Below are 111,544 nucleotides of genomic sequence, written 5' to 3'. Positions count from 1 at the left end.
CGTTGGCGCCGATGGCGGGCACCTCGACGGTCTCGAGGCGGTAGTCCTTGGGGCCGTGGCAGACGACGGCCTGCATGGCGAGCTGGGCGATGGCGCCCGTGCTGCCGGACTGGAGCTTTTGATAAGACATGGGTTCCTTGTGAGGAGAGAGGGTTGAGTGTTTCTCCCTCCCCCGCTGGGGGAGGGCCGGGGTGGGGGCACGCAGCCTCCCGAACGAGCGCCGCGTGCCCCCATCCCGGCCTTCCCCCAGAGGGGGAAGGAGCAAGGCAGAAGAGGGAGGGCTAGCGCTTCGCTTCCCGGCTGATGAAGATCGCGAGCAGCACGATGCCGCCCTTGATGATCAGTTGCAGGTACGGCGACACGCCGATCATGTTGAGCCCGTTGTTGAGCACGCCCAGCAGCAGCGCGCCGACGAGGGTGCCGACGATCGCGCCGCGGCCGCCGGCGATCGAGGTGCCGCCCATCACCACGGCGGCGATGGCGTCGAGCTCGAAGCCCACGCCCACGCCGGGCTGGCCGCTGGTCACGCGCGAGGCCTGCACGATGCCGGCGACCGCGGCCGTGAAGCCGCTGAGCGCATACACCAGCAGCTTGTAGCGCGCCACCCGCACGCCCGACAGCCGCGTCGCTTCCTCGTTGCCGCCGATGGCGTAGACGTAGCGGCCGAAGGGCGCCATGTTCAGCAGCACGTAGGCCGCGAGGTAGGTGGCGAGCATGAGCAGGATCGGCACCTTGATGCCCGCGAGCGTGCCGCCGCCGAGGAAGGCGAAGGACTCGGGCAGGCCGTCGATCGGGTAGCCGCCGGTGTAGATCAGCGCGATGCCGCGCGCGATGCCCATGGTGGCCAGGGTCACGATGATCGGCGGCATGCGCAGGTAGGCCACGCAGTAGCCGTTGAACAGGCCGATGACCGCGCCCACGGCCAGGCCCAGCGGCACCGCGAGCAGCGGCGGCAGCCCGAACTGCACCATCAGCCCCGAGGCCAGGGTGCCCGACAGCGCCACCACCGCGCCCACCGAGAGATCGATGCCGCCGGTGAGGATGGCCGCGGTCATGCCGACCGCGATGATGGCGTTGATCGAGGACTGCAGCGCGATGTTCTGCAGGTTGCCCCAGGACAGGAAGTTGTCGGTCGCGACGATCATGAAGACCGAGATCGCGACCAGCCCGACCAGCGGCAGGAAGGCCGTGGAGCGGCGCAGCTCGGTGAGGAATCCGCCGGCGGGAGCGGGCGGCGCGGGATGGCTGGCGGTGGCGTTCATGGCGAACCCCCTGTGGTTGCGTGGCGCATGATGTCGCCGGAGTGGATGGAGTCGCCCTCGAGCGTGGCCACGATGGACCCGCCCGAGAACACCGCGACGCGGTCGCACATGCCGACGATCTCGGGCAGCTCGCTCGAGATCATCAGCACCGCCTTGCCCTGGCGCGTGAGCTCGCGCATCAGGGCGTAGATCTCGGCCTTGGCGCCGACGTCGATGCCGCGCGTGGGCTCGTCGAAGATCAGCACCTCGCAGGAGTGGCCGAGCCAGCGCGCGATCACCACCTTCTGCTGGTTGCCGCCCGAGAGCGTGGCCACGCGGGTCTCGAGGTCCGGCGCCTTCACGCCCACGCGGCGCGCGAGCTGGGCGGCCTCGCGCTTCTCGGCGCCCTCGCGCACCAGGCCCGCGCGGCGGTGCCGGCCCAGGTTGTTGAGCGTGATGTTGAAGCGGATCGTGAAGTCGGTGATCAGCCCCTGCACCTTGCGGCTCTCGGGCAACAGGCCGATGCCATGCGCCAGTGCCTGCGTGGGATCGTCGAGCCGCACGGGCGCGCCGTTGCGCAGCACCGTCTTGCGGTGCGCGCGGTCGGCGCCCATCATGCCGAGCGCGAGCTCGGTGCGGCCCGAGCCGACCAGGCCCGCGAAGCCGAGGATCTCGCCCGCATGCAGTTCGAAGGCGTTGACCGGCCCGCCCTTCGCGAGCTGGATCGCGGGCACCTCGAGCAGCTTGCGCGCGCCGGCCGCATGCGGTGCCGGTTGCGGCTTGGGCGGAAAGCTCTGTTCAATGCGCCGGCCCACCATCATCTCGACCAGCGCGTCGATGTCGGTCGCGCCGACCTCCGCATGGCCCGCGTTGGCGCCGTCGCGCAGCACGCTGATGCGGTCGCAGACCTCGAAGATCTCGTCGAGGTGGTGCGAGATGAAGATCATCGCCACGCCACGGTCGCGCAGCGAACGCATGATGCGGAACAGGTGGTCCGCCTCGTTCGGCGTGAGCGTGGCGGTCGGCTCGTCGAGCACCAGCAGGCGCGCCTTCAGCGACAGCGCCTTGCCGATCTCCACGAACTGCTGCTGCGCCACCGAGAGCCGGCACACCGGCACGCGCAGGTCGATGCGCACGCCGAGCTCGTCGAACAGCTGCCGCGCCGCGCGCCGCATCGCGGCCTTGTCGATCAGGCCGAAGCGCCGCGTGGGGTAGCGGCCCAGGAAGATGTTCTCGGCCGCGTCCAGGTGCGGGATCAGGCTGAACTCCTGGAAGATGATCCCCACGCCCGCCGCGATGGCGTCGGCATAGCCCGCGAAGCGGCGCTCGTTGCCGTCGATGTAGATGCGGCCCTCGTCGGCCTGGTGGATGCCGCAGAGGATCTTCATCAGCGTCGACTTGCCCGCGCCGTTCTCGCCGAGCAGCGCATGCACCTCGCCCTTGCGGATCGAGAGGTCGATGCCCGAGAGCGCCTGCACGCCGGGAAAGCGCTTCGAGACGCCCTCCAGCCGCAGCATCTCGGCGGTGTCGTTCATGGTCACGGCCAGGGTCCGTCCGCGCCTTACCAGCTGAAGCTCTTCGCGCCTTCGGCGTCGATCAGCTTCACGTCGACCGGCACCGCCGCCGGCACGTTGGCGCCCCACTTCTTCGCGAGCGCGATGCCGATCGCCAGCCGGATCTGGTCGCGCGGGTACTGCGCGGTGGTGGCGATGAACTTCGAGCCCGGCTTCTGCATCGCCTTGATGGCCTCGGGCGCGCCGTCGACGCTGGTGAGCTTCACGTCCTTGCCGCTGGCCTCGATGGCCGCGAGCGCGCCCATCGCGCCGCCGTCGTTGACGCTGAACATGCCCTTGAGGTCCTTGTTGGCCTGCAGGATGTTCTCGGTCACGGTGAGTGCGGTGGCGCGCTCCTGCTTGCCGTTCTGCGTGCTCACCACCTTGATGCCCGGGTACTTCGCGAGCGCCTCGCGGCAGCCCTTCACGCGCTCGAGGATCGGCACCACCGGAATGCCGTCGAGGATCGCCACGTCGCCCTTCTCGCCGATGGCCTTGGCCAGGTACTCGCAGGCCAGCCGGCCCGCGTCGGTGTTCTTCGAGCCGACGAAGGAATCGACCGGGCCCTGCGCGTTGGCATCGACCGCCACCACCACCAGCCCCGCCTTCTTGGCCGAGCGCACCGCCGACTGCACGCCGGTGGAGTCGGTCGGGTTCAGCAGCAGGATGTCGACCTTCTTCTGGATCATGTCCTCCACGTCGCCGATCTGCTTGGCCACGTCGTGGCGCGCGTCGGTCGCGACCACGCTGGCGCCGATGCTCGCGGCCGCTTCCTCGAGCGCCTGCTTCATGGTCACGAAGTAGGGGTTGTTGAGCTCCTGGAAGCTCATGCCGATGCGCAGCGGCTGCTTCGGCGCCTGGGCCTGCGCGGCGGAGGCGGCGCACAGCAGCGCGGCGAGGGTGGCGAGGATGTTCTTCTTCATGGCATGTCTCCTTGAGTGATGACGGTGGAAAGGACGCGGGCAAGGCTTCGCCCCGCGCGGTGCCCGGACGGGCCCGCGCCGATGGCGATGCGGGAAACGGGGGGCGGGCCGCCTACGGCGGGCTGGCGCCGCGCAGGTGCGCGGCCTGCGCCGCCTGCATGCGGTGGAAGTTGCGGAACTTGGTCGGCGGCATGCGCTTGTGCAGCAGGAACTGCCGGTTGAAGTTCGACACGTTGTTGAAGCCCACGTCCATGCAGACGTCGAGCACCGGCTTCTCGCTGCTGGTCAGCAGCTCGCAGGCGCGGCTGATGCGCAGCCGGTTCACGTAGCGCACGAAGGACTGGCCCGTGTGCTTGCGGAAGGCGCGCGAGAAGGCGCTCGGGCTCTGGCCCACCAGCTCGGCCAGCATCGGTTCGCGCAGCTCGTCGCCGAGGTTGGCCGCGATGTGGGCCAGCACGTTGTTGATGGCGTGCGACATGAAGGCCTTGGGATCGGGCTTGAAGGCCGGGCTCGCGAGCCGCTGGCGGTCCTGGCTCGCGGCCAGCAGCTCGAGCAGCGACAGCAGCAGGATCACGCGGCGCAGCCCGCGTGCCTCGAGCAGCGCCTCCATCAGCGGCTTGGCGGCCGCCGCGGTCTCGGCCGAGAACAGCAGCCCCGCGCCCGACTCGGCGATCAGCGGCGCGATGCGCGCGAACTCGGGGAAGCTCGCGGCCATGCGCTGCACCAGGCCGGCCGGGAACTGAATCACGATGCCGCGCCGCTCCACGCTCTGGCCCGCGGGCACGTCGCTGATCCAGTTGTGCGGCAGGTCGGGGCCCATCATCACGAGGTTCCCCGGCTCGAAGTGGCCGACGTGGTCGCCCACGAAGTACACGCCCTGGGTCTCGACGATGAGCTGGATCTCGTACTCCGGATGGAAGTGCCAGCGCACGGTGCGGTAGGGATAGCCGTGGGCCCAGCAGGCGAACGATTCGTCACCGCGGACTTCGACGATTTCCAGATCGGGTTGCATGGGGCTCGGTTTCCTTGTCTCTGCCGCTGGGCGGTTCTTCGGGATGCGTGACAGCTGGGGCGGACTGTACGAATCGCTCCCGATGCCAACAACCAGAGATGGCGGCTCGAATCGATACTTTTTTGATGCGGGGGCGAGGGCGGGTGGCGTGCATCGCGGCCTGCGCTGCGGCGCAGCAAAGGGCTTTCTCCCCGAGGGAAACGGCCCGGACGGGCCTGGATTGCTGCGGCGCGGAAGGGCGGGCGCGACCGCGCCGTGCCAGCGTCAAGAATTCATAGGTGTTTTCCCGCCCCGAAGCCTCGCGGAACCCGCGCGACGGCGCGCGGCACACTCGCAGGCCATGACGACATCCACCGCTTCCTCCTCCGCTCCCGCCGCCGGCCCGCTCGCCGGCCTCAAGGTCATCGAGCTCGGCCAGCTGATCGCCGGCCCCTTCGCGGCCCGCACGCTGGCCGACTTCGGCGCCGAGGTGGTCAAGATCGAGCCGCCCGGCGCGGGCGATCCGCTGCGCAGCTGGCGGCTGATGAAGGACGGCACCTCGGTCTGGTGGCAGGTGCAGTCGCGCAACAAGCGCTCGCTGGCGCTCGACCTGCGCGAGGCCGAGGCACAGGCCATCGTGCGCCAGCTCGCGGCCGAGGCCGACGTGCTGATCGAGAACTTCCGCCCCGGCGCGATGGAGGGCTGGGGCCTGGGCCCCGAGGCGCTGCTGGCGGCCAATCCCGCGCTCGTGATGCTGCGCATCAGCGGCTATGGCCAGACCGGGCCCTACCGCGACCGGCCCGGCTTCGGCGTGGTGGCCGAGGCCATGGGCGGGCTGCGCCACCTCACGGGCGAGCCGGGCCGGGTGCCGGTGCGCGTGGGCGTGTCGATCGGCGACACGCTGGCCTCGCTGCATGGCGTGGTCGGCGTGCTGATGGCGCTGCAGCACCGCCATGCCACCGTGAGCGCCGAGCATCCGAAGGGCCTGGGCCAGGTGGTCGACGTGGCGCTCTACGAGGCCGTCTTCAACTGCATGGAGAGCCTGCTGCCCGAGTACGGCGCCTTCGGCGCGGTGCGCGAGGCCGCGGGCAGCGCGCTGCCGGGCATCGCGCCGACCAATGCCTACCGCTGCGCCGACGGCGGCTATGCGATCGTCGCGGGCAATGGCGACAGCATCTTCCGCCGGCTCATGGGCTGCATCGGCCGGCCCGATCTCGCGGCCGATCCGGCGCTGGCGAACAACACCGGCCGCGTGGCGCAGGTGGAACTGCTCGACGCCGCCATCGGCGACTGGGCCGCCAGCCGCACCGTCGACGAGGTGCTGGCCGCGCTCGATGCCGCGCACGTGCCGGCGGGGCGCATCTACACCATTGCCGACATCGCGGCCGACCCGCACTACGCGGCGCGCGGCATGCTGCAGCGGCTGCGCATGGACGACGGCAGCGAGCTGTCGGTGCCGGGCTTCGTGCCCAAGCTCTCGCGCACGCCGGCTGCGCACCGCCTGAACGCGCCCGCGCTGGGCGCGGACACCGACGCGGTGCTCGAGGAGATCGGATTGACCGCCGGCCAGATCGCGGCGCTGCGCGAGCGGGGGATCATCGGCGGGGCGGGGTGAAGCGTGAGGCGGGGCCGAGAGGATTCGGCGAAAGACGGAACCCGGTCTTCGCCAGTCCCCTATGCGCCTCGGCGAGGTGGCAGGCGGGACGGGTACCAGTCAGCCGAGGCTTGGCTGAGTGGCATCCAGACGGTCAGCCCCGCTTCATGAGGGTCATTCCTTCGACGGTTCCTGGCCCGATGCAGGCCCGTAGACGTCAAAGAACGGATACTGCGTATAGCGCGAGTCGAGCGGCTCGGCCGTGACATTGATCCAGCCGCTGGGCCAGCCTTCGGTTGTCAAGGTTCCCGAGATTCGCTTGTCCGTTTGTTCGGTCAGCTCGATGGTTCTGGTCGTGCTGTATGACTTCAAGACCCACTTTACAGGCACATTGGACTCGACCTCCATGACTGCACCGGTGGCGGCGACGAATACCGGCGGCCGCCCCCAGACCACGGAAGTCGAGCCGAACGCCTTGAGAACGACGCCGTTCAGCTTGACGGTCATTGCGGCGTCGGCAAGGTATTCGAGCTTGTAGTTGAAATCTCCTCCCGCGACCCGGTACTCGTTGGTGCAGAGAGGATCCTTGCAGAGCTTGAGTTGCAAGGCCCCCTTGTACTCCCCGGCTTCCGCTCGCGCCTTCGGCATGAGGTAGGTGGAGTATCTGCCGTCAGGCAAACGCGTTGCTGTCAGCTGGTTCCATTGGGGATCCAGGACTTGCTGTGGATCAATGACGACCGGATAGACAGCGCCGGAAGGCTCCTTGTCCAGCTTGACGAAGATCTGCTTCGCGGTGGGGCCGGGATAGTTGGCACCCAACATGACATAGCCGTCCAGAGAACCTTCGAAACTGACCGTGATGAGCTCGTCACCCGGCTCGGATGGAACGGTCGGCGTGTTGTCGGAAGGCGTGTTCGTTCCGCCCGAGGAGGGCGTGTTCGTTCCACCCGATGAAGGCGTGTTGACGTTCGGGGCGCTACCCGACCCGGCCGACGAGCCCAGGATCGGAAAACCGCCTCCTCCACCACCTCCACCTCCGCCACAGGCCGTGATGGAAAGCACAAGGCAAGCCAAAAGGGCCGACGCCCTCCCTCTGTTGATCAGCATTCAGAACTCCTCGATGTTTTTCTTTGCGCTGTCGGTTCTGTGGACCGCAGGCGCCATTGGGACGATTTCCCGGACGGGATCATCCCAGAAATGGGCAAGGAGACCGGGCGGACGGGGCTGAAAACAACGAGCCGTTGTGCAGGCTCGTTGGTTCCTTCAGAGCAGAGAGGAAACGACGGACGCCGAGATTCGCGTGACCGGCCGCAGGGATCGTGTGGCCGCTTGGTGAATCCGTCTCTGAAAGACTCTTGGCGCTCAGCCGCGCAGCGACTCGATCAGCGCGATGTACTGTTCCTTCGCCTCGTCGCCGCTCAGGCCCTTGCGCGAGGTCCAGGCGTCCCACTTGGCGCGCGCGACGATGTCGCTGAAGCTGGGCTTCTTGGCCGTGTTGTCGCCCTCGGTCGCCTGCTTGAACAGGCCGTAGATCTTCAGCAGCGTGGGGTTGTCGGGGCGCTCGGCCAGCAGCTTGGAATTGGCCTGGGCGGTCTGGAAGCGTTCGTCGAGGTCGGACATGGCGGGGGATGCGTAGGTGGGTGGAAGGAGTCGGGCATCTTACTGACCCGACAGTCACCCTCGCTCGAGCCCGCGCCGCGTGGAGGGCCTCAGGTCGTGGTCTGCACGTGCAGCCGGCTCGACTTGCAGCGGTGCAGCGCGCGGTAGTGCTCGAGCGGCCTTCCGTTGAGCCCGTAGGCGATCGACTCGATGCGCAGCAGCGGCTCGGGCGCGGGCAGGTTCAGCAGCTCGCAGGTCCGGGCGTCGGGCAGCACGGCGTCGATCCAGCGCTCGGCGCGCACCAGGCGCAGGCCGTACTGGCGGCGCAGCACGTCGTAGAGCGAGCGGTCTTCCAGCCGGATGCGGTGCAGGCCCGGCGCCATGTCGGCCGGCACCACGGTCTCGACCAGCAGGCGCAGCTCGCCGTCCACGCTGCGCAGGCGCTTGAGCGCCACCACCTGCGTGTCCTCGGTCAGGCCGAGCGCGCCGGCCTCGAGCGCGGTGGGCAGGCGCAGTTCCTGGGTCAGGATCTGGGTGCGCACCGAGCGGCCCTTGCGCTCCATCTCGTCGGAGAAGCCCAGCACGGTGGAGACGAAGTCCTCGTCGCGCTCGCGCGCCGCGACGAAGGCGCCGCGGCCCTTGATCTTGTAGATGAGGCCGTTGCGCACCAGGTCGGCCAGCGCCTCGCGCACCACGATGCGCGAGATGCCGTACTGGTCGCCGAGTTCGGCCTCGGACGGCAGCTTGGCGCCGATCGGCAGTTCGCCCTGCAGGATCTGCAGGCGGACGGCGTCGCGAAACTGGGCCCACAGGGGCGATTCGGAATTCCGGTCGAGGGCGGGCGCGGTCAAGGTCGGGCTGTTCACGTGAGGACGGGCTTCGAGGCCATCAATGATGCATCCAAAGGGGAATCCGCTGACGGGGCGGCGGTCTGCAGGCGCACGCCGTGGCGTTCGCGCAGCGCGGTGGCGCAGGCATGGAGCTCCTCGCGCTGGCGCTGCGCGTCCCAGCCCAGGGCCTCCGCGGCGATGCCGGCGATCTCGGCCAGCGCGGCGTCGGTGACCTGGCCGCGGATCGCCAGCAGGGTGCGGCGCACCACCAGGTCCGACAGGTGGATCACGCCGGTCTCGAGGCACAGGTAGCCGATCTCGGCCACCGAGTGGTCGGGGGCATGCCGCAGCGGCACGTCGCCCGAGGCCGCGAGCCGCTGCGCCAGCGGCAGCGCCTTGGCGCCGTAGCGCGCGAACAGCGCCTGGGCGCGGCGGCGGCTCGCGCCGGTGGCCATCAGGCGCTCGAGCAGGCGCTCGGTGGCGGCCGCGTCGGCCGGGAACTCGGCACCGCCGCCGATCGGCAGCATGTCGGTGGAGGCGGTGCGCGCGCGGCCGAGGTGGCGCAGCACCGCGTCGGTGGCCTCCTCGGCCAGCGCGCGGAAGGTGGTCCACTTGCCGCCCACCAGGCAGACGATCGGGATGTCGCGCGTGGCGTTCGGCGGGTCGATGGCCACCGAGTGGTCGCGCGAGATCTGGCCCGGCTTGTCGGCATCGGAGCGCGCCAGCGGCCGCACGCCGACATAGGTGTAGACCACGTCGGCCGGGTCGAAGGCGAGGTTCGGGAACACCTCGCGCAGCACCTCGAGCAGGTAGTCGACCTCCTCGGGCTCGGTGGCGATCTGATCGGGGTCTTCCACCGGGATGTCGGTCGAGCCGACCAGCACGCGGTCGAGGAAGGGATAGACGATGCACACGCGCCCGTCCATCGCCTCGAAGTAGGCCATGCGGCCGTCGAGCGCGTCGCGCAGCGCGGGATGGTCGAGCACCAGGTGCGAGCCCTTGGTGCCCATCACACGCGGCCCGCTGCCGCCGAGCACCGCGGTGCTGCGGTCGAGCCAGGCGCCGCTGGCATTGACCACCGTGTCGGCCGTCACGCGCACCAGCTCGCCCGTGATCTCGTCGCGCAGGGTGAGGATGTTGCCGGCGCAGCCCATCACGCGGCAGTGGTTGACGGCGGTGGAGCGCGGCTGGTCGCGGCAGGCATCGGCGATCAGCTCGAGGATCAGCCATTCGGGATGGCTGATCCAGGCGTCGAAGAAGGTGGCGGTCCAGCGGATCGCCGCGCGGAACAGCTGGCGGTCGCGCGGCGGCACGCGGTCGATGCGGTGGCCCGGCATCACGCGCTGGCGCCGGCCCAGCAGGTCGTACAGGCGCAGCCCCAGCGCCACCGCGAGCAGGCCGCGCGTGCGCGGCGAGGCCGGCCGGCCGAGGAAGCGCAGCGCGCTGCCCAGCATGCCGCCGAACAGGCTCGCGAGCGGCACCACCGTCTTCAGCGGCTTCACCAGGTGCGGCGCGTTGCGCAGCAGCAGGTTGCGTTCGCGCGTGGCCTCGGCCACCAGCGAGAAGCTGCCGTTCTCGAGGTAGCGCAGGCCGCCGTGGATCATGCGCGAGGGCGCGCTGCTGGCGCCGGCGCCGAAGTCGCCCTTGTCGACGATCAGGCAGTCCACGCGCTGCAGCGAGAGGTCGCGGAACACGCCCACGCCGTTGATGCCGGCGCCGACGATGACGGTGGAGAAATGGCGTCCGGCGAGCGAGGCGGGACGGGTGAAGGGCAGTTGCCAGGCGCTCATCGTGCGGAATCCGGCATGCGGGTGGTGCCGGTGGTCAGGGTGAAGGCCGGTGCGAGGCTGTCGAGCAGCGCATCGAAGCCGGCCAGGAAATCGGCGCAGGCCGGGATGTCGCCCGCTTCGGGCGCGAGGGTCTCGCAGGGCGCGAGCAGGTGGGCGTTGTCGGGCGCGTCGAGGTCGAGGCCCTGCGAGATGGCGGCATAGAGCGCCGCGCCGCGCGCGCCGGTCTCGTCGTCGCCGCAGCGCGCGACCGGCCGGCCGAGAAAGCCGGCCAGCAGCCGCGCCAGCCGTGCGTCGCGCGCGCCGCCGCCGAGCATGGTGAGCGCCCCGGGCAACAGGCCGTGGGCCGCGAGCCGGCCCAGGTGGCGCGCATGCAGCGCCACCACCGCGTCGACCACCGCGCGCGCCATGTCGGCGCGGCCATGGTGGCTGCGCAGGCCGACGAAGCCCGCGCTCGCGCCCGGCGGCGCGCTGCCACCGTTGACGAAGGGCAGGAAGCGCACGCCGTGCGCGCCCAGCGGCGAGCCCATGGCGGCATCGATCACGGCCTGCTCGCTGCCGAAGCCCAGCGCCTCGGCGGCCCAGGCGATGTTGGCCATCGACGAGGGGCTGTTCTCCATGTAGAGCCTGCGCTCGGCCGGCCCGAAGTTCACCACCGCGGCCACTGGCGGCTTGGGCGCGCCCGCGGGCGTGGCCGGGCCGATCGCGGCGTTCACGCTCCAGGTGCCGAACACCGCCACCGCATGGCCGCGCGCCTCGGCGCGGATCGCGGTCATCGAGGCCAGCAGGTCGATCGCGCCCATGGCCACCGGCACGCCCGCGGGCAGGCCGCAGGCCGCAGCCTGCGCGGGCAGCAGCCGGCCGTACACCTCGCCGCTGGGCACGATGCGCCCTAGCGTGCGCGGCGACAGGTCCGACAGGCCCGCGGCGTCGAAGGCCTGCTGCGACCAGCGGCCGCTGGCCAGCGAGACCAACCCGGCGGTGCTCGCGTCGCTGAGGTCGGTCGCGGCCTCGCCGGTCAGCAGGAAGCCCAGGTAGTCCTTGGCGAACAGCAGCCGCTGCAGTTCGCCGCGCTGCACCGCGTCGTGGCCGAACAGCTCGGCCGCGATCAGCGTCGGCTGTCCGGGCCAGGGCCCGCAGCCCACGTCGTCGAACAGCGCGGCGCCGTGGCTCCGTGCGAGCTTCAGCGCACGCGCGGTGGCGCGCTGGTCGGTGGAGGCGACCGCGCTGCCGCCGATCAGCCGGCCGGCCGCGTCGAGCGCATAGAGACCGGCGCCGTGGCCGGTGCAGCCGATGGCGCGCACCGCGGCGGCCAGCGGGCCGAGCTGGCCCGCGATGGCGCCGAGCACGCGGCCCAGCGCCGCATGGATCGCCGCCTCGGCCACCTCGCAACCGCCGCCGGGGCGCCGGTCGTGCGGCAGCGCGGCGCGCGCCAGCGCCACCGTGCGCCCGCTGTCGGCATCGAGCGCGAGCGCCTTCAGGCTGCTCGACCCCATGTCTATACCCAGGTAGATGTTCGTTGTCATGTCATAACAGCTTCGGGCAATTTGGTTCAGATCGCAGTAGCGTTTCCCCTAGTATTCCAGCAAAAACGAGCCGCATACATTCTGACCTGTCATGACAACATGCATGACGACTAGAGATCCAAAGCCACCCTCCAAGGCGGCCCATCTGCCAGGTCTGAGCAACACGAGGAGACAGAAGTGAGAAGAGATTTCCTGAAGTCCGCGGCGGCCGCCGCAGCCACCACCGGCCTGGGCCTGGCCGGCTCCAGCGCCTTCGCCCAGCAGCCCGCCGCACCGGCCGCCACCGGCCTGCGCGGCAACCCGAACGACGTCTACGTGATGAACGTGATGGTCTCGGGCGTCGAGTACTGGTTTCCGGTCTACGAAATGATGAAACAGCTGGGCCGCACGCTGGGCGTGCGCACCCGCTACACCGGCACGCCCGAGTACGACGTGAACAAGCAGCTCGCGTCCTTCGAGCAAGAGCTGGCGCGCAAGCCCGCGGGCATCCTGCTGCACCCGATGAACCCCGACCCGTTCATCGAGCCGATCAACCGCGCGGTGGCGGCGGGCATCCCGGTCGTGACCTTCGCGGCCGACTCGCCGAACTCCAAGCGCGCCTCGTTCATCACCTCCGACAACGACCGCGAGGGCACGCAGGCGGCCGACGCGATCGCCGCCGCGCTCGGCGGCAAGGGCGAGTACGCGGTGCTCGAGAACCCGGGCCAGGACAACCACGACCGCCGCATCGCCGCCTTCGTCAACCGCATGAAGACCAAGCACCCGGGCATGAAGCTCGCGGGCCGCGCGGCCAGCAACCAGGACCCGAGCAAGGCCTACCAGGCCGTGCTGAGCCTGGCGCAGGCCAACCCGAACCTGGGCGCGCTGTTCATGCCCGAGGCCAACTCGGCGCTCGGCGCGGCGCAGGCCAAGATCGAGTCGAAGAAGAACATCCGCGTGATGTGCTGCGACGTCAACGCCAAGATCCTCGACATGATCAAGGCCGGCGACGTGTTCGGCGCCATCAATCCCAACCAGGGCATGCAGGGCTACATGGGGATGATGATGCTGTTCCTGGCCAAGAACCCGCAGCTCATCGACCCGATGAACGACGCCAAGCGCAACGGCACCAACCCGATGTCGGTGCCCTTCCTCGACAACGGCCTGTCGGTGGTGAGCAAGGCCAACGCCGACGACTTCTACTGGGACAAGTACCTGGCGCGCCGCGGCACCAAGGGAATCGGCGAGTGAGCGACGACCCGAAGCCGCTGCTCTCGCTGCGCGGCATCAGCAAGCGCTTCGGCGCTTCGCGCGCGCTCGCGGGCGTGGACTTCTCGCTGCGTGCCGGCGAGATCCACGCCCTGTGCGGCGAGAACGGCGCCGGCAAGTCGACGCTGATGAACATCATCGACGGCATCCACCAGCCCGACGAGGGCACGATCGCGCTCGACGGCCGCGAGATGCGCATCGACGGCCCGGCCCATGCCATGCGGCTGGGCATCGGCCTGGTGCACCAGGAGATCGCGCTGTGCGGCGACGCCACCGTCGCCGAGAACATCTTCATGCCCGAGATCAACGCGGGCGGCCGCGCCTTCATGGACTACGGCGGTCTCAACGCGCGCGCCGCCAAGGTGCTGCGCCGGCTCGGCCAGGACATCGACCCGGCCGCGCGCGTGGACGAGCTCGGCATCTCGAGCCAGCAGCTGGTGGAGATCGCCAAGGCGCTCACGCTCGACTGCAAGGTGCTGATCCTCGACGAGCCCACGGCCGCGCTCACCGAGCTCGAGTCGGCCGCGTTGTTCCGCGTGCTGCACGACCTCAAGGCGCAGGGCATCGGCATTATCTACATCAGCCACCGCATGGCCGAGATCTTCGCCAACTGCGACCGCGCCACCGTGCTGCGCGACGGGCGCAACGTGCACTGCGGCCCGCTCGCGGGCACCACGCCCGACGAGCTGGTGCGCCGCATGGTGGGCCGCGACCTCGGCAACTACTACCCGCCGCGTGCCACGCTGCCCGAGGCGCCCGAGACGCTGCTGCAGGTCGACGACATCGCAGACGGCGAGCGCGTGCAGGGCATCTCCTTCGCGCTCAAGCGCGGCGAGATCCTCGGCATCGCGGGCCTCATGGGCGCCGGGCGCAGCGAACTCGCCGAAACGGTGTGCGGGCTGCGGCCCGCGCGGCGCGGCAGCGTGCGGCTCGGCGGCAAGACGCTCGCGATCCGCAAGTACGCCGACGCGCTGCGCCACGGCATCGCCTACCTCAGCGAGGACCGCAAGGCCGCGGGCGTGTTCCTCGACCTGCCGATCGCGCAGAACGTCTGCGCGATGGCGCTGCGGCGCGTGAGCTCGCGCTTCGGCCTGATGGAGCGCGCGGCCGAGCGCAAGCTGGCGCAGGACCTCGGCGCGCAGCTCAACCTCAAGTCCGACGGCGTGGCGATCGAGGTCGCGAGCCTGTCGGGCGGCAACCAGCAGAAGGTGGCGATCGCCAAGCTGCTGGCCACGAAGCCGTCGGTGCTGCTGATGGACGAGCCCACGCGCGGCGTCGACGTGGGCGCGAAATCCGAGATCCACCACATCCTGCGCGCGCTCGCGAACCAGGGCGTGGGGGTGATCGTGATCTCGTCGGAACTGCCGGAAATCATCGGCCTGTGCGACCGCGCGCTGGTGATCCGCGAAGGCCGGCTGGCCGGCGAGCTCGGCACGGCCGAGATGACGGAAGAGGGCCTGCTGCGGCTGGCCTCGGGACTGGGCGAACAGGAGATGCAGTGAGCTACCAATTCAGAATAGACGGCACCAACCCCGCGAGCACCGCCGGCACCGGCACGGCGGCGGGGGCCAAAGGAGACGCCGTGAACCTTCCCTTCCGACTCGGCAGCATGCGCGAGGCCGGCCTGCTGCTGATCATCGCGGTGCTGTGCGTGGGCATGAGCTTCGCGTCGCCGTACTTCCTCACCTGGGAGAACATCCGCGCGATGCTGCTGTCGTTCTCGATCGAGGGCATCGTGGTGGTCGGCATGACCATCCTGCTGATCGTGGGCGGCATCGACCTCTCGGTGGGCTCGGTGGTGTGCCTCGCGATGGTGATCACCGGCAAGCTGTTCCTCATGGGCGTCGACCCCTGGCTCGCGAGCGCGATGGCGATCGGCGCCAGCGCGATGATCGGCGCCATGATCGGCGGCTGCGTCACGCGCATCGGGCTGAACCACTTCATCGCCTCGCTGGCCTTCATGGTGATCGTGCGCGGCCTGTGCCTGGCCTTCACGCAGGGCACGCCGCAGTCGCTGTTCTCGCTGCCGGCCGAGTTCAAGTTCATCGGCCAGGGCACGCTGTTCGGCATCCCGGCCGTGATCCTGATCTTCGTCGCGATCGTCGCCATCAGCGACTTCGTGCTGCGCCGCGCCACGCTGCTGCGCAAGGTGTTCTACGTCGGCAGCAACGAGAAGGCCGCGCTCTATTCGGGCATCCGCGTGGGCCGCGTGAAGTTCTGGGTCACGGTGCTGTGCTCGGCCTCGGCTGGCCTGGCCGGCGTGATCTACACCGCGCGCTTCGGCGCCGCCACGCCCACCTTCGGCATGGGCATGGAACTCAACGTGATCGCCGCCGCCGTGATCGGCGGCGCCAGCCTCAAGGGCGGCTCGGGCACCGTGCTCGGCGCGGTGCTCGGCCTGGCGCTGCTGTCGGTGGTGACGAGCTCGCTGATCCTGCTCGACGTCTCGCCCTACTGGCAGGACGTGATCAAGGGACTGATCCTGCTCGTGGCCGTGACCATCGACCACCTGCTCAACGTGAGGAAGACCAAGAGATGAAGACGACGACGCTGGGACCGTCGGGCATACGCTGCTCGGCGATCGGCCTGGGAACCTGGGCCATGGGCGGATGGATGTGGGGCGGCGGCGACAACGCGGGCGCGACGCTGGCGATCCAGGCCTCGCTCGACGCGGGCGTGACGCTGATCGATACCGCGCCGGCCTACGGCCTGGGCCGCTCCGAACGGCTGGTGGGCACCGCCCTCAAGGGCCGGCGCCACGAGGCCGTGATCGCCACCAAGTGCGGGCTGGTGTGGCATACGCAGAAGGGCACGCACTTCTTCGAGGAGGACGGCCACCCGGTCTACCGCTACCTCGGCCGCGATGCGATCGCGTACGAAGTGGAGCAGAGTCTCGCGAACCTGCAGACCGACTACATCGACCTCTACATCACGCACTGGCAGGACGCCACCACGCCGGTGGCCGAGACCATGGGCGCGCTGCTCGACCTGAAGAAGCAGGGCAAGATCCGCGCGATCGGCGTGAGCAACGTCGATGCCGCCACGCTCGCCGAGTACCTGCGCCATGGGCCGGTCGATGCGGCGCAGGAGCGCTACAGCCTGATCGACCGCGAGATCGAGGCCACGCTGGTGCCGCTGTGCAAGGAGCATGGCGTGGCGGTGATGGGTTATTCCTCGCTCGCGCTGGGCCTGCTCGCGGGGCCGATCGATCCCGCGCGCGCCTTCACGGGCGACGACCAGCGCGCGAGCAATCCGCGCTTCAGCGCCGACAACCGCGCGCGGCTCGCGGCCTTCTTCGCCGACCTCGAACCGCTGCGCGCCGCGCTGGGCTGCTCGTTCTCCGAAATGATGATCGCCTGGACGCTGGAGCACGGCGCCGTTTCGCTGTCGCTGTGCGGCGCGCGCAACCGGCAGCAGGCGATCCAGAACGCCGCGGCCGGCTCGGTCGCGCTCGGCGCCGATGCGCTGCTGCAGATCGATACCGCCGCGAAGCGGCACCTGGGCGCGCTCGGCTGAGACGCGTCCCGCCCCCTCGAACCATCTTCCACCTTCAAGGAGTTCTTTCGTATGTCGAAAGGCAAAGAGGTCCGCATCGCCCGCCTGCTGAAGGCCGGCCGCGGCCTGGACATCGCGCTCGATCACGGCGTGTGCAACGAGCCCAGCTTCCTCGACGGGCTCGAGGACATGCCGGGCGTCATCGACCGCCTGGTGGCCGCGGCGCCCGATGCGATCCAGCTCAACTACGGCCAAGCCGACCTGCTGCAGCTGCGCCCGGGCCGTGAGCGGCCGGCGCTCGTGATGCGGCTGGACATGGGCAATCCCTACAATGCCACGCGCCACCGCTCGATGTGGGCCGTGCTGCAGAACGAGCACGACCCCGTGCTGCCCGCGGTGCAGATGGACGCGGCCTGCGTGGTCGTCAACCTGTTCATGCTGCCCGACGAGCCCGAGCTGTTCCGCCAGTGCGTGCAGAACATCGCGCGCGTGCGCGCCGACTGCGACCGCTACGGCATGCCGCTGATGATCGAGCCGCTGGTGATGCAGGCGCACGGCGCGGGCCGCGGCGGCTACATGGTCGACGGCGACGCCGAGAAGATCGTGACCCTGGTGCGGCTCGCGCGCGAGATGGGCGCCGACATCGTCAAGGCCGACCCGACCAGCGACCCGAAGGACTTCCATCGCGTGGTGCAGGCCGCGCGCTGCCCGGTGCTGGTGCGCGGCGGCGGCCGCGAGGACCTGCAGCAGGTGTTCGCGCGCTCGCGCGTGCTGCTCGACCAGGGCGCGGTGGGCATGGTCTACGGCCGCAACGTCTACCAGCACGCCAATCCGTCCGCGGTGGTGAGCGCGCTGATGGCGATGATCCACGAGGGCGCCAGCGCGGAAGCGGCCTGGGCCCTCTACGAATCGGGCGGCGCGGCGCGAAGCCGATAGCCCGGGTTCGGCGCGGCTTCCGGCGAACAGGTTTTTTTGTCACGGCAGGCGACGCCCGTCGCCCGCCGGGGTGCGCGCTGCGCGCGCATGTCGTGATTCGAGCCAGAGAAGAACGAGCCCGCAGATTCCCCTGCGAACTTCCAACAACACTTGGAGGCAAACGATGAAGATCCGGTATTACCTGATGGCATTGATGGTGCCGTTCGTCACCCTGTTGACGCACGCGGCGATCACCGGGGTCAGTCCGATGACGACCCTCGGCAACATGGCGACCGCGGTATCCGAGGCCGTCGCCGATCCCCTCCCGCTGCAGGGGCCGGGGCTGGGCAACCTCACCTACACCTCGGAGGAACTGTTCAAGCCGGTGTCGGTGATCACCAGCCCGGCGCATCCGCTCGACCCCGCGCACAGCAGCGCCAACGAGTCGCGCGAGGTGCCCGCCACCTACCCGGGCCGCAAGGACTACGGCATGAACGCCGGCATCATGGTCAACGGCTATTTCCTCACGTCCTTCGCCCCCGATAGCGGCCTCGGCCCGGGCGGCTTCCTGCTGTACGACGTGTCGAACCCGCGCCAGCTCCGGCTGGTCAAGAAGATCTACGAGCCCGAGGGGCGCACCAGCGAGTTCCGCGAGACGCACTCCTTCGGCACCGCGCGGATCGGCGACAAGACCTACGTGGTGCTGCCCAGCATCAACGGCGTGGAGTTCTGGGACTTCACCGACGTCAACGACATCAAGCAGGTGAAGAAGCTGGCGCTGCCCGGCGTCAACGCCGGCGATTACGAGAACGTCGCCTGGCAGCTCTGGTGGCAGGCGCCCTACCTGTACGTGGCTTCGGCGGGCCGGGGCATGTTCATCGTCGATGCCGCCGACCCCGCGAACGCCGTGCTGGCCAACCGCGGCGCCGGCAAGTCCAACCCGGTGTCCACCGGCGAGCTCGGCGGCTTTCGCATCGGCCCGATCTTCACGATGGGCAACCACATGGTGCTGACCGCGATGGAGAGCAACGGCGGCTTCGCGAGCCTCGACATCTCCGATCCGCTCAATCCCAAGGTGCTCGACTCCATCGTGGGCACCACGCCGTTCTACTATGCGACCTGCTTCGACGGCCGGAACCTGCATGTCTCCACCCGCAACAGCGGCGCGAAGATGTACAGCTACGACCTGAGCGACCGCTCGAAATTCGTGGCCGAGGACAACCGCCTGGTCATCGACGAGCAGCTGTACTGCGCCACGCAGGACCACTACGTGATCCAGGGCGCGCAGACGCGCATCCACAAGGTCGACGTGAGCAATCCGCTCAATCACGTGGAGGTGGGCCGCGGCAGCATCCTGCGCGAGGACGATCCGAACTTCTCGCATTCGGACAACGGCCAGGTCGCGATGTTCGGCAACCTCGTGTTCGTGGGCAACGACCACGGCTCGGGCAGCGGATTCGTCGTGCACCAGGTCGACCCCGACACCACCCGGCCCGAGGTCAAGCAGGTCTCCCCCGCCAACGGCGCGAAGCAGCAGGCGCTGACCTCGCGCATCGGCCTGGGCATGACCGACAACATCCGGCCCGAGAGCGTCAACGCCAACACCTTCATCGTGCGGCCCGTGGGCGGCAACACGCTGGCGGGCACCTACAGCGTGCAGCTCGGCATCGTCAACTTCCATCCCACGCAGCCGCTGCAGCCGGGCACCAGCTACGAGGTGTTCCTGCCGGCCAACGGCGTGAAGGACTATGCGGGCAACGCCATCGGCGCCGACTTCAAGTCCACCTTCAACACCGGCAACGCGGCCGAGGTGGGCCTGAGCTACCACTGGGCGCTCAACGGCAAGCTCAGCGACCCGATCTCGAACAACGACGGCACGCCCGCCAGTGGCGACGCCTTCGAGAGCATCGGCCTGAACTTCGCGAACCGCGCCGGCGGCGTGCAGCTCAAGAACGACAGCGTGGCCACCGTGCTGGGCGGCACCGCTTCGCTGAGCTTCTACATGAAGACCACGCAGAACGGCAGCGCCAACGCCTGGACCGCGCCCGGCATCTTCGGGCGCGACCAGTCGGGCGGCGCCGACGACGTGTTCTGGGGCTGGCTCGACAACACCGGCCGGCTCAACCTGTCGGTGGCCAACGCGGCCACCAACAACCCGGGCACGCGCTCGACCTCGCCGGTCAACGACGGCAACTGGCACCACGTGGTGCTCACGCGCGACGCGGGCTCGGGCGCGCAGACCATGTACATCGACGGTGCCAAGACCAGCTCGAGCGGCCTCACCGGCGTGAAGGGCCTCGCGAACAAGTTCCAGTGGCTGGGCCAGATCCAGGGCAATGCCGACTTCTTCAAGGGCACGCTGGCCGACGTGCGGGTGTTCAACCGCGTGCTCGGCGACGCCGAGGTCGCGACCCTGCGCGGCCAGGCGGTCATCGGCGACCCCGGCATCGGCAGCGGGCCCAAGGTGGTCAACGGCACGCTGAACTTCAACCCGTCCACGCTCGGCAGCGGCGGCGCGCAGTTCCGCTGGAACTTCGGCAACGGCACCGTCACGGCCTTCTCGAGCCAGGCCGGCTACAGCTACACCTACACCACGCCCGGCCACTACACGGTGACCCTGACGGTGAAGGACAGCGCGGGCCGCGAGACCTACTACACCTACAACGTGATCATCATCGCGCCCGTCACCGCGAGCGCGCCGCGGCACACCGGCAACATCGCGGGCGACGCGAACCGGGTCTATGCGGTCAATCCCGACAGTGGCACGGTGGCGGCGATCGACGCCCAGAGCCTGGCCAAGCTGTGGGAGGTGTCGGTGGGCAGCGAGGCCAAGACGCTGGCGCTCGGCCCCGACGGCCGGGTCTGGGTCGCGGTGCAGGGCGAGGACAAGCTGGTGGCGCTCAACGCCGCCGACGGCAGCGTCTCGGTCACCGTGCCCTTCGATTACGGGAGCGGCCCCTACGGCGTGGTCTTCACGCCCGACGGCACCAAGGGCCTGCTGACGCTGGAGAGCAAGTCGCGCCTCGTGAGCTTCAATCCGTCCACCGGCGCGGTCACGGCCACCCTGCCGCTCGACGGCACGGTGCGCGGCATCGCGGTCACGGGCGACGCGCAGATCGCCTACGTCACGCGCTTCAAGTCGAAGATGACCGGCGGCGAGCTCTACAAGGTCAACCTGGCCTCGATGAGCGCGCTGTCGACCATCGCGCTGCCGGTGGACACCACCACCGTCGACACCGAGGCCGGCGCGCGCGGCGTGGCCAACTACCTGAGCCAGGTCGTGATCTCGCCCGACGGCAAGCGCGCCATCCTGCCCTCGAAGAAGGACAACATCGTGCGCGGCCGCTTCCGCGACGGCCGCGACCTGGTGCACGACCAGACCGTGCGCTCGATCCTGTCGCAGGTCGATCTGCAGTCGGCGGCCCACGTGGCCGGCGAGCAGATCGACTTCGACGACCGCGCGCCGGCGCGCGCCGCGCTGTTCTCGCCCGCGGGCGACTACATCTTCGTGGCGCAGATGGAAGGCAACCGGGTGGCGATCGTCGATCCCTACACGCGCTCGGTGCGCGGCGAGATCGACACCAGCAGCGCGCCGCACGGCCTGTTCCTCGACGCCGCGCGCAAGCGCCTGTTCGTCAACAACTTCCTCGCGCGCTCGGTGTCGGTGCACGACGTGGCGGCGGTGCTGGCCTCGGAGAGCAACGCGGCGGTCTTCGTGCGCAACGTGCAGACCGTGGCGACCGAGCCGCTGGCCGCGGCCGCGCTGCGCGGCAAGCAGGTGTTCTACAACGCCGCCGACCGGCGCATGAGCAAGGACAACTACATCTCGTGCGCGAGCTGCCATGCCGATGGCGGCGACGACGGCATGGTGTGGGACTTCACCCAGCGCGGCGAGGGCCTGCGCCGCACCATCAGCCTGCAGGGGCGGCGCGGCACGAGCCACGGCCGGCTGCACTGGAGCGCCAACTTCGACGAGGTGCAGGACTTCGAGAACGACATCCGCAACGAGTTCGGCGGCACCGGCTTCCTGAGCAATGCCGACTACGCGGCCACCTCCAATCCGCTGGGCACGCCCAAGGCCGGACGCAACGCGCAGCTCGACGATCTCGCGGCCTACCTGTCGTCGCTCGACAAGTTCATGCGCAGCCCGGCGCGCACGGCCGACGGCAACCTCAGCGTGGAGGCCGCGCGCGGTCAGACGGTGTTCAACACCGCGCAGTGCGCGACCTGCCACACCGGCGGCACCTTCCGCGACGGCCAGCGGCACGACGTGGGCACGATCCAGCTCTCGTCGGGCAAGGGCGGCAACCAGCCGCTGGCGGGCGTGGGCTTCGACACGCCGACGCTGTCGGGCACCTGGAGCGTGACCTCGTTCTTCCACAACGGCCAGGCTGCCTCGCTGCAGGCGGTGCTCGACAGCGGCCACGGCAACGCCAACGGCCTGCCGCCGGCCGACGTGGTGGCGCTGCGCGAGTACGTGCGCTCGCTCGACACCGCGCCGCCGCTGGTCGCGCGCATCCGCTCCGACGCCAGCAACCTGTGCGTGAACATCAAGGGCGTGTCGACCGCCAGCGGCGCCACCGCGGTGCAGTGGCCCTGCGGCAACGACGCCAACGAGAAGTTCACCGTGACCAGCAGCGGCGGCTACGTGCAGTTCGTGGCGCAGCACAGCGGCCTGTGCCTGGCGCAGAGCGGCAACGCGACCACCAATGCCGCCGTGGTGCAACTGGCCTGCACGGCCGGCAATGCGACGCAGTGGACGGTGGTCGGCTCGACCCTGCGCAACCGCGCCTCCGGATCCTGCCTCGACGTCCCGAACGGATCCACCACGCAGGACACGGCGCTGATCACCTGGACCTGCAACGGGGGCAACAACCAGAACTGGACCCAGCTGCCCTGAGCGGGCGGCCTTGACCGGGGAGGGCGCGCCTGCGGGCGCGCTGTTTTTTGCGTCCGTCGGGCCATGGGCAGGAGCGGGCGCGGGGCGGTGTCACCGGGCCCGGCGCGCTTCGGTCCACACCACGATCAGCAGGCCGGCCAGCACCATCGCGAGCCCCGCGAAGGCCCAGGGGCCCGGGCGCTCGTGCAGGACGACCAGGGCGAGCCCGAAGGCCGTGACGGGCTCGGCCAGTGCCAGCGTGACGCCCGAGGCGCCGGAGATGTGCCGCAGCGCATGGCTGAACAGCAGGTAGGCGATGCCGGTCGACACGAGGCCCAGGTAGGCCACGAGGACCCAGCCCGCGGGCGTGGTCGAGAAGGGGCCGGAGATCAGCAGCGCGGCCGGCATGGCCGCCACGGAGGCCGTCGCGAAGAGCCACAGCGTGACCGTCGCCGGCGGCGACCGGCGCACCAGGCGCTGGCTGACCAGCGTGTAGATGGCGTAGCAGAGCCCCGAGCCCAGGCACAGCGCCAGGCCGGCGAGGTCGACGCGCGAGCCTTCGCCCGATCCCGACATCACCATCAGGCCGCCACCGCCGATCGCGAGCAGGGTGCCCGCCCACCAGGCCGGCGCGGGCGGTGTGCGAGACACGAGCGCCTGCAGCAATCCGGCCCAGGCCGGCCCGCTGCCCACGGCGATCGCGGTGCCGATGGCCACGCCCGTGGCCCTGACACCCGCGAAGAAGCTCAGGTTGTAGCCGGCCATGCACAGGCCCGCGAACAGCACCCAGCGCCACGTGGCCGGCGCCATCGACAGCGCGATGGGCTCGCCGCGCTGCCGTCGCCAGCCGATGAAGGCCGCGAAGAACAGCGTGGCGATCGCCATGCGCAGCGTGCCGATCCAGAAGGGGGACGTGTCCAGGGGCGCGAAGCTCTGGGCGGTGCCGGTCGTGCCCCAGAGCGCGGCGGCGGCAAGCACCATGCCGGCGCCGGTGAGGGAAGCGTGCTTTGTCATGCGCGCATCCTCCAGCGCCGCGGCCGCGGCAACTGTCGAGAGACTCTCGACCTCGTCAGCCCGCGCGCGCGTGCCGGGCGCCCGACTGGCGGTCGCGTCGCAACGCGAAGCCGAGGGCGCTGGCCGAGCGGTAGCCCGTGCGCAGGGCCGTCGCTTCGAGCGGCAGGCCGCCGCGCAGCAGGCGCTGGGCGGCGTCGAGCCGGCGCGCGCGCAGGTAGGCCTGCGGCGACAGCCCCGTCAGTTCGAGCAGCCGCGCATGGAAGCGCTGCGGGCTCAGGAAGAACAGGGCGGCCATGCGCGCGGTGTTCCAGGGCTCGTGCAGCGCGCCGCCGAGGGCGGTGTCGAGCCGTGCCAGGTCGATGCTGCGGCGCGCGAGGATGGAGGGCGCCTCGAGCACGTGCGCCAGGTGCTGCGCGGCCCGGGCCGGGTCGACGTCGTTCCTGCAGGCCGCCGTGACCGCGAAGCGCCGGATGCGGTCGACGCCCGCGGCGGCGGGCGTGTCGATGACCACCATGCGCACGCCGCGCGGCGACATGAAGGTGTGGGCCACGCCGGCCGGAATGATCATTCCGCAGGAGGTGTCGGTGAAGGCGGCGCGGCCGCCGATCTCCAGCTCCATGCGGCCGTCGAGCGCGAACATGATCTGCGCGTGCGCATGGTCGTGGCCGGCGTATTCGCCCGCGTAGCTGCGCACGCTGTAGGCGATCCCGGAGACGAGCGGACTGTGCATGCCCGCGATTGTGCCCAGGCCCCGCGAACCCCGGCGCGCGGACGGCCGGGTCAGCGCTCCGGCCAGCGCTGCGGCACCCGGCGCAGCTTCGCGAGGTCGTAGCCCAGGGCCTCGATCTTGCGCAGCGCCTGGGCGTAGGCCTCGGGCGACAGCTCGGGCGTGCGCGCCATCAGCCAGACGTAGTCGCGCTGGCTGCGCGCGACGATGGTGCTCGTGTAGTCGGGCGACACGTCGGCGATCACGTACTCGGCCTGGATCGGCCAGATGAACTGCATGCCCCAGACCGCGTTGCCGGTGCCGGGCCGCACCGTGGCCACCGGATGCAGGGTCTCGACTGGCGCGTCGAAGCTGCCGTCGCGGTAGCGGAAGTCGGTCTGGATGCGGCCATCGGGCCGCTGCGCGTAGGACTCGACGGCGTTGAACGCGTTCCTCTCCGGAAAGGTCGGGATGTTCGCGATCACGTACCAGTCGCCCATGAAGCGCGCGATGTCGACCGCCGGCAGCGGCGCGATCGTCGGTGCCGGCGTCGCGCAGGCCGTGAGCGCGGCGCGCGCGCACAGGGCCAGCCAGCCGAGCGGGTGCCTTGGGCGCGCCGCGGGGGCGCGTTCGGGAGGGGTGTGTGGAAGGCGGGTCATCCGGCCAGTACGCAGCCGCGTGCCGACTGGATCTCCCGCCGTGGCCGCGGCCTATTCGGACAGGCCGGCGCGCGCGAGCTCCACGTCCAGCCGCTCCTTCGCGTCGGCCGGCTTGAGCGCCGCGGCCTTCTCGTAGAGCCGCGTGGCCTCGGCCATGCGCGCGTCGCCATGCAGCATCAGCAGCGCACGCGCGTATTCCATCAGCGCGCTGGCCGAATGCGGATGCAGCGCGATGCCGTGCTCGAACAGCTCGACGGCAGTCTCGGCACGCACGCCGTAGGTCATGCGGCCGACCAGCGCGCCGACCTTGTCGATCACCTCGGCATGGAAGGCGGCGAGCGCGACATGGGCATCGGCATGGCGCGGCTTGAGCGCGATCACGCGTTCGAGCGCCTCCTTGAGCCGCGTGCCCAGGCCCTGCGCGAGCGCGCGCGCCACGCTGATGCCCTGGCTGTAGCGGCCCATCGCATAGGCCTGCCAGTACAGCGCCTGGCAATCGTCGGGCTCGGCCGCGACCTGCGCGCCGGCACGCTCCACCACCTGGCGGAACATCGCGAGCCGCACGGCCTCGCGCGGCTCGAGGTAGTTGGCATAGATCGCGGTCGCCTGGTTGGCCAGCGCGAGGCCCTCGGCGCCGTGCAGCAGGCCAATGGCCGCGGCGCGTTCGAACTCGCCGCTGTGATAGAGCGCCCAGCCCTCGGCCAGGGCCTCGTTGTGCTCGGGCGCCGGCATCTCATGGCCGGCATGCAAGCGCGCCCAGTGCGCGATCAGGCTGCGCGCATCGAAGCGCGGCACGTCGGCGTAGGGCAGCGGCGCCCAGGGGCTGGAACCGGCGGTGCCGGGCGTACCGCCGGCCGTCGCGGTCGACATCAGCGGGAGCGGTTTGAAATCGTGGGGGGACATGGTTCAGGCGGCCATATCGGCAGGGGACGAGGCGGGAGGGCTGCTGGCGGCAGCTTCGCCGCCGTAGGCCTGGCCCAGTGTCAGCAAATGGCGCCGTTGCTCTGCGCCGAGATAGGGCGCGAGCTGGTGCAGGGTGTGGCGGGCGCCGCGCAGCAGCGCGGCCTGCGCATGGGCCGGCTCGAGCGCCTGGCGCGGGTTGCGCACGTACTCGTAGCTGAGCCAGTAGGTCAGCACCACCACCATGCTCTGCGCCAGCGTGTCGACCTCCTGCGCGTCGATCTCGAGGTGGCCGGCGCGGCCCAGGCCCGCGATCAGCTGGCGCATCGCGCGCACCTTGTGCTTGAGCACGAGCTGGAACTGGGTCTCGAGGTGCCGGTTCTTGCTCAGCAGGTCGTTGAGGTCGCGGTAGAGGAAGCGGTGGCGCCAGATCAGCTCGAACAGGCTGTGCATGAAGAACCAGGCGTCCTCCACGTCGTGGATGCCCTCGCTCGCATGGAGCAGTTCGCCGAGCTCGGTCTCGTAGCCTTCGTAGAGCTTGTTGATCAGCTCTTCCTTGGCCGGGTAGTGGTAGTAGAGGTTGCCGGGACTGATGTTGAGCTCGCCGGCCACGAGCGTGGTGGAGACGTTCGGCTCCCCGAAGCGGTTGAACAGGTCCAGCGCGGCTTCGAGAATGCGTTGTGCAGTGCGGCGTGGCGCTTTCCTGGCCATGTCGGTGCTCCCGGGTTGTCTCTTGGAAACACTCTAGCGCAGGAACGCCGCGCGAAGCGCGCAGGGGGACATTGATTTGCGGGGCACTGCGTTTGTGCAGTGCCGCATGCGCGATGCGCCGTGCAGCGCCTCATCGCGCATTCGGCGCCGGAATCGGCCGCTTCGAGGCCGGAAAGCCGCTTTATTCGGTGCCGCTCGATTTGTTGCGCCGCACCGTGGCCTTGCGTGCCGGTGTCTCGACCGACTTGGCGTGGCGCGCGGCGCGGGCACCGCGTGCCGGACTGGCGGCGGGTTTCGCGGCCCCGGCAGTGCCGCGCAGGGTCGCCAGTTCGGCCTCGAGCGCCGTCACGCGTGCCTGGAGCGCGGCCACCTCGGCCGGCGGCGGCATGCCGAGCTTGTCGAGCGCGCGCGCCACGCGTTCCTCGAAGATGTTCTCGAGCTTGCCCCACTGGCCCGCGGCCTTGGTGCCGAACTCGTTCGCGAAGCCGGCCATGCGGGCCTGGGCCTGCGACAGGGTTTCCTCGGCCGCCTGCTGGGTGCGCTTCTGCATGCCGGCGCCGTCCTTGACCAGCGACTCGAAGGCCTTGCTGCCCTCCTGTTGCATCTTGGCGAAGGCGCCGAGGCCGGCCAGCCAGATCTGCTGCGCGGAATCCTTGATGCGGTCGGAGGTCTTGTCGAAGCGGTCGTCGTCCTGGGTGGCCATGTGCGGTCCGAATGAAGGGGGAAGCGGGGAGGGGCGGTCTGCCGGAAACCGCCGAACTCTAGCCGCGCCGGCCGCGCGCGGTTAGAGCCTTTTGCCTATTCGGGTCTTTGGCGGGCCGCTCAGGGGTTGCCCGAGGCCGCGCGGCTCGCGTCGAGGTGCGCCCGCGCGCGCTCGGCCAGCGCCATCTCGCCCGGCGTGCCCGGCACGTAGGCCTCGACCGGCAGCGGCCGGCCGTGCGAGTCGACCGAGACGAAGACGATCAGGCACTCGGTGGTCTTCTCCATCGCGCCGCCCTTCATGTCGCCGCTGCGCACCTCGACCGAGATGTTCATGCTGGTCTTGCCGGTGTAGGCCATGCGCGCCTCGACCTCGACCAGGTCGCCGATCATGATCGGGCGGTGGAAGCGGATGCTGCCGATGAAGGCGGTGACGCAGTAGCGCTTGGCCCAGCTCGTGGCGCAGGCGTAGCCGGCCTCGTCGATCCACTTCATGACCGTGCCGCCGTGGACCTTGCCGCCGAAGTTGACGGTGTTGGGCTCGGCGAGGAATCGCAGGGTGATGGAAGACATGCTGTGCCTTTGTGCTTTCGGGAAGGGGCCGTGGGGGAGGCGATTATGCGAGGGCGCGCATGACGGTTCGGCCGCCGCCCGTCGTCCAGGCATGCCCGCCGGGCCGCAAGCTCCATGCCACCGGCTCAGGCCGGGCCCGCCGCCTCGCCCTCGTTGAACAGCTGCGCCAGCGTGCGCCGCAGCCAGGCATTGCCGGCGTCGGCATGGAAGCGCTCGTGCCAGTGCTGCTTGACCGCGTACGAGGGCAGTTCGAACGGCGGCTCGAGCAGCTGCACCGGCTCCTGCGTGGCCAGCACCTGGCCGAGGATGCGCGGCACCACCACCAGCAGCTCGGTGTGGGCCACGATCCGCGCCACGCTCAGGAAGCTCGACAGCCGCGTCACGACGTTGCGCCGCAGCCCGAGCCGCGCGATGGTCTTGTCGACGATCGCATGGCCGGTACCCGAGGAGGCCACCACCGCGTGCGCCTCGGCCTCGAAACGCTTGCGCGTCAGCCGGGCGCCCACGCGCGGATGGTTGCGCGCCGCCAGGCAGACGAAGTTCTGCATGAACAGCGTCTGCTGGTAGAAGCCGGCCTCGAGCTGCGGCATGAAGCCCACCGCGAGGTCGACCGCGCCGTCCTCGAGCCGGCGGCCGCTCTCGGTCGAGATGATCTCGGTCTCGATGCGCACGCCCGGCGCCACGTGCCGCAGGTGGTCGAGCAGGCCCGGCAGCAGCACCACCTCGCTGATGTCGGTCATGCAGATGCGAAAGCTGCGCTCGGCCGTGGCGGGGTCGAACACCGCGCGCCCGCCCTTGGCACGGTTGAGCCGGTCGAGGATGTCGAGCACCAGCGGCTGGGTCTGGCGCGCATAGGGCGTGGGCTCCATGCCGCGCGAGGTGCGCACGAACAGCTTGTCGCCGAAGTGGGTGCGCAGCCGGGCGAGCGCCGTGCTCGCGGCCGACTGCGAGATGCCGAGCCGCTCGGCGGCGCTCGAGACGTTGGCGGTCTTGTAGACCTCGTCGAACACCAGCAGCCATTCCAGATCGAGTTGTGCCATGGGCGCGGCCCTCGCGGTCTGCGGCCCGCGGGCCACCATTATCGAAAAACAGGATCGGAGCTATCGCCGGTCCCCCATTGCGCCAATAGTAGTGCGGGCGGATGATCCCGTTGATTCGGAAGTTCTAACCAGGCCGGCGCCCGAAGTCGCCGCCGCGCCATGCACCGCGAGAGACACGCCATGAACCCCTCCACCGCCCGCGCCGCGCCCTCCAATGCGGATGAGCGCCGCGACTACTACGACCGCATCCGCCCGCTGCACCTCACGCCGCTGTGGGAATCGCTGCATGCGCTGGTGCCGCGCGAGCCGCAGACGCCCTGCGTGCCCGCGCTGTGGCGCTACGACGAGATCCGGCCGCTGCTGATGGAGTCGGCCGACCTCATCACGGCCGAGGAGGCCGTGCGCCGCGTGCTGGTGCTCGAGAACCCGGCGCTGCCCGGCAACTCCTCGATCACGCAGTCGATCTATGCCGGGCTGCAGCTGATCATGCCGGGCGAGGTGGCGCCCTCGCACCGCCACGTGCAGTCGGCGCTGCGCTTCATCGTCGACGGCCAGGGGGCCTACACCACGGTGGGCGGCGAGCGCACCACCATGTACCCGGGCGACTTCATCATCACGCCCTCGTGGGCCTGGCACGACCATGGCAACGAGGGCATAGCAGGCGTGGTGGAGCCGGTGGTCTGGCTCGACGGCCTCGACATCCCGATGCTGCGCTTCTTCGACGCCGGCTTCGCCGAGAACGACGACGCCAAGGTGCAGCACGTGGCGCGGCCCGAGGGCCACAGCCTCGCGCGCTTCGGCCACAACATGGTGCCGGTGCGGCACGACCATGCGTCGCAGACCTCGCCGATCTTCAACTACCCCTATGCACGCAGCCGCGAGGCGCTGGCGCAACTGCAGAAGCAGGAAGCGCCCGATGCCTGGCTGGGCCACAAGCTGCGCTACATCAATCCGCTGACCGGCGGCTCGCCGATGCCGACCATCTCGACCAACCTGCAGCTGCTGCCCAAGGGCTTCGCGGGCAAGACGCACCGCGCGACCGACGGCACGGTCTACAGCGTGGTCGAAGGCCATGGCAGCGCCGAGATCGCGGGCCAGCGCTTCGAGTTCGGGCCGCGCGACACCTTCGTCGTGCCCTCGTGGGCGCCGCTCACGCTGCACGCGCCCCACGGCGACTGCGTGCTCTTCAGCTTCTCGGACCGGCCGGTGCAGCAGGCCATGGGGATCCTGCGCGAAGCCTTCCTCGAGAACGCCTGAGTCCCGGCCTCTTTCGTTTTTTCCTTTTCCTCGACCGTTGCCGCCCCACGCGGCAGGAGCCCTCATGTCCTTCGTCTTCACGCCCCCTTCCATCGTCGGCCTGCCCATCGTCGGCAGCGACAAGCAGTTCCCCGTGCGCCGCGTCTACTGCGTGGGCCGCAACTACGCGGCCCATGCACGCGAGATGGGCTTCGATCCCGACCGCGAGCCGCCGTTCTTCTTCTGCAAGCCCAACGACGACGCCTCGGTGGTGCCGGTGGCCGAGGGCGCGACCGGCGCCATTCCCTATCCGGCGCTGACCGCCAACTACCACTACGAGGCCGAGCTGGTGGTGGCCATCGGCAAGGGCGGCCGCGACATTCCGGTGGAACAGGCCGCGAGCCACATCCACGGCTATGCCGTGGGCCTCGACATGACCCGCCGCGACCTGCAGATGAAGATGCGCGAGCAGGGCCGGCCGTGGGAGATCGGCAAGGCCTTCGACTTCTCGGCGCCGATCGCGCCGCTGCGCACGCTGGCCGAGGTGGGCGAGATCAATGCCGGCGAGATCCGCCTCGAGGTCGACGGCGAGGTGCGCCAGAAGAGCGACATCACGCACCTGATCTGGTCGGTCAACGAAGTGATCGCCAACCTGTCGACCCTGTTCGCGCTGCAGCCCGGCGACCTGATCTTCACCGGCACGCCCGAGGGCGTGGGCGCGGTGAAGCCCGGCCAGACGATCAAGGTCAGCATCGAGCGGCTGCCGTCGCTGAGCGTTCGCATCGACTGAGCGAGCCGCGCATGAGCCCGACCCCTTCCCCCACCGTGCTGCTGGTCGGCGGCGGCATCGGCGGCATGGCCGCCGCGCTGGCGCTGGCGCGCCTGGGCGTGTCGATCGACCTGCTCGAGCAGAGCGCCGCCATCGGCGAGATCGGCGCCGGCCTGCAGCTCGGCCCCAATGCCTTCGCCGCGCTCGACGCGCTGGGCGTGGGCGAGGCGGTGCGCCGGGGCTCGGTGTTCACCGACCGGCTGGTGATGATGGACGCGGTCGACTGCTCGGAGGTGGCCTCGGTGCCGGTCGGCGAGGCCTTCCGCGCGCGCTTTCGCAACCCCTACGCCGTGAGCCACCGCGCCGATCTGCACGGCGCGATCCACGAGGCCGTGAAGCAGCATCCGCTGATCCGCTTCCACACCTCGGCGCAGGTCGAGGCCCTCGACACCCGCGGGGAGGGCGTGGTCGCGGTCACGCGCGACGGCCGGCGCTTCCAGGCCGATGCCATCGTCGGCTGCGACGGCGTGAAGTCGGTGGTGCGCGCCGCGCTGATCGGCGACGCGCCGCGCGTCTCGGGCCACGTGGTCTACCGCGCGGTGGTGCCGGCGGCCGACATGCCGGCGGACCTGCGCTGGAACGCGCCCGTGGTCTGGGCCGGCCCGGACTGCCACCTGGTGCACTACCCGCTGCGCCATGGCGAGCAATACAACCTGGTCGTCACCTTCCACAGCCGCGAGCGCGAGGAATGGGGCGTGACTGACGGCAGCAAGGAAGAGGTGCTGTCGTACTTCGAGGGCGTGCATGCGCGCCCGCGCCAGCTGCTCGATCGCCCGACCTCGTGGCGCCGCTGGAGCACCGCCGACCGCGACCCGGTCGAGCGCTGGAGCGAGGGCGCGGCCACGCTGCTCGGCGATGCCGCGCATCCGATGATGCAGTACCTGGCGCAGGGCGCCTGCATGGCGCTCGAGGACGCGGTGACGCTCGGCGAGGCCGTGAAGGCCTGCGACTTCGACCTGCCGGCCGCCTTCCGGCTCTACGAGGCGGCGCGCGTGGCGCGCACGGCCCGCGTGGTGCTGTCGGTGCGCGAGATGGGCCGGCTCTACCATGCCAAGGGCGTGGAGCGCCTGGTGCGCAACAGCCTCTGGCCGGGCCGCACGCCCGAGCGCTTCTACGATGCGGTCGAGTGGCTTTATGCCTGGCGGCCCGAGCGCTGCCTGGACGACGCGCCCGAGGCGCTGCGCCCGGCGGCACGCACCGAGGCCACCGCGCTTTCGCCGCACTGACACCCGACGCCTTCAAGATCCACAACCATCGAGGCCCCAGGCCCACCGGAGACAAACGACCATGAACTTCCCGCGCGCACTGCTGACCGGCCTTCTCGCCCTGACCTCGCTGGCCATGGCCGGCGGCGCGGCGGCCCAGGCCGGCGACTATCCGAACAAGCCCGTGACGCTGGTCACGCCCTTCGCGGCCGGCAGCGGTCCCGACGCGGTGCTGCGGCTGGTCTCGGACAAGCTCTCGCGGCTGTGGAACCAGCGCGTGCTGATCGACAACCGGCCCGGCGGCGGCGGCTTCATCGCCATCGACCAGGCCCGGCGCGCCGCGCCCGACGGCTACACCCTGCTGCAGCTCGACAGCGAGCACGTGGCCGCGCTGCCGCACCTGTACAAGTCGCGCAACTTCGTGACCTTGCAGCACTTCGACCCGGTGGCCTCGCTGTTCCGCACGCCCTTCTTCGTGGCCGTGGGCAGCGATTCCAAGTGGAAGACCATGGCCGACTTGATCGCCGCCGCCAAGGCCGATCCCGACGCCATCGTCTACGGCTCCTGGGGCGTGGGCAGCCCGGGCCACCTGGGCGCCCAGCAGCTCGAGGCGCTGACCGGCATCCGCATGCGCCACGCGCCCTACCGCGAGGTCTCGCAGCTGTATTCGAACGTGGGCACCGGCGAAGTGCCGTGGGCCTTCGCGAGCATTCCCTCGAGCCAGGGCATCTACAAGGCCGGCAAGCTGCGCTACATCGCCGTGGCCGCGCCCAAGCGCATTCCGCAGATGCCCGAGGTGCCGACCATGGCCGAGGCCGGCGGCCCGGCCGGGCTGGAGGTCAACTCTTTCGTCTCGCTGCTCGCGCCCAAGGGCGTGCCGGCGGCCATCAAGGCGAAGATCAACGCCGACGTGGCGAAGGTCATCGCCGACCCCGAGATCCGCGCCCGTTTCGACACCTTCGCCTTCGAGCCGCTGGCCTGGTCGCCCGAGGAGATCGAGCGCCAGGCCGAGGCCAAGTCCAAGGTCTACGGCGAGCTGGTGCGCAGGGGCAACATCAGCCTCGAATAGCGGCCCGTGCCTTGCTTGGGGCAGTTAAGCTGCCCGCCTGTTTTGACACTTTTTGACATTTCTTCCTCCATGCAAGCCACCAAGAGAGCCCTCCTGATCGCCTGCGGCCTGGCCGCCGCCACGCTGCCGCTGGCCGCGAGCGCGCAGGCGCCCGCCTGGCCCACCAAGCCCATCCGCCTGCTCGTCGGCTTCCCGGGCGGCTCCACGCCCGACATCGCCGCGCGCACCATCGCCGAGCCGCTGTCGAAGGCGCTGGGCCAGCCGATCGTGGTCGACAACAAGCCCGGTGCCTCGGGCAACATCGCGGCCGACACGGTGGCCAAGGCCAGCGACGACCACACGCTGGGCGTCGTCATCAACGGCAACCTCACCTCGTCGAAGCTGCTCTATCCGAAGCTGCCCTACGACCCGGCCAAGGACTTCACCTACCTCTCGCTGCTCGCGACCGCGCCGCTGGTGCTGGTGGCGCAGAACAACCTGCCCTCGGGCGAGGCCTTCTTCGACGCCGGCCGCAAGGCGGGCAACAAGTGGAACTACGGCTCGGTGGGCATCGGCTCGGTCGGCCACCTGGGCATGGAGCTGCTCAAGAGCCGCGTGCCGGGCTTCAACCCCGAGCACGTGCCCTACCAGGGCAATCCGCAGGTCATCACCGGCATGCTCGGCGACCAGATCCAGATGGGCCTGATCCCGCCCGGTGTGGCGATGCCGCAGATCAAGGCCGGCAAGCTCAAGGCCATCGGCCTGACCGCCGGCCGCAGCGCGCTGGTGCCCGAGGTGCCGCCGCTGGCCAATGCCGGCGTGCGCGACTTCAACCTCGAGGTGTGGGTGGCGCTCCTGGGCCCGGCCAACCTCTCGAAGGCCGCGCAGGCGCGCATCGGGCGCGAGCTCGAGGCGGTGATGAAGCAGCCCGAGGTGCGCCAGAAGCTGTTCGAGCAGGGCTGGCAGGCCGTGGGCACCTCGCCCGACGGCATGCGCGCGCGCGTCAACGACGAGGCCGCGATCATGACCAAGATCATCTCGACCAAGGGCATCACTCTCCAATGACGGCTGCAATGACGATGGCCGAGCCGTCGCGTTCGCTGCCGGTGTTCGGCAGCTACGACGTGGTGGTGGTCGGCGGCGGTCCGGCCGGCATCGCCGCCGCCGTGAGCGCCGCGCGCCACGGCGCGAGCACCCTGCTGGTGGAGCGCTACGGCTTCCTCGGCGGCATGGGCACGGCGGGCGGCGTCACCAACTTCGCGGGCCTGTACGGCAAGCGCGGCGGCCAGATGACGCAGCTGGTGCGCGGCGTGGTCGACGAGCTGGTCGAGCGCATCGTCGCGCTCAACGGCATGAACGATCCGCAGGACGGCATGGGCGGGCGCATCCGCGTGCGCTCGTACGACACCTCGGCCTACAAGCTCGCGGCCGACCAGTTGCTCGAGGCGGCCGGCGTGAAGCTGCTGTTCCATGCGCTCGCGGCCTCGGTGATCCACGACGGCGAGCGCATCGCGGCGCTGGTGGTCGAGACCAAGTCGGGCCGGCAGGCGATCCGCGCCAATGCCTTCGTCGATGCCAGCGGCGACGCCGACGTGGCGGCCTTCGCGGGCGTGCCCTTCGAGGTCGGCGACGGCCACGGCAGCGGCCTGTTCCCGACCACCATGTTCCGCATCGGCCAGGTCGACGCGCCGGCCGCGCTCGAGGCGGTGGGCGAGTTCAAGGCCATCAACGACTTCATGGCGCGCGCCGAGGCGAGCAAGCCCGGCGCCTACCGCTTCCCGCGCGAGGGCGCGATCCTGCGGCCCAACAAGGACCCGCGCGAATGGCGCGCCAACGTCACGCAGATCCGCAACGCCCAGGGCCGCGCGATGAACGGCGTCGACGCGCGCGAACTCACTGAGGGCGAGCTCGAGGGCCGGCGCCAGATCGCCGAGTACTTCCGCTTTCTCAAGGCCGAGGTGCCGGGCTTCGCGCAGTCGGCCATCGTCGAGATCGCGCCGCAGGTCGGCATCCGCGAGACGCGGCGCATCCAGGGCCTGTATGCGCTCGAGCGCGAGGACATCCTGTCGTCGGCGAAGTTCGACGACGCCATCGGCCTCAATGCCTGGCCGATGGAGATGCATGCCGATGGCCGCATCGAGTGGGCTTTCCCGCGCGATGCCGACAACGCCTACAACCACCTGCCCTGGCGCATGCTGGTGCCGCGCACGGTCGCCAACCTGCTGGTGGCCGGCCGCTGCGCCTCGATGACGCACGAGGGCCAGTCGGCCGCGCGCGCCAGCGGCGGCTGCTTCGTGATGGGACAGGCCGCGGGCACGGCGGCGGCCACGCTCGGCAGCGGCGCGTTCGCCGACGTGGACGTGGCGGCGCTGCAGGCGAAGCTGGCGGCGGACGGGGTCGACCTGGACCGCTGAGGGGCGCCCGAAGCGCGCGCGACAGCCCCCTGGCCCCATGTTTGCTATCGTTTGCGGTTCTTTCCCGTCCAGACCGCTCCCGATGACCCCCGATCCCGCCACCGCCGCTCGCCTCGTCCAAGACCTCGTCGCCTACATGCAGCTCGAACCGCTGGGCGGCGACCGCTTCCTGGCGCAGAGCGAGGACATCGGCACGCCGGCCGTGTTCGGCGGCCAGGTGCTGGGCCAGTCGCTGATGGCGGCCAACCTCACGGTCGGCGCCGATCGGCCCGTGCATTCGATGCACGCCTACTTCCTGCTGCCGGGCGAGCATGCGCCCATCGAGTACAGCGTGGACCGCGTGCGCGACGGCCGCAGCTTCACCACCCGCCACGTGGTGGCGCGCCAGCAGGAGCGCATCATCTTCGAGATGTCGGCCTCGTTCCAGACCGTGGACGACGGCGTCGAGCACCAGATCGACATGCCCGAGGTGGCCGGCCCCGAGGGCCTGGTCAGCGAGCTCGACCAGCGCATCGCGCTCGGCGACCGGCTGCCCGAGCCCTGGCGCAGCAAGGCGATCGAGCCGCACGGCATCGAGTACCGCCGCGTCCAGCCCGACGACCTGCTCGCGCCGGTGCCGCGGCCCGCGTCCGACAGCGCGATCTGGATGCGCGCGATCGCGCCGCTGCCCGACGACCCGATGGTGCATCGCGCGCTGCTGGCTTACGCTTCCGACCACGGCCTGCTGCGCGCCGCGATGCTGCCGCACGGCCTGAGCTTCATGACCGGCCAGGTGCGGCCCGCGAGCCTCGACCACGCGATGTGGTTCCACCGCGATTTCCGCTTCGACGACTGGCTGCTCTACGTGCTCGATTCGCCGAGCGCGAGCGGCGCGCGCGGCCTGTGCCGCGGCAGCATCTACGCGCGCGACGGCCGGCTCGTGGCCTCGACGGCGCAGGAAGGCATGCTGCGCATCCGGGCGCTGAAGAAGGGGTAGACCCCGGCCTCAGAAGGTGTGGGCGATGCCGAGCTCGAAGCCCGTCGACCGGCCACCCGCGAAGTTGCCCGCGTTGACCACGGGCCCGCCGGGCAGCGCCATGAACGACTGCCCGCGGTTCTCGATGCGTGCCGCCTGGGTGTAGAGCGTGGTGCGCTTCGACAGCGAATGCGCATAGCCCAGCACCCACATCGCACCGCCGTTGCCGTCGACGGGACCGGCCACGGTGCCGGGCGCGAGCTGGGTCGTGACCGTGCCGTACAGACGCGTGCGGCCATGCGAGAGCTGGACCTTGCCGGTCGCCACCGGCACCGTCGCGGCCAGCATCCAGTTCGCCTGCCGGCTGCCGGCCGCGCGGAACTGGCGCCAGGTGCCGGCCAGCCGCACGGCGCCGAAGTCCCAGGCCAGGGTAGCGACCGAATCGTCGAGCCGGTTCGTCGGCGTTCCGGCGCGCAGCTGCACGTCGGAGACCGAGTGCGCGACCGCCGCGCTGAAGGGCCCGCCGGCGTTGTAGCCGAGCCGGATCAGCCGCAGCCGGGCCGCGCCGGTGGCGACGGTCTCGTTCTCGCGCGGGGCCAGGGCCAGCGTGCCCGAGAAGCCATGGAGGCTGGGACTGAAGTACTGCAGCATGTTGCGCGCGTAATGCAAGGTGGTGTCGTTCTTCGAGAGCGGGCCGAACACCGAGCGCAGCGGGCCGTTCTGCAGCGTGTCGTAGAGATTGCCCGAGCTGCCCATGCCGATGTTGAGCCAGGGATCGTTCTCCATCCAGGTGACGTAGACCGGATGGAGGTCGTAGCCCAGGCGCAGCGTGCCCCAGCCGCGGTCGAGGATCTCCACGTAGGAGCCGCGGTTCCAGAACTGGCCCGGCATGCTGGTCGAGCCGACGTTGCCGGTGTCGACGCCGATCAGGGTCTCGAGCTTGATGCCCACGCGCAGGCCGCCGCCGAGGTCTTCCGAGCCGCGGATGCCGAGGCGGCTGGTGCGGTAGCCGCCGCTGGACAGGCTGTCGATCGAGCCGACGCCGCTGTTGCTCACGTGGCGAAAGCCCGCGTCGACGATGCCGTAGAGCGTGAGCGACGACTGCGCATGGGCCTGCGATGCAAGGCCCGCGCACAGGGGCAGCGCGAACCGTAGAGCTCCGAACTTCATGATCTCCTCCTTGGGGTGGCGTGGAATGGGCGACAGCGCTCCGCCCAGGGGCGATGCGCCCCTGGGGTGTCGTTCTTCGCGGCCCGCGGGCCGTGGGTGGGGAAGGCGGCGCCGGTGCGGCGCTAGGGTCCCGGCTTCGGGAAGGCGCGGGCCTTCACTCGGGCGCGGCCTCGGCGGCCACGGGGTTCGACAGCAGGCCCACGCCTTCGATCTCGATCTCGATGCGGTCGCCGGGCTTCATCCACACCGGCGGGTTGCGCGCATAGCCCACGCCCGAGGGCGTGCCCATGGCCACCACGTCGCCGGGCTCGAGCGTCAGCGCCTCGCTCAGCAGCACCAGGGCCTGCGCCACCGTCACCAGCATGTGGTCGGTGCGTTCGCTCTGCATCAGGCCGCCGTTGAGGCGCGATTCGATCCGCAGCCCGCTCGCGCCGGGCGGCAGCGCCGAGGCCGCCACCAGCCAGGGGCCGAAGGCGCCGGTGCCGTCGAAGTTCTTGCCGATGGTCCATTGCGCGGTGCGGCGCTGGTAGTCGCGCAGCGTGCCGTCGTTGAAGCAGGCGTAGCCGGCCACGGCGTCGAGCGCCTGCGCGGGCGTGAGATGCCGGGCGCGGCGGCCGATGACCACGGCGAGCTCGGCCTCGAAGTCGAGCTTGTCGGACACGCGCGGCCGCAGGAGCGGGGCCTCGTGCGCGATCAGCGAGGTGGCGCCGCGCAGGAAGAAGCTCGGGTAGTCGGGCGCGGCATTGCCACCCTCGGCCGCGTGCGCGGCGTAGTTGAGGCCCAGGCAGATCACCTTGCCGGGGCGCGCCACCGGCGTTTCCCAGCGCAGCCGCGCGGGGTCGAGCAGGGTGGCGCGCGACAGCATCGCCGCGCCCGGTCCCGAGGCCACGAGCGCCTGCCAGGCCGTGTCGTGCGCGCCGGCCGGCACCTCGGCACCCAGGCCCCAGAGTTCGCCATGGCGTTCCACCGCCCACTGGAGGACGCCGTCCGCGGGCGTCACGCGTGCATAGCGCGCCATGTCAGAGGCTCCCCGCCGGATGGGCGGCCAGCACCGTGCCGGCCGCTTCGCCGAAACCCACGCGCGCGCGTCCCGGTGCCTCGCACCAGCCGCGCAGGATCAGGCGGTCGCCGTCGTGCAGGAAGGCGCGCCGGTCGTCGCTGTTCGCCAGCGCGATGGGTTCGCGGCCGCGCCGGCTCAGTTCGATCAGGCTGCCGGCCTCGGGCGCGGTCGGCCCCGAGATCGTGCCGGTGCCCAGCAGGTCGCCCGCGCGCAGGTTGCAGCCACCCACCGTGTGGTGCGCGATCATCTGGCCGATGCTCCAGTACTGGTGGCGGAAGTTGGTGCGGCTCAGGCGCGAGGCCGGCTGGCCTTCGGGTTGCAGCCAGGCCTCGAGCTCGATGTCGAACGCGCCCGCGGCGCGATGGCCCGCGGACTCGAGATAGGGCAGCGGCTGCGGATGATCGGCCGGCCGGCGCCAGGGCACGCTGAACGGCGCCAGCGCATCGAGCGTGACGATCCAGGGCGAGAGCGTGGTCGCGAAGTTCTTGGCCTGGAACGGACCCAGCGGCGTCATCTCCCAGGCCTGCACGTCGCGCGCCGACCAGTCGTTGAGCAGGGTGAGGCCGAACACATGGTCCATGGCATGGGCCAGCGCAACGGGCGTGCCGCGCGCGTTGCCCCGGCCGATGACCACGCCGAGCTCGAGTTCGTAGTCGAGCATCTCGCAAGGCCGCAGCACCGGCGGCTCGTCGCTCGAGGGCCGGGCCTGGCCCCAGGGGCGATGGATGCGCTCGCCGCTCACGCCCAATGACGAGCTGCGGCCGTGGTACGCGATCGGCATCCACTGGAAGTTGGGCGCGAGGCCCACGGGCGGATTGCGCAGGCGGCCGCCGTTCTCGGCATGGTGGATCGAGGTGTAGAAGTCGGTGAAGTCGCCGACGCGGATCGGCAGCGCATGTTCGATGTCCGCGAGCGGAACGAGCGCGGCCTGCAGCGCCGCGGCCTTCGGATGCGGCTCCTGCGCATCGAGCAGGCGCACCAGCGTATGGCGCAGCGCGCGCCACGCGGGCGGGCCCAGCGCGAGCAGCTCGTTGAGGGTCGAGCCGCCCGCGGCGCTCGCGGCCTGGCCGGCCAGGCCGTCGAAGCAGCCGCGCGCCTGCGCCTCGGCCAGGCACAGGGCCTGGTCGCCGATCGCGACACCGCCCTGGAACGGGTCGTTGCCGCCCTGGCGGCGGAACACGCCGAACGGCAGGTTCTGCAAGGTGAAGTCGCAGCCGGGCGCATGCGCGGACGCGACGATGCAGCGGCGCGCGGGGTCGTGGGTGAAGTCGAGTGCCATGGAATCCTCGCTGGAGTGGATGGACGGTGCGTGGACGACGATCAGCCCGCGTTCAGGCGCTCGTCGAAGATCGCGACGGCGCGGGTCCAGCCGGCGGAGGCGCCGCGGATCTTGTGCGGGAAGCAGGCGACGTGGAAGCCGTCGGCGGGCAGTGCCTCGAGGTTGTGCAGCTTCTCGAGGTGGCAGTAGCCGATGTCGCGGCCGGCCTTGTGGCCTTCCCAGATCAGGCCCGCGTCGCCGGTCGCCTCGTACTTCTTCGCGGTATGGACGAAGGGCGCGTCCCAGCTCCAGCCATCGGTGCCCGTGAGCCGGATGCCGCGTTCCAGCAGGTACATGGTGGCTTCGTAGCCCATGCCGCAGCCCGAGCTCACGTAGACCGGATCGCCGTAGAGCGCGCCGGCGCGCGTGTTGATCATCACGATCTCGAGCGGCCGCAGCGCATGGCCGATGCGCGCCAATTCGGCCTCCACGTCCTGGGGCTGGACCACGTAGCCGTCGGGCAGGTGGCGGAAGTCGAGCTTCACGCCGGGCTGGAAGCACCACTCGAGCGGCACCTCGTCGATGGTGATCGAGGGCCGGGGCTCGCCGAGCGCCTTGTCCATCGTGCTGTGGAAGTGATAGGGCGCATCGAGGTGCGTACCGTTGTGCGTCGACAGCGACACGCGCTCCACGGCCCAGGCTTCGCCGTCGGGCAGGTCTTCCTTCTGCAGCTTGGGAAAGAAGTTCGTGAGCTGGTGGTGCGAGTTCTGGTGGTGGAAGTACTCGATCTTCGGGCCCTTGCCGGGCGGGTCCGAGAGCACGTCGTTCTCGAGGTAGATGGACAGGTCGACGAACTTGCGATGCATGGCGGTCTCCGGGGTGGGGTTCGTGGGGATGGGGTTCATTCGGGCGCGATGCCGGCCGCGGCCAGTGCCTTGGCCCACAGCGGTTCCTGGTCCTTGATGAAGCGGGCGAACTCGTCGGCCGACATCGGCATCGGCTCGCCGCCGAGGCCGCGCAGGAAGCTCGCGGTGTCCTCGCTCGCGAGGATCTGCTGCAGCGTCTCGTGCAACTTGTCGACCACGGCCTTGGGCGTGCCGACCGGCACGACGAAGCCGCTCCAGCCCGTGAACTCGGTGGCGCCGGGCAGCACCTCGCGCAGGGTGGGAACGTCGGGCAGCAGCGCGGAGCGTTGCGCCGAGGTGACCGCCAGCGCCTTGAGCTTGCCGGCGCGGATCTGCGGCAGCACCGCGCCGAGGTCGGTGAACAGCAGCGGCATCTCGCCCGAGAGGGTTTCGACCACCGCCTGCGGGCCGCTCTTGTAGGGCACGGCCACGATGTCGATGCCCGACGCCTGCTTCACGCTCGCGCCCGCCACCGCGCCGGTGGCATGCGAGTAGGCGTACGACAGCTTGCCCGGGTTCGCGCGCGCATAGGCCAGCATCTCGGCGAAGCTGCCGAACGCGCTGCCGCGGGAGTTCGTGACGACCGCGGACGGTATCTGGAACAGGCTCGCCACCGGCACCATGTCCTTGCGCGGATCGAAGGGCAGGCGCTTGAACATGTGCAGCGCCGCCACCGTGTTGGTGTTCGAGATCTGCGTGATCGTGTAGCCGTCGGGCGCGGCGCGCAGCCCCTGGGCGAGACCGATGGTGCCCGCCGCGCCGACCACGTTGTCGACCACGAAGGGCTTGCCGAGCGCCAGGCTCATCTTGTGGGCGAGGTGGCGCGTGACCGCGTCCGCCGTGCCGCCGGCCGGGAACGGCAGGATCAGCCGCACGGGCCTGGCCGGGTAGGCCTGGGCCCAGCAGCCCAGCGCGGGAAGGCCGAGCGCGAGTGCCGTGAGACTGGCGCGAAGCCAGCCCCGGCGTTGCATCGAAGAAATCATGTCTCCTGCTCCTTGTGGTTGCCGGCGCTTCGAGGCTGCCGGTCAGGGTTGATCGAAGGTCTAGACGCCCAATCCGGGCATGCCGCTCGGCAGGCCCAGCCGCACCCGGCCATAGGCCGGGCCCGACACGTCCCACTGCAGGCCGAACTGCGCGGCGCCCGCATGCACGTCGCGCCACATGCGCTGGATCGGATCGGTCTCCTGCAGGCCGGCGCCGCCGGTGCCCGCGAACACCAGGTCGACGGCCTGCGTGACGAGGCGCGCGCAGAAGGCCGAGTCGCGCCGCAGGCGCGCGCCGAGGGCACCGGGGATGGCGGGATGGCTCTCGAGCGAATCCATCGCATCGCACCAGCTGCGCCGCGCGACGAGCTGCGCCGTGTCGAGCAGCGCCTCGACATGGGCGACGCGGTCCTGCACGCCCGGCAGCTCGGCCTGGCTGCGCGCGCCGACCGTGGTCTTGCGCTGCCGCGTGCGTTCGACGTACTCGTTGGCCGCCGCGCGCGCGGCGCCGAGCAGCACCGGCAGCAGCACGAAGCCGCCGACGCCCTGCATGGTCACGCGGAACAGCGGCGCCGCGTGCAGGGCCAGGCCTGGCGCCTGCGCGGCGGCGACCTCGTCGAAGGACAGGCTGCGGTAGCCCGGCACGAAGGCCTTGCCGACGCCGACGTCCTTGCTGCCGGTGGCGCGCAGGCCCACCACGTGCCAGGTGTCGAGCACCTCGTAGTCCTCGCGCGGCAGCAGGAAGTAGCGCGGCCGCGGCGGCTCGCCGGGCGCGTCGCTGGCCATGGCGCCGAGCACGCACCAGCCGCAGGGATCGATGCCGCTGGAGAACGGCCACTGCCCCTCGAGTTCGTAGCCGCCATCGACCTGGCGCGCCGTGCCGCGCGCGAAGATGTACGAGGAGCCGACCAGCGTGTCGGGCGAGGGGCCCCAGACCTCCTGCTGCGCCCGGTCCGGCCAGAGCGCGAGGAACTGGTGGTGATAGGCCAGGTTCGACAGCACCCAGGCGCTCGAGGCGCAGCCCTGCGCGATCTCCGCGCAGATGTCGAAGAAATCGGCCGGGTGCAGCTCGGCGCCGCCCACGCGTGCCGGCTGCAGCGCGCGGAACAGGCCCGCGCGATGGAAGTCGTCGATGGTCTCGTCGGGCACGCGGCGCAACCGCTCGGCCTGCGCGGCGCGTTGTCGCAGCACGGGCTGGAGTTCGCGCGCGCGCCGCAGCAGTTCGCTGGCGGCGGTGTCGGATGAAGTGCGGGAGGGAGCCTGTGTTTGCATGGTGGACGCGGCGGGTGGTGAGTCGTTGTGACCGGATGCTAGTGATAGAACTATCAATTATTGATAGGGTTATCACCATGCGTGCGGGCATCCAACGCATCCTGAATCAATTGTTAATGCCTTGGATGAGGCATCTAGCCTGCAGGTGCCTCGAAAGGCGGCAGGATATTTTGGTGATAACCCTATAAAGAAAAATCGGGCCGCTCGATACGATCGCCCGAGGCCGGCAATCGCGCCCCAGGCCACTCACGGGAGTTCTTCATGGGCATTCGCAGACTCGAACACTTCAACATCCGCACCGAACGGCTCGAGGCCACGCTGGATTTCTATACGCGCGTGCTGCTGCTGCGCGACGGGCCGCGGCCCGGTAATCCGCCGCGCGCGACCGGCGCCTGGCTCTACGACGCGGACGACGTGCCCGTGGTCCATGTCACGGCCTTCGACCGCAACGACGCGCAGCGGCTGGCCTGGATCAACGACTACCTGGGCCCGCGCGATCCCGATTCGCTGCACGGCAGCGGGGCCATCGACCACGTGGCGCTGCTGGCCGAGGGCTACGAGGACACCATCGCGCGCTGCCAGGCGCTCGGCGTGCCGTACCGCGAACGGCTGGTCGCGGCGCTCGACCTGCGGCAGATCTTCGTCACCGATCCCAACGGGATCTCGATCGAACTCAACTACCGCTGAGCCGCCACGCCATGCACGCAGCCACCCCTTCCGCCATCGACCGCCGGCAGTTGCGCGACGTCTTCGGCGCCTACATCACGGGCGTCGCCGTCATCACCACGCTCGACGCCGAGGGCCGCCCCTGCGGCGTGACGGCCAACTCCTTCAGCTCGGTGTCGCTCGATCCGCCGCTGGTGCTCTGGAGCCAGGCGCTCAATGCGCGCAGCTTCCCCGCCTTCAGCCGGCACGAGCGCTTCGTCGTGAACGTGCTCGCGAAGCACCAGCGCGAGCTCTCGCAGCGCTTCGCGACGCCCGGTGCCGACAAGTTCGCAGGCGTCGATTGCCGCCCGGGCCTCGGCGGCCTGCCGATCCTCGCGGACTGCTGCGCCCATTTCGAATGCCGCAAGGTCACGACCTGGCCCGGCGGCGACCACGCGGTGTTCCTGGGACTGATCGAGCGTTTCGAACGCTCGGCCGCCGAGGGCCTGGCCTTCGGCGGCGGCCGCTACCTGGTCACGCGGGCCCATGCGGAGGCGGCGGGCGCACCCGGGTGAACTGGTATCGTGCCGGCTCCCGCCGCACCGGCACCGGCCACCTTCCCAGCGATCTCGCATGCCTCGCGCCCCTTCCGCCTCCAGACCCTCGGATTCCGCGGCCCCCGCCACCGGCGGCGTGGTGCGCCTGCGGCGCGCCGACCGCGAGCGCGAGATCGTGCAGGGAGCGATCCAGTACTTCGCCGACGTCGGCTTCGCGGGCGACACCACCGGCCTGGCGCGCCAGCTCGGCGTGGCGCAGCCGCTGCTCTACCGCTACTTCCAGAACAAGGAGGCGCTGATCGAGCGCGTGTTCCAGGAGACCTTCCTGTCGAACTGGAATCCGCTGTGGGAGGAAATGATCCTCGCGCCCGAGCAGGCCGTCGCGCAGCGCCTGCTCGACTTCCACCGCGACTTCGCGCGCGTGCACCTGCGGCGCGAACGCGTGCGGCTGTCGCTGTTCTTCGCGCTGCACGGCTGGGACATGTCGCCGTATTTCCGCGTCATGCGCCAGCGCGTCTACGAACCGATCGCGCTGTCGCTGCGCCAGTACACGGAAGCCGGCCGCGACGGCCAGCCTTTCGCGGTGCAGGAGATCGAACTCGCGAAGACGGTGGTCGAGAAGATCCAGTACCACGGCATCCGCCAGTGGGTCTACGGCCTGCCGGTGCCCGAGATCGAGCCCGTGATCCAGGCCAGCGTGGCCAGCCTGCTCGACGGCGTGGGCGCGGTGCTGGGCAAGCCGGCGGCCAAGTCCTCGTGAGCGCGGGCGCCTTCTAGGCGCCGTTGCTCAGGGCCAGCGGCGGATCCTGCGCGACCGCGCTGCCCGCGCGCTCGTCGAGCACGCGCTGGTAGTTGTCGCGCAGCAGGATGCCCGCGTAGTACACGTGCTCGCGCATGAGCTGCTCGGCGCGCGCCGCGTCGCCGTCGATCACGGCCTGCACGATGCGGTGGTGGTCGTCGTGCGAACGCAGGATCACGCCGTGGTCGTGCCACAGCATGATGCGGTCGGAGGCGAAGGGCACGGCCTGCGCCTGCGCGCCGAAGCGCACCACCCACGGGTTGCGCGCGCCCTGCATCAGCGTGTTGTGCAGCGTCACGTTCATCTGCTGGTAGGGCGCGAGGTCGTCGAGCAGCAGCTGTCCCTTGGCCAGGATCTCGTCGCCGGTGCGCAGGCAGTCGCGCAGCAGCGCGGCGGTCGCGTCGTCCACGCCGAGCGCCGCGAAGCGCCGGCAGGCCAGGCCCTCGAGCACCGAGCGCACCTCGTAGGCGGCCAGGATGTCCTCGAGCGCGAAGGCGCGCACCAGGTAGCCCTTCTTCGGCTGGTGATCGATCAGCCCTTCCATCGCCAGCGCGGCGAGCGCGGCGCGCACCGGCGTGCGCGACACCTTGAGGGTCTCGGCGATCGGCACCTCCTCCACCCGCGTGCCCGGCGTGAGCCGTCCGTGCAGGATCCAGGTGCGCAGCGTCTCGGTGACTTGTTGGGAGAGTGTGTCCATGTCAGGTATACATGATGCCGTGGAAACTGGTTCAATAGTCGTCGAATAAGGGAAAACGAGGGCGTCCAAAGATGGGCATGTATACACAATGCGGTCCTCGATTCACTTTCACGCCGCATCCGACGCGGCTTCGGAGACCTCGCATCCCATGGCGGAACATCATGCACAAGCCCCCGGCCGGCTGGCCCTCGTGACCGGCGGCGGCCGCGGCATCGGCGAGGCCGTGTGCCGGCGCCTCGCGGCCAGCGGCCTGCGCGTCGTCGTGGCCGACATCGACGGCGACAACGCGCGCGCCGTGGCCGCCTCGCTCGGCGCGGGCCACCATGCGCGCCAATTCGACGTGAGCGACGAGGCCGCGGTCGAGGCCGCCTTCGAGGACATCGAGGCCGGCATCGGCCCGGTCGGCGTGGTGGTCTGCGTGGCCGGCCTGCTGCTGATGCCCGGCGGCGAGCGCTCGCCGATCAAGGACACCTCGCTCGAGGACTGGGAGCGCACCTTCGCCGTGAACGCGCGCGGCGTGTTCCTCTGCGGCCGCGCCTACCTGCGCCGGCGCGAGGCGCAGCCGGTGGCGCACGGGCGCATCGTCACCTTCGGCTCGGTGGCCGCGCAGCTCGGCGGCTACCGCTCGAGCGCCACCTACATCGGCGCCAAGGCCGCGGTGCTGGGCCTGACCAAGGCCATGGCGCGCGAGTCGGCGCACCTGGGCGTGACCGTCAACTCGGTCGCGCCGGGCCTGATCGACACCGAGATGCTGCGCGGCACCGTGCAGAGCAGCGGCGCGCTGACGGCCGCGGCCGCCAACATCCCGCTCGGGCGCATCGGCACGGTGGACGACGTGGCCGGCGCGGTCGACTACCTGGTGTCGGAGCAGGCGGCGTACATCACGGGCAACGTGATCGACGTCAACGGCGGCTACCGCATGCAGTAACGCCCGGCGCCGGCGACCGGGCGGCGCCTTTCACTCACCCATACCAACGGAGACAACGTCATGAAAAAGAACTTCCTCGCCCTGGCATTCGGCGCCGCGCTGTGCGCGCTGGCGGCCAATGCCGCCGCGCAGGCCGAACCCGGCCTGACCGACAAGACCATCAAGATCGGCATGTTCTCGCCGATGTCGGGTGCGTCGATGAACTACGGCTTCGACGTCATCAACGCCGCGAAGATGTACTACGACAAGGTCAACAAGGAAGGCGGCGTGAACGGCCGCAAGATCGAGCTCGTGGTGGAGGACGACCGCTGCAACGCCAACGACCTGCTGGCCGCGGTCAAGAAGCTCACCGAGCAGGACCAGGTGTTCCTGCTCAACGGCGGCTCCTGCTCGGCCGCCGTGGTCGGCGCGCGCGAATACGTCGAGCGCGCGAAGATCCCGCTGGTGATGCTCAACGCCTCGGGCGACGGCGCGCTGTATCCGCCTTCCAAGTACATCTACGGCGCGTTCTCGATCTCGCAGCATGCGGTCGGCGGCTCGATGGTGCAGTTCGCGAGCGAGCACCTGAAGGCGAAGAAGATCGGCTACATCAACCACGACGACGCCTACGGCGGCTGGAACCTCGAGTCGGCCCAGGCGCAGGCCAAGGCGCTCGGCGGCGTCGACCTGCAAGTGCAGTCGGTCAACCCGAACATCACCGACGTCACGGCGCCGATGCTCAAGATCAAGGCCGCCAACCCCGACGTGCTGCTGCTGACCACCTACGCGCGGCCCGTGAGCCTGATCGTCAAGCGCGCCTTCGAGCTCGGCTTCAACAAGCCGATCGTGCTGGCCGTGAACTCCACCGCCGACCTCAAGCAGCTGGTGGAGAACGTCGGCAACAAGGACGCCTTCAAGAACGTCTACATCCAGGAAGTGCTGGCCGACGTGCCCGGCGGTCCCAAGCTCAAGTGGGTCTACGACATGTACAAGGCCGCCTACCCCGAGCTGGCCGCCAAGCCCGGCTACCCGCAGACCTACATGCCCTACGGCATTCCCTCGGCCATGGCGGTGGTCAATGCGCTGAAGGCGGCCGGCCCCAGCCCCACGCGCGAGAAGGTGCTGACGGCGCTGTCGACCATGAAGTTCGACTCCGGCGTGATGGCCGGCCCGATCGAGTTCGGTCCCGACGACCGCGCGGCGCAGGAGGCGGCCATCTACATCAAGTTCGACGCAACCAACATGACGCTCGTGCCCGGCAGCTACAAGAGCGTGTGGAAGTACAAGCCCTGAGGGCGGCTGCGATCCCATGAGCCTTTCCGACATCTGGCTGTTCGTGCAGCAGGGCGTGCTGTCCGGCATCGTCACCGGCAGCGTCTACGCGCTGCTCGCGGTGGCGATCGTCATGGTCTTCAAGACCACCGACGTGCCCAACTTCTCGCAGGGCGAGATCTTCATGGCCGGCGGCTACCTCGCGCTGTTCCCGCTGGTGGTGTGGGGCTGGCCCTACTGGGGCGCGGTGCTCGCGAGCCTCGCGGTCACGGCGCTCGTGGCCGCGCTGTTCCAGCGCGTGGTGATGCAGCGCGTGACCGCCTCGCGCGGCGTCGGCGTGCAGCTCGTGATCGCCACGCTGGGCTTCGCCTACCTGCTCAAGGGCCTGGTGCGCAAGACCGGGCTGGGCGACACGCCGCGCTCGCTGCCCTCGCTGGTGCCGCAGGACCCGATCACCATCGGCCAGGCCTCGCTCACGCTGCTCGATCTCGCGATCTTCGGCACCGCCGTGGTGGTGATGGTGCTGCTGTACCTGATGTTCACGCGCACCCGCACCGGCCAGGCCATGCGCGCGGTCGGCATGAACCCGCGCGGCGCGCAGATCGTGGGCGTGAAGCTGGGCACCATCCGCATGAAGATCTGGGCCCTGACCGGGCTGCTCTCGGCCATCGCGGCACTGCTGATCACGCCCAAGATCCTGATCACGCCCGACATCGGCCACATCGCGATCCTGGCCTACGCGGCCGCCATCGTCGGCGGCTTCACCAGCCTGCCGGGCGCGGTGGTCGGCGGCTTCGTCATCGGCATCGTCGAGAACCTGGTGGGGCTGTTCGTCTCGTCCAACGCCATCGTGGTCGCGCCCTTCGTCGCGATCATGGTGGTGCTGCTGGTGCGGCCGCAGGGCCTGTTCGGCGGCAAGCCGCAGGTGAAGAAGGTATGAGCATGCAGACCACTTCTCCCTGGTGGGATCGCGGCGTGCTGCTCGCCATGGCCGCGGTGCTCGCGGTGCTGCCCTTCGCGGCCAGCGGCTACGTGCTCTACGTGGTCAACCTGCTGATGGTGTTCAGCGTGCTCGCGCTCGGCATGCACCTGGTGATCGGCGAGACCGGCCAGTTCGCGCTCTCGCACGCGGCCTTCTTCGGCATCGGCATCTACACGGCCGGGCTCATCAACAACCAGTGGCAGCCGCCGTTCGTGGTGTCGATCCTCGCGGGCGCGCTGCTCGCGGCCGCGCTGGGCTGGGTCATCGGCCTGCTGGCGCTGCGCATGCGCGACATCTACCTGGCGCTCGCCACCTTCGCCTTCGGCGAGGCGATGCAGTGGGTGTTCCTCAACTGGGAGCAAGTGACCAACGGTTCGAACGGCCTGCAGATGAAGCCGGCCGCGCTCGGCGGCCTGCGGCTGATGAACGACCTGCAGGCCTATCCCTTCGTGGTCGCGATCGCGGCGCTGATGCTGTGGCTCACGGTGGCGCTGTCGCGCTCGCGGCTGGGCTCGTCGTTCCGCGCGGTGCGCGAGAGCGACGTGGCGGCGATCGCGATGGGCGTGAACACGCGCGCGGTCAAGGTCACGGCCTTCGTGCTGTCGGCGGCCTTCGCGGGCGTGGCCGGCGGCATGTACACGCTGTTCACCTCCTTCATCCATCCCGAGAGCCTGGGCTTCCAGACCACCATCCTGATCCTCACCATGGTGGTGGTCGGCGGGCTGGGCTCGGTGCGCGGCGCGGTGGCGGGCGCCATCGTGTTCGGCCTGGCCTCGGAGCTGCTGCGCCAGGCACCGTCCTACCAGGAGATCATCTACGGCGGCATCCTGATGCTGTTCATGATGTTCCTGCCCAAGGGCATGGCCTCGCTGTTCGCGGCGCGCAAGGCCACGCGCCGCGCGGCCCCGGCGGGAGGCGCGCGATGAGCACGAGTGCTTTCCTCGACGTGCGCGACATCAGCGTGGTGTTCGGCGGCCTCAAGGCGGTCAACGGCCTGTCGTTCCAGGTCGAGCAGGGCCGCATCCACGCGCTGATCGGACCCAACGGCGCCGGCAAGTCGACCACCTTCAACTGCATCTCGCGCTTCTACACGCCGAGCAGCGGCAGCGTCGTCTTCGAGGGCCGCGAGCTCACGCGCGTGTCGCCCTACCGCATGGCCTCGCTGGGCATCGCGCGCACCTTCCAGAACCTCGAGCTGTTCGCCGAACTCTCGGTGCTCGAGAACGTGCTGCTCGGCACCCATGCGCGCGGCACCGGCACGCTGGGCCGGCTGCTGCGCCGCCCCGACCGCGAGACCGAGGACTTCGCGCTGCACCTGCTCGAGCGCGTGGGCCTGGCCGACGAGCGCCACCAGCCGGCGCGCGACCTCGACTTCGGCCGCCAGAAGCTGCTCGAGCTGGCGCGCGCGCTGGCCATCAAGCCGAAGCTGCTGCTGCTCGACGAGCCCGCGGCCGGCCTGCGCAACCGCGAGATCGAGAGCCTGGACCGGCTGCTCAAGGAGCTGGTGGCGCGCGACGGCATCACGGTGCTGCTGGTCGAGCACGTGATGCAGCTCGTGATGTCGATCTCGGACCGCATCACCGTCATGGCCTTCGGCGAGAAGATCGCCGAGGGCACGCCCGCGCAGATCGGCAGCGACGCGCGCGTGATCGAGGCCTATCTGGGCAAGGGAAGTGCAAAGGGGGCCGCGCATGGCTGAATCGCTGTTGTCGTTGCGTGCCATCTCGGCCGCCTACGGCCGCATCCAGGCGCTGAGCCATGTGTCGGTCGACGTGCCCGAGGGCGAGATCGTCGCGCTGCTCGGCAGCAACGGCGCGGGCAAGACCACCACGCTCAACTGCATCTCGAACATCGTCGACTGCACCGAGGGCGAGGTGCGGCTGGCCGGCGAGCGCATCGACCGGCTGGGCTCCGACGCGCTGGTCCAGCGCGGCATCGTGCAGGTGCCCGAGGGCCGGCAGGTGTTTCGCGACATGAGCGTGCGCGAGAACCTCGACCTCGGCGCCTACCTGCGCCGCGACCGCGCGGGCATCCGCAACGACCTCGAGGCCGTGTATGCGATGTTCCCGCGCCTCAAGGAGCGCCAGGGCCAGATGGCGGCGACGCTGTCGGGCGGCGAGCAGCAGATGCTCGCGATCGGCCGTGCCGTGATGGCGCGCCCGCGCGTGATGCTGTTCGACGAGCCCTCGATGGGCCTGTCGCCGCTGCTGGTGGAGCAGATGTTCGAGATCATCGAGCGGCTGCACCGCGAACAGAAGATCACCATCCTGCTGGTCGAGCAGAACGTGCAGCTCGCGCTCGCGGTGTCGAGCTACGGCTACATCCTCGAGAACGGCGAGATCTCGCTGCACGGCCCGGCCGCGCAGCTGGCCAACGACGAGGCCGTGCGCCGCGCCTACCTCGGCGTCTGAACGGCGCCGCTTTCGCAAAGGAATTCCCATGCTTCTGAAGGACAAGCTCTCGCTCGTCACGGGCGCCGCGCGCGGCCTCGGCGAGGCCATCGCGCGCCGCATGGCGGCCGAAGGCGCGCACGTGCTGGTGGTCGACCGCGACCTCGAGCCCGCGCAACGGGTGGCGGCCTCGATCCGCGCCGCGGGCGGGCGCGCCGATGCCGACAGCGTCGACGTCAGCGACGCGGCGGCGGTCGACGCGCTCGCCGCGCGCATCGCCGCGGCGCACGGCGACATCGACGTGCTGGTGAACAACGCCGGCATCTCCGCGCGCTCGAAGTTCGACGAGCCCGGCGCGCGCGAGGCCTGGGACCGCGTGCTGTCGGTCAACCTGCAGGGCGTGTTCAACGTCACGCAGGCCTTCGTGCCCGCGCTCAAGCGCACGCACGGCAGCATCGTCAACCTGTCGTCGATCGTGGCCTTCGGCGCGGGCATCTCCTCGGCCGGCTACGTGGTGGCCAAGGGCGGCGTGCGTTCGCTCACGCAGGTGCTGGCGCGCGACCTCGCGCCCTGGGGCGTGCGCGTGAACGCGGTGGCGCCCGGCCTCATGGTGACCGACATGACGGCCGGCCAGCGCGAGACCGAGCACGGCACCGACTGGTACATGAGCCGCGTGCTCACCAAGCGCCACGGCGAGGCCGACGAGATCGCCGGGCCGGTGGTCTTCCTCGCCTCCTCGATGGCCAGCTACGTCAATGGCGTGGTGCTGCCGGTCGACGGCGGCTACCTCGCGGCCTGAGCGCCGCTTCGACGGAACAACGATGAACAACAGCAGTGATGACAACAAGCCGCTGGTCCTGGTGACCGGCGGCGCCAGCGGCATGGGCCGCGCCATCGTCGAGCGCCTGGCGCGCGACGGCTGGCGCGTGGTGATGGCCGACTACAACGGCGCGCTGGCCGAGCGCGAGACCCAGGTGCTGCGCGCCGCCGGCCTGGACGTCGACTACCGCGCCATCGACCTGGCCGACGAGGCCGCGGTGCGCGCGATGGTGCAGTCGCTGCCGCCGCTCGCCGCGCTGGTGAACAACGCCGGCATCTTCGACGAGCGCGCCTTCATGGACGTGAGCGCGGCCGACTTCCGCCGCATGTACGAGGTGAACCTGCTCGCGGTGGCCACGCTCACGCAGGAGGCCGCGCGCAAGATGGCCGACGGCGCGCGCATCGTCAACATCGCCTCGCGCGCCTACCTGGGCGCGAAGAACCATCCGCACTACGTGGCCTCGAAGGCCGCGCTGGTGGGCTACACGCGCGCCAGCGCGATGGAGCTCGCGCCGCGCGGCATCCTGGTGAACGCGATCGCGCCGGGCCTGATCGACACGCCGCTGCTGCGCGCGCTCACGCCCGAGCGCCGCGCCGCGCAGCTCGCGCTGCAGCCCACGGGCGCGGCCGGCCGGCCCGAGGACATCGCGCAGGCCGTGGCCTTCTTCGCCTCGCCGGCCACCGGCTTCGTCACGGGCCAGGTGCTGTTCGTCGACGGCGGCAAGTCGCTCGGCGGCTCGGGGGCGTGATGGCGCAGCCCCAGGAGAAGACCGGCTACGACGTGGTCGTGATCGGCAGCGGCGCGGGCGGGCTCGCGGCCGCGCTGACGGCGAAGCTCGAAGGCCTCGACGTGCTGGTGATCGAGAAGACCGACCGCATCGGCGGCTCGACCGCGATCTCGGGCGGTGCGGTGTGGGTGCCGCTCAACGACCAGGCCGAGGCCGCGGGCCATCCCGACACGCCCGAGAAGGCGCTGACCTACCTGCGCAACACGGTGGGCGCGGCCGGCGACGAGGCGCTGCGCCATGCCTTCCTCGAGGCCGGGCCGCGCGCGCTGCGCTATTTGCGCGAGCGCACCGACGTGCAGCTCGCCGCGCGCACCTACTCGCCCGACTACCACCCCGACCGCGAGGGCGCCGCGATGGGCGGCCGTTCGCTCGATCCGATCGAGTTCGACGGCCGGTTGCTCGGCCCGCACTTCCGCGCCCTGCGCGATCCGCTGCCCGAGTTCTGCGTGCTCGGCGGGATGATGGTCAACATGACCGACGTGAAGCACCTGCTCGCGGTCACGCGCTCGTTCGCGTCGTGGAAGCACGGCATGAAGCTGGTGCTGCGCTACTTCGCCGACCGCTTGAGCGGCCACCACCGCGGCACGCGGTTGCTGCTGGGCAATGCGCTCGCGGGGCGGCTGTTCCACGGGCTGCTGAAGCAGAAGATCCCGTTCTGGCTCGAGACGCCCGCGCTGGGGCTCGAACAGGATGCGGGCGGTGCGGTGACCGGCGTGCGCGTGAAGCGCGATGGCCGCGAGATCGTGCTGCAGGCGCGGCGCGGCGTGGTGGTCGCGACCGGCGGCTTTCCGTGGAATGCTCGGATGCGCGCCGAGCACTATCCCGCGCCGACCGGGCCCTACTCGATGTCGCCGCAGGGCAATGTCGGCGAGGGCATCGCGATGGCGCGGCAGGCCGGTGGCGTGCTCGGCACCGGCCACACGGGGCCGGCGCTGTGGGCACCGGTGTCGATGATGAAGCGCCCCGACGGCAGCATGCTGCGCTATCCGCACCTGGTGTGGGACCGCGCCAAGCCCGGACTGATCGCGGTCGACGCGCGCGGCGAGCGCTTCGTCAACGAGTCGACTTCGTACCACGAGTTCGTGCGCGGCATGTACCAGGCCAACGAGGCCGGCACGAGCATTCCGGCGCTGCTGGTGTGCGACAGCGACTTCATGGAAAAGTGGGGCCTGGGCCTCGCGCTGCCGGGCGGGCGCTCGCGCGAGCACCTGGTGCGCGCCGGCTATCTGTACCGCGCCGACACGCTCGAGGCGCTGGCACGCCAGGCCGAGGTCGACCCCGACGGCCTCGCGCGCACCGTGGCCGCCTTCAACCCACCGGCCGCGCGCGGCGAGGACCCGGCCTTCGGCAAGGGCAGCACGGCCTACAACCGCTACCTCGGCGACCCCGAGCACCAGCCCAATGCCTGCGTGGCACCGGTCGCGAAGGCGCCGTTCTACGCGGTCAAGGTCTATCCCGGCGACATCGGCACGGCCCTGGGCGTGCGCGCCGATGGCCATGCGCGCGTGCTCGATGCGCGCGGCACGCCGATCGCGGGCCTCTACGTGGCCGGCAACGACATGCATTCGGTGATGGGAGGCGAGTATCCTGCGCCCGGCATCACGCTCGGACCGGCCCTGACCTTCGGCTGGGCCGCCGGCATGCACCTGGCCCATGGCCATGACGAACACGCCTGACCCCACACACTTCACACCCATCATGAAGATCTTCTATTCCCCCGCTTCCCCCTTCGTGCGCAAATGCATGGTCGTCGCGCACGAGCTCGGCATCGCCGAGCGCATCGAGCGCCTGCCGAGCGCGGCCGGCCCGGTGAAGCGCGACGCGACCATCCTGCCGACCAACCCGCTGGGCCAGGTGCCTACCTTCCTCACCGACGATGGCCAGGCGCTGTTCGACAGCCGCGTGATCTGCGAGTACCTCAACGACCAGCAGGGCGGCACGCTGTTTCCCGCCTCGGGCAAGGAGCGCTGGGCCCGTCTCACCGAACTCTCGCTGGCCGACGGCATGACCGCCGCCGCGCTGCTCGCGCGCTACGAGAACGTGCTGCGTCCGCAGGAATTCCGCTGGGCCGACTGGACCGACGGCCAGCTCGCGAAGGTGCGCACCGGGCTCGAATGGCTCGAGAAGGAAGCGGCTGGATTCGGCGAACGTGTGGACATCGGGACCATCGCTTTCGGGTGTGCGCTGGGGTACATGGACTTCCGGTTTCCGGATGTGGATTGGCGTGCTCAGGCGCCTCGCAGCGCTGAGTGGTTCGAGGCGTTCAGTCGGCGGGCTTCGATGCAGGCTACGTTGCCTACGGCTTGAGTTTTTTCGCGTTGGGGGCGGGCTCACGCCGACGGGGTACTCCCCTCCGCGAATGTCCCCCGGCCTGCGGCCTCCTCCTTTATTTCGCTGCGGGGAGTACCCCATCGACGTGAGCCTGGACACGGCCGTAGAACCGGCCGCACAACACGAGCGCGTCTCGTGCACAGGGTATCGGGTGCTTCCCGCAGCGAAATAAAGGAGGAGCCCGAAGGGCGGGGGACATTCGCGGAGGGAAGTACCCGATGCCCTGTGCACGCGCCCCGAACAAAAAACGCCCAACTTGGCAAAGCCGAAGATTCCTTGGCTAAATGCCACCCTCCGCAAGAAACCAAGGATCCAGGATGTCTTCTGAGCAACAACACAACAAGGTAGCCATCGTCACGGCAGGCGGCAGCGGCATGGGCGCCGCCGCGGCCCGCAAGCTCGCGCAGGACGGTTTTCGTGTCGCCATCCTCTCCTCCTCGGGCAAGGGCGAGGCCCTCGCGAAGGAACTGGGCGGCATCGGCGTGACCGGCTCCAACCAGTCGAACGACGACCTCAAGCAACTCGTCGACCGCGTGATCGCCGAGTGGGGCCGCATCGACGTCCTCGTCAACAGCGCCGGCCACGGCCCGCGCGCGCCCATTCTGGAAATCACCGACGACGACTGGCACCGCGGCATGGACGTCTACCTGCTGAGCGCCGTGCGACCCAGCCGGCTCGTCACGCCGCACATGGTCAAGCAGGGGGGCGGCGCCATCATCAACATCTCGACCTTCGCCGCCTTCGAGCCCGATCCCGTGTTTCCGACCTCGGGCGTGTTCCGTGCCGGCCTCGCCGCCTTCACCAAGCTCTTCGCCGACCAGTATGCGGAGCACAACGTGCGCATGAACAACGTGCTGCCCGGCTTCATCGACAGCCTGCCCGAGAAGGAAGTGTTCCGCGAACGCATCCCCATGGGACGTTATGGCCGCAGCGACGAGATCGCCGCCACCATCGGCTTTCTCGCTTCCGACGGCGCGGGCTACATCACCGGCCAGAACCTGCGCGTCGACGGGGGCATCACGCGCTCCGTCTGAGGCCGTCATGGGCGCTGCCTACAATCGGCGCCCATGTGCCCGAGGACGTCCCGCCACCCGAACACGCTTCGCGCGGACCTCGTCCTCTTCGGCCGGCACGCCCGCCGTCGCGCCTCTTGCTATGCGCTCGCCCGCATCGCGCGCGACAGCCAGTCCCGGCAATCGGGCTGCTCGCGGCTGACTCCCCCTTGAGCTTGGCGCATTGAATGAAGCGCGGCGGCAGCGCCCGCCGCTTTCTCCCTTGCGCCATCAGCCGGCGCGATGCCTTCCAACGTCCCGCGATGCCTTGCCGGCATGCGGGCTGCTTTCCGTTTTCTCCATGTCTTCCCGCTACAGCCGCCTGCGCACCGAGTGGTGCCCGAGCATTCCGCGCGAACTGATGGCCGGCGCCGTCGCCACCTTCGCGCTCATTCCCGAGGTCATCGCCTTTTCCTTCGTCGCCGGTGTCGATCCCGCGGTGGGCCTGTTCGCCTCCTTCGTCATCGGCATCGTCATCGCCTTCACTGGCGGACGCCCCGCCATGGTCTCGGCGGCGGCCGGATCGGTGGCGCTGGTGGCCGCGCCGCTGGTGCATGCGCACGGCCTGGCCTATCTGCTCGCGGCCGGCCTGCTCGCGGGTGCGATGCAGATCGCCTTCGGGCTGCTGCGCCTCGGCGTGCTGATGCGCTTCGTGTCGTCATCGGTGCGCACCGGCTTCGTCAACGCCCTCGCGATCCTGATCTTCGCGGCACAGATGCCGTACTTCATCGGCGCCAATGCCGCCACCTGGGCGATGGTCGGCCTCGGGCTCGCGGTCATCTACCTGCTGCCACGCCTCACCACCGCGGTACCGTCGCCGCTGGTGTGCATCGTGGTGGTCACGCTCGTGGGTCAGTGGCTCGGACTGCCGCTCAAGACCGTGGCCGACCTCGGCCAGCTGCCCGATGCCTTGCCCATGTTCGCGCTGCCCGCCGTGCCGTTGACCCTCGAGACCCTGCGCATCATCGCCTTGCCCGCCTTCGCCATCGCGATGGTCGGCCTGCTCGAATCGATGATGACCGCGAGCGTGGTCGACGAGCTCACCGACACCCCGAGCTCGAAGAACCGCGAGTGCGGCGGCCTCGGCCTCGCGAACGTGGCGGCCAGCTGCTTCGGCGGCATCGCGGGCTGCGGAATGATCGGCCAGACCGTGAGCAACGTGCGCTACGGCGGCCGCGGCCGGCTCTCGACCCTGTTCGCGGGCGCCTTCCTGCTGATCCTCATGGTGCTGCTCAAGCCCTGGGTGTCGCAGGCGCCGGTGGCGGCACTGGTCGCGATCATGGTGATGGTCTCGGCCTCGACCTTCGACTGGGGTTCGCTGCGCACGCTGGTGCGCCATCCGCGCCTGTCGAGCGTCGTGATGCTCGCCACCGTGGCCGTCACCGTCGCCACCGACAACCTGGCCGCGGGCGTGGGCATCGGCGTGCTGCTCAGCGGCGTCTTCTTCACCTTCAAGGTGGCGCGGCTGCTGCGGGTGCAGGGGCGGCAGGACGACGAGGGCGCCTGGCGCTTCGCCGTGAGCGGCCAGGTCTTCTTCGCCTCGGCCGACATGCTGGTCGATGCCTTCGACGTGCGCGAGATCGACGGCGCGCCGGTGCGCATCGATGTTTCTCAGGCCCACTTCTGGGACGTCACAGCCGTGGCGGCACTGCGCAAGGTGGTCGAGCGGCTGCGCAAGCACGGCAGCGCGGTCGACGTGAGCGGCATGAACCAGGCCAGCCGCGACCTCGTGCTGCGTCTCGACGCGGCGCCCGAGTGAAGCGGCTCAGGCCGCGGCGGCCGCCTCGGCGCGCACCTGGCTGCGAAAGCGCCCCGGGCTCTCGCCCACCGCGCGCCGGAAGGCCGCGCTGAACGCCGTCTCCGACTGGTAGCCCACGCGCTCGGCGATGCGCGCGATGCCCTCGTCGCCATGCCGCAGCGCATGGCGCGCCACCGTCATGCGCCAGCCGCCGAGATAGTCGAGCGGCGTCGAGCCCGTCAGCGCCTTGAAGCGCAGCGCGAAGGCCGTGCGCGACATGCTGGCCGTCTGCGCCAGGCGCTCCACCGTCCAGGGCTGCGCGATGTCGGCATGCATGCGCGACAGCGCGGTGCCGATGCGCGCATCGGTCATCGCGCCGAGCCAGCCCTCGGGCTGCGGCGCATTCGCGAGGTGCACGCGCAGCGCCTGCACCAGCACCAGCGCCGCGAGGTTGGTGCGCGCCAGGGTCGAGCCCGGGCGCAGCTCGGCCGTCTCCCAGCCCATCAGGTCGAGCAGGCCCACGAGCGGCCGCGCGCCCGGATCGCTTGCGCGCAGGTGGATCAGCGGCGGCAGGTGGCGCAGCAGCAGTTCGCCGGCCTCGCCCGACAGCGCGAAGCGCCCGCTCGCGAGCACCACGCGCGTCGCGTCGCTCGCGTCCAGGCCGTCGTGGCGCAGCACCCCGTCGGGGCCGCGCTGCTCGCGGCTCAGGCGCGTGCCGTCCTGCAGCGGCCCGGGCGGATCGCTCGCGGCCGAGAAGGGCAGGCCGTTGGTCAGCAGGAAGAAGTCGCCGGCCTCCAGCATCACCGGCGCGGCCGTGCCCTCGACCTCGATGCGAAAGCGCCCCTCGAGCACGCAGCCCAGCTTGATGTGCGAGGCGTAGTGCCCGTAGCGGAAGGCCCAGCGGCCGCGTGCCTCGAAGCGCGACGAGAGCGTGCTGCTCACCGTGAGCATGGCCAGCACATCGGACAAGGGATCCATGATTCTGTACGAATGAATAGGAAATGCGTGCTGATGATTATTCAATCATTCAGTCCAACGCGCGACCATCGGGGCATGTCCTCCTCGAACGCTCCAGTTTTCCGTCACGCCGTCGTGCTGGGCCTGCTCACCACCATCGGCCCCTTCGCCATCGACATGTACCTGCCCGCGCTGCCCGCCATCGGGCGCGCGCTGAACGCCGATCCGCATGCGATGCAGGCCAGCCTGATGGCCTTCTTCATCGCGGTCGGCGCCGGCCAGCTGGTCGCGGGCCCGCTGTCGGACATGTTCGGCCGCCGCCGGCCGATGGTCGCGGGCCTCGTGCTGTTCATGCTCGCCAGCATCGGCTGCGCCTTCGCGCCCGATGCGGGCGTGCTGGTCGCGCTGCGCTTCGTGCAGGGGCTCGGCGCCTGCGCCTGCATGGTCACGCCGCGCGCCGTGGTGCGCGACCTGTACACCGGGCCCGAGGCGGCGCGGATGATGTCGCTGCTCCTGATGGTCTACAGCGTGTCGCCGATCCTCGCGCCGCTGGCCGGCAGCCTCGTGGCCGAGAGCCTGGGCTGGCGCGCGGTGTTCGTCGCCGTTGCCGCCGTCGGGCTCGCGGGCCTCGCGATGCTGCTGGCCCTGCTGCCCGAGACCCGGCCCGCCACCGCGCGGCTGTCGAGCAACTTCCGCAGCGCCATGGCCGGCTACGGCGTGCTGCTGCGCGACCGCCACTTCATGGCGCTGGCCTTCATGGCCTCGTTCACCGTCTCGAGCTTCTTCGTCTACGTGGCCAACTCGCCCTTCGTGATGAGCACGCACTTCGGCGTCTCGCCGCGCCTGTATGCGGTGCTGTTCGCGCTCAACGCCGTGTCGCTGCTCGCGCTGTCGCAGGCCAATGGCCGGCTGGTGGCGCGCTTCGGCATCCGGCGCGTGCTGCGTACGGCGGTGATCGCACAGGCCGCCACCGTCGGGCTGCTGCTGGTGCTCACGCTCGCGGGTGTAGACCGGCTCTTCGTGCTGGTGGCGCTGCTGATGATCGGCTTCGGCCTCAACGGCCTGATCGTGCCCGCGGCCTTCGTGCTCGCGATGGAAGGCCATGCCGCGCTCGCGGGCACGGCCTCGGCGCTGATCGGCACGATGAACTTCGCGGGCGGCGCGGTGATGGTGGCGCTGGTCGCGCCGTTCGCCGACGGCAGGCCGCTGCCGATGGTGGCGGGCATCGCGGCGTGCGCCGCGGTGGTGCTGACGCTGGCCTTGCGCACCCTGCGGCCGGTGCGGCGCGTGCCTGGTGTCATGCAGGGGTTCTAAGTGATTGCCCCGTGAGCAAGGCGCGCCCTTCGGCCTAGCCTTTGCGCGTTCCGTCGGCGCCCGATGGAACGGAAAGGCTTCCATGGACATCCCCGCCCCGGTGCTCGACAGCATGCAGCGCACCCTCCGGTCCTACGAGGCGTCCGCGCGCGACTACGACGCGATCGTGGCGGACCATCCGCCGCCCGAGATCGAGGACGCGCTGCGCCGCATGGTGGCGTGCATGCCCGCGGGCGGCAGCGTGCTCGAGGTCGGCTCGGGCACGGGGCGCGACGCCGACTTCGTCGAATCGCTGGGCATGAGCGTCAGGCGCACCGATGCGACGCAGGCCTTTCTCGACCTGCAGGCCGAGCGCGGCAGGCAGGGCGCGCTGCTCAATGTCGTCAGCGACCCGCTGGGCGGGCCCCATGACGCCATCCTCGCGATGGCCGTGCTGATCCATGTCGATCGCGCGCAGATCGCGCCGGTGCTGCGCAAGGTGGTCGACGCGCTCGCGCCCGGTGGCGTCTTCCTCGCGGGCATGCGCATCGGCGAGGGCGAGACGAACGGCGACTACCAGACCGTGTACTGGGACCGCGACCGGTTCGCCGCGCAGCTCGCGGCGGCCGGGCTGCGACTGGATTGGGAGCGGCAGTGGATCGGCCGCGAGGACGTGCGCTGGGCCAGCTTCCTGGCCTGCCGTCCGCGCGGATGAACGCCGCTTACACGCCCAGGTAACGCGTCCACAGCGAGCGGTCGGCATCGAGCGCGGCCGAGTCGCCCTGCCACACCACGCGCCCGCGCTCGAGGATCACGTGCCGGTCGGCCAGCGGCAGCAGGCGCTGCACGTACTTGTCGACCACCAGGATCGCCTCGCCCTCGGACTTGAGCGTGGCGATGCAGTGCCAGATCTCCTCGCGGATCACGGGCGCCAGGCCTTCGGTGGCCTCGTCGAGGATCAAGAGGCGCGGATGCGTGGACAGTGCGCGCGCGATCGCCAGCATCTGCTGCTCGCCGCCCGAGAGCTGGTTGCCCGCGTTGGCCTTGCGCTCCGCGAGGCGCGGGAACAGGCCGTAGAGCGCCTCGACGGTCCAGCGCGGCGCGCTGCCGGGGCGCGGGCGCGCGAAGGCGCGCAGGTGCTCGTCGACGCTGAGATTGGGGAACACGTGCCGGCCCTCGGGCACGATGGCCACGCCGCGGCGCGCGATGGCGTCCGGCTTGTGGCCGCCGATGGCCGCGCCGCCGAAGCGCAGCTCGCCGCGCATCGGCGCGAGCATGCCGGTGATGACCTTGAGCAGGGTGCTCTTGCCCATGCCGTTGCGGCCCAGCAGCGCGAGCACCTCGCCCGCGCCGATGCGCAGGTCGATGCCGAACAGGACCTGGCTGGCGCCGTAGCCCGCTTCGATGGCCTGTGCCTCGAGCAATGTCGTCGAACTCATGCGTGACCTTCCGCTTCGGTGCCCAGGTAGACCGCCTGCACGTCGGGATGCCCGCGCACCTCGTCGGCCGTGCCGCTCATCAGCACGCGGCCCTGCACCAGCACCGTGAGCCGGCTGGCGAGGCGGAACACCGCATCCATGTCGTGCTCGATCAGCAGGATCGCCATCGAGGCGCGCAGCGACTCGATCAGGTCCACCATGCGCGCCGACTCGTCGGGGCCCATGCCGGCCATCGGCTCGTCGAGCAGCAGCAGCTTGGGTTCGGCCGCGAGCGCCAGCGCCACGTCGAGCGCGCGCTGCGCGCCGTGCGGCAGCGTGCCGGCGATGCGGTCGCGCTCACGCGCCAGGCCCACGCGCTCGGCCAGCGCCGCGGCGCGGTCGGCCAGGTCCTTCTCGCGCGAACGCGGCGCGAGGAAGCGCAGGCTGCTGCCCGCGTGCGCCTGCGCGGCCAGCATCAGGTTGTCGTGCACCGTGTCCTTGGCGAACACGCGCGTGACCTGGAAGCAGCGCGACATGCCCGCGGCCACGCGCTGGTGGTCCTTGAAGCCGGTGATGTCCTTCTCGTCGAGCAGGATGCGGCCGGCATCGGCCTTGAGCAGGCCGGTGATGAGGTTCACCAGCGTGGTCTTGCCCGCGCCGTTGGGGCCGATCAGCGCATGCACTTCGCCGCGCTCCACGGTGAGGCTCACATGGTCGGTCGCCAGCAGGCCGCCGAAGCGCTTGACCAGTCCTTCGATCCTGAACAGGCTCATGGCGTGGCCTTTGCGAGCGGTGCGCGGCGGCGCGACAGCGCGGCCAGTCCCTTGGGCGCCCACAGGGCGACGGCGATCAGCAGCAGGCCCAGCGGCATGTGCCAGTGTTCGGTGTGCTGCTTGAGCGCCTCCTCGAGCAGCAGCCACACGGCGGCGCCCACCGGCCCGCCCCAGCTGCGGCCGAGGCCGCCGATCACCACCATCACCAGCAGCGTGGCCGACTGCGTCCAGTGCATGGTGGCCGGGCTCACGAAGCCGTTGCCGCCCGCGAGCAGCGCGCCCGCCAGGCCGGCGATGGCGCCCGCGATCGCGAAGGCCGCGAGCTGCAGCCGGAACACCGGGTAGCCGAGCGCGCGCATGCGCGTCTCGTTGTCGCGGATGCCCATCAGCGCATGGCCGAAGCGCGACTGCGTGGCGCGCTGCAGCCACCACAGCGCGAGCGCCACCAGCGCCAGCACCACCCAGTAGAAGTTGCTCTCGTTGCCGAGGTCGAGGCCCGGCAGCAGGGTGGGGCGGCTCATCAGCGTGTAGCCGTCGTCGCCGCCGTACTTGCGCAGCGAGACCGCGACGAAATACAGCATCTGCGCGAAGGCCAGCGTGGTCATGATGAAGTAGACGCCGCGCGTGCGCAGCGCCACCGTGCCGATCAGCGCGGCGGCCAGGCCGGCCGCCACCACGGCCGCGGGCCACAGCACCCAGGCCGAGGTCGTGCCGGCGTCGCTGAGCGCCACCACCGTGTAGGCCCCCACGCCGATGAAGCCCGCATGGCCGAGCGCGACCATGCCGCCGAAGCCGAGGATGAAGTTGAGGCTGGCCGCGGCCAGCGCCACGATCAGCACGCGGCGCACGAAGCCGATGTAGAACTCGAAGCCGAACAGCGGTGCGATCAGGGGAAAGGCGGCGAGCAGCAGCAGGAGCAGCCCGAGGCCGATGTGACGGGTTTTCATGCGCGTGCCGAGAAGAGGCCCGAGGGCCTGAAGAGAAGGACCGCCACCATCAGCGCGTACATCGCGACCTCGGCCACCAGCGGACCGAGGTCGGCCGCGGTGGCTGGCGGCAGCGTGGCGCGCAGCAGCATGGGCACGAAGGCGCGACCGATGGTGTCGACGATGCCCACCAGCAGCGCGGCCACGAAGGCGCCGCGCACCGAGCCGATGCCGCCGATCACCAGCACCACCAGCGCCGGGATCAGGATCTGTTCGCCCATGCCGACCTGCACCGCGACGATCGGGCCCATCAGCGCGCCGGCCAGCGCGGCGAGTGCCGCGCCGAGCAGGAACACGCCGTTGAAGATGCGGCCCACGCGCACGCCCATCAGCTCGGCCATCGGCCGGTCGGAGGCGCCCGCGCGCACCCGCATGCCGATGCGCGTGTGGTTCACGAGCAGGTAGAGCGCCAGCGCAACCAGCATGCCGCCGACCAGGATCACCAGCCGGTACGAGGGGTAGGGCAGGCCGTCCATCAGTTCGACCGGGCCCGAGAGCGCGGCGGGCGTCGGCGCCATCACCGGCGACGGGCCCCAGATCATCTTGACCAGGTCGTCGGCGACCAGGATCACGCCGAAGGTCGCGAGCACCTGCGCGAGGTGGTCGCGCGTGTAGAGGCGGCGCATCAGCAGCACCTCGAGCAGCAGCGCCACCACCACGGTGACCGCCACCGCGATGACGATGGCCGCGGCGAACGAGCCGGTGCGCGTGTGCGCCTCGGCCGCGACATAGGCGCCGGCCATGAACAGCGAACCGTGCGCGAGGTTCAGCACGTCCATGATGCCGAACACCAGCGTGAGGCCCGCGGCCAGCAGGAACAGCATCAGGCCGTAGCCGAGGCCGTTGAGCAGCTGCTCGAGAACGAGGATGGGAGTCATGGGGAGGAAGAAGGAATGCGGATGGCCGTGCGCCAGGGGCGCGCGAATCTCGCGTCCCCGGCGTGCGGAAATTCGGAAGGCCGAGCCGGCCCGCCGATCACTTCATCGGGCACTTGTCGGCGTAGCTGTCGCCGTAATTGGTGAGGACGGTGTTGATCAGCTTGTTCGTGACCTTGCCCTGCGCATCCTTGCCGATCACGCGCAGGTAGAAGTTCTCGATGGGGTAGTGGTTGTTGGCGTACTTGAAGGTGCCGCGCGTCGAGGCGTAGTTGGCCTTCTTGAGCGCCGCGATCACGGCCTCGCGGTTCTGCGCGTTGCCGCCGGCCTGCTTCACGGCGGCGTCCATCGCGAGGATGGCGTCGTAGGCCTGCGCGGCGTAGACCGACGGATAGCGCCCGTTGTACTCCTTGCGGAACGCGGCCACGAAGGCCTTGTTGGCGGCGTTGTCGAGGTCGTGCGCCCAGTGCGAGGTGTTGAACAGCCCCAGCATCGGCTCGCCCACGGCGCCGATCACGTCCTCATCGGCCGAGAAGCCGCTGGTGACCAGCGTGATGTCCTTCGACAGGCCCGCGCCCACGAACTGCTTGATGAAGTTGATGCCCATCGCGCCGGGCAGGAAGAAGTAGATCGAGTCGGGCTTGGAGGCGCGCAGCTGCGCGAGCTCGGCCGCGTAGTCGATCTGGCCGAGCTTGGTGTAGAGCTCGTCGGCCACCTGGCCCTTGAACTGGCGCTTGAAGCCGCCGAGCGCGTCCTTGCCCGCGGGATAGTTGGGCGCGATCAGCACGATCTTCTTGAATGCGCGGTCCTGCGCGAACTTGCCGGCGGCCTCGTGGAACTGGTCGTTCTGATAGGCGGTGCCGAAGAAGTAGGCATTGCACTGCGCGCCCGCGAACTGGCTCGGGCCGGCATTGGCCGAGAGGTAGGGCACCTTGGCGTTGAACAGCGTCGGGCCGACGGCCAGCGCCACGTTGGAGCCGATCGGGCCGCTGAAGATGTCGATCTTGTCGCGCTGGATCATGCGGTCGACCAGTTGCTTGGCTTGGTCGGGGCTGCCGGCCATGTCGGCCTGCACGAACTCCACTTCCTGCCCGCCGAGCTTGCCGCCCAGCTGCTTGATGCCGAGCGCGAAGCCGTCGCGCGCCTCGGCGCCCAGCGCCGCGAACGGGCCCGAGATGTCGAGCGCCAGGCCGACCTTGACCGGCGCGGCCATGGCCGAGGCCGCGGCGCCGCACAGCAGCAGCGAAAGCAGGGTGCGCGGCAGCGCGGACGATTTCGGGGACGGTTGGCTCATCGGATTCTCCGGCAGGGATGGGGGTGAAACGGCGTCGAACCGTTGATAGCTAAATACTTTAGCCGTAAACAATTCGGTGTCAACGGTGCTAGCACGAATGGTGCCAGTGGCCGGCACGTGCGCGGCCCCGATGTCCCCAAAAAAAGAAGCGGCATCGACCCGGATCGATGCCGCCTGCGATGCCCTCGAAGAGGGCGCGGCGCCTGCGTGGTGCGCCGCTTGCCTCGCGCCGATCAGCCGAAGGGGCTGGCGGTCGCGAACCACAGGCCGATGCCGGTGGCAATGATGAAGGCCCCGTCGGTCACGCCCGCGACCAGGAAGAACTTGGTCTGCAGCGTGTCGACCATCTCGGGCTGGCGCGTCGCGCCCTCGAGGAACTTCTGACCCACCAGCGCGATGCCGATGCAAGAGCCCAGTGCCGCGATGCCGATCAGCAGGGCGACCGCGAGGGGGAGGATGTTGAAGCCGTTCATGGTGCTTTCTCCAGTGGTTGATGCCTGGACGTACTGTCCCGCATCGACTGCACCGGGTCCATGACCTCGCGGGTCATGCGCGCGCGGCAGCGGCGGCTCAGCTCCGCGCGGCGCGCGAGGGCCACAGCACCGAGGCGATCGCCACCATCATCAGCGCCACCGCCACCCAGTCCTGCCAGTGCACCGCCTCGCCGAGCCACACCGCGCCGCTGAACACGCCGAGCACCGGGATGAACATCACGCTGAGCGTGGAGGCCACGGGCGGCAGCCCGCGCGCGAGATAGAACCACGCCGCGTGCGCGAAGCCGAAGATCAGCACCGCGTTGTAGAGGATCGCGCCCCAGGTCACGCTGCCGGGCCAGCGCCACTGGTCGCGCTCGAACAGCGCCGACAGTACGGTCATCACCACCGCGGTGAGCGCCGTCATCCAGAACGAGAGCGTGAGCGTCGGCAGCCCGATGCGCGTGTGGCGCAGCAGCTGCGTGCCCAGCGCCCAGGTGGCGGCCGCCACCAGTGCGAGCGCGACGTAGCCGGGCCGCCCCGCGAGGTCGGTGAGCTCGTGCCACAGCAGCAGGCCCACGCCGATCGCACAGGCGCCCACGCCGGCCCAGGCGCGGCGCGAGAGCGCCGCCGAGAACAGCAGCGCGCCGATCACGGCCGAGAACACCGGCATGGTGTAGCCGAGGATGGCCGCGCGCCCGCCCGACAGCGCCTTCACCGCGAGGATGATGCAGGCGTGCCAGACGAACATGTTGGTGGCGGCCAGCCACAGCAGCTCGGGCCAGGCGGCGCGCGGCACGCGGAACGGCACCTTCATCCACGCCAGCGCCAGGCCCAGCACCGGCAGGCCGAGCCAGATCGAGATCGCGCGGAAGGCCAGCGGCGGATAGTCCGCCACGCCGAGCTTCATCACCGGCCAGTTGAGGCCCCAGGCAAGGGTCAGCAGGACGAGGATGACGAACTGGCGCGGGGTGAAGGAAGGCATGGGGCGCGATTGTGGCGCGGACCGTGGTTTCGTGCCTGAGGCCGAGGAAGATGCAGCGGGCCTCCTCTACAACGAAATGACCTCGACACCTAGAATGGCCCGATGGAAGCGCAAGCCTTGCTGATAGCTTTGCACGACGAGTCGGCCGGATACGAAATCTCGCCGGAGCGGGTGCCGCTGTCCGTGCTGCGCGGCTTCGCCAGGGACGTCGACGAGTTCCTGCGCGGCGATGGCAACGATGTCGACACCAGCGCGCTGGATGTCTCCGTCGAGAAAGGTTCGTTGGCCATTCGCACGGCACCGACGGCCAACCCGGTGCTGATGAACGACCTGCGAAGACTCGCGGGCAGCCAGCAGATGGAAGGCATCGCGGCGAAGCGCCGCGCCGTGGTCGAGCGCTGGCAGAAGAGTGCGCGCGGCGGCCGTGGCTGGCGCGTGAGCATCGCGGCGGATTTCCTGTCCGCCGCCATCGTGATCGACAGCGAATCGGACTTCAGGGCCGACGACGCGGACCAATGGGTGCGCGTCGAGCGCTATGTGCGCGGCGAGATCGAGGACATGGGCGGGCACACCAAACCCAATGCCCACATTCGCCTGCCGGACGGCAAGACCTTGCTGGTCGACGCGGCCCGCGAGATGTTGCGGGACGAGAAGGTCAACCGCCTCTACAAGCCCGCCATGATCCGGATCGTCGCCGAATACAACGTCATGACGCGCGAGTACCGGAACGCGAGGCTGCTCGAATTCGTCGAGCACGAAAGCCGGCTCGACGAGAAGGAGCTCGATCGCCTGACCCAGCGGGGGGCGAAGGCATGGCGCGACGTGCCCGATGCCGGTACGTGGGTCGACGAGTTGCGGGGAAGCAAGGCGTGAGCGCCATCCTGCTCGACACGAGCTACCTGATCTCGCTCGCCGATCCGGCACGCGCGCATCATCCGGCGGCGGTCGGCTATCTGCGCGAAGCGCTCAAACGCGGCGTGCCGCTGTACCTCTCGGCCATCGCCGCATCGGAGTTCCAGGTCAAGCAGGCCGTGACCGATCTGCCCTTGCGCAACTTCGAGGTGCTCCCTTTCAACATCGACCACGCGATGACCGCGGGCTTGCTGATGCGCGGGCTGGCACGGGACGCCACCGACGATCGAAGCGCCGTCAAGGACGACATCAAGCTGATCGCCCAGGCCATCTGCGAATCGCTGACGCACATCCTCACCGAGGATGCGCATACGCTGGTGAAGTACCTGCGCAGGCTGAATGCGGCGGGCACCTGTGCCGTGCAGCCGATCCTGCTGGCCGATGGCTTCGATTCGGCCTGGTTCGACAACGGGCAACGCGGCCTGCTGAGCGAATAGGCGAAGGGGCTCCTGGAGCCCTTCGTATCAGCCCGGCAGCAGCCGCTTGAGGTAATGCCCCGTATGGCTAGCCTCGTTCCCCGCCAGGTCCTCGGGCGTGCCCGCGCCCACCACCGTGCCGCCGCCGGCGCCGCCCTCGGGGCCCATGTCGATCAGCCAGTCGGCGGTCTTGATGACGTCGAGGTTGTGCTCGATCACGACGATGGTGTTGCCCGCGTCGCGCAACTGGTGCAGCACCTTGAGCAGCAGCTCGATGTCGGCGAAGTGCAGGCCGGTGGTCGGCTCGTCGAGGATGTAGAGCGTGCGGCCGGTGTCGCGCTTGCTGAGTTCGAGCGCTAGCTTCACGCGCTGCGCCTCGCCGCCCGACAGCGTGGTGGCCGACTGGCCGAGCTTGATGTAGCTGAGGCCCACGTCGAGCAGGGTGCGCAGCTTGCGCTCGATGGTCGGCACGGCCTTCAGGAACTCATGCGCGACCTCGACCGTCATGTCGAGGATCTGCGCGATGTTGCGGCCCTTGTACTGGACCTCGAGCGTCTCGCGGTTGTAGCGCTGGCCGTGGCAGACCTCGCAGGGCACGTAGACGTCGGGCAGGAAGTGCATCTCGACCTTCACCACGCCGTCGCCCTGGCAGGCCTCGCAGCGCCCGCCCGCCACGTTGAAGCTGAAGCGGCCGGGCCCGTAGCCGCGCTCGCGCGCGGTGTTGGTCTCGGCCATCAGCTCGCGGATCGGCGTGAACAGGCCGGTGTAGGTGGCCGGGTTGCTGCGCGGCGTGCGGCCGATCGGGCTCTGGTCGACGTTGATGACCTTGTCGAAGTACTCGATGCCTTCGACCGCCTCGTGCGGCGCGGGCTCCTCGTGGGCGCGGTAGAGCGTGCGCGCGACGGCGCTGTAGAGCGTGTCGTTGACCAGCGTGGACTTGCCCGAGCCCGAGACGCCGGTGACGCAGGTCAGCAGGCCGACCGGAAAGGCCACGCTCACGTTCTTGAGGTTGTTGCCGCTGGCGCCGACCACGCGGATCTCCTGCAGCGCGGTCTGCGAGGCGAGGTGCGCGGCCTCGCGCGCGGCGCGGCGCTCGGCCGCGGGGCTCTGCGGAAAGCGCGAGGCCTTGCGCGGCTCGGCGGGCACCTCCTTCTTCACCACCGGCAGCCAGGGCGTGCGGCGCTTCGGCACCTCGATCTTCTTCGCGCCCGACAGGTACTGGCCGGTCAGCGACTCGGGGTTGGCCGCCACCTGCGCGAAGCTGCCCTGCGCCATCACGCGGCCGCCGTGCACGCCGGCGCCCGGGCCCATGTCGATCACGTGGTCGGCGGCGTGGATCATGTCCTCGTCGTGCTCGACCACGATCACGCTGTTGCCGATGTCGCGCAGATGCTTGAGGGTGCCGATCAGGCGATCGTTGTCGCGCTGGTGCAGGCCGATGCTGGGCTCGTCGAGCACGTACATCACGCCGGTCAGGCCCGAGCCGATCTGCGAGGCGAGGCGGATGCGCTGCGCTTCGCCGCCCGACAGCGTCTCGGCGCTGCGGTCCAGGCTCAGGTAGTTGAGGCCCACGTCGTTGAGGAACTTGAGGCGCAGGCCGATCTCGCGCACCACCTTGTCGGCGATCTCGGCCTTGGCGCCGCGCAGCTGCAGGCGCTGGAACCACGAGAGGCTGTCGCGCAAGGTCAGGCGGCTCAGTTCGAAGATCGCCATGCGCGGCGGTTGTGTGGCCCCCACGCTCGGCACTGGCGTGTCCTCGCTGCCCCCCGAGGGGGCGCTCGCCGCCTTGGGGCGGCCCGGCGCCGGCTCGGCATCGGCCGGGCGTGCCGACTCGTCGACCAGGAACACGTTGCGCGCCTCGCGCCGCAGCCGCGAGCCGCCGCATTCGGGGCAGGGCTGGAAGCTGCGGTAGCGCGCGAGGTCCTCGCGCACCATCACCGAGTCGGTCTCGCGGTAGCGCCGCGCCATGTTCGGGATGATCCCCTCGAAGGGATGCTTCTTCGTGAGCTTCTTGCCCGCGAAGTTGCCCGACTCCATGGTGTAGTTGAACTTGATCTCCTCGCCCGCCGAGCCGTGCAGCAGCACCTGCTGCACCGAGGCCGGCAGCGATTCGAAGGGCGCGTCGACGTCGAACTTGTAGTGCTTCGCGACGCTCTCGATCATGCTGAAGTAGTAGCCGTTGCGGCGGTCCCAGCCCTTGATCGCGCCGCTGGCCAGCGACAGCGAGGGGAAGGCCACCACGCGCGCCGCGTCGAACACCTCGCTGTGGCCCAGGCCGTCGCAGCTCGGGCAGGCGCCCACGGGCGAGTTGAACGAGAACAGCCGCGGCTCGAGCTCGGCCAGCGAGTAGTGGCAGATCGGGCAGGAGAACTTGGCGTTGAACAGGTGCTCGCGGTCGGGCTGGCCCTCGCCGCCGAGCTCGAGCACCAGCGCGCGGCCCTCGGCCAGGCGCAGCGCGGCCTCGAAGCTCTCGGCCAGGCGCTGCTGCATGTCGGGGCGCGCGCGCAGCCGGTCGATCACCACGTCGATGTCGTGCTTCTCGGTCTTCTTGAGCTTGGGCAGGTCGTTGTATTCGTAGGTCTGGCCGTCGACGCGGAAGCGGATGTAGCCCGCGGCCTGCATCTCGGCGAACAGCTCGACGAACTCGCCCTTCTTCTCGCGCGCCACCGGCGCGAGGATCATCAATCGCGGCTCCTCGCCCAGGCCCAGGGTCGCATCGACCATCTGCGAGACGGTCTGCGCCTGCAGCGGCAGGTGGTGATCGGGGCAGAAGGGCGTGCCCGCGCGCGCGTAGAGCAGGCGCAGGTAGTCGTGGATCTCGGTCACCGTGCCCACGGTGGAGCGCGGGTTGTGGCTGGTGGCCTTCTGCTCGATGCTGATCGCGGGCGACAGGCCCTCGATCACGTCGACGTCGGGCTTGTCCATCAGCTGCAGGAACTGCCGCGCATAGGCCGACAGGCTCTCGACGTAGCGCCGCTGGCCCTCGGCATAGAGCGTGTCGAAGGCCAGGCTCGACTTGCCCGAGCCCGACAGGCCGGTGATCACCACCAGCTTGTTGCGCGGGATGTCGAGGTCGACGTTCTTGAGGTTGTGGGTGCGCGCGCCGCGGATGCTGATGCGCTGCTGGGCCAGCACGGCGCCCAGGTACGCTTCGCGTTGGGCGTCGCGCTCGCTTTCGCTTTCGCGTTCAGCTTCTGCTTGCGCAGTGTCTTCGGTGGCTTTTGAATTCAAGGGGCGATCGTCCGAGGGCAACCGGACATGATAGACCGCCCGGGATGTCATGGCGAGCGGGGCGGTTCTTCGCGGGCGACGGGCTCCTGCGGCTGCGCCGCGAGCCGCCCGGTGGCCACGCCCACCATGTGCTCGGCCAGCGTCTCGTAGAGCGGCCGGCTGATCATGCGCGAAACCAGGCTCGCGAGCATGGCCGAGGCCATCAGGCTCAGCACCATGGCATGGCCGTCGACCATCTCCATCACGATGATGAAGGCCGTCAGCGGCGCCTGCGTGACCGCGGCCAGGAAGCCGGCCATGCCGAGCGCGATCAGCGCCGGCCCGAATTCGGGGCTCGCGAGCCGCGCGATGGCGTCGCCGATGCCGGCGCCGATCGACAGCGAGGGCGCGAAGATGCCGCCGGGCGCGCCGCTCCAGGCCGTGAGCCAGGTGGCGATGAACTTCAGCAGCGTGTAGAGCGGCGAGAGCGGGGCCTCGCCATGCAGCATCCGCTTGACGGCCTCCGAGCCCGCGCCGTAGGTGACGCCGCCCGTGGCCAGCCCGATGACGGCCACGGCCAGCCCGCAGGCGGCCGCGAAGCGCACCGGATAGCGCCGGCGCCAGTGGTTCAGGCGCTGCGGTGCGCCGGTCAGCGAGGCGATCAGCAGGCGCGCGAACAGCCCGCCCGCCACGCCGCTGAGCAGCGCCACCGCCAGGCCCGGGCCGAGCAGGCTCCAGTCGAGGTGCGGCACGCGGATCACGCCGAAATAGCTGAGGTTGCCGAAGGCCGACACCGCCACCAGGCCCGCGAGCACGATGCCGGTGATGATCACGCCGCTGGCGCGCGCCTCGAGCCGGCCCGACAGCTCCTCGATGGCGAACACCACGCCCGCGAGCGGCGCGTTGAACGCGGCCGCGATGCCCGCCGCGCCGCCGGCCACCAGCAGCGCGCGCATGTCGATCGTGCTGCCGGGCGACAGCCAGCGCCTGGCGTGCTGCATCACGCCGGCCGCCACCTGCACCGACGGCCCTTCGCGCCCCACCGACAGGCCGGCCGCAAAGCCCGCGGCGCCGAGCCCGATCTTGGCCAGCGTCAGCCGCAGCGAGGCGAACAGGCCGCGCCGCTCGGAGGGCAGATCGGGATCGAGCGCGGCCTTGATCTGCGGGATGCCCGAGCCCGCCGCGCCCGGGAACCAGCGCCGCGTGGCCCAGACGATGGCGGCCGTGAGCGCCGGCGTCCACAGCAGCACGGCCCAGGGATGGCGCCGGAACAGGCCCTCGAACAGCGCGAAGGCCCATTCGGCCGCGTGCGTGAAGCCCACCACGAACAGGCCCGCGAGCACCGCGTAGCCGAGCACGATGGCGCGGTCGATCCACAGGCGCCAGCCCGAAAACTCGGCGCGCAGGTTCTGCAGGAAGTCGGGCTCGTGATTCATCGGTCCAGCCGGCCATTCTGCCGCGCGGTAGGCGCGCGCCGTGCCAGCGGAGGCCGCGTCGTCCGGCCCATCGGGCACAATGCGTGTCCTTCTTTTTCCTTCAAACCTCCTCTTACTCATTCATCAGGGGCAGCGCACATGGCATCGGTCAACAAAGTCATCCTCGTCGGCAACCTCGGCCGCGATCCCGAAACCCGTACCTTCCCGAGCGGCGACCAGGTCTGCAACGCGACCCTCGCGACCACCGACAAGTGGAAGGACAAGCAAAGCGGCGAGATGCGCGAAGCCACCGAGTGGCACCGTCTCGTGTTCAACGGCCGCCTGGCCGAAATCGCCGCGCAGTACCTGCGCAAGGGCTCGCAGATCTACGTCGAAGGCCAGATCCGCACGCGCAAGTACACCGACAAGGACGGCGTCGAGAAGTACGCCACCGACATTCGCGTCGACCAGATGCAGATGCTCGGCAGCCGCCAGGGCCAGGGCGCCCCGGCGGGCGGCGGCTACGACGACGGCGGTTATTCGCAAGGCAATGGCGGCGGTGGTGGTGGCGGTTACGCCCCGGCACCGGCACGTGCTCCGGCCGCCGCGCCGCGCGCACCGGCGCCCGCACCGCGCCAGGCACCGGCCAAGTCGTCGTCGGGCTTCGACGACATGGACGACGACATTCCGTTCTGATCGGACAGCGCGGCGAGGGCTTGCCTCTCGCCGCCTCCGCCAGCCGGCCAAGGGCCGATCGCCATGCGCGATCGGCCCTTTTTCTTTGCGCCGTCCAACCTGGGAAAAGCGCGAGGCCGAAAAAGGAAGGGATTTCTATAGTGGAAATACTTTCCAATTCTGCTTATGATCGTCCGCAGCCGAGCCCCCTGGCCCTGCGCTTTCAGCCCTGGAGACGATCCGTGCCACTGCCCCGCCCGTTGTCCGTGTCCGATCTGCGGCGCGTGCCGAACGCGCCGTCCTGAGCGTTCGCCCGCGCCCCCCGCGCGTCTTTCGCGCGCCCGCTTCCGCCGTGCACCCGGTCCTTCCTTCGCTCGCCGAGGGAGGGTGGCCTGCTGCACCCGATCGAGGCAGGGCGGCGCTTTCCCGCTTTCCCGTCTGAGGCCGGCATTCCTTGGTGCTTCGTCGGCTGCTTCCCCGGCCATCGGAAGCAGCCGAGCCATCCCGGCAGGGCGCGTCCGCGCGGCCCCGGCCACGACTACAAGTAGGAGACTTCGTGAAACCAGCTCATTCCCTGACCCTCGGCCTCGTGTCGAGCGCGGCGCTCGCCCTGGTCCTGACCGCCTGTGGCGGCGGCAGCGGCGGCGGTGCCGGCTTCGTGCCGGTCGCGGTGGCGCCGCCACCACCGCCCGCGGCGCCCGAAGAACCGGTGGACGACCGACCCACCGATCCCGTGGCCGAGGCGCCCGACACCAGCTTCGACACCTACTACAACGTCTGCCGCGGCACCGACCCCAAGTGTTACAACGACTGGGGCGCCTTCGCCACCACGCCCGACCGCGTGCTGATCTACTCGCGCACCGCCGGGCCGCGCCACGCCAACCTCGGCACGCCGATGGGCACGGGCCTCAACCCGGTCATGAACCCCGACAACGTGATGCAGGCCGGCCTGGTGCGCATGCTCAAGGACGCGGGCATCACGGCCGACTGGACCGAGGACGTGGCGGTGCTCGGCAGCCGCATCAACAACTACAAGGCCGTGATCTTCGCGAGCTCGAACCGCGACACGCTGTGGAACGGCTCGGTCGCGACCAGCAACGATGCCGCGCGCACGGCGCTGCGCAACTACATGCGCCGCGGCGGCGGCTTCGTCGGGCTGCACAACGCCTTCGGCGCCGAATACAACTGGCCCTACTACGAAGGCCTGCTGGGCAACGCCAACTTCTACAACCACGGGCCCAACCGCTCGGGCGACGTCGAGATCATTGCCGACGACCCCTCCACCGTGGACCTGCCCAAGCGTTTCACCTTCCAGGACGAGTGGTACAACCTCGCGCCCTTCCCGACCAACGTGAAGTTCCTCGCCAAGGTCGACACCTCCACGCTCAAGCCGCTGACCTCGCCGCCGCATCCGGGCCATGCGGACTTCCATCCCGTGGCCTGGTGCCAGTACTACGACGGCGGCCGCGCCTGGCTCAGCACGCTGGGCCACAACGACCACTCGTTCAGCGCCAGCTCGACTGGTCCCGGCGCGGACCAGTTCCAGAAGCTGGTGGTGCAGGGCGTGAAGTCGGCCATGGGCCTGACGCCCTTCTGCACCTGACCTGACCCCACCGGCCTCGCGGCCCGCACGGCGCCCCGGCGCCGTGCGCGCGGTGCTGCGCGCCGCCTTCCTCTTCCCATCGCGGACAACCCTTCCTTCGGAGCGGAGATCTTCACCATGCGACTCACATCACTGGCAGCGACGCTGCTCGCCTGCGGCGCGATCGGCGCGCCCCTGCTGCTGGCCGGCTGCGGCGGCGGCGACTCGGGCGGCGGCGCCTTTCCCTGGTTCTCGGCGCCCCCGCCGGCACCCAACCCGCCGGCCCCGCCGCCGGCACCGCCCGCGGCCGGCCCCTCGGCCGCCGAACTGGCCGACTGCTGCACCGCGGGCGACCGCGACTTCCCCAAGGTGGGCGGCAACCTCGGCAACCAGAACTACTCGAGCCTCGCGAAGATCGACAAGGCGCGCGTCGGCCAGCTCGGCGGTGCCTGGCTCAACCGCATCGAGGGCGGCACCAGCACCGGCAACAGCCAGAGCACCACGGTGGTGGTCGACGGCGTGATCTACATCGAGTCGGCGCTCGGCAACCTGATCGCGGTCGACGGCAAGACCGGCGTCACCAAATGGAAATGGACCACGCCCTATGGCGCGATCACGCGCCGCGGCGCGGCGGTCGCGAAGGACCTGGGCCTGGTCTACACCGTGGCCACGGGCAACCGGCTGGTGGCGCTCGACACGAAGACCGGCAAGCCGGTCTGGATCAAGCAGTACCCGAGCAGCAGCACCGACGCCGACTACCAGGGCGCGGTGCAGAAGGTGGCGCTGGTCTATCACGACAAGCGCCTCTACGTGGGCACCAACGACGGGAACCGCGGCGCCGCCTTCTCGGCCGACGCGGCCACGGGCAAGGTGCTCTCCACCTTCTGGGGCGTGCCGCGCGTGGGCGAGCGCGGCTACGACACCTGGGGCGGCGCGCCCGAGTCGGACCGCACCGGCGCCACGCCGTGGATCCACCCCGCGGTCGATCCCGAGCTGGGGCTCGTCTACTGGACCTTCGGCAACGTGCGCGGCGGCTCCTCGCAGAACGGCTCCACGCGGCCGGGCCTGAACCTGTTCGCCAACTCGATCGTCGCGCTCGACCTCAAGACCGGCGAGTACAAGTGGCACTTCCAGTCGGTGCACCACGACATCTGGGACATGGACAACGTGATGTCACCCGTGCTGGCCAACGTGAGGATCGCGGGCCAGGAGCGCAAGATCGTGATCTACGGCAGCAAGACCGGCATGTACTACATCCTCGACCGCAAGGACGGCAGCGCGCCGCTGGGCATCGACGAGATGCCGGTCAAGCAGGACGCCCGCCAGGCGAGCTGGCCGACCCAGCCCTTCCCGCGCCAGGGCGCCTGGACCGAGACCTGCATCGTCGACCAGCCGCTGGGCACCGCGATCCCGGGCGACCCGAACCGCGCCGTGCCCAACTACCTCAAGGGCTGCCTCTACGACGCGCACTGGGACGTGCCGCTGCTGTCGATCCCGGGCCATGGCGGCGGCGCCAACTGGAACCACCAGTCCTTCAGCCCGCGCACCGGTCTGGTCTACACCGGCATGGGCTACGTCTCGGCCGCGCACTCGCTGACCGAGTCGAGCAACGGCCTGCGCCCGCCGGGCACCTACATGACGGGCGCGGTGGTGGCGGTCGACCCCGGCACCAACCTGGTCAAGTGGAAGAAGCCCATGCCCTATTCGCTGGCGCATGGCAACGGCATCCTGAGCACGGCCGCCGACCTGCTGTTCATCGGCCAGCCCGACGGCAACCTGCTCGCGCTCGACGCGGGCGACGGCAGCGAGCTGTGGCGCTTCCAGACCGGCGCGGCCATCGCCGCGAGCCCGGTGGCCTACGAGGTCGATGGCGAGCAGTACATCGCGGTCTATGCGGGCGGCACCAGCATTCCCTATGGCGACTCGGCGCCGCGCGGCGACTACCTCTGGGCCTTCAAGGTCGGCGGCACGGTGGCGCCGGCGGCCACGCCGAAGCCGCCCGAGGTGCGCCGGCCGGTGTCGGGCCAGGCGGTGGAAGGCGCGGCGCTGCCCACGCCCAACACCGTGTTCCTCGCGCGCGTGCAGACCGCGGCCAACGCGCCCGGCACCAGCGAGAGCACCGCGGTCAATGCGATGACGCCGACCTGGATGCGCGTGCCCGCGAACACCACCGTGACCTTCACCAACCCCGCCGGCAATGCCAACCAGCACTGCGCCACGCAGTTCTTCGAGGGCCGCTTCGACTTCAAGCTCGCACCGGGCCAGTCGGCGCAGCACCGCTTCGACACGCCCGGCGAGTACTTCTACAACGACTGCCACAGCGCGCGACCGACCGGCAAGATCGTCGTGTATTGAGCTGCAGGCGTTCCTCTTCCCCCAACCTAGAAAGGAGCAAAGCGATGACCTGGAGCAAGCCCGCGTTCGTGGATCTGCGGTTCGGTTTCGAGATCACGATGTACATCGCCGCGCGCTGAGCGCGGCGCAACGAACGAAGGCCCCGGTGCGAACCGGGGCCTTTTTCGTTGGTGCAGGAAGGGAGCCGACGAGCCGGCGCGGTTCAGCGCAGCCGCTCGCGCAGCGGATCGCCGATCAGCGTGGCGCGGCGCGCGCCGCCCTTCGTGCGCGACCACAGGCGCTCGTTGCCGAGGCCGTCGTCGGCCACGAACAGCACCGCGTCGCCGAGCGCGACGAAGCCCAGCGGCATCGCATGGCGCGGTCCGGGCGCGACATCGGCCGCGAGCCGCGTGCCGGCCGCGCTGCCATCGGTGGACCAGGGCTCCACGCCGTGCACGCCGTCGTTCGCCGAGAACCACAGCCGGCCGCCGGCCTGCGCGAAGCGCGCGGGCGAGCCGCTGCCGGGTCCCGGCCCCAGGTCCTTCACGCGTCGGGTGCCGGCCGCGCTGCCATCGCTGGTCCAGAGTTCGGCGCCCGTCTCGCCATCGGTGGCGGCGAAGTAGAGCCGGCCGCCGAAGGCCGCGAGCGGGCCGGGCACCGAGCTCGCGGTGCCGGGCCGCAGGTCCTTCACCAGCCGCGTGCCGGCCTCGGTGCCGTCGCTGCGCCAGAGCTCGATGCCATGCGTGCCGTCCTCGGCCGCGAAGTAGAGCGTGCCGCCCACGGCCGTGAGATGCGCGGGCCGCGACGCGCCTTCGCCGGGCCGGATGTCCTTGACCATGCGCGTGCCGGCCTCGCTGCCGTCGCTGGTCCAGAGCTCGATGCCATGCCGGCCGTCGCTCGCGGTGAACCAGAGCCGGTCGCCGATCGCCACGAGGTTCTCGAGGTTGCTGTCCTCCGCGCCGGGGCGGATGTCCTTCACCAGCCGCGTGCTCTGGGGCGTGCCCTCGCTGACCCAGAGCTCGTGGCCGTGCGCGCGGCTGGTGGCGGTGAAGAACAGCCGCGGGCCGGCCGGGGTGAGCTGGCGCACCACTGCGCCCGGCCCCGCGTCGACCGAGGACACGCGTTGCGTGCTGCGCCCATCGCCACCGGTCTTCCAGAGCTGGAAACCGTGGCGGCCGTCGTTGGCGACGAAATACAGCGCATCGCGCCAGGCCGTCAGCTCGGCCGGCATCGCGTCTGCCTCACCGGGATTCAGGTCGGTCACGCGCTGCGTGCCGCGCGCCGTGCCGTCGCTGCGCCACAGCTCGAGGCCGTGCGCGCCGTCGGTGGCGGTGAAGTAGACATGCGCGCCGAAGCGCGTCTGCCAGCTCGGGAAGGCGCCGCGAAAGCCGGGGCGGATGTCCTTCAGCAGCACGGTGCCGGCAGTGGTGCCGTCGCTGCTCCAGAGCTCCTGCCCGGTGGCGACGTGGAAGGCCGAGAACAGCACGCGCGGGCCCAGCCGCACCAGGCCGGTCGGCCCGACGAAGGCGCGCGGCTGGAGCTGCTCGGGCAGCACGTCGCGCGCCGGATCCTGTGCCGACGCCGCCAGCGGGGCGAGCAGCGCGAGCGCGGCGCACAACGCGCGCAGCCGGCAGCGCGCAGGAAGAAGGGCGGGCGCGCGCATCAGCCGCCGAACCATTTGGCGGGCACCGTCACCAGCTGCGGGAACAGCACCATGAGGAACATGATCGCGAACTCCGCCACCATGAAGGGCAGCACGCCGCGCGTGACCTCGTCCATGCGCATGCGGCCCACGCCCGCCACCACGTTGAGCACCACGCCCACCGGCGGCGTGATCAGCCCGATCGAGTTGTTGATGATGAACATCACGCCGAAGTAGACCGGGTCGATGCCGGCTGCCACCACCACCGGCATCAGCACCGGCGTGAGGATCAGGATGGTCGGCGTCATGTCCATCGCCGTGCCCACCGCCATCACCAGCAGCATGATCGCGATCATCAGCACGATCTTGTTGCCCATGAAGGGCTCGAGCAGCGCGACCACCTTGGCGGGCAGGTCGGCCACCGTGATCAGCCAGGCGCTGACCATCGCGGCGGCGATCAGGAACATCACGACCGCGCTGGTCTTGGCGGCGCTCACGAAGATCTTGTAGAGATCGGGAAAGCGCAGCTCGCGGTAGACCACGGTGGCCACGAAGAGCGCGTAGACGGCGGCCACCACGGCCGCCTCGGTGGGCGTGAACACGCCCATGCGCAGGCCCACCAGGATGATCACCGGCAGCAGCAGCGCCCAGCCGGCCTCGCGCGCGGCCGCGACGATCTGGCGGCCCGACTGGCGCGGCGGCGGCTCGATCTTCTCGTGCCGCACCAGCCAGGCCCAGGTCACCCACAGCGCGCCGCCGATCAGCAGGCCGGGCACGATCGCCGCGAGGAAGAGCTTGGAGATCGAGACGTTGGCCGCCACGCCGAAGATCACCAGCCCGATGCTCGGCGGGATCACCGGGCCGATGACGCCGGTGGCCGCGATCAGCCCGCCCGCGCGGGCGCGGTCGTGGCCGGCCGAGACCATCATCGGCAGCAGCAGCGCGGTCAGCGCCGCCGCGTCGGCCACGGCCGAGCCCGACAGCGCCGACAACAGGCAGCCCGCCATGATCGTCACGTAGCCCAGGCCGCCGCGCACGTGGCCCACCAGCGCGAGCGCCAGCGCGACGATGCGGCGCGACAGGCCGCCCGCGTTCATGATCTCGCCCGCGAGCATGAAGAAGGGCACGGCCAGCAGCGGGAAGCTGTCGGCGCCGCCGATCAGGTTCTGCGCCAGGATCTGGGCGTCGAACAGGTCGAGCTGCCACATCAGCGCCACGCCGCTGGCCAGCAACGCGAAGGCGATCGGCATGCCGAGCGCCATGGCCAGCAGCAGCGATCCGAGGAAGACGGCGATCGTCATGCGCGGCGCTCCCGTTCGGCCTCGAGCACCTGCGCGAGCGCGGCGGCCTCTTCGGATTCCTGGATCGCCACCAACTGGTCGTCGGCCAGCTGGCCCGTGAGCAGGCGCAGCAGCTCGACCAGCAGCAGCGCCGCGGCCAGCACCGAGAACACCAGGCCCGAGGCGTAGACCACGGCCATCGAGGCGCCCGTGACCGGCGCCTCCACGTCCCAGTTGATCCGCGTCTGCGCCAGGCTGCCCTGGAACAGCAGCCACAGGATGTAGAGCATCAGCAGGTGGCTGGCACCCAGGCACAGCTTGCGGCCCAGCGGCGGCAGCTTGCCGACCACCATGTCCACGCCGAGGTGGGCATGCTCGCGCAGCGCCACCAGCGCACCCAGGAAGGTGATCCAGATGAACAGCCAGCGCGAGACCTCCTCGGACACGGTGATGCCCGAGTTGAGGCCGTAGCGCAGCACCACGTTGCCGAACACCAGCACCACCATCACGGCCAGGAAGGTCGCGATCAGCGCCTCCACCACGCGGCAGGCGCGATCGATCCATCGATTCATGTCGTCCTCTTCAATCCAGTCGGTGGGCGTGCGCCGTGCAACGGCGCACGCGCGGGCTCACTGCTTGTCGTCGCGCACGATCTCGACCAGCGCGCGCAGCGCCGCGAGATAGGACTGCGGCCCGAGCCCCTGCACCGTGCCGCGCACGGCCGGCGAGATGATCGAGTGCGCGCGCCAGGCCTCGCGCGCCGCGATGTTCGACATGTGGACCTCGATGGTCGGGAACGGCATGGCCTTGATCGCGTCGTGCAGCGGCACGCCGTGCTGCGTGAGGCCCGCGGGGTTGACCAGCGCGCCCTGTGCCTCGTCGATGTGCTGGTGCAGGAAGTCGACCAGCGCGCCTTCGTGGTTCGACTGGATCGTCGCCACCGTGATGTCGAGTTCGTGCGCGAGCTTGTCGATGCGCGCGTCGATCTCGGCCAGGGTGGTGCGGCCGTAGATGTGCGGCTCGCGGCGGCCGAAGAGGTTGAGGTTGGGGCCGTGCAGGACGAGGAACTTCATGGTGGATGCTCGCGGTTGCCGTGCGCTCACTGCTTGGCGCCGCGGATGCGCGCGAGCTCGTCGTTGTAGAGCTTGACCGTGGCCGGGTCGTACTGGGCGGCGAACTTGTCGATCACCGGCTGCGCGATCTCGCGCATGCGCACCTGCTCCTTCGGCGCCACCTCGTTGAATTGCGCGCCCTTGGCCTGCAGCTCGCCGACGGCCTTCTGCGCCGCGGTGCGGCTGGCCTGGCGCTGGTAGCCGCGCGCCTCGTCGGCGGCCTCGCGCATCCACTTCTGCTCGGTCGGCGAGAGCTGGTCCCAGAACTTCTTGCTCACGAGCACGATGTTGGCCGCGTACACGTGGTTGGTGGCGCTCACGAACTTCTGCACCTCGTAGAACTTGTTCGACAGGATCACCGCGAACGGGTTCTCCTGGCCGTCGACCGCCTTCGACTCGAGCGCGCCGTAGAGCTCGGCGAAGGGCATCGGCACCGGGTTGGCCTTGAAGGCCTTGAAGGTGTCGAGGAACACCGGGTTCGGGATCACGCGGATCTTCAGGCCCTGCAGGTCCTCGGCTTTGGTGATCGGGTGCTTGCTGTTGGTCACGTTGCGAAAGCCCAGGTCCCAGTAGCCGAGCGCCACCAGGCCCTTCTCGGGCAGCTTGGCGATCAGCGCCTGGCCCAGCGGTCCGTCGAGCAGCTGGTCGGCCTGCTCGAAGCTGGCGACCGCGAACGGGAAGTCGACCAGGCCGAACTCCTTGACGATGCCCGCGAGCGAGGTGGTCGCGGGCGCCGACATCTGCTGCACGCCGCCCTGCAGCGCCGACTGCTGCTGCATCTCGTTGCCGAGCTGGTTGGCCGGGTACTCCTGCACCTTCATCTTGCCGCCGCTCTTGGCCGCGAGCAGCTCGGCGAAGCGCTTCACGCCCAGGCTCACCGGATGGTCGGTGTTGTTGAGGTGGCCGAAGCGGATGGTGCGTTCCTGCTGCGCCAGGGCGGGCGCGGCGAGGCCGATGCAGAGGCTGGCGAGGGCGAAGGTGCGAAGAAGTTTCACGGGTGGGCTCCAGGGAAGGACGGAAGGCGGCATGGCCGATGCGATGGAAGGAATTCTGTGATAAATCGGAAAATCTTTCCACTATGGAAATCCCTTCCCTTCATCTGCTAGAGTTCGGCTGTCGCCATCGGTCCGCGACATGAACCGGGAGTACTGACATGAGCGAAATGCTGGGACGCAGCTTCAGGGTGCTGGAATATCTGGCGTCCCATCCCGAGGGCGTGCCCCTGTCCCTGCTGGCGGGCGATCTGCAGATCCCGCTGAGCGCCTCGCACCGCCTGCTGACGGAGCTGATCCGCTACGGCTACGTGCGGCAGGAACAGCGCGACGGCCACTACGTGCTGACCATCAAGCTGGTGTCGATCGGCCTCTCGTTCCTCAGCAACTCGGGCGTGGTCGATGTCGCGCAGCCGCTGCTCGACCAGCTCGCCAAGGCCTCGGGCGAGCTGGTGCGCCTCGCGGTGGTCGACGGCGACGAGCTCACCTTCGTGGCCAAGGCGCAGGGTGCGACCCACGGCCTGCGCTACGACCCGGACATGGGCCTGTCGGTGGCGCTGTCGTGCAGCGCGGCCGGCCATGCCTGGCTCTCGACCCTGCCCGAGGACGACGCGATGGCGCTGGTCGCGAAGAAGGGCCTGGGCAAGCCCGAGGACTTCGGCCCCAAGGCGCCGACCACGCTCAAGGCCGTGATGGTCTACGTGAAGGCGGCGCGCCAGCGCGGCTTCAGCCTGATCAACGAGGTGTTCGCGCCCGGCATGACCGCGATGGCGGCACCGGTCTTCGGCCCGTCCGGCCCGGCGATCGGCGTCATCACCATCGCCGGCCCCGCGGTGCGGCTGACGGCGCAGCGCATGGAGACGCTCGGGCCCACGCTGATGCAGGCGGCGGCCGAGGTGGCGACGGCGAGCGGGGCGTCGGCGCTGTTCAAGAAGCGCGCTTAGTCGGCGTCTTCATCGCCCGCGTTGCGGATGCGCAGCGCCGTGTCGTAGAGCGTGTTGCGCGGCGCGCCCGTGATCTCGGCCGCGAGCTTCACGGCGGTCTTCACCGGCAGCTCGGCCAGCAGCAGGCGCAGCACGCGCTCGCCCTCGGCGCCGTCGTCGGCCGCCACCGCCACCGGGTGCAGCACCAGCGCGAACTCGCCGCGCGTGCGGTCGCGCTCGGCCGCGAACCAGCCGGGCAGGGCACTGGCCGCCAGCGTCGCGATTTCCTCGAACTGCTTGGTGAGCTCGCGGCCCACGGTGACGCGGCGCTCGCCGAGCACGGCCAGCGCGCGCGCCAGCGGCTCGATGCGGTGCGGGGCCTCGAGCAGCACCACGGCGCGCGGCTCGTGCGCGAGCGCCTGCACGGCGCTGTCGCGCTCGCCGGCCTTGCTCGGCAGGAAGCCCGCGAACACGAAGGCGCTGCTCGCGCTGTCGCCGCTGCCGTCGGACACCAGCCCGGCCGCGCCGACCAGCGTGGTGACGCTGCTCGCGCCCGGCAGCGGCAGCGCGCGCAGGCCGGCGGCATGCACCGCGGCCACCAGCCGCGCGCCGGGGTCGCTCACGCCGGGCGTGCCGGCGTCGCTGACATAGGCGATGCGCTCGCCCTGCGCGAGCCGCGCGACCACGGCCTGAGCGGCCTCGGCCTCGTTGTGCTGGTGCAGCGCGAGCAATTGCGCGCCGGGGCGGTCGATGCCGTAGGCGCGCAGCAGGCTCTGCGTGTGGCGCGTGTCCTCGCAGGCGACGGCGTCGACCAGCTGCAGCACGTGCAGCGCGCGCAAGGTGATGTCGGCCAGGTTGCCGATCGGCGTGGCGACCACGTAGAGGGTGCCCTGCGGATAATGCTGCGCACCGGCGGCGTCGCGCGCGGCCCCGAGGGCGGCACCGAAAGAGGCGGGTGCGAGTGAGGCCAAGCGCTTTTCTCCGAGGGACGTCGACACAAGAACAAACGGGAACAGGGAGCGGTCATGAAGACCACGACGACGGCGTTGGCCGTCACGACCAAGGGCCGCGGCGACGCGGCCGAGGACGCCGCATTGGCGCACCTGGAGCGCGCGGGGCTGCAGCTGGTCGCGCGCAATTATCGGACGCCGGGCCGAGGCGGCGGCGAGATCGACCTGATCATGCGCGATCCGCGCGACCGCACGCTGGTATTCGTCGAGGTGCGCCAGCGCAGTTCCACCGGCCATGGCGGCGCGGCCGGCAGCATCACGGCGGCCAAGCAGCGGCGCATCGTGTTCGCGGCGCGCCACTATCTCGCCCGCTTGCGCGAGCCGCCGCCGTGCCGCTTCGACGTGGTGCTGGTCGAGGAGCGCATCACGTGGTTGCGCGCGGCTTTCGACGCGGGCTGAGCGGCGCGCGATGCGCGAAGGTGTAGGGCGGATCACAGCGCGGGGTCTTTCGCTGCATCCCCGCAGTTATCATCCCGCCCCATGCTCGAGCAACGGATTCAGCAGCACTTCATCGATAGCGCCGACCTCAAGTACCAGGCCGGCCCGATTCTGAGCAAACCCATTTCGCAGGCGATGCAGGCGATCCTGGCGTGCGTGACCAGCGGCGGCAAGGTGCTGGCCTGCGGGTCGGGCGTGTCGGGCCTGCTGGCCACGCAGTTCGCCTCGCAGTTCGTCGGCCGCTTCGAGCGCGAGCGGCCCGAGCTCGCGGCCATCGCGCTGCCCGGCGACAGCACCGACCCCGCGGCCGATGGCGCGAATGCCGTCGACGGCGACCGCTTCGCGCGCCAGGTGCGTGCGCTCGGCCAGGCCGGCGACGTGCTGCTTGCGCTCAGCGTCAGCGGCCAGTCGGCCCCGGTGCTCGCGGCGGTGCATGCCGCGCACGAGCGCGACATGACCGTGGTGGCGCTGCTCGGCAATGCCAACGCGGGCGCCTCGGCCGCGCCGGGCACCGGCGGCGTGATCGGCCGCGCGCTGCGCGAGACCGACGTGCAGATCAGCGTGCCGCACGAGCGCGGCGCGCGCATCCACGAGATCCACCTGCTCGCGCTGCATTGCCTGTGCGACGGCGTGGACGCGCAGCTGCTCGGCGATCCGGACAGCGACGTGCTGTCGCCGTCGAGCTGAACCCTTCACGCATGACGCTCCCCGGCGCGCGGGGGCATGCGTTTCACTGCGCCGGGGTCTGAGTTTTTCTCAGAACGATTTCATAAATATGTTGAACAAAGTTCATGTGATTGACATGGCGGCTTCCTAGCATCGCGGCCGAGCGCGCTCGCTCCTCAACTCTCCGGCGCGCCGCCCCCCATGAAACTCCCGAACTTTCCTTCCCTGCCCGCGGTCCGCGGCAGGCTGTCATCGACCCCTTCCACGCGCCGCACGCCACGCGTCGCGCTGGCCACCCTGAGCGCCGTCTGCGTGCTGGCACTGAGTGCCTGCGGTGGCGGCAGCGGTGGTGGCGGCGGCTTCTTCGGCTTCGCGCCGCCTTCGGGCGGCGGCCCCGCGCAAGGCGACAACGGCCAGGACGGCGGCACGCAGCCCGCGAGCTTCGCGCTGTCGCTCGCGGTCGAGGGCAGCGGCGACGTCGAATCGCTCGATGCCAGGCTGGCCTGCGGCCCCGGCAGCTGCACCGGCGCCAGCGCCGACTACGCCGAAGGCAGCACCGTCACGCTCAACGCCACGCCCGCGCACGGCTTCGTGTTCGCGGGCTGGCAGGGCACCTCGTGCGAGAGCGGCGACACGCGCTGCGTCGTGACCGTGAAGGCCGCGCAGCGCATCGCCGCGAAGTTCACGCAGGCCGCGCCGGCGATCCCCGCCGGCACCTGGCTCAAGGGCGACACGCACGTGCACGACGACCACTCGTCCGACGGCAGCGCGGCGCGCCAGCTCAACGACGACAAGGGCCCGGGCAACACCGGCATCGCCGACCAGATCGGGCAGGGCACGCGCATGGGCCTGGAGTTCATGCCGCTGACCGACCACCGCACCTACGACCAGCACTACGACTGGAACTGGGAGTCGCCCTCGCTGCTGCTGGTGCGCGGCGAGGAAGCCAATGGCAGCCCGCACGCGACGGTGCAGGGCGGCGTCGATTCGATCGTGCAGGGCGCCGCGCGCGCCGACCGCCAGCCCTTCACGCACCTGCAGCAGTCGATCTGGGACGCGCACAGCCAGGGCGCGAACTGGACCGTGGCGCATCCCAACGATGGCGAGACCAATGCCGACGGCTCGTTCAATGCCTATGCCAACGTGCAGGGCGTGGACCTGGTCGAGACCTGGAACGGCACGCCGAGCCCCGAGACCGTGCTGGCCGACGCCTATGCCGAGAAGCTGTGGAACGCGGGCTTCCGCTTCGGCATCGCGGGCGCGAGCGACAGCCACATGCGCGAGCTGTGGGACGGCGAGGGCACGGTCTATCCGATCTCGAACCCCGGCATGCCGGCCACGCAACTGCTGTCCAGGGCCTACAACGAGCGCGCCATCGTGCAGGCGCTGCAGCGCGGCCACACCAGCCTCTCGTACGACCCGAACGGCCCCTTCGTCTCGATCGCCACCGACCTGCGCGGCGGCGGCTACACCGCGATCGGCGGCGACGAGGTGTTCGTGCCGGCCGGCACCGCCGGCCACCTGCGCATCGACGTGCGCCGCGCCGCGGGCCTGGACGTGTTCGTCTACCGCGCGCCCGGCAAGAGCGCCGGCCCGCTCAAGAGCTTCAAGCCGAAGACCGATGCCGAGAGCTTCATCGTCGACATCGCAGCCGGCGACAAGCCCGACTGGTACCGCGCCGAGGTGCGCGGCATGAGCACGCCGCAGCCCTGGGCGCCGGTGTCGGTCGACGAGGTCAAGGCCACCGTGTCGCCGATCTTCGTCTCGCCCGCGCCGGTCGAGGCCAAGCCCGCGACGCCGATTCCCGCCGATGCCGGCACCGAGGACGGCGCGCTGCGCGTGGCGGGTGCGCGCGGCGGCTTCGCGGGCTTCCCCGACATCGCGGTCGCCGACGGCGCGCTGCACTTCGTGGCCGAGCTGCATGGCGCCTCGAGCAGCACCGTGGTCTATCGCCAGCGCGATGCCAAGGGCGTGTGGCGCGACGCGGGCCGCACGCTCAGCGGCCAGGGCCAGGCGCGCTTTCCGCGCGTGGCCGCGCGCGGCAACGAGGTCTGGGTGGCCTGGGAGGAGGACGCGGTGCAGGTGCCGCACCGGCCCGAGATCAAGCTGCGGCATTCGGCCGACGGCGGCGCCAACTGGGACGCCACCGTGACCGTGCGCGCGGTCGAGGGACGCGCCGAGCATCCGGCGATCGCGCTGTCGGCCGGCGGCAAGCCCGTGCTCGCATGGCAGGAGATCGCGGCCCATCAGGCCTTCGACATCATGGCCCAGGAGATCGGCACCGACGTCCAGCCGCGCAACCTGTCGGCCGCCGGCAAGGTGACCGATCCGGGCATCGCCAGCGACACGCGCACCCCGCGCTATCCGGCCTCGGTGCTGCCCTCGGTGGCGGTGGCGGCCGACGGCCGCGTCGCCGTGGCCTGGCAGGACGACCGCAGCGACAAGGACCCGCTGTGGACCGGCGCCGCGAGCTACGGCGAGGGCACCACGCCCGACGACTGGCAGGTGCAGGTGCTGGTGCGCGAAGCTGGTGGTGCCTGGGCCGCGAAGCCGGCCGAGATCGGCACCTCGGACCGCGCCGACCGCCATCCGCAGATCGCGTTCGGCGCCAAGGGCGAGCTGGTCGCGGTCTGGGAGAGCAAGGAGCTCGCCGCGAGCGGGCGCAACCTCTCGGTGCGCGCCGCGGTCTCGGGCGACGGCGGCAAGTCCTTCGCGGCGCCGGTGGTGGTCGGCGCCGACGACAAGACCATGAGCGAGCGGCCGCGCCTGGGCGTCGATGCCGACGGCGCGGTGCGCGCGGTCTGGTACGACTCGCGCTCGGCCGACTGGCGCTGGCGCGTGATGACCGCGGTGTTCCGCCCCGACAGCGGCTGGGAGTCCGGCACCCTGCTGATGGCCCGCGGCAACAACACCTGGCCCGTGACCGCGGGCGGCCAGGTGGCGTTCGCCAGCACGCGCAACGCGCAGCGGCTGCAGCGCGATCCGACGCAGCAGGTGTTCCTGCTGTCGCTCGCGAAGCCCTGAGCTGAAGACGAACTGAAGAAGCGGCGGCGGCCGCATCCGGCGCGGGCTGCGGCGTTCCCTCGGGAACTCCGCGGCCGTCTTCATTTCTACCAACAAGCCGTAACGGAGCGGCAAATCCGCTGGGCTAAACTCGCCGCGAACCCGGGCCAGGGCCTCGCGGCAGCGCCCATCTCGCACCTCCATTCCAGGGAAATCACACATGCAGAAGACCGCCTCGACGCCTCGCGCCATGCACCGCCTCGTTCTCGCACTCGCCTCGGGCGCGGCATTGGTCGCGGGCCTCTCGGCCTGCGTGCCGCTGGTGGTCGGCGGCGCGGCGGCGGTGGGCGTGGGCATGGTGGCGACCGACCGCCGCAGCTCGGGCGCCCAGCTCGACGACCAGGGCATCGAGCTGCGCGCCGCGGCCCGCGTGCGCGACATCGCCAACGACCAGATGTACGTCAGCGTGACCAGCTACAACCGCCAGGTGCTGCTGACCGGCGCGGTGGGCAACGAGGCCGACCGCCGCCGCGTCGAGGACGTGGTGCGCGGCGCCGAGAACGTGCGCTCGGTGGTCAACGAACTCACGCTGGGCACGCCCAGCACCTTCCAGGACCGTTCCAACGACCTCTACGTCACCGGCAAGGTCAAGGCCTCGCTGCTCGACGCCAAGGACATCTTCGCCAACTCCTTCAAGGTCGTGACCGAGCGCGGCACGGTCTACCTGATGGGCATCGCCACGCGCCGCGAGACCGACCGCGCGACCGAGGTGGTGCGCAGCGTGACCGGCGTGCAGAAGGTGGTGCGCGTGGTCGAGATCGTGAGCGAGGCCGACCTGACCGGCGCGCAGCGCGGCGGCACCGGGGTTTCCGCGCCCGCGCCCGTGGTGCCGGCCTCGCAGCCGCAGCCCGGCACCTCGTCGCGCGTGCCGCTGCCGCCGATGGAGCCGCTGCCGTCTTCGTCGGCACCGGCGCCCGCGCCGGCCGGTGGCGTGACGACCAGCCCGATCCGCTGAAGTCCTTTCGCCCGCCAACGAACAAGGCCCCTCGACGGGGCCTTGTTCGTTTCCGGGGGAGCGGAGGGCTGGCTACTTCAGCCGCGTGATCAGGCTCGAGGTGTCCCAGCGCTGGCCGCCCGACTGCTGCACGTCGGCATAGAACTGGTCGACCAGCGCGGTCACGGGCACGCGCGCGCCGTTGCGCTTGGCCTCGTCGAGCACCAGGCCCAGGTCCTTGCGCATCCAGTCGACCGCGAAGCCGAAGTCGAACTTGCCCGCGATCATGGTCTTGCCGCGGTTGTCCATCTGCCAGCTCTGGGCGGCGCCCTTGCCGATGACCTCGAGCACCGCCTGCATGTCGAGTCCCGCGCGCTGGCCGAAGGCGATGGCCTCCGACAAGCCCTGCACCAGGCCCGCGATCGCGATCTGGTTGACCATCTTCGCGAGCTGGCCCGCGCCGCTCTCGCCGAGCAGCGTGACCGCGCGCGCGAAGGCCGCGGCCACCGGCTTGATGCGATCGAAGGCGGCCGCGTCGCCGCCGCACATCACGGTGAGCGCGCCGTTCTGGGCGCCGGCCTGGCCGCCCGACACCGGTGCGTCGATGAACTGCAGGCCGCGTTCGAGCGCGGCCTTGGAGAGTTCGCGCGCCACGTCGGCCGAGGCGGTCGTGTGGTCGACGAAGACCGCGCCCTTCGCCATGCCGGCGAAGGCGCCGTCGTCGCCGAGCACCACCGAGCGCAGGTCGTCGTCGTTGCCGACGCAGCAGAACACGATGGTGGCGCCGGCCACCGCTTCGCGCGGCGTGGCCGCATGGCGGCCGGGGGCGCCGAACTCGTCGACCCAGGCCCGGGCCTTGGCTTCGGTGCGGTTGTAGACCGTGACGCTGTGGCCGGCCTTGGCCAGGTGGCCGGCCATCGGCCCGCCCATGACGCCGAGGCCCAGGAAGGCCACCGTCTGCGCGGGAGTGGATTCGTAGGTGCGGGGGTTGATGCTGCTCATGGACCCGAGCTTAAAGCCATTCGGCGACAGCCTGCACCCCGGGGGACATGGCCGTGTCGGTCCGAACCTGTACGTGAACGTACACGTTGGAGTAGAATCGCCCCATGAGCTCCCCGGCCCCCCCGCCCAAGTCCCTCACCGTTCGCGATGCCGCGGCGCAGCTCGGCGTGACGCCGCGCACGCTCAAGTACTACGAGGAACTGGGCATCGTGGTGCCGGTGCGCAGCGAGGGCCGCTACCGGCTCTACGAGCCGGCCGACCTCGAGCGGCTCGCGCGCGTGCTGCGCATGCGCTCGCTGGGCTTCTCGCTCACCACCATCACCGAGATGCTGCGCCAGCCGATGGAGGCGCCGGCCGAGGGCGGCCGGCCGCGGCTGTCGAATGCCTCGCTCAAGTCGCTGCGCGAGACGCTGGGCGCGCAGCTCGCCACGCTCGACACGCGCGTGGCCCAGGTGCGCCGCGAGCTCAAGGAAGCCGCGGCCCTGCAGGCCCAGCTGCGCCGCGACCTCGACTACGTCGAACGCCGCCTGGCCGGCGAACCGGTGGAGGAGGCCCTCGCGCAGCGGCGCGCGGAGCGCCCGGCGTCATGACCGCACCGGCCCTCGCCCGGCATCCGCGCGGCCTCTCGGCCGTGGCGTGGATGCCCTGGGCGATCGGGCTGGTCACGGCGGTCGACTACTTCGACAACGCGCTGTTCGCGTTCTTCGCGAGCTACATCGCGGGCGGCGTCAACGCCTCGCCCGACGAACTGGTGTGGGCCTCGAGCGCCTACGCGCTGGGCGCGGTGCTCGGCATCCTGCAGCAGCATGCGTGGATCGAGCGGCTCGGCTACCGCCGCTACCTCGCGCTGTGCATGTTCGCCTTCGCCGCGGGCGGCCTCGGCGCCGCCTGGTCCGACAGTTCCACCCAGCTCGCGCTGGCGCGCGGCGTGCAGGGCTACTTCGTGGGGCCGATGCTCGGCGCCTGCCGCATCCTGATCCAGATCGGCATGCCGGCCGAGCGCCGCGCCAAGGCGCTCAAGGCCTTCATGGTGCTGATCGTCTTCGGCGGCGCGCTGGCGCCGGTGGCCGGTGCCTTCCTGGTCTCGAACTTCGACTGGCGCTGGCTGTTCGGCTGCACCGTGCCGGTGGCGGTGCTGATCGGCCTGCTGGTGCTGTGGGCGCTGCCCGACCTCGGCGACGTCGAGCCGCACGAGCGCACCGCGCCGCACCATGCGCCCTACCTGGTGTTCGCGCTGGCGCAGGCGGCGCTGCAGGTGGTGCTCACGCGCACCCACTTCGAGCTGTTCACCGGTTCGCCCGCGCTCGTGGGGCTGGCGCTGGCCGGCCTCGCGGGGCTCGCGTGGTTCGGCTGGCACCAGTGGCACCATCCCGCGCCGCTGGTGCGGCTGCATGCGCTGCGGCAGCCGGGCTTTCGCGTCGGGCTCGCGCTCTACGTCGTCTACTACTACCTGTCGACCGGCTTCAGCTACCTGCTGCCGCGGCTGATGGAAGGCGGGCTCGGCTTCAGCGTGGGCAACACCGGCTACTTCACGGGCGCGATGTCGCTCGCCACCGGGCTGCTGGTGTTCGTCTACCTGCGCTACTCGGCGCGCCTCGCGCACAAGAAGTGGCTGATCGTCGCGGGCTTCGCGATCGCCGCGCTGGCTTCCGCCTGGCTCGCGCGCGTCACGCCGCAGTCGGGGCGCGAGGCGCTGGTCGGACCGCTGCTGCTGCGCGGCCTGCTGATGCTGTTCGTGGTGCTGCCGGTCGCGAACCTCACCTTCCGGCCCTTCGCGGCCGAGGACTTCGCGCACGGCTACCGGCTCAAGAACCTGGTGCGGCAGCTCGCGATCTCCTTCGCCACCTCGAGCGTGATCGCGCTGCAGCAGCACCGGCTCGCGCTGCACGAAACCCGGCTCGCCGAATCGGCCAACGCCGGCAACGCGGGCTTCATGCAGGCGCTCGACGGGCTGACGCGGAATTTCGCGGCGCTCGGCCATGCGGCCGGCGAGGCGCATGCGATGGCGCTCGGCACCTTGTGGCGCACGCTCGAGCAGCAGGCCACCTTCATGGCCTCGCTCGATGGCTTCACGGCGATCGCCGTGGTCGCGCTCGCGGCAGGCGTGTTCGCCGCCTGGCAGCGGCAGATCGACTGAAGGCGGCGCGCCGGCTCAGACGATCGCGAAGTGCTCCGTGCCCGCGGCCAGGTCGGTGCTGCGCGCGCGCTGGCTGTTGAGCTTGATCTGCAGCCGCAGGTCGTTGGCCGAGTCGGCATTGCGCAGCGCATCCTCGAAGCTGATCGCGTGGCCCTCGAACAGGTCGAACAGCGCCTGGTCGAAGGTCTGCATGCCGAGGTTGCGGCTCTTCTTCATGATCTCCTTGATCTCGCCGACCTCGCCCTTGAAGATCAGGTCGGAGATCAGCGGCGTGTTCAGCAGGATCTCGACCGCCGCCACGCGGCCGAGGCCGTCCTCGGTCGGCACCAGGCGCTGCGAGACCAGCGAGCGCAGGTTCAGCGACAGGTCCATCAGGAGCTGCGCGCGGCGTTCCTCGGGGAAGAAGTTGATGATCCGGTCGAGCGCCTGGTTGGCGCTGTTGGCATGCAGCGTGGCCATGCAGAGGTGGCCGGTCTCGGCGAAGGCCACGGCGTGCTCCATGGTCTCGCGGTCGCGGATCTCGCCCATCAGGATCACGTCGGGCGCCTGGCGCAGCGTGTTCTTGAGCGCCGCCTCCCAGCTGTCGGTGTCGATGCCCACCTCGCGCTGCGTCACCACGCAGTTCTTGTGCGGATGCACGAACTCCACCGGGTCCTCCACCGTGACGATGTGGCCGAAGGAGTTCTCGTTGCGCCAGTCGATCATCGCGGCCAGCGTGGTCGACTTGCCCGAGCCGGTGGCGCCCACCAGGATGCACAGGCCGCGCTTGGTCATCGACACGTCCTTGAGCACCTGCGGCATGCCCAGGTCGTCGATGGTCGGCAGCTTGGCCGGGATGGTCCGCAGCACCATGCCGACCTTGCCCTGCTGCACGAAGGCGTTGACGCGGAAGCGGCCGATGCCGGTCGGCGAGATCGCGAAGTTGCACTCCTTGGTGCGCTCGAACTCGGCCGTCTGGCGGTCGTTCATCACCGAGCGCGTGAGCGCCAGCGTGTGCTGCGCGCCCAGCGCCTGCTGCGAGACCTTGGTGACCTTGCCGTCGACCTTGATCGCCGGCGGGAAGTCGGCCGTGATGAACAGGTCGCTGCCGTTGCGGCTCACCATGAGCTTGAGCAGGTCGTTGATGAACTGGCTGGCTTGATCGCGTTCCATGAGGGGCTCCGGAGGGCTGGGGTCAGCCGGGGAAGTTTTCGGGGATCTTGGCCTTGCTGCGGGCTTCCGCGGCGGAGATCGTATTGCGCCGCACCAGGTCCGTGAGGTTCTGGTCCAGCGTCTGCATGCCCTGGCCCTGGCCGGTCTGGATGGTGGAGTACATCTGCGCCACCTTGGCCTCGCGGATCAGGTTGCGGATGGCCGGCGTGCCCAGCATGATCTCGTGCGCCGCCACGCGGCCCAGGCCGTCCTTGGTCTTGCACAGGGTCTGCGAGATCACCGCCTGCAGCGACTCCGACAGCATGGCGCGGATCATCTCCTTCTCCTCGCCCGGGAACACGTCGATGATCCGGTCGATGGTCTTGGCGGCCGACGAGGTGTGCAGCGTGCCGAACACCAGGTGGCCGGTCTCGGCCGCGGTCATCGCGAGGCGGATGGTCTCGAGGTCGCGCATTTCGCCGACCAGGATCGCGTCGGGGTCCTCGCGCAGCGCCGAGCGCAGCGCATTCGCGAACGACAGCGTCATCGGCCCGACCTCGCGCTGGTTGATCAGGCACTTCTTCGACTCGTGCACGAACTCGATCGGGTCCTCGACCGTGAGGATGTGGCCGTACTCGTTCTCGTTGAGATAGTTGACCATCGCGGCCAGCGTGGTCGACTTGCCCGAGCCCGTGGGGCCGGTCACCAGCACCAGGCCGCGCGGCTTGAGCGCGAGTTCGCCGAAAATCTTGGGCGCATTCAGCTGCTCGAGCGTGAGGATCTTCGAGGGGATGGTCCGGAACACCGCGGCCGCCCCGCGCGCCTGGTTGAAGGCGTTGACCCGGAAGCGCGCCAGGCCGTCGATCTCGAACGAGAAGTCGACCTCCAGGAACTCTTCGTAGTGCTTGCGGTGGGTGTCGCTCATGATGTCGTAGACCATGGCGTGCACCGCCTTGTGGTCCAGCGCATCGACATTGATGCGGCGCACATCGCCGTGAACGCGGATCATCGGCGGCAGGCCGGCCGACAGATGCAGGTCGGAAGCCTTGTTCTTGACGCTGAACGCGAGCAGTTGGGTGATGTCCACGGGGCTCCTCGATCGGGTTTCGGTGACGTTTTGATACGAATTTGGACGATTATGACGATGATTGGCGACGACCTCCAGCACGTGCGGCAGCGGATCGCGAAGGCCTGCGCCGACGCCGGCCGCGACCCCGGCGCGGTGCGGCTGCTGGCGGTATCGAAGACCTTCGGGCCCGAGGCGGTGCGCGAGGCGCAGGCGGCCGGCCAGTCGGCCTTCGGCGAGAACTACGTGCAGGAAGGCCTGGACAAGATCGCCGCGCTGGCCGACCTGCGCGCCGGCCTCGAATGGCACTGCATCGGCCCCCTGCAGAGCAACAAGACGCGGCCCGTGGCCGAGCAGTTCGACTGGGTGCATAGCATCGACCGGCTCAAGATCGCCGAGCGGCTCTCGGCCCAGCGCCCGGCCCATCTGCCGCCGCTGCAGGTCTGCCTGCAGGTCAACGTCGACGGCGGCGCCAACAAGTCCGGCGTGGCGCCCGAGGAGGCGCTGCCGCTGGCGCGCGCTGTGGCGGCGTTGCCACAGCTGGTGCTACGCGGGCTCATGGCGATCCCCGAACCGGCGCCCGATTTCGAGGCCCAGCGCGCGCTGTTCCTGCGCGCGAAGGCGCTGTTCGATGAAATCCGCGGCGCCGGCATCGCGCTCGACACCCTGTCGCTGGGCATGAGCGCGGACCTCGAGGCGGCGGTCAGCGCGGGCAGCACGATGGTGCGCATCGGCACGGCGATCTTCGGCGGCCGTCCACGCAAGGACGCCTGAGCGGCCGGGCTCAGATCCCCAGCGGGATCCGCGCGCTGCTCTTCACTTCCTCCATCACCGCGTAGGTGCGCGTCTCGCGCACGCCCGGCAGCTGCCACAGCACCGTGCCCGCGAAGTCGCGGTAGGCCGCCATGTCGGCCATGCGCGTCTTCAGCAGGTAGTCGAAGCCGCCGGCCACCATGTGGCATTCGACGATCTCCTCGCGCACCTGCACCGCGGCCTTGAACTGGTCGAACACGTTGGGCGTGGTGCGGTCCAGCAGCACCTCGACGAAGACCGTGAAGCCGCGGCCCAGCCGCTCGGCGTCGAGCCGCGCCTCGTAGCCCTGGATGAAGCCCTCGCGCGTGAGCCGCTGCACGCGCGCGAGCACCGCCGTCGGCGACAGCGCCACCGCCTCGGCCAGCTTGAGGTTGGTGATGCGGCCGTCTTCCTGAAGAATCTTCAGCAGCCGGAGATCGACGCGGTCCAGGTCGGTCATGGAAATGGGATGGCAAGGGTTCTGGTGAATTATCCGGAAATGCTGTCGAATTTTGGTGAAAGATTCGCCATCAAGGCATGGACCATAGCCAATCCAACCAAGGAGAAGACATGCGCCTGCCCGACCCCTACCGACCCGAGACCGAGGTCGTCGCCCATCGACTCGCCCTGCTCGAGGGTGCGCTCGACTGGACCGCGGCCTCGACCGTTGCCACGCCCTGGGTGCAGGCGGTGCGCGACCATCCGCCGCCGTTCTGGGCCATGGAGAGCCTGCTGCGCGAATACCCGATCTCGAGCGCCGAAGGCCTCGCGCTGATGCGGCTGGCCGAGGCGCTGCTGCGCGTGCCCGATGCCGAGACCGCCATCGCGCTCACGGCCGACCAGCTCGGCCGCGCCGATTTCGAGGGCGCCGCCGATTCCACGCTGTCGCGCCTGTCGTCGGCCGCGATCGCGATGTCGAAGCGCTTCCTGCCCGAGGCCGACCATCCGCCCGGCCTGATGGCCCGGCTCGGCGCGCGCACCGTGGTCGCCGCCACGCTGCGCGCGGTGCAGTTGCTGGGCCGGCAGTTCGTGCTGGGCCAGACCATCGCCGAGGCGATGGACGAGGCCCGTGCCGCGCACCGCAAGCAGTCCGCCCTGTGCTTCAGCTACGACATGCTCGGCGAGGGCGCGCGCACCGACGAGGACGCCCTGCGCTACCTCGAGAGCTACACCCGCGCCATTGCCGCGATCGCCCAGGGCGCCGATCCCACCGCCGCGCCCGAGCGCAACGACGGCATCTCGATCAAGCTCAGCGCGCTGCATCCGCGCTACGAGGACGCGCAGCGCGACCGCGTGCTGCGCGAGCTGGTGCCGCGCGTGTGGCTGCTGTGCGAGCGCGCGGCCGCGGCCAACCTCAACCTCACCATCGACGCCGAGGAGGTCGACCGGCTCGAGCTCTCGCTCGACGTGTTCGACGCGCTCGCGACCCGCGTCGCGGCCGAGCATCCGCAATGGCGCGGCTTCGGCCTCGCGCTGCAGGCCTACCAGACGCGCGCGCTCGAGCTGATCGAGCACGTCACCGCGATCGCGCGCCGCTACGGCCTGCGGCTGATGTGCCGGCTGGTCAAGGGCGCCTACTGGGACGCCGAGATCAAGCGCGCGCAGGAGCTGGGCCTGCCGCACTACCCCGTGTTCACCCACAAGCACCACAGCGACGTCAGCTACCTGGCCTGCGCGCAGGCGCTGCTGGCCGCGCCCGACGCGATCTATCCGCAGTTCGCCACCCACAACGCGGGCACCATCGCGGCCATCCTGCAGATGGCGCAGCGGCAGGGCGCGCCCTTCGAGCTGCAGCGGCTGCACGGCATGGGCGAGGGCGTCTACCGCGAGGTCATGAAGCACACCGGCGCCTCGGTGCGCGTGTACGCGCCGGTCGGCCGCCACAAGGACCTGCTGGCCTACCTGGTGCGGCGCCTGCTCGAGAACGGCGCCAACTCCTCCTTCGTCAACCAGCTCGGCGACCCCGGCGTGCCCATCGCCACGCTGCTGGTGTCGCCGCTGTGGCTGGAGCGCGAGAGCCCGCAACTGCCGCTGCCGCCGCTGCTCTACGGCCCGGCGCCCGCGCGGCGCAACAGCGACGGGCTCGACCTCACGGTCGACGCCATGCGTGCGCCGCTGTTCGCGGCGCTGGCCGCGACCGCGGTGCCGGTCGTGCCCGAGGCCGATCCCGCGAGCGCCGCGCGCGCCGTGGCCATGAGCGCCGCCGCCTTCCGCACCTGGCGCAACACGCCGGTGGCAACGCGCGCCGCCGCGCTGCGCCGCGCGGCCGATGCCTTCCAGGCGCAACTGCCGCGCCTGTGCGCGCTGCTCGTCAAGGAGGCCTTCAAGACCTGGGGCGATGCGGTGTCCGAGGTGCGCGAGGCGATCGACTTCCTGCGCTACTACGCCGACGAGGCCGAGCGCCTGATGCAGCCCGTGCTGCTGCCCGGCCCGACCGGCGAGCGCAACGAGCTGCGGCTCACCGCGCGCGGGCCCTGGGTCTGCATCAGCCCGTGGAACTTCCCGCTGGCCATCTTCACAGGCCAGGTCGCGGCCGCGCTCGCCACCGGCAACACCGTGCTGGCCAAGCCCGCCGAGCAGACGCCGGCCATCGCGCGCGAAGCGGTCGCGCTGCTGCAGGCCGCGGGCATTCCGGCCGACGCGCTGCAGCTGCTGCACGGCCCCGGCGAGACCGTGGGTGCCGCGCTGGTGGCCGCGCCCGGCGTGGCCGGCGTGGTGTTCACCGGCTCGACGCAGGTGGCGAAGATCATCCATCGCGCACTGGCGGGCAAGGACGGCCCGATCGTCCCGCTGATCGCCGAGACCGGCGGCATCAACGCGATGCTGGTCGACTCGAGCGCGCTGCCCGAGCAGGTGGCCGATGCCGTCGTGCAGAGCGCCTTCCGCTCGGCCGGCCAGCGCTGCTCGGCGCTGCGGCTCCTGGTGCTGCACGAGGGCATCGCCGATGGCGTGATCGAGATGATCCGCGGCGCGGCGGCCGAGCTGTCGGCCGGCGATCCCGCGCTGCTCGCGACCGACGTCGGCCCGGTGATCGACCGCGAGGCGGCCGACAACATCCGCCGCCACCTGGCGCGGCTGGACCGCGAAGCGAAGCGCGTGCTGGCGCCCGCGGCAACGGACGACGCATCGTCCACCCTGATCGCGCCGGCGGCCTATGAAGTGGGCGCCATCGAGGACGTGCGCAGCGAGATCTTCGGCCCCGTGCTGCAGATCGTGCGCTGGGGCTCGGGCGCGCTGAGCGACCCGACCGAGGTGATCGAGCGCATCAACGCGCTCGGCTACGGCCTCACGCTCGGCATCCAGACGCGCATCGATTCGCGCGCCCAGGCGCTGGCCGTGCGTGCCCACGTGGGCAATGTCTACGTCAACCGCAACATCATCGGCGCGGTGGTCGGCGTGCAGCCCTTCGGCGGCGAAGGACTCAGCGGCACCGGGCCCAAGGCGGGCGGGCCGAACTACCTGCCGCGCTTCTGCGCCGAACAGACCGTGACGGTCAACACGGCGGCCGCGGGCGGCAATGCGGCCCTGCTGAGCACGGTGGCGTAGCGCCGTCGCGCCACGCCACCGCGCGACCTCAGCGCACCGTGCTCTGGCCGTGCGCGGCGGCCTGGCGATCGAGCTGCTCGATCAGCGCGCCGTAGGCCGGGCTGGCGCGCAGCCGCGTGTATTCGGCCTGCGCCTGGCGATAGCCCGCGCGGGTCGGGTCGGCACCCGCTTCGCCCGACTGCTTCGCGGCCAGGCCCGACTGCATCCACAGCCGCGTGTCGGCGGCCACCGCGACGCGGCTGTTGGCCGACACCGTGGCCACCTGCTGCTGTGGCGTGCCGTCGGTGTAGCCCTGCGTGGGCGCGGTCTTGAGCCATTGGCGCGCTTCGGCCGTCACGGCTTCGCGCGTCGTCGACGAGCTGAACGACGCGGGGCGCGGATCGCCCTCGGCGTAGTTGCCCGCGAAGCTCGGCGCGGCGGCGGCGGCCAGCAGCGCGGCGAAGGCGGCGGTGCCCAGCAGGCGGGTGGTGCGGACGGTGCGGTGTTGCGAAGTCTTCATGTCGTCGTTCCTTTCAGTGGTGGGACGTGGTGGTTGAACCCGGTGGGAGCGAAGCGGGCCGGTGGGCCTCGTGGTCTTCGTCTTTCCTTGCCACCGACTCTAGGGAGGGCAAACCGGCGATCGATAACCCGTTGATGACGATTTCGTCATCTGCCGCGCCGCCGCGAAAAAGCCCCGCGCGGGGGCGTCAAGCGACTCTTGCATAACCGCCTGTCGCGGCATGCATAAGCCATGGCGCGGCGCGCGAGACGGGACTATCGTTCGCCCATCATTCCAACCAAGGGACTCTCATGAGCGAAAAACTCTCCTTCGTCACGCCGACGGCCAACAGCCCCTGGGGCACGTATCTGTCGCAGGTCGATCGCGTGGTGCCCTACCTGGGCCCGCTCGCGCGCTGGGTCGAAACCCTCAAGCGCCCCAAGCGCGCGCTGATCGTCGACGTGCCGATCGAGATGGACGACGGCACCATCGCCCACTTCGAGGGCTACCGCGTGCAGCACAACATGAGCCGCGGCCCGGGCAAGGGCGGCGTGCGCTTCCACCCCGACGTCACGCTCGAGGAAGTGATGGCCCTGTCGGCCTGGATGACCATCAAGACAGCCGCCGTCAACCTGCCGTACGGCGGCGCCAAGGGCGGCATCCGCGTCGACCCGAAGAAGCTCTCGCTGCAGGAGCTCGAGAAGGTCACGCGCCGCTACACCAGCGAGATCGGCATCATCATCGGCCCGCACACCGACATCCCCGCGCCCGACGTCAACACCAACGCCCAGATCATGGCGTGGATGATGGACACCTACTCGATGAACGTCGGCGGCACCGCCACCGGCGTCGTCACCGGCAAGCCGCTGCACCTGGGCGGCTCGCTGGGCCGCGTCAAGGCCACCGGCCGCGGCGTGTTCGTCACCGGCCGCGAAGCCGCGCGCCGCCTCGGCCTCGACCTGCGCGGCGCGCGCATCGCGGTGCAGGGCTTCGGCAACGTGGGCTCGGTCGCGGCCGAGCTGTTCGCCGAAGCGGGCGCCAAGATCGTCGCGGTGCAGGACCACACCGGCACCATCGTCAACGACAAGGGCCTCGACCTCGCGCAACTGGTGCCGATCTCGCGCACCGACGGCGTGGTCGGCTTCAAGGCCGGCGGCGACATCGTGCCGAACGAGGACTTCTGGGACATCGCCTGCGACATCCTGATCCCCGCCGCGCTCGAAGGCCAGCTCACGGCCGATCGCGCGAAGAAGACCACCGCCAAGCTGGTGCTCGAAGGCGCCAACGGCCCCACCGTGCCGCAGGCCGACGACATCCTCGCCGAGCGCGGCGTGCTGGTGGTGCCCGACGTGATCTGCAATGCCGGCGGCGTGACCGTCAGCTACTTCGAATGGGTGCAGGACTTCTCGTCCTTCTTCTGGGACGAGGACGAGATCAACGTGCGCCTCGACCGCATCATGATGAACGCCCTCAACCAGATCTGGGACACGGCCGACAAGCACAAGATCACGCTGCGCACCGCGACCTACGCGGTGGCTTGCGAGCGGATCCTGATGGCGCGGCAGGAGCGCGGTCTGTACCCCTGATGTTTTTTTGACAGTGCGCGCGGCTACGCTCGGGGGATGAGCATTTCTCCCTCGCAGCCTCCTCTCTCGCTCCCCGCCGACAGCCTCGCGCGTCTGCGGGCCCTCACGGCCGGCGGCCAGCGCAAGCTGCTCGGCCTGGTCGGCGCCCCCGGCGCCGGCAAGTCCACGCTCGCGGCGCTGCTGCGCGACGCGCTCGGCGCCGAGCGCGCGCAGGTGGTGCCGATGGACGGCTTCCATCTCGCCAACGTCGAGCTGCGGCGGCTCGGCCGCGCCGACCGCAAGGGCGCGCCCGACACCTTCGACAGCGCCGGCTACGTGGCGCTGCTGCGGCGGCTGCGCGAACAACGGCCCGGTGGCGACATCGTCTATGCGCCCGAGTTCCGGCGCGAGATCGAGGAGCCGGTGGCGGGCGCGATCGCGGTGCTGCCGGAGACGCAACTCGTGATCACCGAGGGCAACTACCTGCTGCACGACACCGGGCCCTGGGCCGGCGCGGCCGCGCTGCTCGACGAGGTCTGGTACGTGGACATCGACGATGCGCTGCGCGAGGCGCGGCTGGTGCGCCGGCACGAGCAGTTCGGCCGCAGCGCCGAGGCGGCGCGCGCGTGGGTGGCGCAGACCGATGCGCCGAACGCGCGGCTGATCGCGGCCACGCGCGCGCGGGCGCACCACGTCGTCGTGCTTTCCTGACCGGCGCCTGATCCCGAATCGCCGAGGGAACGCGCGGCCCTCATCGCGCTCGAAGGCAGGCCGGCCGTCCGCCGGTTAGCATCCGCCACGCCATGCCGACCCTGCCTCCGATGCCCCTTCGCTCCCGCTCCTTCGTCCTCCTGCCGGTGCTGCTGTCGGCACTGGTGCTCGCGGGCTGCGGCAGCAGTGCGCGCCGCGTCGCCTACGACACCGAGGAGTTCGACTCCACCACCACCCACACGCGCAGCTACGAGGCCACCGAGGCCCAGACCTGCGAGGCCGCGCGCCGCGCGCTGCTGAGCCAGGGCTACATGGTCACGGCCGCCAATGCCGACCTGGTGACCGGCCGCAAGAGCTTCCAGCCGGCGGCCGAGGTGCACGTGGAGGTCGAGTTCCGCGTGGTCTGCGCGGCCGAGGGCGGCCGGGGCGGCAAGGGCGCCAGGCCGAAGAGCACGGTGGCCTTCGCGACCGCGCTGCAGGATCGCTACGGCCTCAAGAAGGTCAACAACTCGGCGAGCCTGGGCGTGGGCGCCTTCGGCTCGCTGTCGCTGCCGCTGACGGGCAGCGACGACGCGATGGTCAAGGTGGCGAGCCAGACGCTGACCGACGAGCGCTTCTACGACCGCTTCTTCGCGCTGCTCGACCGTTTCCTCGAAGGGCAGGAGCCGGGCGCGGAAGAGCCCGAGGACCTGCCCGAGCCCGCGCCGCCGGCACCCGCCGCCACCCCGGCCCCGTCCCCGGCCCCGGCCACCACCTTCCCGGTGCCGACCTCGCCCAACCGCGGCTGACGGCATGGCCACCCTCCCGTTCGCGGACCGGCTGGCCTTCCTGCGCGAACCCGGCCGCTGGCGCGCGGGCGCGCAGCTCGCGGCGGCGGTCGCCATCGCCTGGGGCGTGTCGCGCGGGATCGGGCTGCCCGAGAGCTTCTGGGCCGTGATGAGCGTGCTGATCGTGATGCGGCCGAGCGCCGGCTCCACGCTCGAGGCCGGCTGGGACCGCGTGCGCGGCACCTTCGCGGGCGCGCTGGCCGGGCTCGCGGGCGTGTGGCTCGCGCACCATGGTGTGCCGATGCAGGCCGACGCGCTCGCGATCGTGCTGCTGCTGGCCTTCGTCGGCGCCGCCGTGCCGGGCCTGCGCAGCGCGCCGGTGGCGGCGCTGATCATCCTCTCGGCCGGCAGCCTGCCGGGCCATTCGGCGCTGCAGGTGGCGCTGCTGCGCATGGCGCAGATGGGCATCGGCGTGGGCGTGGCGCTCGCGATGGCGCTGGTGACGGCCGAGTACCGGGCTGGCGCGCGCTTCGACGCGGGCTGCGCGGCCCTGCTGCGCGGCATGGCGAAGCGGTTGCTGGCGCTGGCCGCGGGCGATGCGCCCGAGGGCGACGGCGAACGTGCCCGCGCCGCGCTGGCGCGGCTCACGGTGCTCGCGGGCGGCGCCGACCTCGAATCGCGCTGGCCCTGGCGTCACCGCACGGTCGGTGCGCCGAAGGACGCGCACCGGCAGCGCGCGCGCACCATGGCGCGGCTGATGCAGGACGTGGCGCTGCTCGGCCGTGCCATCGGGCAGCAGCCGCCGGCATCGAACGACGAGACCGCGAAGGCCGCGCGCGCCTCGGCCGGCGCGCTCGCCGCGCTGGCGGACGCGCTCGAAGGCAAGGGCATGGCGCCCGATCTGTCGGTGCTGGAGCGGCTCGCGGCGCGCCATGCGTCGCGCGACGACGCGGCCCGGCCGCTGCTGGCGGCGCCGCTCGCGCTGCTGCTCGAAGATGTACGCGCGCTGCAGGCAGCGCGCGTTGCGGCCTAACGCACCAGCGTCGACTTCCCGAACAGGCTCTCGATCAGCTCCACCGCGATCTCGGCCGTCTGGTTGCGCACGTCGAGCGCGGGATTGAGTTCGACCACGTCGACCGAGCCGAGCCGGCCGGTGTCGGCGATCATCTCCATGCACAGCTGCATCTCGCGGTAGGTCGGTCCGCCGCGCACGCCGGTGCCCACGCCGGGCGCGATGTTGGGGTCGAGGCAGTCGAGGTCGAAGCTCACGTGCAGGTGCGTGTCCTCGTCCACGTCCTGCAGCGCCTCGGTCATGGTGGTGCGCATGCCGTGCTCGTCGATGTGGCGCATGTCGAACACGTTGAGGCCCAGCGTGCGGATCGCCTCCTTCTCGTCGGCATCGACGCTGCGGATGCCGATGAAGCGGATCGCCTCGGGCGGCAGCGCCGCGCGCTCGCCGCTCCAGCCGGTCAGCACCGCGGGCCCGTGGCCCAGCAGGCACGACACCGGCATGCCGTGCAGGTTGCCGCTGGGGCTGGTGGTCTCGGTGTTGACGTCGGAGTGCGCGTCGAGCCACAGCACGCGCAGCTTGCGGCCGCGCTTGCGCGCATGCCAGGCCACCGCGCTGATCGAGCCGATCGCCAGGCAGTGGTCGCCGCCCAGCATCAGCGGCACGTGGCCCGCGCCCAGCACCTCGTCGACCGCCGCGTAAACGGCGCGGTTCCAGGCGATCACCTCGTCGAGATGGCGCAGCCCGTTGGCCGGCGGCGCCCAGGGCGTGGCCGGGCCCGCGAGGTTGCCGCGGTCGACCAGCGCGAAGCCCTGGCGCACCAGCGCCTCCGCCAGCCCCGCCACGCGCAGCGCGTCGGGGCCCATGCCCGCGCCGCGCACGCTGGCGCCGACGTCGGTGGGAGCGCCGATCAGTTCGAGGGTGAGGTTCATGCGTGGGCCTTCATGTCCTGCCGATCCGGTCCCCGGCATCCGGGGGGCTCGACGGCCCATTGTGCCGAGGAACCGGTGACAGGCCCATGATCCGCCGCGTGCCCGACGCGGTGAAGGGCTGCGCCAGTTGCGCCAGGAAGCCGGCCGCGATCTCGCCGTCGATGCCGATGTCCGCCGGCGGCCGCCGCGCCGGGCGGTACCAGGTGCCGAACAGCAGGTCCCACAGCACCAGGTTCTCGCCGTAGTTGCGGTTGCCCTCGGCCGGCGAGCGCGAATGGTGCCAGCGGTGCAGCGCCGGCGTGCTGAAGACGCGGTCGAGCCAGCCGGTGCGCAGCTCGATATTGCAGTGGGTCAGCAGTCCGGTGACGGCCGTCACGGCGCCCACCCACAGGAACACCGCGAGCGGCGCGCCCAGCAGGTACAGCGGCAGTTGCCCGAGCAGGGCCTTGAAAGCGCTGTCGACCACGTGGAAGCGGCCGGTGTTCGCCACCCACAGCCGCCGCACGCCGTGGTGCAGCGCATGGAAGCGCCACAGCGGCGGCCATTCGTGCGCGCCGCGGTGCGCGATGTAGAGGCCCAGTTCCACCACCGCGAGCGCGAGCACCACCTGCGCGGCCAGTGGCCAGTGCAGGGGCCAGGCCGTGCCATGCGCCGAGGGCCGCAGTGCCATCGCGCCGGCCAGCGGCAGGCTTGCCGCGAGCGCGGCCACGACCTGGGCCGTGCCCTTGGTCAGCAGCGTGTGGGCCAGGTCGCAGGGCGTCTGGCCGTCGTCCGCGAGCCAGCGCGGCTCGTGCGGCAGCCAGCGCTCGAGCAGCGCGATCGCCAGCGCGAGCGAGAGGTAGGCCGCGTTGAACCAGGCCAGCGATGCCGTGCTCGCGAAGGCCGCCGCCGCGGCCAGCAGGCCCGCGGCGTAGAGCGCCGGCCACAGCAGCCACGGCAGCCAGCGGCGCGCGGCCTTCATGCCGGCGCCTCGCCGCTTCGCCCGGGGCGCAGCCGCAGGCGGAACAGCGCGCCGCCGCCCGGCGCGTCGTGCACCGTGACCTCGCCGCCATGCAGGCGCGCGATCTCCTGCACCAGGCTCAGGCCGAGCCCGGCGCCGGGCCCGGTCGCATGCCCGCGGTGGAAGGGCTTGAAGATCTGTTCGCGCAGCGCGGCCGGGATGCCGGGGCCGCCGTCGATGACCTCGATGTCGCCCGGCGGCATCACCCGCACCGTCACGGCCCCCATGCCGCCCGCGTGCTCGATCGCGTTGCGCACCAGGTTGGCCAGCGCGCGTGCGATCGCGTCGCGGTCGCCCTCGATCTCCACGCGCGCGGCCAGCGGCTCGAACGAGACCTCGTAGGCCGCGGCGAGCGCCAGCGGCGCCATCTCGGCCACCACCTCGCGCGCCATCGCCACCAGGTCGATGCGCTGGCGTCCCGTGCCCTGGGCCTTCATGCGCTGCAGCTCGAGCAGCTGTCCCGCCAGCACCGACAGCCGCGCGGCATCGGCCAGCAGCCGCGTGCGTTCGGCGCCTTCGGCCAGGTTCTCGATGCGCGTGTGGAGGATCGCGATCGGCGTGCGCAGCTCGTGCGCCGCGTCGGCCAGGAAGCGCTCCTGCCGCGCATGGCCGTCGTCCAGCCGCTGCAGGGCGTCGTTGAAGGCGCCCACCAGCGTCGCCACTTCGGCCGGCACCTCGGCCAGCGGCAGGCGCACGCCGCGCTGCTCGGCATCGATTTGGCCGGCGCGCGCCACGATGGCGTGCAGGCCCGAGAGCGTGCGCCGCACCACCACGTGGCTGGCCAGCAGCGTGGCCGCCACGGTGATCGCCAGGATCGGCAGCACCACCTCGAGCAGCACCAGCAGCAGCGACAGGCCGAGGTTGCGCCAGGTGATCGGGCTGTCGGCACCGGTGAGGATCTGCACCGGGCCGGCGGCGGAATCGACCCAGCGCATGCGCGCCGACTGCCGCGGCGGATCGCCCATGTTCCAGCCCAGCCGGGCCTGCCCCACGCCGTCGAGCGTAGCGCCGATGTCGGCGAACTCGTCCGGGATGCGGCCCTCGACCAGCCGGCCGCCCTGGCGGTCGCGCACCGAGAACCACAGCGGCGGCTGCGCCTCGCGCAGCGCGGCGAGCCGCGGCGTCGCGCGCATCGCGAGGCGGCCATCGGCCCCGCGCATCACCGCCTCCTGCAATATCTCGACGGTGTTCTCGGGCGAGCTGAAGTTGATCAGGTGCCCCGTGGCCACCAGGGCACCGATCACCAGCAGCTGGATCGCCGCCTGCAGCAGCACCAGCCGGCGGACCAGGCGGCGCTTGAGCGAGGAGGGCGAGGAGGGCTGTGCGTTCGTCGCTGTGCTCATGGCACGGCCCGCAGCAGGTAGCCCACGCCGCGGATGCCGCAGATCTCCACGCCGGCGCCGGTGTCCGCGAGTTTCCGGCGCAGCCGCGAGACGTGGGTGTCCAGCGCGTTCGACTGGATCTCGACGTCGAAGCCGAACACCGCGCGTTCCAGTGCCTCGCGCAGCACGGTGCGGCCGCTGCGGCGCATCAGCAGCTCCAGCGCCAGCAGTTCGCGCCGCGGCAGCTCCATGCGATGCCCCGCCACGCTGGCTTCGCGGTGCGCGAGGTCGAAGCACAGCCGCGCGACCTGCAGCAGCTCCTGCCGGGTCTCGGCCGGGCGCCGCAGCAGCGCGCGCAGCCGCGCCAGCAGCTCCTCGACCGCGAAGGGCTTGCCCAGGTAGTCGTCGGCGCCCGCGTCGAGTCCGCGCACGCGCTCGTCGAGCGCATCGCGCGCCGTGAGCATCAGCACCGGCACGGGATCGCCGGCGGCGCGCAGCCGCGCCACCAGCGCGAGGCCGTCGCCGTCGGGCAGCCGGCGGTCGAGCACCAGCGCGTCGTAGGGCGTGGCCTCGACATGGCGCGCGCCGTCGGCCAGCGTCGCGGCATGGTCGACCAGGATGCCGCGCCGGTGCAGCGCGGTGAGCAGCACCGAGGCCATTTCGGGTTCGTCTTCCAGCAGCAGGATGCGCACGCGCGTGTTCCTTTCAGGGCGGCGCCGGAGCTCCGGCGTGCCGCACTGTAGGGAGGCTGGATTGCGCGAGTGTTGCGTGCGCGCGCGCCGCGCGACGCAATGCTGGCTCCATGTTGGCGGTCGATGCTGGCGTCAGGCCCGCGGTCGCGGGTCATCTGCCAAGGAGCACCACATGCATGTCCTTCATGTTCAGACCACCCTGCTGCCGGAAGCGATCGTCCTGGCGCTGTCGCTGATGCTCGCGTCGGTCGCGGCGGCCGAGGTGGTGTCGGGTTTCGACGCGCCGCCGCCCGTCTACGACCCCTGCCACGATGGCCGCTACAGCCAGGGCCGCGCGATGAGCTGCGGCGAGCTGTTGCGCCAGCTCGACCGCGAGGAAGCGTTGCGCCGCTCCGAACGCTGGCGCAGCGATCCCTGCCGGGATGGCCGCTACGGCACGGGCCGGCCGATGACCTGTGCCGAGCTGCGCGAGCGGCTGGACCGCCGCGAGCGGCGCCTGCCCCCGTGGCGCGACGAACGGCCCTACGGCCTGGGCGAGGCGGCGCGCGACAGCGGCTGACGCGCGCCGCCGCTCAGGCGATGTGGTCCCACAGGTAGGCGTAGCCCAGCGCGTCCATGAACGCGGACTGCTTGTTGTCCGAGGCCGCGCTGTGGCCGCCCTCGAGGTTCTCGTAGAAGGCCGTGTCGTGGCCCTGCGCGGCCAGCTTCGCATGCATCTTGCGCGCATGCACCGGGCCCACGCGGTCGTCGCGCGTCGAGGTGGTGAACAGCGAGGGCGGGTACTTGGCGCCGGGCTTCGCGTTCTCGTAGGGCGAGAAGTGGCGGATCCATTCCCACTCCTCGGGCACTTCGGGGTCGCCGTACTCGGCGATCCACGAGGCGCCGGCCGACAGCTGCGTGTAGCGGCGCATGTCGAGCAGCGCGACCTCGCTCACGACCGCGCCATAGAGCGCCGGATGGCGCGTGAGCATGTTGCCCATCAGCAGGCCGCCGTTGCTGCCGCCCATGGCGCCCAGGTGCGCGGGCGAGGTGATGCCGCGCGCGATCAGGTCTTCCGATACCGCGGCGAAGTCCTCGCTGCTGCGCAGGCGGTTCTGCTGCAGCGCGGCCTGGTGCCAGCGCGGGCCGTATTCGCCGCCGCCGCGGATGTTGGCCACCACGTAGACGCCGCCCTGCTCTAGCCAGGCGCGGCCGATGCCGCCGCTGTAGCTGGGCGTGAGCGAGATCTCGAAGCCGCCGTAGGCGTACTGCAGGGTCGGGTTGCGGCCGTTGGCCACCAGGTCCCTGGGCGCGATCTCGAAGTAGGGCACGCGCGTGCCGTCCTGCGAGCGCGCGAAGTGCTGGCTGACCGTGTAGCGCGAGGCGTCGAAGAAGCCCGGGCTGTGCTTGAGCGGCTCGGCCTCGCCCTGGCCCAGGGTGCCGATGTAGAGCGTGGTCGGCTGCAGGAAGCCGCTCACGGTGAGGAAGTAGTCGTCGCTCTCGTCCTCGTCGATGGCCCCGGCCGCGATGGTCGACAGCGCGGGCGCGCCGCCCAGGCTCTCGCGTTGCCATGGGCCCTTGCCGTCGGCCGGCGGCGTGAGCACCTCGATGCGGTTCACCACGTCGTGCATCGCGTTCACGATCAGGTGATGGCGCGTCCATGAATGGCTGTCGAGCGCGCTGGTGTCGGTGGGCTCGAACAGCAGCGTGAGTTCGCGCGCGCCGGCCATGTAGTCGTCGAAGTTCGCGGCCAGCAGCGAGCCGGCCTTGTAGCTGGCGCCGCCCACCTCCCAGTCGCTGCGCGGCTCGATCAGCAGCCATTCGCGCGTGACGTCGACCACCGCGTCGTCGGGCACCTCGATCTTGGCGAGCGTGCCGTCGGCCGCGCGCACCCAGGTCTCGCTGTCGTAGAAGTCGATGGCGCGCGAGACGAAGTCGCGCTCGAAGCCCGGCGTGGCATCGCGCCAGCCCGAGGCCGAGAGGTCCTCGGTGTCGGCCTCGTAGACCGTGACGGCCTCGGCCAGCGGCGTGCCGCGCTTCCACTCCTTCACGATGCGCGGATAGCTCGAGGTGGTCATCGAGCCCGGGCCGAAGTCGGTCGCCACGTAGAGGTGGTCGATGTCCTTCCAGGCCACCGTGTTCTTGGCCTCGGGCAGCGCGAAGCCGCCCTCGACGAAGGCCTTGCGCACCGGGTCGAACTCGCGCACCACATCGGCATCGGCGCCGCCGCGCGAGAGCGAGACCAGGCAGCGGCCATAGCCGGGGTAGAGCCAGTCGGCGCCGTGCCAGACCCAGTTCTCGCCCTCGGCCGCGGCCAGCGCGTCGAGGTCGAGCACCGTCTCCCAGGCCGGCTGCGGCTCGCGGTATTCGGCGAGTGTGGTGCGTCGCCACAGGCCCTTGGGATGGGCCTTGTCGCGCCAGAAGTTGTAGAACAGCGCGCCGGCCTTGTAGACCATCGGGATGCGGTCGTCGGAGTCGAGCACCTCGAGCAGGCCCTGCTCGATCTGCCTGAAGCGCGCCGACTGCGCGTGGCGCTGCACCGTCTCGGCGTTGCGGGCCTTGGCCCAGTCGAGGGACTGCGTGCCGTCGATGTCCTCGAGCCAGAGGAAGGGGTCTTGGTCTTGCGCTTGCGGGCGGGGGGAGGATGTCATGGGCACAGTGTACGAACGCACCGTGAAGGCCCCGGGTCGGATGGACCTTTCGCATTACCCGCGGCCGGTCCCAGAACATCGCTCGGGGCAAACCCGGGTGCGCTCCCCGGTGGAAACACTGAAGGGCGCGGCCCCCCGGCGCAGCGGCCGCACGGTATCCTGCCGAAGCCGAATGCGACGGCATTCCCCGACCTAGGAGACACAACACATGAAACACCTGAGCGGTCTCGATGCCACCTTCCTGCATCTGGAAACACCGGAGATGCCGATGCACGTGGGCTCGCTCAACGTGCTCGACCTGCCCAAGGGCTACAAGGGCGACTTCTACGAGGACGCCAAGCAGTTCATGGCCAGCCGCATCCACCTGGCCGACGTGTTCACGCGCAAGCTCGCGCTGATGCCCTTCGACATGACCAACCCGGTGTGGGTGGAGGACGACGACATCGACCTCGACTACCACGTGCGCCACATCTCGCTGCCGCGGCCCGGTACCAACCGGCAGCTGCAGCAGTACGTCGCGCGGCTGCATTCCTCGCTGATCGACCGCAGCCGGCCGATGTGGGAGTTCTACATCATCGACGGCCTCAAGAGCGGCCAGGTCGCGCTCTACACCAAGGTGCACCACGCGGGCATCGACGGCCAGGCCGGCGTGGAAGTGGGCAAGGCCATCTTCGACCTCGAGGCCACGGGCCGCGTGGTGAAGCCGCCGCGCTCGCGCCCGCGCAACAGCGGCTACCAGCTCGGCATGGCCGAGCTCGCGAGCGCCGCGCTGCGCAACACGGCGCAGCAGTACGTCAAGCTGTTCAAGATGGCGCCGGCCATCGTGCGCGCCATCAGCGGGCTGGCCAAGCCCGACGAGAAGGCGGCCGAGAAGCTCACGACCACGGCGCCGAAGAAGTTCAACCTGTTCG

103 protein-coding genes (2 of these 103 only partly in view) are annotated in these 111,544 nt (G+C 70.6%); 52 read left to right on the top strand and 51 right to left on the bottom strand.

Annotated features, from left to right (window positions below):
- From AC07PU_RS35215 to AC07PU_RS35195, 5 genes are all read right to left on the bottom strand, one after another.
- A protein-coding gene (locus AC07PU_RS35215) for an alcohol dehydrogenase catalytic domain-containing protein (protein WP_495322781.1) crosses the window boundary here: on the bottom strand, positions 1-130 show its beginning. The gene continues 1,004 nt to the left of window position 1, outside the view; only the first 130 of its 1,134 coding nucleotides appear in the window; its start codon is at positions 128-130; its stop codon lies beyond the left edge, outside the window.
- A gap of 151 nt (positions 131-281) precedes the next feature.
- Positions 282-1,262: an ABC transporter permease gene (locus AC07PU_RS35210; RefSeq protein ID WP_057592549.1), complete on the bottom strand. Its 981-nt coding sequence runs from the start codon at positions 1,260-1,262 to the stop codon at positions 282-284.
- Entirely contained in the window at positions 1,259-2,776 is a 1,518-nt protein-coding gene (locus tag AC07PU_RS35205; protein ID WP_495322780.1) for a sugar ABC transporter ATP-binding protein, read from the bottom strand. The genes AC07PU_RS35210 and AC07PU_RS35205 overlap by 4 nt, the downstream gene beginning before the upstream one ends.
- 26 nt (positions 2,777-2,802) lie before the next feature.
- A complete protein-coding gene (locus AC07PU_RS35200) occupies positions 2,803-3,717 on the bottom strand; it encodes an ABC transporter substrate-binding protein (protein WP_495322779.1) in 915 nt (304 codons plus the stop codon).
- A 112-nt stretch (positions 3,718-3,829) separates the two neighbouring features.
- Positions 3,830-4,729: a helix-turn-helix domain-containing protein gene (locus tag AC07PU_RS35195; protein ID WP_093354231.1), complete on the bottom strand. Its 900-nt coding sequence runs from the start codon at positions 4,727-4,729 to the stop codon at positions 3,830-3,832.
- Positions 4,730-5,069: 340 nt separating this feature from the next.
- Here AC07PU_RS35195 and AC07PU_RS35190 point away from each other — a divergent pair, with 340 nt between their 5' ends.
- Positions 5,070-6,323: a CaiB/BaiF CoA transferase family protein gene (locus AC07PU_RS35190; RefSeq protein ID WP_495322778.1), complete on the top strand. Its 1,254-nt coding sequence runs from the start codon at positions 5,070-5,072 to the stop codon at positions 6,321-6,323.
- 153 nt (positions 6,324-6,476) lie between these two features.
- Here the strand turns inward: AC07PU_RS35190 and AC07PU_RS35185 are convergent, their stop codons facing one another.
- From AC07PU_RS35185 to AC07PU_RS35165, 5 genes are all read right to left on the bottom strand, one after another.
- The gene (locus tag AC07PU_RS35185) at positions 6,477-7,409 is read right to left on the bottom strand and encodes a hypothetical protein (RefSeq protein WP_495322777.1); all 933 of its coding nucleotides are present in this window, start codon (positions 7,407-7,409) and stop codon (positions 6,477-6,479) included.
- 255 nt (positions 7,410-7,664) lie between these two features.
- The gene (locus tag AC07PU_RS35180) at positions 7,665-7,922 is read right to left on the bottom strand and encodes an acyl-CoA-binding protein (protein WP_057592544.1); all 258 of its coding nucleotides are present in this window, start codon (positions 7,920-7,922) and stop codon (positions 7,665-7,667) included.
- An 89-nt stretch (positions 7,923-8,011) separates the two neighbouring features.
- Complete coding sequence (locus AC07PU_RS35175) at positions 8,012-8,767, bottom strand: GntR family transcriptional regulator (protein ID WP_208514000.1); 756 nt, start codon at positions 8,765-8,767, stop codon at positions 8,012-8,014.
- Entirely contained in the window at positions 8,764-10,521 is a 1,758-nt protein-coding gene (locus tag AC07PU_RS35170) for a glycerol-3-phosphate dehydrogenase/oxidase (protein ID WP_495322776.1), read from the bottom strand. Before AC07PU_RS35170 ends, AC07PU_RS35175 begins: the two co-directional genes overlap by 4 nt.
- Positions 10,518-12,044: an FGGY family carbohydrate kinase gene (locus tag AC07PU_RS35165; RefSeq protein WP_495322775.1), complete on the bottom strand. Its 1,527-nt coding sequence runs from the start codon at positions 12,042-12,044 to the stop codon at positions 10,518-10,520. Before AC07PU_RS35165 ends, AC07PU_RS35170 begins: the two co-directional genes overlap by 4 nt.
- Positions 12,045-12,221: 177 nt before the next feature.
- Here AC07PU_RS35165 and AC07PU_RS35160 point away from each other — a divergent pair, with 177 nt between their 5' ends.
- From AC07PU_RS35160 to AC07PU_RS35135, 6 genes are all read left to right on the top strand, one after another.
- A complete protein-coding gene (locus tag AC07PU_RS35160; RefSeq protein WP_057592540.1) occupies positions 12,222-13,274 on the top strand; it encodes a substrate-binding domain-containing protein in 1,053 nt (350 codons plus the stop codon).
- On the top strand, positions 13,271-14,794 hold the full coding sequence (locus AC07PU_RS35155) for a sugar ABC transporter ATP-binding protein (protein ID WP_495322774.1): 1,524 nt from the start codon (positions 13,271-13,273) through the stop codon (positions 14,792-14,794). Before AC07PU_RS35160 ends, AC07PU_RS35155 begins: the two co-directional genes overlap by 4 nt.
- Before the next feature lie 107 nt (positions 14,795-14,901).
- Entirely contained in the window at positions 14,902-15,831 is a 930-nt protein-coding gene (locus AC07PU_RS35150; RefSeq protein WP_208509805.1) for an ABC transporter permease, read from the top strand.
- Positions 15,828-16,808: an aldo/keto reductase gene (locus tag AC07PU_RS35145; protein WP_093354243.1), complete on the top strand. Its 981-nt coding sequence runs from the start codon at positions 15,828-15,830 to the stop codon at positions 16,806-16,808. Before AC07PU_RS35150 ends, AC07PU_RS35145 begins: the two co-directional genes overlap by 4 nt.
- A gap of 51 nt (positions 16,809-16,859) precedes the next feature.
- Positions 16,860-17,723 carry a class I fructose-bisphosphate aldolase gene (locus AC07PU_RS35140; protein ID WP_495322772.1) on the top strand — a complete coding sequence of 288 codons (864 nt, stop codon included), beginning with the start codon at positions 16,860-16,862 and terminating at the stop codon, positions 17,721-17,723.
- A 163-nt stretch (positions 17,724-17,886) separates the two neighbouring features.
- Positions 17,887-22,602 carry a LamG-like jellyroll fold domain-containing protein gene (locus AC07PU_RS35135; RefSeq protein WP_495322771.1) on the top strand — a complete coding sequence of 1,572 codons (4,716 nt, stop codon included), beginning with the start codon at positions 17,887-17,889 and terminating at the stop codon, positions 22,600-22,602.
- Positions 22,603-22,692: 90 nt separating this feature from the next.
- Here the strand turns inward: AC07PU_RS35135 and AC07PU_RS35130 are convergent, their stop codons facing one another.
- The 8 genes from AC07PU_RS35130 to AC07PU_RS35095 form a co-directional block, all read right to left on the bottom strand.
- A complete protein-coding gene (locus tag AC07PU_RS35130; protein WP_495322770.1) occupies positions 22,693-23,595 on the bottom strand; it encodes a DMT family transporter in 903 nt (300 codons plus the stop codon).
- A gap of 55 nt (positions 23,596-23,650) precedes the next feature.
- Positions 23,651-24,325: a helix-turn-helix domain-containing protein gene (locus tag AC07PU_RS35125; protein WP_495322769.1), complete on the bottom strand. Its 675-nt coding sequence runs from the start codon at positions 24,323-24,325 to the stop codon at positions 23,651-23,653.
- A 50-nt stretch (positions 24,326-24,375) separates the two neighbouring features.
- Positions 24,376-24,960: a lipocalin family protein gene (locus AC07PU_RS35120; RefSeq protein ID WP_495322768.1), complete on the bottom strand. Its 585-nt coding sequence runs from the start codon at positions 24,958-24,960 to the stop codon at positions 24,376-24,378.
- 51 nt (positions 24,961-25,011) lie between these two features.
- Entirely contained in the window at positions 25,012-25,830 is an 819-nt protein-coding gene (locus AC07PU_RS35115) for a tetratricopeptide repeat protein (protein ID WP_281078242.1), read from the bottom strand.
- Between the two features lie 36 nt (positions 25,831-25,866).
- Positions 25,867-26,571: a TetR/AcrR family transcriptional regulator gene (locus AC07PU_RS35110; protein ID WP_495322766.1), complete on the bottom strand. Its 705-nt coding sequence runs from the start codon at positions 26,569-26,571 to the stop codon at positions 25,867-25,869.
- Positions 26,572-26,752: 181 nt separating this feature from the next.
- Complete coding sequence (locus AC07PU_RS35105; RefSeq protein ID WP_495322765.1) at positions 26,753-27,274, bottom strand: phasin family protein; 522 nt, start codon at positions 27,272-27,274, stop codon at positions 26,753-26,755.
- Between the two features lie 119 nt (positions 27,275-27,393).
- Positions 27,394-27,843, bottom strand: a complete 450-nt coding sequence (locus tag AC07PU_RS35100; protein WP_203203155.1) for an acyl-CoA thioesterase — start codon at positions 27,841-27,843, stop codon at positions 27,394-27,396.
- A 125-nt stretch (positions 27,844-27,968) separates the two neighbouring features.
- Positions 27,969-28,883, bottom strand: a complete 915-nt coding sequence (locus AC07PU_RS35095) for a LysR family transcriptional regulator (RefSeq protein ID WP_495322764.1) — start codon at positions 28,881-28,883, stop codon at positions 27,969-27,971.
- A gap of 180 nt (positions 28,884-29,063) precedes the next feature.
- Here AC07PU_RS35095 and gtdA point away from each other — a divergent pair, with 180 nt between their 5' ends.
- The 7 genes from gtdA to AC07PU_RS35060 all read left to right on the top strand — a co-directional run bounded on the left by gtdA (position 29,064) and on the right by AC07PU_RS35060 (position 36,591).
- On the top strand, positions 29,064-30,140 hold the full coding sequence (gene gtdA, locus AC07PU_RS35090) for a gentisate 1,2-dioxygenase (RefSeq protein WP_495322763.1): 1,077 nt from the start codon (positions 29,064-29,066) through the stop codon (positions 30,138-30,140).
- A gap of 64 nt (positions 30,141-30,204) precedes the next feature.
- Entirely contained in the window at positions 30,205-30,909 is a 705-nt protein-coding gene (locus AC07PU_RS35085) for a fumarylacetoacetate hydrolase family protein (RefSeq protein WP_093354263.1), read from the top strand.
- Positions 30,910-30,920: 11 nt separating this feature from the next.
- The gene (locus AC07PU_RS35080; protein ID WP_495322762.1) at positions 30,921-32,174 is read left to right on the top strand and encodes a 3-hydroxybenzoate 6-monooxygenase; all 1,254 of its coding nucleotides are present in this window, start codon (positions 30,921-30,923) and stop codon (positions 32,172-32,174) included.
- Positions 32,175-32,235: 61 nt separating this feature from the next.
- On the top strand, positions 32,236-33,222 hold the full coding sequence (locus AC07PU_RS35075; protein WP_398492391.1) for a Bug family tripartite tricarboxylate transporter substrate binding protein: 987 nt from the start codon (positions 32,236-32,238) through the stop codon (positions 33,220-33,222).
- 69 nt (positions 33,223-33,291) lie between these two features.
- The gene (locus tag AC07PU_RS35070) at positions 33,292-34,266 is read left to right on the top strand and encodes a Bug family tripartite tricarboxylate transporter substrate binding protein (RefSeq protein ID WP_093354271.1); all 975 of its coding nucleotides are present in this window, start codon (positions 33,292-33,294) and stop codon (positions 34,264-34,266) included.
- Positions 34,263-35,615, top strand: coding sequence for an FAD-dependent oxidoreductase (locus AC07PU_RS35065; RefSeq protein ID WP_495322760.1), 1,353 nt, complete (start codon positions 34,263-34,265; stop codon positions 35,613-35,615). The genes AC07PU_RS35070 and AC07PU_RS35065 overlap by 4 nt, the downstream gene beginning before the upstream one ends.
- A gap of 82 nt (positions 35,616-35,697) precedes the next feature.
- The gene (locus AC07PU_RS35060) at positions 35,698-36,591 is read left to right on the top strand and encodes an acyl-CoA thioesterase (RefSeq protein WP_495322759.1); all 894 of its coding nucleotides are present in this window, start codon (positions 35,698-35,700) and stop codon (positions 36,589-36,591) included.
- A gap of 9 nt (positions 36,592-36,600) precedes the next feature.
- Here AC07PU_RS35060 and AC07PU_RS35055 read toward each other — a convergent pair whose 3' ends face one another.
- From AC07PU_RS35055 to AC07PU_RS35030, 6 genes are all read right to left on the bottom strand, one after another.
- Positions 36,601-37,740, bottom strand: a complete 1,140-nt coding sequence (locus AC07PU_RS35055; RefSeq protein WP_495322758.1) for a porin — start codon at positions 37,738-37,740, stop codon at positions 36,601-36,603.
- Between the two features lie 154 nt (positions 37,741-37,894).
- A complete protein-coding gene (locus AC07PU_RS35050; RefSeq protein ID WP_495322756.1) occupies positions 37,895-38,758 on the bottom strand; it encodes a fumarylacetoacetate hydrolase family protein in 864 nt (287 codons plus the stop codon).
- A 1-nt stretch (position 38,759) separates the two neighbouring features.
- Positions 38,760-40,079 (bottom strand): fumarylacetoacetase, encoded by a 1,320-nt coding sequence (gene fahA / locus AC07PU_RS35045; RefSeq protein WP_495322755.1) that lies wholly within the window; start codon positions 40,077-40,079, stop codon positions 38,760-38,762.
- 41 nt (positions 40,080-40,120) lie between these two features.
- Complete coding sequence (locus AC07PU_RS35040) at positions 40,121-40,924, bottom strand: cyclase family protein (protein WP_495322754.1); 804 nt, start codon at positions 40,922-40,924, stop codon at positions 40,121-40,123.
- A gap of 35 nt (positions 40,925-40,959) precedes the next feature.
- Positions 40,960-41,946 (bottom strand): Bug family tripartite tricarboxylate transporter substrate binding protein, encoded by a 987-nt coding sequence (locus tag AC07PU_RS35035; protein ID WP_495322752.1) that lies wholly within the window; start codon positions 41,944-41,946, stop codon positions 40,960-40,962.
- 60 nt (positions 41,947-42,006) lie between these two features.
- Positions 42,007-43,218, bottom strand: a complete 1,212-nt coding sequence (locus tag AC07PU_RS35030; RefSeq protein WP_495322751.1) for an acyl-CoA dehydrogenase family protein — start codon at positions 43,216-43,218, stop codon at positions 42,007-42,009.
- Between the two features lie 261 nt (positions 43,219-43,479).
- On the opposite strand from AC07PU_RS35030, the gene AC07PU_RS35025 reads away from it, so the two are divergent.
- Genes AC07PU_RS35025 through AC07PU_RS35015 form a run of 3 tightly spaced genes read left to right on the top strand, consistent with a single transcriptional unit; the run spans position 43,480 to position 45,180 of the window.
- Positions 43,480-43,905 (top strand): VOC family protein, encoded by a 426-nt coding sequence (locus tag AC07PU_RS35025; RefSeq protein WP_296779026.1) that lies wholly within the window; start codon positions 43,480-43,482, stop codon positions 43,903-43,905.
- Between the two features lie 11 nt (positions 43,906-43,916).
- Positions 43,917-44,438: a flavin reductase family protein gene (locus tag AC07PU_RS35020; RefSeq protein WP_495322750.1), complete on the top strand. Its 522-nt coding sequence runs from the start codon at positions 43,917-43,919 to the stop codon at positions 44,436-44,438.
- A gap of 58 nt (positions 44,439-44,496) precedes the next feature.
- Positions 44,497-45,180, top strand: a complete 684-nt coding sequence (locus tag AC07PU_RS35015) for a TetR/AcrR family transcriptional regulator (protein ID WP_495322749.1) — start codon at positions 44,497-44,499, stop codon at positions 45,178-45,180.
- Between the two features lie 13 nt (positions 45,181-45,193).
- Here AC07PU_RS35015 and AC07PU_RS35010 read toward each other — a convergent pair whose 3' ends face one another.
- Complete coding sequence (locus tag AC07PU_RS35010; RefSeq protein WP_203203138.1) at positions 45,194-45,916, bottom strand: GntR family transcriptional regulator; 723 nt, start codon at positions 45,914-45,916, stop codon at positions 45,194-45,196.
- 148 nt (positions 45,917-46,064) lie between these two features.
- Here AC07PU_RS35010 and AC07PU_RS35005 point away from each other — a divergent pair, with 148 nt between their 5' ends.
- The 12 genes from AC07PU_RS35005 (at position 46,065) to AC07PU_RS34950 (ending at position 58,216) form a co-directional block, all read left to right on the top strand.
- The gene (locus AC07PU_RS35005; RefSeq protein WP_495322748.1) at positions 46,065-46,844 is read left to right on the top strand and encodes an SDR family NAD(P)-dependent oxidoreductase; all 780 of its coding nucleotides are present in this window, start codon (positions 46,065-46,067) and stop codon (positions 46,842-46,844) included.
- A 60-nt stretch (positions 46,845-46,904) separates the two neighbouring features.
- Positions 46,905-48,116, top strand: coding sequence for an ABC transporter substrate-binding protein (locus AC07PU_RS35000; RefSeq protein ID WP_495322747.1), 1,212 nt, complete (start codon positions 46,905-46,907; stop codon positions 48,114-48,116).
- A 16-nt stretch (positions 48,117-48,132) separates the two neighbouring features.
- Complete coding sequence (locus AC07PU_RS34995) at positions 48,133-49,035, top strand: branched-chain amino acid ABC transporter permease (protein ID WP_208507742.1); 903 nt, start codon at positions 48,133-48,135, stop codon at positions 49,033-49,035.
- 2 nt (positions 49,036-49,037) lie between these two features.
- Positions 49,038-50,003: a branched-chain amino acid ABC transporter permease gene (locus AC07PU_RS34990; RefSeq protein WP_208507741.1), complete on the top strand. Its 966-nt coding sequence runs from the start codon at positions 49,038-49,040 to the stop codon at positions 50,001-50,003.
- Entirely contained in the window at positions 50,000-50,776 is a 777-nt protein-coding gene (locus AC07PU_RS34985) for an ABC transporter ATP-binding protein (protein WP_093354313.1), read from the top strand. The genes AC07PU_RS34990 and AC07PU_RS34985 overlap by 4 nt, the downstream gene beginning before the upstream one ends.
- Positions 50,769-51,488, top strand: coding sequence for an ABC transporter ATP-binding protein (locus AC07PU_RS34980; RefSeq protein WP_057594693.1), 720 nt, complete (start codon positions 50,769-50,771; stop codon positions 51,486-51,488). Before AC07PU_RS34985 ends, AC07PU_RS34980 begins: the two co-directional genes overlap by 8 nt.
- 28 nt (positions 51,489-51,516) lie before the next feature.
- Entirely contained in the window at positions 51,517-52,266 is a 750-nt protein-coding gene (locus AC07PU_RS34975) for an SDR family NAD(P)-dependent oxidoreductase (RefSeq protein WP_057594692.1), read from the top strand.
- A gap of 22 nt (positions 52,267-52,288) precedes the next feature.
- Positions 52,289-53,035 (top strand): SDR family NAD(P)-dependent oxidoreductase, encoded by a 747-nt coding sequence (locus tag AC07PU_RS34970; protein ID WP_495322746.1) that lies wholly within the window; start codon positions 52,289-52,291, stop codon positions 53,033-53,035.
- Positions 53,035-54,750, top strand: a complete 1,716-nt coding sequence (locus tag AC07PU_RS34965) for an FAD-dependent oxidoreductase (RefSeq protein ID WP_495322745.1) — start codon at positions 53,035-53,037, stop codon at positions 54,748-54,750. Before AC07PU_RS34970 ends, AC07PU_RS34965 begins: the two co-directional genes overlap by 1 nt.
- 22 nt (positions 54,751-54,772) lie before the next feature.
- Positions 54,773-55,381, top strand: coding sequence for a glutathione S-transferase (locus AC07PU_RS34960; RefSeq protein ID WP_495322818.1), 609 nt, complete (start codon positions 54,773-54,775; stop codon positions 55,379-55,381).
- A gap of 341 nt (positions 55,382-55,722) precedes the next feature.
- Positions 55,723-56,439 (top strand): SDR family oxidoreductase, encoded by a 717-nt coding sequence (locus tag AC07PU_RS34955; RefSeq protein WP_495322744.1) that lies wholly within the window; start codon positions 55,723-55,725, stop codon positions 56,437-56,439.
- Positions 56,440-56,758: 319 nt separating this feature from the next.
- Entirely contained in the window at positions 56,759-58,216 is a 1,458-nt protein-coding gene (locus tag AC07PU_RS34950) for a SulP family inorganic anion transporter (RefSeq protein ID WP_495322742.1), read from the top strand.
- Positions 58,217-58,222: 6 nt separating this feature from the next.
- On the opposite strand, the gene AC07PU_RS34945 is transcribed toward AC07PU_RS34950, so the two are convergent.
- The gene (locus AC07PU_RS34945) at positions 58,223-59,173 is read right to left on the bottom strand and encodes an AraC family transcriptional regulator (protein WP_495322741.1); all 951 of its coding nucleotides are present in this window, start codon (positions 59,171-59,173) and stop codon (positions 58,223-58,225) included.
- A gap of 75 nt (positions 59,174-59,248) precedes the next feature.
- Here AC07PU_RS34945 and AC07PU_RS34940 point away from each other — a divergent pair, with 75 nt between their 5' ends.
- Together AC07PU_RS34940 and AC07PU_RS34935 are read left to right on the top strand one after the other, a co-directional pair.
- Positions 59,249-60,466: a multidrug effflux MFS transporter gene (locus AC07PU_RS34940; protein ID WP_495322740.1), complete on the top strand. Its 1,218-nt coding sequence runs from the start codon at positions 59,249-59,251 to the stop codon at positions 60,464-60,466.
- An 82-nt stretch (positions 60,467-60,548) separates the two neighbouring features.
- Positions 60,549-61,160 (top strand): methyltransferase, encoded by a 612-nt coding sequence (locus AC07PU_RS34935; RefSeq protein WP_495322739.1) that lies wholly within the window; start codon positions 60,549-60,551, stop codon positions 61,158-61,160.
- Positions 61,161-61,167: 7 nt separating this feature from the next.
- Here the strand turns inward: AC07PU_RS34935 and AC07PU_RS34930 are convergent, their stop codons facing one another.
- The 7 genes from AC07PU_RS34930 to AC07PU_RS34900 all read right to left on the bottom strand — a co-directional run bounded on the left by AC07PU_RS34930 (position 61,168) and on the right by AC07PU_RS34900 (position 67,249).
- The gene (locus AC07PU_RS34930) at positions 61,168-61,884 is read right to left on the bottom strand and encodes an ABC transporter ATP-binding protein (RefSeq protein ID WP_281078207.1); all 717 of its coding nucleotides are present in this window, start codon (positions 61,882-61,884) and stop codon (positions 61,168-61,170) included.
- Complete coding sequence (locus AC07PU_RS34925) at positions 61,881-62,636, bottom strand: ABC transporter ATP-binding protein (RefSeq protein WP_057594685.1); 756 nt, start codon at positions 62,634-62,636, stop codon at positions 61,881-61,883. Before AC07PU_RS34925 ends, AC07PU_RS34930 begins: the two co-directional genes overlap by 4 nt.
- The gene (locus AC07PU_RS34920) at positions 62,633-63,583 is read right to left on the bottom strand and encodes a branched-chain amino acid ABC transporter permease (protein WP_203203122.1); all 951 of its coding nucleotides are present in this window, start codon (positions 63,581-63,583) and stop codon (positions 62,633-62,635) included. The genes AC07PU_RS34925 and AC07PU_RS34920 overlap by 4 nt, the downstream gene beginning before the upstream one ends.
- On the bottom strand, positions 63,580-64,500 hold the full coding sequence (locus AC07PU_RS34915; RefSeq protein ID WP_057594683.1) for a branched-chain amino acid ABC transporter permease: 921 nt from the start codon (positions 64,498-64,500) through the stop codon (positions 63,580-63,582). The genes AC07PU_RS34920 and AC07PU_RS34915 overlap by 4 nt, the downstream gene beginning before the upstream one ends.
- A gap of 97 nt (positions 64,501-64,597) precedes the next feature.
- Positions 64,598-65,791 carry an ABC transporter substrate-binding protein gene (locus AC07PU_RS34910; RefSeq protein ID WP_296797118.1) on the bottom strand — a complete coding sequence of 398 codons (1,194 nt, stop codon included), beginning with the start codon at positions 65,789-65,791 and terminating at the stop codon, positions 64,598-64,600.
- 233 nt (positions 65,792-66,024) lie between these two features.
- Positions 66,025-66,264: a F0F1 ATP synthase subunit C gene (gene atpE / locus AC07PU_RS34905; protein WP_495322737.1), complete on the bottom strand. Its 240-nt coding sequence runs from the start codon at positions 66,262-66,264 to the stop codon at positions 66,025-66,027.
- 97 nt (positions 66,265-66,361) lie between these two features.
- Complete coding sequence (locus AC07PU_RS34900) at positions 66,362-67,249, bottom strand: DMT family transporter (RefSeq protein ID WP_495322736.1); 888 nt, start codon at positions 67,247-67,249, stop codon at positions 66,362-66,364.
- 102 nt (positions 67,250-67,351) lie between these two features.
- Between AC07PU_RS34900 and AC07PU_RS34895 the strand changes: the two genes are divergently transcribed.
- Both AC07PU_RS34895 and AC07PU_RS34890 read left to right on the top strand, forming a co-directional pair.
- Complete coding sequence (locus AC07PU_RS34895; RefSeq protein ID WP_495322735.1) at positions 67,352-68,122, top strand: hypothetical protein; 771 nt, start codon at positions 67,352-67,354, stop codon at positions 68,120-68,122.
- A complete protein-coding gene (locus AC07PU_RS34890) occupies positions 68,119-68,598 on the top strand; it encodes a type II toxin-antitoxin system VapC family toxin (RefSeq protein WP_490877541.1) in 480 nt (159 codons plus the stop codon). The genes AC07PU_RS34895 and AC07PU_RS34890 overlap by 4 nt, the downstream gene beginning before the upstream one ends.
- A gap of 27 nt (positions 68,599-68,625) precedes the next feature.
- Here AC07PU_RS34890 and uvrA read toward each other — a convergent pair whose 3' ends face one another.
- Complete coding sequence (uvrA, locus tag AC07PU_RS34885; protein ID WP_495322734.1) at positions 68,626-71,859, bottom strand: excinuclease ABC subunit UvrA; 3,234 nt, start codon at positions 71,857-71,859, stop codon at positions 68,626-68,628.
- Complete coding sequence (locus AC07PU_RS34880) at positions 71,856-73,223, bottom strand: chloride channel protein (protein ID WP_490877543.1); 1,368 nt, start codon at positions 73,221-73,223, stop codon at positions 71,856-71,858. The genes uvrA and AC07PU_RS34880 overlap by 4 nt, the downstream gene beginning before the upstream one ends.
- 138 nt (positions 73,224-73,361) lie before the next feature.
- Between AC07PU_RS34880 and ssb the strand changes: the two genes are divergently transcribed.
- From ssb to pqqA, 4 genes are all read left to right on the top strand, one after another.
- Positions 73,362-73,898, top strand: a complete 537-nt coding sequence (gene ssb, locus AC07PU_RS34875; protein ID WP_495322733.1) for a single-stranded DNA-binding protein — start codon at positions 73,362-73,364, stop codon at positions 73,896-73,898.
- A gap of 535 nt (positions 73,899-74,433) precedes the next feature.
- Entirely contained in the window at positions 74,434-75,480 is a 1,047-nt protein-coding gene (locus AC07PU_RS34870) for a ThuA domain-containing protein (RefSeq protein WP_256223021.1), read from the top strand.
- A 117-nt stretch (positions 75,481-75,597) separates the two neighbouring features.
- Entirely contained in the window at positions 75,598-77,814 is a 2,217-nt protein-coding gene (locus AC07PU_RS34865) for an outer membrane protein assembly factor BamB family protein (RefSeq protein WP_495322732.1), read from the top strand.
- A gap of 44 nt (positions 77,815-77,858) precedes the next feature.
- Positions 77,859-77,933, top strand: a complete 75-nt coding sequence (pqqA, locus tag AC07PU_RS34860; protein ID WP_093354476.1) for a pyrroloquinoline quinone precursor peptide PqqA — start codon at positions 77,859-77,861, stop codon at positions 77,931-77,933.
- Between the two features lie 83 nt (positions 77,934-78,016).
- Here the strand turns inward: pqqA and AC07PU_RS34855 are convergent, their stop codons facing one another.
- Genes AC07PU_RS34855 through AC07PU_RS34835 form a run of 5 tightly spaced genes read right to left on the bottom strand, consistent with a single transcriptional unit; the run spans position 78,017 to position 82,822 of the window.
- Positions 78,017-79,456, bottom strand: coding sequence for an ELWxxDGT repeat protein (locus AC07PU_RS34855; protein WP_495322730.1), 1,440 nt, complete (start codon positions 79,454-79,456; stop codon positions 78,017-78,019).
- On the bottom strand, positions 79,456-80,736 hold the full coding sequence (locus AC07PU_RS34850) for a TRAP transporter large permease (RefSeq protein ID WP_296778968.1): 1,281 nt from the start codon (positions 80,734-80,736) through the stop codon (positions 79,456-79,458). Before AC07PU_RS34850 ends, AC07PU_RS34855 begins: the two co-directional genes overlap by 1 nt.
- Positions 80,733-81,287, bottom strand: a complete 555-nt coding sequence (locus tag AC07PU_RS34845; RefSeq protein WP_495322729.1) for a TRAP transporter small permease — start codon at positions 81,285-81,287, stop codon at positions 80,733-80,735. The genes AC07PU_RS34850 and AC07PU_RS34845 overlap by 4 nt, the downstream gene beginning before the upstream one ends.
- Before the next feature lie 57 nt (positions 81,288-81,344).
- A complete protein-coding gene (locus AC07PU_RS34840) occupies positions 81,345-81,788 on the bottom strand; it encodes a type II 3-dehydroquinate dehydratase (RefSeq protein ID WP_495322728.1) in 444 nt (147 codons plus the stop codon).
- A gap of 26 nt (positions 81,789-81,814) precedes the next feature.
- Positions 81,815-82,822: a TRAP transporter substrate-binding protein gene (locus AC07PU_RS34835; RefSeq protein ID WP_398492338.1), complete on the bottom strand. Its 1,008-nt coding sequence runs from the start codon at positions 82,820-82,822 to the stop codon at positions 81,815-81,817.
- Positions 82,823-82,980: 158 nt separating this feature from the next.
- On the opposite strand from AC07PU_RS34835, the gene AC07PU_RS34830 reads away from it, so the two are divergent.
- Positions 82,981-83,763: an IclR family transcriptional regulator gene (locus tag AC07PU_RS34830; RefSeq protein ID WP_093354375.1), complete on the top strand. Its 783-nt coding sequence runs from the start codon at positions 82,981-82,983 to the stop codon at positions 83,761-83,763.
- Here the strand turns inward: AC07PU_RS34830 and rsmI are convergent.
- The gene (rsmI, locus tag AC07PU_RS34825; protein WP_495322727.1) at positions 83,760-84,713 is read right to left on the bottom strand and encodes a 16S rRNA (cytidine(1402)-2'-O)-methyltransferase; all 954 of its coding nucleotides are present in this window, start codon (positions 84,711-84,713) and stop codon (positions 83,760-83,762) included. The genes AC07PU_RS34830 and rsmI overlap by 4 nt on opposite strands.
- A 54-nt stretch (positions 84,714-84,767) precedes the next feature.
- Here rsmI and AC07PU_RS34820 point away from each other — a divergent pair, with 54 nt between their 5' ends.
- The 4 genes from AC07PU_RS34820 to AC07PU_RS34805 all read left to right on the top strand — a co-directional run bounded on the left by AC07PU_RS34820 (position 84,768) and on the right by AC07PU_RS34805 (position 89,874).
- Positions 84,768-85,151, top strand: coding sequence for a YraN family protein (locus AC07PU_RS34820; RefSeq protein ID WP_495322726.1), 384 nt, complete (start codon positions 84,768-84,770; stop codon positions 85,149-85,151).
- A gap of 81 nt (positions 85,152-85,232) precedes the next feature.
- On the top strand, positions 85,233-85,877 hold the full coding sequence (locus tag AC07PU_RS34815; RefSeq protein ID WP_057594006.1) for an SIS domain-containing protein: 645 nt from the start codon (positions 85,233-85,235) through the stop codon (positions 85,875-85,877).
- A gap of 180 nt (positions 85,878-86,057) precedes the next feature.
- The gene (locus AC07PU_RS34810) at positions 86,058-88,880 is read left to right on the top strand and encodes a CehA/McbA family metallohydrolase (protein WP_495322725.1); all 2,823 of its coding nucleotides are present in this window, start codon (positions 86,058-86,060) and stop codon (positions 88,878-88,880) included.
- A 199-nt stretch (positions 88,881-89,079) separates the two neighbouring features.
- Complete coding sequence (locus AC07PU_RS34805) at positions 89,080-89,874, top strand: BON domain-containing protein (RefSeq protein WP_256223022.1); 795 nt, start codon at positions 89,080-89,082, stop codon at positions 89,872-89,874.
- A gap of 72 nt (positions 89,875-89,946) precedes the next feature.
- On the opposite strand, the gene AC07PU_RS34800 is transcribed toward AC07PU_RS34805, so the two are convergent.
- Positions 89,947-90,855, bottom strand: a complete 909-nt coding sequence (locus AC07PU_RS34800; protein WP_495322724.1) for an NAD(P)-dependent oxidoreductase — start codon at positions 90,853-90,855, stop codon at positions 89,947-89,949.
- A gap of 104 nt (positions 90,856-90,959) precedes the next feature.
- Between AC07PU_RS34800 and AC07PU_RS34795 the strand changes: the two genes are divergently transcribed.
- Both AC07PU_RS34795 and AC07PU_RS34790 read left to right on the top strand, forming a co-directional pair.
- Positions 90,960-91,445 (top strand): MerR family transcriptional regulator, encoded by a 486-nt coding sequence (locus AC07PU_RS34795; RefSeq protein ID WP_296730794.1) that lies wholly within the window; start codon positions 90,960-90,962, stop codon positions 91,443-91,445.
- Positions 91,442-92,992, top strand: coding sequence for an MFS transporter (locus AC07PU_RS34790; protein WP_490877406.1), 1,551 nt, complete (start codon positions 91,442-91,444; stop codon positions 92,990-92,992). The genes AC07PU_RS34795 and AC07PU_RS34790 overlap by 4 nt, the downstream gene beginning before the upstream one ends.
- Positions 92,993-93,007: 15 nt before the next feature.
- On the opposite strand, the gene AC07PU_RS34785 is transcribed toward AC07PU_RS34790, so the two are convergent.
- Positions 93,008-94,144 carry a PilT/PilU family type 4a pilus ATPase gene (locus AC07PU_RS34785; RefSeq protein ID WP_057594011.1) on the bottom strand — a complete coding sequence of 379 codons (1,137 nt, stop codon included), beginning with the start codon at positions 94,142-94,144 and terminating at the stop codon, positions 93,008-93,010.
- A 22-nt stretch (positions 94,145-94,166) separates the two neighbouring features.
- Entirely contained in the window at positions 94,167-95,210 is a 1,044-nt protein-coding gene (locus tag AC07PU_RS34780; protein ID WP_093354394.1) for a type IV pilus twitching motility protein PilT, read from the bottom strand.
- A gap of 51 nt (positions 95,211-95,261) precedes the next feature.
- Here AC07PU_RS34780 and AC07PU_RS34775 point away from each other — a divergent pair, with 51 nt between their 5' ends.
- Positions 95,262-95,963, top strand: coding sequence for a YggS family pyridoxal phosphate-dependent enzyme (locus AC07PU_RS34775; RefSeq protein WP_495322723.1), 702 nt, complete (start codon positions 95,262-95,264; stop codon positions 95,961-95,963).
- Between the two features lie 10 nt (positions 95,964-95,973).
- On the opposite strand, the gene AC07PU_RS34770 is transcribed toward AC07PU_RS34775, so the two are convergent.
- The gene (locus AC07PU_RS34770) at positions 95,974-96,441 is read right to left on the bottom strand and encodes an Lrp/AsnC ligand binding domain-containing protein (RefSeq protein WP_057594014.1); all 468 of its coding nucleotides are present in this window, start codon (positions 96,439-96,441) and stop codon (positions 95,974-95,976) included.
- Positions 96,442-96,551: 110 nt separating this feature from the next.
- Here AC07PU_RS34770 and AC07PU_RS34765 point away from each other — a divergent pair, with 110 nt between their 5' ends.
- Positions 96,552-99,527, top strand: coding sequence for an L-glutamate gamma-semialdehyde dehydrogenase (locus AC07PU_RS34765; RefSeq protein WP_495322721.1), 2,976 nt, complete (start codon positions 96,552-96,554; stop codon positions 99,525-99,527).
- Between the two features lie 28 nt (positions 99,528-99,555).
- On the opposite strand, the gene AC07PU_RS34760 is transcribed toward AC07PU_RS34765, so the two are convergent.
- On the bottom strand, positions 99,556-100,026 hold the full coding sequence (locus tag AC07PU_RS34760) for a hypothetical protein (protein WP_495322720.1): 471 nt from the start codon (positions 100,024-100,026) through the stop codon (positions 99,556-99,558).
- A gap of 290 nt (positions 100,027-100,316) precedes the next feature.
- Here AC07PU_RS34760 and AC07PU_RS34755 point away from each other — a divergent pair, with 290 nt between their 5' ends.
- From AC07PU_RS34755 to AC07PU_RS34740, 4 genes are all read left to right on the top strand, one after another.
- Positions 100,317-101,591 (top strand): Glu/Leu/Phe/Val family dehydrogenase, encoded by a 1,275-nt coding sequence (locus tag AC07PU_RS34755; RefSeq protein WP_093354404.1) that lies wholly within the window; start codon positions 100,317-100,319, stop codon positions 101,589-101,591.
- Between the two features lie 36 nt (positions 101,592-101,627).
- Positions 101,628-102,281, top strand: a complete 654-nt coding sequence (locus AC07PU_RS34750; RefSeq protein WP_495322719.1) for a nucleoside/nucleotide kinase family protein — start codon at positions 101,628-101,630, stop codon at positions 102,279-102,281.
- 110 nt (positions 102,282-102,391) lie between these two features.
- Positions 102,392-103,069 carry a DUF2242 domain-containing protein gene (locus AC07PU_RS34745; RefSeq protein WP_296796248.1) on the top strand — a complete coding sequence of 226 codons (678 nt, stop codon included), beginning with the start codon at positions 102,392-102,394 and terminating at the stop codon, positions 103,067-103,069.
- A gap of 4 nt (positions 103,070-103,073) precedes the next feature.
- Complete coding sequence (locus AC07PU_RS34740; RefSeq protein WP_495322718.1) at positions 103,074-104,081, top strand: FUSC family protein; 1,008 nt, start codon at positions 103,074-103,076, stop codon at positions 104,079-104,081.
- Here the strand turns inward: AC07PU_RS34740 and rocF are convergent.
- From rocF to AC07PU_RS34720, 4 genes are read right to left on the bottom strand one after another with little or no spacing between them, the layout of a single operon-like run.
- Entirely contained in the window at positions 104,078-104,989 is a 912-nt protein-coding gene (gene rocF / locus AC07PU_RS34735; RefSeq protein ID WP_057594021.1) for an arginase, read from the bottom strand. The genes AC07PU_RS34740 and rocF overlap by 4 nt on opposite strands.
- 10 nt (positions 104,990-104,999) lie before the next feature.
- Complete coding sequence (locus AC07PU_RS34730; RefSeq protein ID WP_495322717.1) at positions 105,000-105,950, bottom strand: sterol desaturase family protein; 951 nt, start codon at positions 105,948-105,950, stop codon at positions 105,000-105,002.
- Entirely contained in the window at positions 105,947-107,332 is a 1,386-nt protein-coding gene (locus AC07PU_RS34725) for a sensor histidine kinase (RefSeq protein ID WP_495322715.1), read from the bottom strand. The genes AC07PU_RS34730 and AC07PU_RS34725 overlap by 4 nt, the downstream gene beginning before the upstream one ends.
- A complete protein-coding gene (locus AC07PU_RS34720; protein ID WP_093354422.1) occupies positions 107,329-108,003 on the bottom strand; it encodes a response regulator transcription factor in 675 nt (224 codons plus the stop codon). The genes AC07PU_RS34725 and AC07PU_RS34720 overlap by 4 nt, the downstream gene beginning before the upstream one ends.
- A gap of 172 nt (positions 108,004-108,175) precedes the next feature.
- Between AC07PU_RS34720 and AC07PU_RS34715 the strand changes: the two genes are divergently transcribed.
- Positions 108,176-108,562 (top strand): hypothetical protein, encoded by a 387-nt coding sequence (locus tag AC07PU_RS34715; protein WP_495322713.1) that lies wholly within the window; start codon positions 108,176-108,178, stop codon positions 108,560-108,562.
- Positions 108,563-108,575: 13 nt separating this feature from the next.
- Here the strand turns inward: AC07PU_RS34715 and AC07PU_RS34710 are convergent, their stop codons facing one another.
- Complete coding sequence (locus AC07PU_RS34710) at positions 108,576-110,633, bottom strand: prolyl oligopeptidase family serine peptidase (protein WP_495322712.1); 2,058 nt, start codon at positions 110,631-110,633, stop codon at positions 108,576-108,578.
- A 208-nt stretch (positions 110,634-110,841) separates the two neighbouring features.
- Between AC07PU_RS34710 and AC07PU_RS34705 the strand changes: the two genes are divergently transcribed.
- A protein-coding gene (locus tag AC07PU_RS34705) for a WS/DGAT/MGAT family O-acyltransferase (RefSeq protein ID WP_495322711.1) crosses the window boundary here: on the top strand, positions 110,842-111,544 show its 5' portion. 1,010 nt of this gene lie beyond the right edge of the window; only the first 703 of its 1,713 coding nucleotides appear in the window; it begins with the start codon at positions 110,842-110,844; its stop codon lies beyond the right edge, outside the window.

It is taken from the genome of Variovorax sp. GW821-FHT10D07 (assembly GCF_059415325.1).
The sequence above is the reverse complement of the archived record's forward strand: the minus strand, read 5'-3'. Positions and strand labels throughout refer to the sequence as shown.

What these genes read in the sequence shown, in the direction of transcription:
- AC07PU_RS35210 (WP_057592549.1), bottom strand. Translation starts at nt 1,262, where the DNA reads ATGAACGCCACCGCCAGCCATCCCGCGCCGCCCGCTCCCGCCGGCGGA.
- AC07PU_RS35205 (WP_495322780.1), bottom strand. Translation starts at nt 2,776, where the DNA reads ATGAACGACACCGCCGAGATGCTGCGGCTGGAGGGCGTCTCGAAGCGC.
- AC07PU_RS35200 (WP_495322779.1), bottom strand. Translation starts at nt 3,717, where the DNA reads ATGAAGAAGAACATCCTCGCCACCCTCGCCGCGCTGCTGTGCGCCGCC.
- AC07PU_RS35195 (WP_093354231.1), bottom strand. Translation starts at nt 4,729, where the DNA reads ATGCAACCCGATCTGGAAATCGTCGAAGTCCGCGGTGACGAATCGTTC.
- AC07PU_RS35190 (WP_495322778.1), top strand. Translation starts at nt 5,070, where the DNA reads ATGACGACATCCACCGCTTCCTCCTCCGCTCCCGCCGCCGGCCCGCTC.
- AC07PU_RS35185 (WP_495322777.1), bottom strand. Translation starts at nt 7,409, where the DNA reads ATGCTGATCAACAGAGGGAGGGCGTCGGCCCTTTTGGCTTGCCTTGTG.
- AC07PU_RS35180 (WP_057592544.1), bottom strand. Translation starts at nt 7,922, where the DNA reads ATGTCCGACCTCGACGAACGCTTCCAGACCGCCCAGGCCAATTCCAAG.
- AC07PU_RS35170 (WP_495322776.1), bottom strand. Translation starts at nt 10,521, where the DNA reads ATGAGCGCCTGGCAACTGCCCTTCACCCGTCCCGCCTCGCTCGCCGGA.
- AC07PU_RS35165 (WP_495322775.1), bottom strand. Translation starts at nt 12,044, where the DNA reads ATGACAACGAACATCTACCTGGGTATAGACATGGGGTCGAGCAGCCTG.
- AC07PU_RS35150 (WP_208509805.1), top strand. Translation starts at nt 14,902, where the DNA reads ATGCGCGAGGCCGGCCTGCTGCTGATCATCGCGGTGCTGTGCGTGGGC.
- AC07PU_RS35145 (WP_093354243.1), top strand. Translation starts at nt 15,828, where the DNA reads ATGAAGACGACGACGCTGGGACCGTCGGGCATACGCTGCTCGGCGATC.
- AC07PU_RS35140 (WP_495322772.1), top strand. Translation starts at nt 16,860, where the DNA reads ATGTCGAAAGGCAAAGAGGTCCGCATCGCCCGCCTGCTGAAGGCCGGC.
- AC07PU_RS35135 (WP_495322771.1), top strand. Translation starts at nt 17,887, where the DNA reads ATGAAGATCCGGTATTACCTGATGGCATTGATGGTGCCGTTCGTCACC.
- AC07PU_RS35130 (WP_495322770.1), bottom strand. Translation starts at nt 23,595, where the DNA reads ATGACAAAGCACGCTTCCCTCACCGGCGCCGGCATGGTGCTTGCCGCC.
- AC07PU_RS35125 (WP_495322769.1), bottom strand. Translation starts at nt 24,325, where the DNA reads ATGCACAGTCCGCTCGTCTCCGGGATCGCCTACAGCGTGCGCAGCTAC.
- AC07PU_RS35120 (WP_495322768.1), bottom strand. Translation starts at nt 24,960, where the DNA reads ATGACCCGCCTTCCACACACCCCTCCCGAACGCGCCCCCGCGGCGCGC.
- AC07PU_RS35115 (WP_281078242.1), bottom strand. Translation starts at nt 25,830, where the DNA reads ATGTCGACCGCGACGGCCGGCGGTACGCCCGGCACCGCCGGTTCCAGC.
- AC07PU_RS35110 (WP_495322766.1), bottom strand. Translation starts at nt 26,571, where the DNA reads ATGGCCAGGAAAGCGCCACGCCGCACTGCACAACGCATTCTCGAAGCC.
- AC07PU_RS35105 (WP_495322765.1), bottom strand. Translation starts at nt 27,274, where the DNA reads ATGGCCACCCAGGACGACGACCGCTTCGACAAGACCTCCGACCGCATC.
- AC07PU_RS35100 (WP_203203155.1), bottom strand. Translation starts at nt 27,843, where the DNA reads ATGTCTTCCATCACCCTGCGATTCCTCGCCGAGCCCAACACCGTCAAC.
- AC07PU_RS35095 (WP_495322764.1), bottom strand. Translation starts at nt 28,883, where the DNA reads ATGGCACAACTCGATCTGGAATGGCTGCTGGTGTTCGACGAGGTCTAC.
- gtdA (WP_495322763.1), top strand. Translation starts at nt 29,064, where the DNA reads ATGAACCCCTCCACCGCCCGCGCCGCGCCCTCCAATGCGGATGAGCGC.
- AC07PU_RS35085 (WP_093354263.1), top strand. Translation starts at nt 30,205, where the DNA reads ATGTCCTTCGTCTTCACGCCCCCTTCCATCGTCGGCCTGCCCATCGTC.
- AC07PU_RS35080 (WP_495322762.1), top strand. Translation starts at nt 30,921, where the DNA reads ATGAGCCCGACCCCTTCCCCCACCGTGCTGCTGGTCGGCGGCGGCATC.
- AC07PU_RS35075 (WP_398492391.1), top strand. Translation starts at nt 32,236, where the DNA reads ATGAACTTCCCGCGCGCACTGCTGACCGGCCTTCTCGCCCTGACCTCG.
- AC07PU_RS35070 (WP_093354271.1), top strand. Translation starts at nt 33,292, where the DNA reads ATGCAAGCCACCAAGAGAGCCCTCCTGATCGCCTGCGGCCTGGCCGCC.
- AC07PU_RS35065 (WP_495322760.1), top strand. Translation starts at nt 34,263, where the DNA reads ATGACGGCTGCAATGACGATGGCCGAGCCGTCGCGTTCGCTGCCGGTG.
- AC07PU_RS35060 (WP_495322759.1), top strand. Translation starts at nt 35,698, where the DNA reads ATGACCCCCGATCCCGCCACCGCCGCTCGCCTCGTCCAAGACCTCGTC.
- AC07PU_RS35055 (WP_495322758.1), bottom strand. Translation starts at nt 37,740, where the DNA reads ATGAAGTTCGGAGCTCTACGGTTCGCGCTGCCCCTGTGCGCGGGCCTT.
- AC07PU_RS35050 (WP_495322756.1), bottom strand. Translation starts at nt 38,758, where the DNA reads ATGGCGCGCTATGCACGCGTGACGCCCGCGGACGGCGTCCTCCAGTGG.
- fahA (WP_495322755.1), bottom strand. Translation starts at nt 40,079, where the DNA reads ATGGCACTCGACTTCACCCACGACCCCGCGCGCCGCTGCATCGTCGCG.
- AC07PU_RS35040 (WP_495322754.1), bottom strand. Translation starts at nt 40,924, where the DNA reads ATGCATCGCAAGTTCGTCGACCTGTCCATCTACCTCGAGAACGACGTG.
- AC07PU_RS35035 (WP_495322752.1), bottom strand. Translation starts at nt 41,946, where the DNA reads ATGATTTCTTCGATGCAACGCCGGGGCTGGCTTCGCGCCAGTCTCACG.
- AC07PU_RS35030 (WP_495322751.1), bottom strand. Translation starts at nt 43,218, where the DNA reads ATGCAAACACAGGCTCCCTCCCGCACTTCATCCGACACCGCCGCCAGC.
- AC07PU_RS35025 (WP_296779026.1), top strand. Translation starts at nt 43,480, where the DNA reads ATGGGCATTCGCAGACTCGAACACTTCAACATCCGCACCGAACGGCTC.
- AC07PU_RS35020 (WP_495322750.1), top strand. Translation starts at nt 43,917, where the DNA reads ATGCACGCAGCCACCCCTTCCGCCATCGACCGCCGGCAGTTGCGCGAC.
- AC07PU_RS35015 (WP_495322749.1), top strand. Translation starts at nt 44,497, where the DNA reads ATGCCTCGCGCCCCTTCCGCCTCCAGACCCTCGGATTCCGCGGCCCCC.
- AC07PU_RS35010 (WP_203203138.1), bottom strand. Translation starts at nt 45,916, where the DNA reads ATGGACACACTCTCCCAACAAGTCACCGAGACGCTGCGCACCTGGATC.
- AC07PU_RS35005 (WP_495322748.1), top strand. Translation starts at nt 46,065, where the DNA reads ATGGCGGAACATCATGCACAAGCCCCCGGCCGGCTGGCCCTCGTGACC.
- AC07PU_RS35000 (WP_495322747.1), top strand. Translation starts at nt 46,905, where the DNA reads ATGAAAAAGAACTTCCTCGCCCTGGCATTCGGCGCCGCGCTGTGCGCG.
- AC07PU_RS34995 (WP_208507742.1), top strand. Translation starts at nt 48,133, where the DNA reads ATGAGCCTTTCCGACATCTGGCTGTTCGTGCAGCAGGGCGTGCTGTCC.
- AC07PU_RS34990 (WP_208507741.1), top strand. Translation starts at nt 49,038, where the DNA reads ATGCAGACCACTTCTCCCTGGTGGGATCGCGGCGTGCTGCTCGCCATG.
- AC07PU_RS34985 (WP_093354313.1), top strand. Translation starts at nt 50,000, where the DNA reads ATGAGCACGAGTGCTTTCCTCGACGTGCGCGACATCAGCGTGGTGTTC.
- AC07PU_RS34980 (WP_057594693.1), top strand. Translation starts at nt 50,769, where the DNA reads ATGGCTGAATCGCTGTTGTCGTTGCGTGCCATCTCGGCCGCCTACGGC.
- AC07PU_RS34975 (WP_057594692.1), top strand. Translation starts at nt 51,517, where the DNA reads ATGCTTCTGAAGGACAAGCTCTCGCTCGTCACGGGCGCCGCGCGCGGC.
- AC07PU_RS34970 (WP_495322746.1), top strand. Translation starts at nt 52,289, where the DNA reads ATGAACAACAGCAGTGATGACAACAAGCCGCTGGTCCTGGTGACCGGC.
- AC07PU_RS34965 (WP_495322745.1), top strand. Translation starts at nt 53,035, where the DNA reads ATGGCGCAGCCCCAGGAGAAGACCGGCTACGACGTGGTCGTGATCGGC.
- AC07PU_RS34960 (WP_495322818.1), top strand. Translation starts at nt 54,773, where the DNA reads ATGAAGATCTTCTATTCCCCCGCTTCCCCCTTCGTGCGCAAATGCATG.
- AC07PU_RS34955 (WP_495322744.1), top strand. Translation starts at nt 55,723, where the DNA reads ATGTCTTCTGAGCAACAACACAACAAGGTAGCCATCGTCACGGCAGGC.
- AC07PU_RS34950 (WP_495322742.1), top strand. Translation starts at nt 56,759, where the DNA reads ATGTCTTCCCGCTACAGCCGCCTGCGCACCGAGTGGTGCCCGAGCATT.
- AC07PU_RS34945 (WP_495322741.1), bottom strand. Translation starts at nt 59,173, where the DNA reads ATGGATCCCTTGTCCGATGTGCTGGCCATGCTCACGGTGAGCAGCACG.
- AC07PU_RS34940 (WP_495322740.1), top strand. Translation starts at nt 59,249, where the DNA reads ATGTCCTCCTCGAACGCTCCAGTTTTCCGTCACGCCGTCGTGCTGGGC.
- AC07PU_RS34935 (WP_495322739.1), top strand. Translation starts at nt 60,549, where the DNA reads ATGGACATCCCCGCCCCGGTGCTCGACAGCATGCAGCGCACCCTCCGG.
- AC07PU_RS34930 (WP_281078207.1), bottom strand. Translation starts at nt 61,884, where the DNA reads ATGAGTTCGACGACATTGCTCGAGGCACAGGCCATCGAAGCGGGCTAC.
- AC07PU_RS34925 (WP_057594685.1), bottom strand. Translation starts at nt 62,636, where the DNA reads ATGAGCCTGTTCAGGATCGAAGGACTGGTCAAGCGCTTCGGCGGCCTG.
- AC07PU_RS34920 (WP_203203122.1), bottom strand. Translation starts at nt 63,583, where the DNA reads ATGAAAACCCGTCACATCGGCCTCGGGCTGCTCCTGCTGCTGCTCGCC.
- AC07PU_RS34915 (WP_057594683.1), bottom strand. Translation starts at nt 64,500, where the DNA reads ATGACTCCCATCCTCGTTCTCGAGCAGCTGCTCAACGGCCTCGGCTAC.
- AC07PU_RS34910 (WP_296797118.1), bottom strand. Translation starts at nt 65,791, where the DNA reads ATGAGCCAACCGTCCCCGAAATCGTCCGCGCTGCCGCGCACCCTGCTT.
- atpE (WP_495322737.1), bottom strand. Translation starts at nt 66,264, where the DNA reads ATGAACGGCTTCAACATCCTCCCCCTCGCGGTCGCCCTGCTGATCGGC.
- AC07PU_RS34900 (WP_495322736.1), bottom strand. Translation starts at nt 67,249, where the DNA reads ATGCCTTCCTTCACCCCGCGCCAGTTCGTCATCCTCGTCCTGCTGACC.
- AC07PU_RS34895 (WP_495322735.1), top strand. Translation starts at nt 67,352, where the DNA reads ATGGAAGCGCAAGCCTTGCTGATAGCTTTGCACGACGAGTCGGCCGGA.
- uvrA (WP_495322734.1), bottom strand. Translation starts at nt 71,859, where the DNA reads ATGACATCCCGGGCGGTCTATCATGTCCGGTTGCCCTCGGACGATCGC.
- AC07PU_RS34880 (WP_490877543.1), bottom strand. Translation starts at nt 73,223, where the DNA reads ATGAATCACGAGCCCGACTTCCTGCAGAACCTGCGCGCCGAGTTTTCG.
- ssb (WP_495322733.1), top strand. Translation starts at nt 73,362, where the DNA reads ATGGCATCGGTCAACAAAGTCATCCTCGTCGGCAACCTCGGCCGCGAT.
- AC07PU_RS34865 (WP_495322732.1), top strand. Translation starts at nt 75,598, where the DNA reads ATGCGACTCACATCACTGGCAGCGACGCTGCTCGCCTGCGGCGCGATC.
- AC07PU_RS34855 (WP_495322730.1), bottom strand. Translation starts at nt 79,456, where the DNA reads ATGCGCGCGCCCGCCCTTCTTCCTGCGCGCTGCCGGCTGCGCGCGTTG.
- AC07PU_RS34850 (WP_296778968.1), bottom strand. Translation starts at nt 80,736, where the DNA reads ATGACGATCGCCGTCTTCCTCGGATCGCTGCTGCTGGCCATGGCGCTC.
- AC07PU_RS34845 (WP_495322729.1), bottom strand. Translation starts at nt 81,287, where the DNA reads ATGAATCGATGGATCGATCGCGCCTGCCGCGTGGTGGAGGCGCTGATC.
- AC07PU_RS34840 (WP_495322728.1), bottom strand. Translation starts at nt 81,788, where the DNA reads ATGAAGTTCCTCGTCCTGCACGGCCCCAACCTCAACCTCTTCGGCCGC.
- AC07PU_RS34830 (WP_093354375.1), top strand. Translation starts at nt 82,981, where the DNA reads ATGAGCGAAATGCTGGGACGCAGCTTCAGGGTGCTGGAATATCTGGCG.
- AC07PU_RS34820 (WP_495322726.1), top strand. Translation starts at nt 84,768, where the DNA reads ATGAAGACCACGACGACGGCGTTGGCCGTCACGACCAAGGGCCGCGGC.
- AC07PU_RS34815 (WP_057594006.1), top strand. Translation starts at nt 85,233, where the DNA reads ATGCTCGAGCAACGGATTCAGCAGCACTTCATCGATAGCGCCGACCTC.
- AC07PU_RS34810 (WP_495322725.1), top strand. Translation starts at nt 86,058, where the DNA reads ATGAAACTCCCGAACTTTCCTTCCCTGCCCGCGGTCCGCGGCAGGCTG.
- AC07PU_RS34805 (WP_256223022.1), top strand. Translation starts at nt 89,080, where the DNA reads ATGCAGAAGACCGCCTCGACGCCTCGCGCCATGCACCGCCTCGTTCTC.
- AC07PU_RS34800 (WP_495322724.1), bottom strand. Translation starts at nt 90,855, where the DNA reads ATGAGCAGCATCAACCCCCGCACCTACGAATCCACTCCCGCGCAGACG.
- AC07PU_RS34795 (WP_296730794.1), top strand. Translation starts at nt 90,960, where the DNA reads ATGAGCTCCCCGGCCCCCCCGCCCAAGTCCCTCACCGTTCGCGATGCC.
- AC07PU_RS34790 (WP_490877406.1), top strand. Translation starts at nt 91,442, where the DNA reads ATGACCGCACCGGCCCTCGCCCGGCATCCGCGCGGCCTCTCGGCCGTG.
- AC07PU_RS34785 (WP_057594011.1), bottom strand. Translation starts at nt 94,144, where the DNA reads ATGGAACGCGATCAAGCCAGCCAGTTCATCAACGACCTGCTCAAGCTC.
- AC07PU_RS34775 (WP_495322723.1), top strand. Translation starts at nt 95,262, where the DNA reads ATGACGATGATTGGCGACGACCTCCAGCACGTGCGGCAGCGGATCGCG.
- AC07PU_RS34770 (WP_057594014.1), bottom strand. Translation starts at nt 96,441, where the DNA reads ATGACCGACCTGGACCGCGTCGATCTCCGGCTGCTGAAGATTCTTCAG.
- AC07PU_RS34765 (WP_495322721.1), top strand. Translation starts at nt 96,552, where the DNA reads ATGCGCCTGCCCGACCCCTACCGACCCGAGACCGAGGTCGTCGCCCAT.
- AC07PU_RS34760 (WP_495322720.1), bottom strand. Translation starts at nt 100,026, where the DNA reads ATGAAGACTTCGCAACACCGCACCGTCCGCACCACCCGCCTGCTGGGC.
- AC07PU_RS34755 (WP_093354404.1), top strand. Translation starts at nt 100,317, where the DNA reads ATGAGCGAAAAACTCTCCTTCGTCACGCCGACGGCCAACAGCCCCTGG.
- AC07PU_RS34750 (WP_495322719.1), top strand. Translation starts at nt 101,628, where the DNA reads ATGAGCATTTCTCCCTCGCAGCCTCCTCTCTCGCTCCCCGCCGACAGC.
- AC07PU_RS34745 (WP_296796248.1), top strand. Translation starts at nt 102,392, where the DNA reads ATGCCCCTTCGCTCCCGCTCCTTCGTCCTCCTGCCGGTGCTGCTGTCG.
- AC07PU_RS34740 (WP_495322718.1), top strand. Translation starts at nt 103,074, where the DNA reads ATGGCCACCCTCCCGTTCGCGGACCGGCTGGCCTTCCTGCGCGAACCC.
- rocF (WP_057594021.1), bottom strand. Translation starts at nt 104,989, where the DNA reads ATGAACCTCACCCTCGAACTGATCGGCGCTCCCACCGACGTCGGCGCC.
- AC07PU_RS34730 (WP_495322717.1), bottom strand. Translation starts at nt 105,950, where the DNA reads ATGAAGGCCGCGCGCCGCTGGCTGCCGTGGCTGCTGTGGCCGGCGCTC.
- AC07PU_RS34725 (WP_495322715.1), bottom strand. Translation starts at nt 107,332, where the DNA reads ATGAGCACAGCGACGAACGCACAGCCCTCCTCGCCCTCCTCGCTCAAG.
- AC07PU_RS34715 (WP_495322713.1), top strand. Translation starts at nt 108,176, where the DNA reads ATGCATGTCCTTCATGTTCAGACCACCCTGCTGCCGGAAGCGATCGTC.
- AC07PU_RS34710 (WP_495322712.1), bottom strand. Translation starts at nt 110,633, where the DNA reads ATGACATCCTCCCCCCGCCCGCAAGCGCAAGACCAAGACCCCTTCCTC.